At 45.7% G+C, this 105207-nt stretch carries 79 protein-coding genes, 3 pseudogenes and 1 riboswitch; of the genes and pseudogenes, 38 read left to right on the top strand and 44 right to left on the bottom strand.

The genetic code is table 11. The features are described 5' to 3' along the window. From QUA07_RS07655 to QUA07_RS07645, 3 genes and pseudogenes are all read left to right on the top strand, one after another. Positions 1 to 234 (top strand): annotated as a pseudogene (locus QUA07_RS07655) (photosystem II q(b) protein); the annotation flags it as partial. Between the two features lie 404 nt (positions 235 to 638). Next, on the top strand, positions 639 to 1907 hold the full coding sequence (gene cbiE / locus QUA07_RS07650) for a precorrin-6y C5,15-methyltransferase (decarboxylating) subunit CbiE (protein ID WP_333323808.1): 1269 nt from the start codon (positions 639 to 641) through the stop codon (positions 1905 to 1907). Between the two features lie 225 nt (positions 1908 to 2132). Beyond that, a complete protein-coding gene (locus tag QUA07_RS07645) occupies positions 2133 to 3605 on the top strand; it encodes a tetratricopeptide repeat protein (protein WP_333323807.1) in 1473 nt (490 codons plus the stop codon). A 133-nt stretch (positions 3606 to 3738) separates the two neighbouring features. On the opposite strand, the gene cphA is transcribed toward QUA07_RS07645, so the two are convergent. From cphA to QUA07_RS07630, 3 genes are all read right to left on the bottom strand, one after another. Beyond that, positions 3739 to 6459 (bottom strand): cyanophycin synthetase, encoded by a 2721-nt coding sequence (gene cphA, locus QUA07_RS07640; RefSeq protein ID WP_333323806.1) that lies wholly within the window; start codon positions 6457 to 6459, stop codon positions 3739 to 3741. Between the two features lie 338 nt (positions 6460 to 6797). Further along, positions 6798 to 7691 carry a cyanophycinase gene (locus QUA07_RS07635; protein ID WP_015178241.1) on the bottom strand — a complete coding sequence of 298 codons (894 nt, stop codon included), beginning with the start codon at positions 7689 to 7691 and terminating at the stop codon, positions 6798 to 6800. 65 nt (positions 7692 to 7756) lie between these two features. Next, positions 7757 to 7915 carry a hypothetical protein gene (locus QUA07_RS07630; RefSeq protein ID WP_333084108.1) on the bottom strand — a complete coding sequence of 53 codons (159 nt, stop codon included), beginning with the start codon at positions 7913 to 7915 and terminating at the stop codon, positions 7757 to 7759. 108 nt (positions 7916 to 8023) lie between these two features. On the opposite strand from QUA07_RS07630, the gene trmD reads away from it, so the two are divergent. The 6 genes from trmD to larB all read left to right on the top strand — a co-directional run bounded on the left by trmD (position 8024) and on the right by larB (position 13356). Continuing rightward, positions 8024 to 8719 (top strand): tRNA (guanosine(37)-N1)-methyltransferase TrmD, encoded by a 696-nt coding sequence (gene trmD, locus QUA07_RS07625; RefSeq protein WP_333323805.1) that lies wholly within the window; start codon positions 8024 to 8026, stop codon positions 8717 to 8719. A gap of 385 nt (positions 8720 to 9104) precedes the next feature. After that, positions 9105 to 9584: a 2-C-methyl-D-erythritol 2,4-cyclodiphosphate synthase gene (gene ispF / locus QUA07_RS07620; protein WP_333211506.1), complete on the top strand. Its 480-nt coding sequence runs from the start codon at positions 9105 to 9107 to the stop codon at positions 9582 to 9584. A gap of 33 nt (positions 9585 to 9617) precedes the next feature. After that, positions 9618 to 10136: a hypothetical protein gene (locus tag QUA07_RS07615; protein ID WP_333323804.1), complete on the top strand. Its 519-nt coding sequence runs from the start codon at positions 9618 to 9620 to the stop codon at positions 10134 to 10136. Further along, positions 10111 to 10716: a PIN domain-containing protein gene (locus tag QUA07_RS07610; RefSeq protein WP_333323803.1), complete on the top strand. Its 606-nt coding sequence runs from the start codon at positions 10111 to 10113 to the stop codon at positions 10714 to 10716. The genes QUA07_RS07615 and QUA07_RS07610 overlap by 26 nt, the downstream gene beginning before the upstream one ends. 40 nt (positions 10717 to 10756) lie before the next feature. Further along, the gene (locus QUA07_RS07605) at positions 10757 to 12517 is read left to right on the top strand and encodes an ABC transporter substrate-binding protein (RefSeq protein WP_333323821.1); all 1761 of its coding nucleotides are present in this window, start codon (positions 10757 to 10759) and stop codon (positions 12515 to 12517) included. 35 nt (positions 12518 to 12552) lie between these two features. Then, positions 12553 to 13356, top strand: a complete 804-nt coding sequence (larB, locus tag QUA07_RS07600; RefSeq protein WP_333323802.1) for a nickel pincer cofactor biosynthesis protein LarB — start codon at positions 12553 to 12555, stop codon at positions 13354 to 13356. Between the two features lie 371 nt (positions 13357 to 13727). Here the strand turns inward: larB and QUA07_RS07595 are convergent, their stop codons facing one another. Further along, positions 13728 to 14339: a hypothetical protein gene (locus QUA07_RS07595; protein ID WP_333084122.1), complete on the bottom strand. Its 612-nt coding sequence runs from the start codon at positions 14337 to 14339 to the stop codon at positions 13728 to 13730. A 326-nt stretch (positions 14340 to 14665) separates the two neighbouring features. Between QUA07_RS07595 and QUA07_RS07590 the strand changes: the two genes are divergently transcribed. The 3 genes from QUA07_RS07590 (at position 14666) to QUA07_RS07580 (ending at position 16366) form a co-directional block, all read left to right on the top strand. After that, on the top strand, positions 14666 to 14878 hold the full coding sequence (locus QUA07_RS07590; RefSeq protein WP_333084124.1) for a high light inducible protein: 213 nt from the start codon (positions 14666 to 14668) through the stop codon (positions 14876 to 14878). Between the two features lie 143 nt (positions 14879 to 15021). Next, the gene (psbP, locus tag QUA07_RS07585) at positions 15022 to 15561 is read left to right on the top strand and encodes a photosystem II reaction center PsbP (protein WP_333323801.1); all 540 of its coding nucleotides are present in this window, start codon (positions 15022 to 15024) and stop codon (positions 15559 to 15561) included. A gap of 154 nt (positions 15562 to 15715) precedes the next feature. Next, entirely contained in the window at positions 15716 to 16366 is a 651-nt protein-coding gene (locus tag QUA07_RS07580; RefSeq protein ID WP_333323818.1) for a nucleoside triphosphate pyrophosphatase, read from the top strand. Between the two features lie 289 nt (positions 16367 to 16655). On the opposite strand, the gene QUA07_RS07575 is transcribed toward QUA07_RS07580, so the two are convergent. Next, positions 16656 to 17561 (bottom strand): calcium-binding protein, encoded by a 906-nt coding sequence (locus tag QUA07_RS07575; RefSeq protein ID WP_333323800.1) that lies wholly within the window; start codon positions 17559 to 17561, stop codon positions 16656 to 16658. A gap of 302 nt (positions 17562 to 17863) precedes the next feature. On the opposite strand from QUA07_RS07575, the gene eno reads away from it, so the two are divergent. Then, positions 17864 to 19144, top strand: a complete 1281-nt coding sequence (eno, locus tag QUA07_RS07570) for a phosphopyruvate hydratase (RefSeq protein WP_445305875.1) — start codon at positions 17864 to 17866, stop codon at positions 19142 to 19144. Between the two features lie 161 nt (positions 19145 to 19305). On the opposite strand, the gene argC is transcribed toward eno, so the two are convergent. After that, the gene (gene argC / locus QUA07_RS07565) at positions 19306 to 20364 is read right to left on the bottom strand and encodes an N-acetyl-gamma-glutamyl-phosphate reductase (RefSeq protein ID WP_333084129.1); all 1059 of its coding nucleotides are present in this window, start codon (positions 20362 to 20364) and stop codon (positions 19306 to 19308) included. Between the two features lie 433 nt (positions 20365 to 20797). On the opposite strand from argC, the gene QUA07_RS07560 reads away from it, so the two are divergent. Beyond that, positions 20798 to 21814 carry a sulfate/molybdate ABC transporter ATP-binding protein gene (locus tag QUA07_RS07560; RefSeq protein WP_333084131.1) on the top strand — a complete coding sequence of 339 codons (1017 nt, stop codon included), beginning with the start codon at positions 20798 to 20800 and terminating at the stop codon, positions 21812 to 21814. 260 nt (positions 21815 to 22074) lie between these two features. Here the strand turns inward: QUA07_RS07560 and QUA07_RS07555 are convergent, their stop codons facing one another. Then, positions 22075 to 22416 (bottom strand): low temperature-induced protein, encoded by a 342-nt coding sequence (locus QUA07_RS07555; protein ID WP_333323799.1) that lies wholly within the window; start codon positions 22414 to 22416, stop codon positions 22075 to 22077. 438 nt (positions 22417 to 22854) lie between these two features. Then, positions 22855 to 23646 (bottom strand): imidazole glycerol phosphate synthase subunit HisF, encoded by a 792-nt coding sequence (hisF, locus tag QUA07_RS07550; protein WP_333323798.1) that lies wholly within the window; start codon positions 23644 to 23646, stop codon positions 22855 to 22857. 512 nt (positions 23647 to 24158) lie between these two features. On the opposite strand from hisF, the gene QUA07_RS07545 reads away from it, so the two are divergent. The 3 genes from QUA07_RS07545 (at position 24159) to nadB (ending at position 27788) form a co-directional block, all read left to right on the top strand. Next, positions 24159 to 25145, top strand: a complete 987-nt coding sequence (locus tag QUA07_RS07545; protein ID WP_333084136.1) for an adenylate/guanylate cyclase domain-containing protein — start codon at positions 24159 to 24161, stop codon at positions 25143 to 25145. A 255-nt stretch (positions 25146 to 25400) separates the two neighbouring features. Next, positions 25401 to 25835: a photosystem II complex extrinsic protein PsbU gene (gene psbU, locus QUA07_RS07540; protein WP_333084137.1), complete on the top strand. Its 435-nt coding sequence runs from the start codon at positions 25401 to 25403 to the stop codon at positions 25833 to 25835. A gap of 300 nt (positions 25836 to 26135) precedes the next feature. Further along, a complete protein-coding gene (gene nadB, locus QUA07_RS07535; protein ID WP_333323797.1) occupies positions 26136 to 27788 on the top strand; it encodes an L-aspartate oxidase in 1653 nt (550 codons plus the stop codon). Between the two features lie 21 nt (positions 27789 to 27809). Here the strand turns inward: nadB and QUA07_RS07530 are convergent, their stop codons facing one another. From QUA07_RS07530 to btpA, 4 genes are all read right to left on the bottom strand, one after another. Further along, a complete protein-coding gene (locus QUA07_RS07530) occupies positions 27810 to 28055 on the bottom strand; it encodes a hypothetical protein (RefSeq protein ID WP_333323796.1) in 246 nt (81 codons plus the stop codon). Positions 28056 to 28521: 466 nt separating this feature from the next. Further along, on the bottom strand, positions 28522 to 30657 hold the full coding sequence (locus QUA07_RS07525; protein WP_333323795.1) for a CHASE2 domain-containing protein: 2136 nt from the start codon (positions 30655 to 30657) through the stop codon (positions 28522 to 28524). Positions 30658 to 31124: 467 nt separating this feature from the next. Further along, on the bottom strand, positions 31125 to 32048 hold the full coding sequence (locus tag QUA07_RS07520; RefSeq protein WP_333323794.1) for a vitamin K epoxide reductase family protein: 924 nt from the start codon (positions 32046 to 32048) through the stop codon (positions 31125 to 31127). A gap of 155 nt (positions 32049 to 32203) precedes the next feature. Further along, positions 32204 to 33091, bottom strand: coding sequence for a photosystem I biogenesis protein BtpA (gene btpA, locus QUA07_RS07515; protein ID WP_333323793.1), 888 nt, complete (start codon positions 33089 to 33091; stop codon positions 32204 to 32206). A gap of 782 nt (positions 33092 to 33873) precedes the next feature. Here btpA and QUA07_RS07510 point away from each other — a divergent pair. Beyond that, entirely contained in the window at positions 33874 to 34860 is a 987-nt protein-coding gene (locus tag QUA07_RS07510) for a GDSL-type esterase/lipase family protein (protein WP_333084144.1), read from the top strand. 417 nt (positions 34861 to 35277) lie between these two features. Here QUA07_RS07510 and QUA07_RS07505 read toward each other — a convergent pair whose 3' ends face one another. After that, positions 35278 to 36330 (bottom strand): Gfo/Idh/MocA family oxidoreductase, encoded by a 1053-nt coding sequence (locus QUA07_RS07505; protein WP_333041122.1) that lies wholly within the window; start codon positions 36328 to 36330, stop codon positions 35278 to 35280. Positions 36331 to 36837: 507 nt separating this feature from the next. Here QUA07_RS07505 and QUA07_RS07500 point away from each other — a divergent pair. Further along, the gene (locus QUA07_RS07500; protein WP_333323792.1) at positions 36838 to 37491 is read left to right on the top strand and encodes a hypothetical protein; all 654 of its coding nucleotides are present in this window, start codon (positions 36838 to 36840) and stop codon (positions 37489 to 37491) included. 36 nt (positions 37492 to 37527) lie between these two features. Here QUA07_RS07500 and QUA07_RS07495 read toward each other — a convergent pair whose 3' ends face one another. From QUA07_RS07495 to def, 3 genes are all read right to left on the bottom strand, one after another. Continuing rightward, positions 37528 to 38865: a PrsW family glutamic-type intramembrane protease gene (locus tag QUA07_RS07495; RefSeq protein WP_333323791.1), complete on the bottom strand. Its 1338-nt coding sequence runs from the start codon at positions 38863 to 38865 to the stop codon at positions 37528 to 37530. 184 nt (positions 38866 to 39049) lie between these two features. Then, positions 39050 to 39250 carry a hypothetical protein gene (locus QUA07_RS07490; protein WP_199292547.1) on the bottom strand — a complete coding sequence of 67 codons (201 nt, stop codon included), beginning with the start codon at positions 39248 to 39250 and terminating at the stop codon, positions 39050 to 39052. Continuing rightward, positions 39250 to 39810 (bottom strand): peptide deformylase, encoded by a 561-nt coding sequence (gene def, locus QUA07_RS07485; RefSeq protein ID WP_190659061.1) that lies wholly within the window; start codon positions 39808 to 39810, stop codon positions 39250 to 39252. The genes QUA07_RS07490 and def overlap by 1 nt, the downstream gene beginning before the upstream one ends. A gap of 101 nt (positions 39811 to 39911) precedes the next feature. Between def and QUA07_RS07480 the strand changes: the two genes are divergently transcribed. Beyond that, entirely contained in the window at positions 39912 to 40424 is a 513-nt protein-coding gene (locus QUA07_RS07480; protein WP_333323790.1) for a DUF1648 domain-containing protein, read from the top strand. 237 nt (positions 40425 to 40661) lie between these two features. On the opposite strand, the pseudogene QUA07_RS07475 reads toward QUA07_RS07480, so the two are convergent. Continuing rightward, positions 40662 to 41117: pseudogene (locus tag QUA07_RS07475) on the bottom strand (aspartyl protease). A 119-nt stretch (positions 41118 to 41236) separates the two neighbouring features. Here QUA07_RS07475 and QUA07_RS07470 point away from each other — a divergent pair. After that, positions 41237 to 42529, top strand: coding sequence for a pentapeptide repeat-containing protein (locus QUA07_RS07470; RefSeq protein ID WP_333323788.1), 1293 nt, complete (start codon positions 41237 to 41239; stop codon positions 42527 to 42529). Between the two features lie 686 nt (positions 42530 to 43215). Here the strand turns inward: QUA07_RS07470 and QUA07_RS07465 are convergent. Further along, entirely contained in the window at positions 43216 to 43839 is a 624-nt protein-coding gene (locus tag QUA07_RS07465; protein ID WP_333084151.1) for a TenA family protein, read from the bottom strand. A 285-nt stretch (positions 43840 to 44124) separates the two neighbouring features. On the opposite strand from QUA07_RS07465, the gene QUA07_RS07460 reads away from it, so the two are divergent. Next, entirely contained in the window at positions 44125 to 45090 is a 966-nt protein-coding gene (locus tag QUA07_RS07460) for a glycosyltransferase family 2 protein (protein WP_333084152.1), read from the top strand. 113 nt (positions 45091 to 45203) lie between these two features. On the opposite strand, the gene QUA07_RS07455 is transcribed toward QUA07_RS07460, so the two are convergent. Further along, positions 45204 to 46313, bottom strand: a complete 1110-nt coding sequence (locus tag QUA07_RS07455; protein WP_333323786.1) for a glycosyltransferase family 4 protein — start codon at positions 46311 to 46313, stop codon at positions 45204 to 45206. A gap of 86 nt (positions 46314 to 46399) precedes the next feature. Continuing rightward, on the bottom strand, positions 46400 to 47770 hold the full coding sequence (locus QUA07_RS07450; RefSeq protein WP_333323784.1) for a condensation domain-containing protein: 1371 nt from the start codon (positions 47768 to 47770) through the stop codon (positions 46400 to 46402). 852 nt (positions 47771 to 48622) lie between these two features. On the opposite strand from QUA07_RS07450, the gene QUA07_RS07445 reads away from it, so the two are divergent. The 3 genes from QUA07_RS07445 (at position 48623) to QUA07_RS07435 (ending at position 51746) form a co-directional block, all read left to right on the top strand. Further along, entirely contained in the window at positions 48623 to 49306 is a 684-nt protein-coding gene (locus QUA07_RS07445; protein WP_333323783.1) for an HAD-IC family P-type ATPase, read from the top strand. Between the two features lie 891 nt (positions 49307 to 50197). Next, positions 50198 to 50470: a hypothetical protein gene (locus QUA07_RS07440; RefSeq protein WP_333323781.1), complete on the top strand. Its 273-nt coding sequence runs from the start codon at positions 50198 to 50200 to the stop codon at positions 50468 to 50470. A gap of 466 nt (positions 50471 to 50936) precedes the next feature. Beyond that, positions 50937 to 51746: a glucose 1-dehydrogenase gene (locus QUA07_RS07435; protein WP_333323779.1), complete on the top strand. Its 810-nt coding sequence runs from the start codon at positions 50937 to 50939 to the stop codon at positions 51744 to 51746. A gap of 221 nt (positions 51747 to 51967) precedes the next feature. Here QUA07_RS07435 and QUA07_RS07430 read toward each other — a convergent pair whose 3' ends face one another. Both QUA07_RS07430 and QUA07_RS07425 read right to left on the bottom strand, forming a co-directional pair. Continuing rightward, positions 51968 to 53593, bottom strand: coding sequence for a cation:proton antiporter (locus QUA07_RS07430; RefSeq protein ID WP_333323814.1), 1626 nt, complete (start codon positions 53591 to 53593; stop codon positions 51968 to 51970). Between the two features lie 91 nt (positions 53594 to 53684). Beyond that, a riboswitch (Fluoride riboswitch) is annotated at positions 53685 to 53773 on the bottom strand. 472 nt (positions 53774 to 54245) lie between these two features. Then, on the bottom strand, positions 54246 to 55256 hold the full coding sequence (locus QUA07_RS07425) for a Gfo/Idh/MocA family oxidoreductase (RefSeq protein ID WP_333323777.1): 1011 nt from the start codon (positions 55254 to 55256) through the stop codon (positions 54246 to 54248). Between the two features lie 525 nt (positions 55257 to 55781). Between QUA07_RS07425 and QUA07_RS07420 the strand changes: the two genes are divergently transcribed. Continuing rightward, positions 55782 to 56081 (top strand): ferredoxin, encoded by a 300-nt coding sequence (locus QUA07_RS07420; RefSeq protein ID WP_106149950.1) that lies wholly within the window; start codon positions 55782 to 55784, stop codon positions 56079 to 56081. 344 nt (positions 56082 to 56425) lie between these two features. On the opposite strand, the gene QUA07_RS07415 is transcribed toward QUA07_RS07420, so the two are convergent. The 6 genes from QUA07_RS07415 to QUA07_RS07390 form a co-directional block, all read right to left on the bottom strand. Continuing rightward, the gene (locus QUA07_RS07415) at positions 56426 to 58081 is read right to left on the bottom strand and encodes a SpoIID/LytB domain-containing protein (RefSeq protein WP_333323775.1); all 1656 of its coding nucleotides are present in this window, start codon (positions 58079 to 58081) and stop codon (positions 56426 to 56428) included. A 323-nt stretch (positions 58082 to 58404) separates the two neighbouring features. Continuing rightward, positions 58405 to 63036, bottom strand: coding sequence for a WD40 domain-containing protein (locus tag QUA07_RS07410; RefSeq protein WP_333323773.1), 4632 nt, complete (start codon positions 63034 to 63036; stop codon positions 58405 to 58407). Between the two features lie 4 nt (positions 63037 to 63040). Continuing rightward, positions 63041 to 64423, bottom strand: coding sequence for a P-loop NTPase fold protein (locus tag QUA07_RS07405; protein WP_333323772.1), 1383 nt, complete (start codon positions 64421 to 64423; stop codon positions 63041 to 63043). Positions 64424 to 64554: 131 nt separating this feature from the next. After that, complete coding sequence (locus QUA07_RS07400) at positions 64555 to 65745, bottom strand: M20 family metallopeptidase (RefSeq protein ID WP_333323771.1); 1191 nt, start codon at positions 65743 to 65745, stop codon at positions 64555 to 64557. Positions 65746 to 65855: 110 nt separating this feature from the next. Beyond that, positions 65856 to 66071, bottom strand: a complete 216-nt coding sequence (locus QUA07_RS07395) for a ribbon-helix-helix domain-containing protein (protein WP_333323770.1) — start codon at positions 66069 to 66071, stop codon at positions 65856 to 65858. Between the two features lie 6 nt (positions 66072 to 66077). Further along, positions 66078 to 66281 carry a ribbon-helix-helix domain-containing protein gene (locus QUA07_RS07390; RefSeq protein WP_333323768.1) on the bottom strand — a complete coding sequence of 68 codons (204 nt, stop codon included), beginning with the start codon at positions 66279 to 66281 and terminating at the stop codon, positions 66078 to 66080. Between the two features lie 188 nt (positions 66282 to 66469). Between QUA07_RS07390 and QUA07_RS07385 the strand changes: the two genes are divergently transcribed. After that, the gene (locus QUA07_RS07385) at positions 66470 to 66703 is read left to right on the top strand and encodes a hypothetical protein (protein ID WP_190663608.1); all 234 of its coding nucleotides are present in this window, start codon (positions 66470 to 66472) and stop codon (positions 66701 to 66703) included. Positions 66704 to 66746: 43 nt separating this feature from the next. Here QUA07_RS07385 and QUA07_RS07380 read toward each other — a convergent pair whose 3' ends face one another. The 7 genes from QUA07_RS07380 to QUA07_RS07350 form a co-directional block, all read right to left on the bottom strand. Further along, positions 66747 to 67553 carry a DUF3226 domain-containing protein gene (locus QUA07_RS07380; RefSeq protein WP_333323766.1) on the bottom strand — a complete coding sequence of 269 codons (807 nt, stop codon included), beginning with the start codon at positions 67551 to 67553 and terminating at the stop codon, positions 66747 to 66749. Beyond that, complete coding sequence (locus tag QUA07_RS07375; RefSeq protein ID WP_333323764.1) at positions 67550 to 68647, bottom strand: AAA family ATPase; 1098 nt, start codon at positions 68645 to 68647, stop codon at positions 67550 to 67552. Before QUA07_RS07375 ends, QUA07_RS07380 begins: the two co-directional genes overlap by 4 nt. A gap of 124 nt (positions 68648 to 68771) precedes the next feature. Beyond that, positions 68772 to 69038: a Txe/YoeB family addiction module toxin gene (locus QUA07_RS07370; protein WP_333323762.1), complete on the bottom strand. Its 267-nt coding sequence runs from the start codon at positions 69036 to 69038 to the stop codon at positions 68772 to 68774. After that, complete coding sequence (locus QUA07_RS07365) at positions 69035 to 69259, bottom strand: hypothetical protein (RefSeq protein ID WP_190655705.1); 225 nt, start codon at positions 69257 to 69259, stop codon at positions 69035 to 69037. Before QUA07_RS07365 ends, QUA07_RS07370 begins: the two co-directional genes overlap by 4 nt. A 222-nt stretch (positions 69260 to 69481) precedes the next feature. Beyond that, positions 69482 to 71269, bottom strand: coding sequence for an aspartate--tRNA ligase (gene aspS, locus QUA07_RS07360; RefSeq protein WP_333323760.1), 1788 nt, complete (start codon positions 71267 to 71269; stop codon positions 69482 to 69484). 154 nt (positions 71270 to 71423) lie between these two features. After that, complete coding sequence (locus tag QUA07_RS07355; protein ID WP_333323759.1) at positions 71424 to 72011, bottom strand: hypothetical protein; 588 nt, start codon at positions 72009 to 72011, stop codon at positions 71424 to 71426. A gap of 379 nt (positions 72012 to 72390) precedes the next feature. Then, entirely contained in the window at positions 72391 to 73020 is a 630-nt protein-coding gene (locus tag QUA07_RS07350; protein WP_333323758.1) for a macro domain-containing protein, read from the bottom strand. 113 nt (positions 73021 to 73133) lie between these two features. Here QUA07_RS07350 and QUA07_RS07345 point away from each other — a divergent pair, with 113 nt between their 5' ends. Then, positions 73134 to 73271: a hypothetical protein gene (locus QUA07_RS07345; RefSeq protein WP_333323756.1), complete on the top strand. Its 138-nt coding sequence runs from the start codon at positions 73134 to 73136 to the stop codon at positions 73269 to 73271. Positions 73272 to 73462: 191 nt separating this feature from the next. On the opposite strand, the gene QUA07_RS07340 is transcribed toward QUA07_RS07345, so the two are convergent. From QUA07_RS07340 to QUA07_RS07325, 4 genes are all read right to left on the bottom strand, one after another. Then, positions 73463 to 74425, bottom strand: coding sequence for a diguanylate cyclase (locus QUA07_RS07340; RefSeq protein ID WP_333323754.1), 963 nt, complete (start codon positions 74423 to 74425; stop codon positions 73463 to 73465). 10 nt (positions 74426 to 74435) lie between these two features. Next, positions 74436 to 77531, bottom strand: coding sequence for an ATP-binding protein (locus tag QUA07_RS07335; RefSeq protein WP_333323752.1), 3096 nt, complete (start codon positions 77529 to 77531; stop codon positions 74436 to 74438). A 123-nt stretch (positions 77532 to 77654) separates the two neighbouring features. Continuing rightward, on the bottom strand, positions 77655 to 83102 hold the full coding sequence (locus tag QUA07_RS07330; RefSeq protein ID WP_333323750.1) for a PAS domain S-box protein: 5448 nt from the start codon (positions 83100 to 83102) through the stop codon (positions 77655 to 77657). A gap of 1315 nt (positions 83103 to 84417) precedes the next feature. After that, a complete protein-coding gene (locus QUA07_RS07325; RefSeq protein ID WP_333323749.1) occupies positions 84418 to 84720 on the bottom strand; it encodes a hypothetical protein in 303 nt (100 codons plus the stop codon). Between the two features lie 426 nt (positions 84721 to 85146). Here QUA07_RS07325 and QUA07_RS07320 point away from each other — a divergent pair, with 426 nt between their 5' ends. From QUA07_RS07320 to QUA07_RS07300, 5 genes are all read left to right on the top strand, one after another. Then, the gene (locus tag QUA07_RS07320; RefSeq protein ID WP_333323748.1) at positions 85147 to 86490 is read left to right on the top strand and encodes a nitrate/sulfonate/bicarbonate ABC transporter ATP-binding protein; all 1344 of its coding nucleotides are present in this window, start codon (positions 85147 to 85149) and stop codon (positions 86488 to 86490) included. Between the two features lie 280 nt (positions 86491 to 86770). Beyond that, positions 86771 to 88507 carry an ABC transporter permease subunit gene (locus tag QUA07_RS07315; RefSeq protein ID WP_333323747.1) on the top strand — a complete coding sequence of 579 codons (1737 nt, stop codon included), beginning with the start codon at positions 86771 to 86773 and terminating at the stop codon, positions 88505 to 88507. Between the two features lie 271 nt (positions 88508 to 88778). Then, positions 88779 to 89663: an amino acid ABC transporter substrate-binding protein gene (locus tag QUA07_RS07310; protein ID WP_333323745.1), complete on the top strand. Its 885-nt coding sequence runs from the start codon at positions 88779 to 88781 to the stop codon at positions 89661 to 89663. A 153-nt stretch (positions 89664 to 89816) separates the two neighbouring features. Continuing rightward, positions 89817 to 91214 carry a magnesium transporter gene (mgtE, locus tag QUA07_RS07305; protein ID WP_333323743.1) on the top strand — a complete coding sequence of 466 codons (1398 nt, stop codon included), beginning with the start codon at positions 89817 to 89819 and terminating at the stop codon, positions 91212 to 91214. A gap of 246 nt (positions 91215 to 91460) precedes the next feature. Next, the gene (locus QUA07_RS07300) at positions 91461 to 92384 is read left to right on the top strand and encodes a hypothetical protein (protein WP_333323741.1); all 924 of its coding nucleotides are present in this window, start codon (positions 91461 to 91463) and stop codon (positions 92382 to 92384) included. A gap of 317 nt (positions 92385 to 92701) precedes the next feature. Here the strand turns inward: QUA07_RS07300 and QUA07_RS07295 are convergent, their stop codons facing one another. Both QUA07_RS07295 and QUA07_RS07290 read right to left on the bottom strand, forming a co-directional pair. Continuing rightward, positions 92702 to 93220 (bottom strand): hypothetical protein, encoded by a 519-nt coding sequence (locus tag QUA07_RS07295; protein ID WP_333323739.1) that lies wholly within the window; start codon positions 93218 to 93220, stop codon positions 92702 to 92704. A gap of 20 nt (positions 93221 to 93240) precedes the next feature. Beyond that, the gene (locus QUA07_RS07290) at positions 93241 to 94323 is read right to left on the bottom strand and encodes a ParM/StbA family protein (protein ID WP_333323737.1); all 1083 of its coding nucleotides are present in this window, start codon (positions 94321 to 94323) and stop codon (positions 93241 to 93243) included. Positions 94324 to 94645: 322 nt separating this feature from the next. Between QUA07_RS07290 and ftsH2 the strand changes: the two genes are divergently transcribed. From ftsH2 to QUA07_RS07265, 5 genes are all read left to right on the top strand, one after another. Then, positions 94646 to 96532, top strand: a complete 1887-nt coding sequence (gene ftsH2 / locus QUA07_RS07285) for an ATP-dependent zinc metalloprotease FtsH2 (protein ID WP_006633417.1) — start codon at positions 94646 to 94648, stop codon at positions 96530 to 96532. A gap of 133 nt (positions 96533 to 96665) precedes the next feature. After that, the gene (locus QUA07_RS07280; RefSeq protein WP_333323735.1) at positions 96666 to 97076 is read left to right on the top strand and encodes a hypothetical protein; all 411 of its coding nucleotides are present in this window, start codon (positions 96666 to 96668) and stop codon (positions 97074 to 97076) included. A 183-nt stretch (positions 97077 to 97259) separates the two neighbouring features. Then, entirely contained in the window at positions 97260 to 98549 is a 1290-nt protein-coding gene (locus QUA07_RS07275; RefSeq protein WP_333323733.1) for an aminopeptidase P N-terminal domain-containing protein, read from the top strand. Positions 98550 to 98677: 128 nt separating this feature from the next. Continuing rightward, positions 98678 to 101605 (top strand): PAS domain S-box protein, encoded by a 2928-nt coding sequence (locus tag QUA07_RS07270; protein ID WP_333323731.1) that lies wholly within the window; start codon positions 98678 to 98680, stop codon positions 101603 to 101605. Positions 101606 to 101611: 6 nt separating this feature from the next. Further along, positions 101612 to 102841, top strand: coding sequence for a response regulator (locus QUA07_RS07265; protein WP_333323729.1), 1230 nt, complete (start codon positions 101612 to 101614; stop codon positions 102839 to 102841). 15 nt (positions 102842 to 102856) lie between these two features. Here the strand turns inward: QUA07_RS07265 and QUA07_RS07260 are convergent, their stop codons facing one another. The 3 genes and pseudogenes from QUA07_RS07260 to QUA07_RS07250 all read right to left on the bottom strand — a co-directional run. Next, a complete protein-coding gene (locus QUA07_RS07260) occupies positions 102857 to 103438 on the bottom strand; it encodes an HAD family hydrolase (RefSeq protein WP_333323727.1) in 582 nt (193 codons plus the stop codon). Between the two features lie 104 nt (positions 103439 to 103542). Next, a complete protein-coding gene (locus QUA07_RS07255; protein WP_333323726.1) occupies positions 103543 to 104688 on the bottom strand; it encodes an ATP-binding protein in 1146 nt (381 codons plus the stop codon). Continuing rightward, positions 104685 to 105207 (bottom strand): annotated as a pseudogene (locus QUA07_RS07250) (WD40 repeat domain-containing protein); the annotation flags it as partial. The pseudogene QUA07_RS07250 and the gene QUA07_RS07255, both read right to left, overlap by 4 nt.

Genomic DNA, 105207 nt, shown 5'->3' with positions numbered 1-105207 from the left:
TGGTTTACCGCTTTGGGTATCTCCACGATGGCTTTCAACTTGAACGGTTTCAACTTCAACCAATCGATTATCGACTCGCAAGGTCGTGTCATCAACACTTGGGCTGATGTGATCAACCGCGCTAACTTGGGTATGGAAGTAATGCACGAGCGCAATGCTCACAACTTCCCGCTTGACTTGGCTGCAAGTGAATTCACTCCTGTAGCTTTGGTTGCTCCTTCTATCAATGGCTAAGTTTTAGTCCTCGATTACAAAAAGCGCTCCTAGTAATAGGGGCGCTTTTTGTTTGGGGAAAATTTTTAGAGACTTTATTCTGATACCTCGTCGGGTAAAATAACCGTTATAACTGACATCTTGCACTATTATTAATAAGTGTTTCACGGGCGGGCAGGATGCCGACCTCACAAGAAGAGATATACTGTTTGTGGAACAGGCAAGATGCCTATTATTGAGAATTGTGCAAGATGTCAGTTAGAAATTTTGTAGTCAATAATTCAGTCCCACAGAGTTTTATTATGAGGAATGAATTCCTCACTATAAATCAATTTTATTCGGGTTGTTCTAGCGGAAATAATATGATTAATAACTAATAACTAATAATTAATAATTAATAACTAATAACTAATAACTAATAACTAATGACTATTGAGTTTGAGTATTCCGATGCAGCCGGAAACAAGATTAGCGGTAAGGATTCAATGCACAAATGGCTTTCGGTGGTGGGGATTGGCGAAGACGGACTTTCGGGATTGAGTGCGATCGCCTCTACTCTCCTCTCTCGATCTCAAGTCGTTGTCGGTGGTGCCCGTCACCTCGCAATGCTACCAACCGACGACACCCGCGAACAATTGCTTTGGGCTTCGCCGCTACAAACAACAGTCGATCAAATCATCCGCCGCCGGGGACAGTCTGTCTGCGTGCTAGCCAGCGGCGATCCGATGTGTCACGGCATCGGCGTCACGCTGTCGCGCCACATTCCCATTTCGGAAATGACTGTGATTCCGTCGGTATCGGCTTTTAGTCTTGCTTGCGCCCGTTTGGGTTGGCCGCTGGCCCAAGTTGAGACTTTCAGTTTGACAAATCGCCCGCTCGCATCGCTCGCCCTTGCTTTGTCTCCCGGCGCGCGCTTGCTGGTGTTGAGCGCTGACAGACACACGCCGGGAAAGGTGGCACAATTGTTGACGCAGCGGGGGTTTGGCAGCAGTTTGATGACCGTGTTCGAGCGGATGGGAGGGAACTCGGAACGGCGGATCGAGGGGGTAGCAGCAGCCTGGAATGAATCGGATTTGGCGGATTTGAACACGATCGCGATCGCAGTTGCAGCCGATCGACAAACTCTTATCCTCCCCCGAACTGCGGGTTTGCCGGATGCTGCTTATCGCCACGACGGACAACTTACCAAGCGGGAGGTTAGAGCCGTTACTCTGTCAACGTTAGCACCGATTCCGGGTGAGTTGCTGTGGGATGTGGGCGCGGGCTGCGGCTCGATCGCGATCGAATGGATGCGGAGTCATCCTCGGTGCAGGGCGATCGCGATCGAACGCGATCCGACTCGATTGCAATACATCGCTGAAAATGCCTCGACTTTCGGCGTTCCCGAACTCGAAATCGTTGCGGGAGAAGCGCCGGAAGCCCTGACAAATTTGCCTCAACCGAATGCTATTTTCATCGGCGGCGGTGTCACCGCAGAATCTGTGCTGGAAACTTGCTGGAATGCTTTAGGTGAAGCCGGCCGATTAGTTGTTAATGCGGTGACAGTTGAGAGCGAGTTTAAAGTTTTGCAATGGCACGATCGTTATGGTGGGGAACTCATTAGAATTGGGATTCAGCGAGTAGGGGCGATCGGCTCTTTTCAGGGTTGGAAGCCGCTTGCACCCGTAACTCAGTGGGCGGCAGTTAAAAGCTAAAGTAAAATATTCCGAGAGAGCCATCTAAAATAGAGTAATGTGCGCCAGATGCCTCAACCCTTAATAATAATCGCTTTCTCACTCCGCCTGACGCAGCCTACGAGTTGATTTGAGTATGATACTTGGCTTGAGTCCGATTAAAGTAAAATATTCAGAGGGAGCCCTCTCAAATGTCAAATCTCAAATCTAAGAGCTCAAATCTCAAAGCTCATGAGAGGTTAAAAAATGAGTTTTTATTACCGACTGCCACCAGCGCTAATCGCGGCAACAATTGCGAGCGTGCAACCTGCTGAATTTGCTGTCGCGCAGTTGTCAGCACAACAAGTGGAAGAAAGTGAGAGAAATGAGTGCAATCCGTCAGGAGAAATCGATTTCAATGAAGCTATTCGCCTCAATCCTAACGATGCTGAAGCGTACAACGGTCGGGGTGCTGTCCGCTATGAGCAGGGAGATAGAGAGGGTGCGATCGCCGATTACAACGAAGCTATTCGCCTCGATCCTAACCATGCTAATGCTTATCACAATCGGGCTCTGCTCCGCGATGAACTGGGAGATAAACAAGGTGCACTAGCCGATTACAACGAAGCTATCCGCCTCGATCCTAACGATGCTGATGCTTACTACAATCGGGGTATTGCCCGCTATGACCAGGGAGATATACAGGGAGCGATCACCGATTACAACGAAGCTATTCGCCTCAATCCTAAGTATACTTATGCTTACTTCAATCGGGCTCTGCTCCGCGATGAACTGGGAGATAAACAAGGTGCACTAGCAGATTTCAACGAAGCTATTCGCCTCGATCCTAACGCTGCGGATGCTTACTACAATCGCGCTTTTGTTCGCTCACAGCAGGGAGATATAGAGGGTGCACTAGCAGATTTCAACGAAGCTATTCGCCTCAATCCTAACGAGGCTAAGGCTTACAACTATCGCGGTTTTGTGCGAGCGCAACAGGGAGATATACAGGGTGCAATCACCGACTACAACGAAGCTATTCGCCTCGCTCCTAACGATCCTGAAGCTTACAGCAATCGCGGTTTTGTTCGCTCACAACAGGGAGATAAACATGGTGCAATCACCGACTACAACGAAGCTATTCGCCTCAATCCTAGCTATGGTAAAGCTTACGGAAATCGGGGTTATTTCCGCTATGACGAGGGAGATATACAGGGTGCCATAGCCGATTTTAACGAGTTTATTCGCCTCGACCCTAATGATGCTAAGGCTTACAACTATCGCGGTTTTATTCGCTTACAACAGGGAGATATACAAGGTGCAATTGCCGACTACAACGAAGCTATTCGCCTAGCTCCTAAGTATGCTGATGCTTACTACAATCGGGGTGATTTCCGCTATAACCAGGGAGATATAGAGGGTGCGATCGCCGACTACAACGAAGCTCTTAGCCTCAATCCTAAGTATACTTATGCTTACTTCAATCGGGCTCTGCTCCGCGATGAACTGGGAGATAAACAAGGTGCACTAGCCGATTTCAACGAAGCTATCCGCCTCGATCCTAACGATGCTGATGCTTACTACAATCGGGCTCTTGTCCGGAACCAACAGCGAGATATACAGGGAGCAATAAATGATTTTCAGAAAGCCTCTGAGTTGTATCAGCAACAGGGAAATACCGATTCATACAGAGATGCACAAAATGCAATTAGAGAACTTCAGAAAGAGCTTGAAGTCTAACTATTTATTATAGGTACGCACCGATATATTACCAATTAGCGGGCGTACCTCATTTAACTGAGAATTTATATAAAAATAGGTTGGGTGTCCTAAAAGTTCAACCCAACCTATTAATTAAATGAGACTTAAGAGTTTAGCCTTGATTCACCACAGTCGGTTTTAAACTTTCCTGTGACTTCGATCGATCTAAACCATTTTGAACTTCCACAGATTCCTTAATCGGTTTCCGGGCTTCAATTAAACTCAAAGCTTTGTTGACACCTTCAGGTAAAATCACTACCAAACTGCCTACCGCGGCCTCATCTAAAGCCTTGTTAACGGCCGTTGTTTCGTCGAGAATCAACTCGTATTCAACGTTAGATTTGTTTGCGGTTCCTGCAGAAATCGCCTCGGCAATTCCCTGGCAAATTAACTTGGCCACAACACCGGGTTCTCGCCCGCGCCTGTCAATATCTTCCTTGACAATAATACGATCGAACATCTCGGCCGAAAGTTTACCCAGCGTGACAAAATCTTCATCTCGTCGGTCTCCAGGGGCACCTACTACCCCGATCCGTTGTCCCTGCCAATTCAGCACGAAACTGCCCAAAGCTTTGTAGCTGTGGGGGTTGTGGGCGTAGTCGAGTAAAGCGTGATAGCTGCCCAAATTAAACAAGTTCATCCTTCCGGGAGTTTGACCGACGGATGCTTGGAAGGTTGACAAAGCCGATCGAATATCTTCTATTTTCACTCCTTGGGCAAAAGCAGCCAAACAAGCTGCTAAAGCATTGGCAATCATAAACGGCGCGCGCCCGCCCATCGTCAGCGGCACGTTCACAGCCTGCTCAATTCTCAGCGTCCAATCGCCTTTCAAGATCGACAAATAGCCATTTTCGTAAATCGCTGCCAGCCCGCCCGCAGCGGTATGTTTGGCAACCAGTTCGTTGTCCGGGTTCATGGAGAAATATGCAATTTGAGCCTTGACACGCTGCGCCATTTGTGATACCAGCGGGTCATCTGCATTTAACACTGCATAGCCTTTGGGCATTACCGACTCGACGAGAACGCTCTTGAGTTTGGCCAGTTGTTCAACGGTGTCGATGTCGCCAATTCCCAAGTGATCGGCTGCGACGTTCAAGACGACGCCAACATCGCACTGGTCGAAGCCGAGGCCCGATCGCAAAATTCCGCCTCTAGCCGTTTCCAGCACCGCCACTTCTACCGTTGGATCAGACAAAATCAATTGAGCACTCTGCGGCCCGGTATTGTCTCCGCTTTCGACCAAATAGTCGCCGATGTAAGTGCCGTCGGTAGTCGTGTAGCCGGTAATCTGACCGGTCTGTTTGACAATGTGGGCAAGCAGGCGAGTGGTTGTCGTTTTGCCGTTGGTTCCCGTTACCGCTAAAATCGGCACCCGGCTGGGTTGAGGCGAGGGGAAAAGCATATCGAAGACGGCGCCGGCGACGTTGCGGGGTAAACCTTGACTTGGGGCGACGTGCATTCTGAAACCCGGTGCTGCGTTGACTTCGACGATGACGCCGTTGACATCGCGCAGGGGTTGGGAGATGTCGGGAGTTACTACGTCAATGCCGGCGATGTCCAAACCGATAATTTTGGCGACTCTGGAAAACAGCCAGACGTTTTCTGGGTGGATTTCGTCGGTGCGATCGACTGCAATGCCACCGGTACTCAAGTTTGCTGTCGCCCGCAAAAATACTCTTTCGCCGACGGGCACTACGGAGTCCATTGCGTATCCTTGTTTTTGCAGCAAATCCAGGGACAATTTGTCGATCGTGATCCGGGTGAGCACGTTGTCGTGTCCGTCTCCTCGCTGCGGGTCGCGGTTTACTTCTTCAATAAGCTGTTCTACTGTAGACTTGCCGTCGCCCACGACGTTAGCGGGGACTCGTTCTGCGACTGCTATCACTTGCCCGTTAACTACCAATACTCTGTGGTCACGGCCGACGTAATAGCGCTCGACAATGACGCTTTTTGTTTTTGATGCGGCGCTGGCTAAGTCGTAGGCTTCTTCTGCTGCTTCCCAGGAATTGATGTCGATCGTAATGCCGCGGCCGTGGTTGCCGTCTAGGGGTTTGAGGACGATCGGATAACCGCCGACATCTTCGATCGCCCCGCGCAGTTCATCCAAATAATGAATCACCGTTCCTCTGGGAACCGGTACACCGGCGCTGGCTAGGATATTTTTGGTACCTTCCTTGTCACAGGCAAGTTCTACCCCCAAAACTCCCGTCCGGTTGCTCAGAGTTGCCTGAATCCGCTTTTGGTGAACCCCGTAGCCGAGTTGAATCATAAACCGGGCGCTCAAAGGTATCCAAGGAATGCCACGCGCTTCTGCTTCCTTAATCAGTGTTTCCGTGCTCGGCCCCAGGGCCGCCGAAGCAGCAAACTCTCTCAGGTCTCTCAAATCTTGGACTAATTCTGCTGCTGGATAAGTGCCTGTCTCGGCAATGCTTTGGCACATCCGCACGCCCGCCCGGGCTGCATAGCGACCGGCTTGTTCGTTTTGATACTCAATTACTACTTGGTAAATACCTGGGGTCGCAGTCTCGCGGGTACGGCCGAACCCGACCGGCATTCCTGCCATTTGCTGAAGTTCTAGGGCGACGTGTTCGATTACGTGTCCCATCATTGTGCCTTCTCTGACCCGTTGCAGGAATCCTCCCTGATGGCCTGGAGAACAGTGATGGTCGTTCAAACTCGGAAGTGCAGCGATCAACCCTTCATAGAAGCCAGGAATTTCCGATGTCTTTTTATCTGCCCACTCCTCTAAATCCAGACGCATCAGGACGAGTTTCTGGCGTCGGATGCTCCAGTAGTTGGGGCCGCGTAAGGTCTGGATTTTAAGTATTTTCATGGCAGTTAGAGGGGTATGGGGCGCGAAATCTTATAGATAATTGGAGCATTTATTCAATTTCGATCTAGATTGCTCGATCGACTGTTCGCTGCGAACAGTTTGGGAGTGAATTTCCAGTTATGGGCTACCCAATTGAAAATTCATGCCCCTGCGATTGGCTAAAAACAAGTACAGGCCAATGGCTAGCAAAAACTCAAAGCCCGAAGTTAGAATTTTCTGTGATTCTGCCTTCTCGGCTCAGCCCGTGGCTGGTTCGGAATCTATTCTATGGTTGTATCCATGATTCGGCCGGAATGCCGCCTAATTTCTGCCGAATCAATGACAAGAGATGTTCTACGTTAGTTGGCTGTGCGGCATTCGGGGGGCCAGCCAGACTCGGAACAGGCTCCTGATGGCATTGGTTTGCCGAGGGGCATATTGTAGCAATCTCCGTGACATAGAACGTGCAAGCGCATATTGAACAGACTTAAGGGTTCTGTCGCTCCTACCATAGACTCATTGGTATAAAAATTTTCCCTAGAATCAACAATAGTCACAGTGCCTTTACCGAGAATTTTCATAGTATCGTCTCCCTCAAACAAGGCGCAGGTGTCTTCGTCAATACCAATAGCGATGCGATCGGGATGGCAAGCCACAGCCGACAGCAAGCGAGCCATGCGGTTGCGGTTGTGAAAATGCTGATCGACGATGATCTCAGGAATAATGTTAAGTCCGTTTGCCATGTCTACTAAAGAGCGGTTCGGTGACGCGCCACTCCCACCGCCTGCAATCATGTGATATCCCATCACCGCAGCACCTGCGCTGGTGCCAGCGAGGGTAATCTTGCCTTCGAGAGTTTCTTTGCGAATTTTCTCCATCAGCGGGGTGTCCGCCAGCAGTCCACAAAGCCGCAGTTGGTCGCCTCCTGTGATGAATACGCCCGTACAGTCTTCTAAGTAATCTTTCCAGACGGGGTTTTCGCCTTGTTCGCGTTCGCGGATGTCCACTACTTTGACGGCGCTAACGCCCATTTCGTCAAATATTGTACGGTAGCGGTTGCTAATTCCTTCGGGATCTCGCGAAGCGCACGGAACGATCGCCAGCCGAGCGTTTGCACCCCCAGCACGGCAAAAAAAGGTGTTCAAAATCTCTCGCCCGTGAACTTTGTCTTCGGCTCCCCCGATGACCATAATCGAGGTTTTTGTGCGCTGGGGAATATTGTGTTCAAGGGCTTGAGATGTCAACTGCTGCATGGTGTGTCTTCCTCTGTTGGATGTGAAATTCAATTTTGCCGTGGCTGTGCGTAGAATAGGGCTTTTTAAGAATAAATATTTGTTGGTGCGAGGGAGGTGCGATCGCCGATCGTGCGATCCCGCAGTTGTTTGGCGGTGAGTTTACTTGCAGTCGCTGTCATGAAAAACTGATTATTGTTGTACAAAACGGGCCCGCCGACAAAGGAAGAGAATTTAACTTGCAAAAATTTTCAGAAATTATAAGAAATTATAAAGAATAAAGCAATTACTGAAAACTGAACTCCATCTAAAGGTCAAACTAGAGGTGATGTATCAATGAAATTCCAATAATTGTGCGATTTGACGTTGTTACCCTATTTCCAGAATTTTTCCGGGCTCCCCTAGAGTCGGGACTGATGGGCAAAGCCTTAGCTAAAAAGATTGCTGAGGTGAATTTTGTCAATCCCCGCGATTTTACCACAGACAAACACCAGCGAGTCGATGATGAGCCTTACGGGGGCGGAGTGGGGATGCTGATGAAACCGGAACCGATTTTTGCTGCGGTGGAGTCGCTGCCGGTTTTGCCACGGCGAGAGGTGATTTTGCTGACTCCCCAGGGGGAACCGATGCAGCAAGCGATGTTTCGAGAGTTTGCAGTCGATCGCGATCAGTTGGTCTTGATTTGCGGTCATTATGAGGGTGTGGACGATCGAGTCCTGCATTTGGTGACTCGCGAGGTGTCTTTGGGGGATTTCGTGCTCACGGGGGGCGAAATTCCGGCTTTGGCTTTGATTAATGGGGTTTTGCGATTGCTGCGGGGAACTGTGGCCAAGGAAGATTCCCTAAAGTTTGAGAGTTTTGAGGACGGACTTTTGGATTATCCGCAGTACACTCGACCGGCGGATTTTCGGGGATTGAAGGTGCCCGATGTGTTGCTGTCTGGTAATCACGCAGAAATTGCTCGCTGGCGCAAGCAACAGCAAATTGAAAGAACTCGATCGCGCCGGCTGGATTTGTACGATCGGTGGTTGCAGGAGAGGGAAGAATAGGAGTAAAGGGCGATCGCACGAGTGGTCAGAAACCGGGTTTTTTGCGGTAATACTTCGTTGTAGTCCACAGATTCGGTAAAAAACCCGGTTTCTTTGGTCTTGATGCGTAAATCCCGTATATTTAAGAGCCTAATAAATTTTGGATTCGCGTTTGTAAGTCTTTGAGTTCAGGAGAGCGATCGAGAAGTCCCCGATAATTTTCTAGCGTTTCCAGCATTAACCCTTCTCTCCCCCCTCCAGCAGCTTTAGGATTGCCATAGCTGCTGAGGAAATTAGCAAAAAAAAATATTTAACACTCGGATCGGCATTAAAAAATAAATTCACTTATCTCCCTAAAAATATGAAATAATTGTCTTCTACTATACTTACCAAACCTTCCTTTTACATGAACATCCGCATCGGCAATGGCTACGACATTCACTGCTTAGTTCCCGATCGCCCTCTCATCCTAGGCGGTGTCAATATTCCCCACGAATTAGGCTTATTAGGACACAGCGACGCCGACGTACTTACTCACGCTATCATGGATGCCATGCTCGGAGCTCTGAGCTTAGGAGATATCGGTCTTTATTTCCCGCCAACTGACCCGAAATGGAAAGGTGCTGATAGTCTCGTACTGTTGGCACAAGTGAATCAGTTAATATTAGATAAAGGCTGGGAAATCGGCAATATTGATTCGGTGGTAGTGGCAGAACGTCCAAAGCTGAAACCGCATATTGAGCAAATGCGCGATCGGCTTTCTACTGTCCTACAATTAAAACCCGACCAAATCGGCATCAAAGCTACTACCAACGAAAAATTAGGGCCGGTGGGAAGAGAAGAAGGAATTGCAGCCTATGCTGTAGTTTTGTTAGTGCTAAAATAGAACTTTAATCTACGTTTTAGGAAGGCCAAAACCATGCAAACTGAAACCTTGGATTTAGAGTTACCCATAGACGCAGATATTATCGCATTGGATAAGGACGATCGGGTAGTCGTGCTAATCGAAGTCAAAATTATTGAAGCTCAAGAAACAGCAGCAAAGCAGAGGATTGCTTATGACATGATATCTTGGATGAAAGCTGCGTTAGCGAAAATGTCCGAGCAACGCACCATCATTCCCTATGCGATGTTTGTTGACACCGAACTGATTCTGATTTTCAAATGGGACGGAGTAAATTTATCTGAACCTGTGTGCTCTCTAGACACTGCTGATATCCTTCGCCATTATGAGCCAGAATTTGGCAACAAACGGATATTTAAGCGATATCTAACTAGACTGGTTGAAGCATGGCTGCGCGACTTAGCTTATAATTGGAAGTCTGAGATTCCAACCGCATCAGAACAGATAGCAAAAATCGGCTTGCTGCCACTGCTAGCAGGTGGGACGACAAAATCTGGGGTAGAAATTGGTGGCAATTTTATATATCGAGACTAACTTTCTGATGAGCATTGCTACGGGACGCGACCCTGACGCTAACAACTTGTTGGTGAGTGTACCGACATCAGTCAGCATAGCCATACCAAGTTTTTGCTGCATGGAATCACTGTCGGCTTTAGAAGACGAAATCAAGCGACGCAACCGTTTTTTAGGTGAAATGGAAAAACAAATTAGTCAGCTAAAGCGAGATAAAACTTCACCCTCTGCCCAGTCTCTTGTCTTCCACTTAGAGCAATCACTCACTGAAAATGAGGCTCTGATAAATGATATTAATGCACGTCTTTTTGCAGCTCTTGATTTGTTAGCCACAAAGATAGAAATGATTCCCTTAACAGCAGGCATACTTCAAGCAAGTTTGAATTCAATTTTTATTGAAGAAGACCCGACAGACAATTTGATTCTGCACTGCATTTTGCGTCACGCACACTTACATCCTAATGAAGTCAAGGTATTTTTGAGTAATAATACAAAAGAATTTGGTCTGCCCAAAGTTCGAGATGCTTTGCGGGAAGTAGGGATAACCAAGTACTTTTCGCGCACTGAAGACTTTCTCGGTTGGCTACAATCTCAGTCATAGTCGCACGCAAGTGGTAAACTAAAAAATTATGAAAATTTCTATGATCCTATATTCAAGACTGCGCTGGTTCGTAATTTTACTGGCTGCAATTGCCACTATAACTCTGTCTGCGTGCACTCCAGCCCGATCGAACTTAGTAAACAGGCTCATCGTTCCCACCCCCAGCGGCCCAGCTACCTTTAACTACCCGCTAAATCAATCTGCATACAGCGTTTTTGGCTATATGTACGAGGGATTGATCAACGAAAATGGCTTGACATCGGAGTTAGAACCTGGTTTAGCCGAGTCCTGGGAAGTTTCTAAAGATGGCAAAAAGATTGTCTTCACCCTGCGAGAGGGCTTGAAATGGTCGGACGGCCAACCTCTGACTACTGATGACATTATCTTCAGCTATGAAAAGATTTATTTCAATGACAAAATTCCTAGCGGTTTGAAAGATATTCTGAGGGTTGGCATCAGCGGTCAATTTCCAAAACTCAAAAAACTCGACAGTCGCCGCGTAGAATTTTCCGTTGCAGAACCCTTTGCTCCTTTTATTAGATATGCTGGGGGAATCCCAATTTTACCAGCTCATATTTTACAGGAATCTATCGATAATACAGATGCAGATGGCAAGCCTAAATTCTTGACTACTTGGGGCACGGATACTGACCCTAAAAAAATTGTGGGGAATGGTCAATACCGAATGCTGAGCTATACTCCCAATCAGCGCGTTGTTTTGGAACGAAATCCGTATTATTGGCGCAAAGATGCTGAGGGAAATCCTCAACCTTACATCCAGCAAATTGTTTGGCAAATTATCGAAAATACTGATAATCAACTGCTGAATTTTCGATCGGGCGATTTGGATACTCTGAACGTGGAGCCGGAAGTGTTTCCGCTGCTGAAACGGGAGGAAAAACGCGGCCAATATACGGTCTTCAACGGCGGGCCGGATACTGGTAGCGTTTTTATGTGTTTCAATCTGAATAAGGGGCGCAATGCTCAAAATCAGCCGTTTGTAGACCCGGTTAAGTCTCGCTGGTTCGCGAGTAAGGAATTTCGGCAGGCGATCGCCTATGGCATCAATCGCGAGGCGATGACTAACAATATCTATCGCGGACTTGGCGCGCCGCTGCATTCCCCAATTCCGGCGCAAAGCCCGTTCTACCTGTCCCCAGAACAGGGATTGAAAACTTACAGTTACGATCTGGAAAAAGCCAAAGAGTTGCTGTTAAGTGCTGGCTTCAAGTACAATTCTAACGGCGAATTGTTGGATGCTGAAGGCAACAAGGTACGATTTACTTTGTTGATGGCGGCAGGTAAAAAAGTTCGGGAACAAATGGGAACGCAAATTAAGCAAGACTTGGGCAAACTGGGGATGCAAATTGATACGCAGTTCCTGAGTTTTAACACTTATGTGGAAAAGCTGCGATTGACGCGAAATTGGGATACTTACCTCGGCGGTTTTACGGGAGGTACTGAACCGCACAGCGGCTACAATATTTGGTCAGTCAATGGCACTTTGCACAGTTTCAACCAGGGCCCGCAATTCGGAGAACCCCCGATTAAAGGTTGGGAAGTGTACGACTGGGAGCAGAAAATCGATGACCTTTATGTGAAGGCTTCCCAGGAGCTTGATGAGGCGAAGCGCAAGGAGCTTTATGGAGAAACGCAGCGGATTATAGCGGAACAAGTTCCTTTTGTTTATATGGTAAATCCGCTGACTTTTGAGGCGGTGCGCGATCGCGTTTCGGGAATTCGCTACAGTGCCCTCGGCGGTGCTTTCTGGAATTTGTACGAGTTGAAAATAACAGAATAGTCAGCAGTTAGCAGTCATTACTCAGTCATTAATTAATGGAACCTAAAATTTTACAGAATTTACTCGAATCGGTGGCTGCCGGCGATATTAGCCCGATCGCAGCTTTGGATAAATTAAAGCATTTTGACTTTGAACAAGTCGGCGATTTTGCCAAAATTGACCATCACCGCACTCTAAGAACGGGTTTTCCTGAAGTAATCTGGGGCCCGGGGAAAACGCCAGACCAAATTGTTGAAATTATCGAGGCGATGCGCGGGCGAAATTCTGCGGTGATGGCGACGCGAATTGAACCGGAAGTTTTCGAGCAATTGCAACAAAAAATACCCGATTTGTGCTACTACCCAAAGGCTCGAATTTGTGCAATTTCTGCTAATTCCCCAACTCCGCAGCATCCGGGTACTGTGACTATTATCAGTGCGGGAACGGCAGATTTACCTGTAGCGGAAGAGGCGGCAATTACTGCGGAACTTTGCGGTTTTCAGGTGCGACGTTTGTGGGATGTCGGAGTTGCCGGCATTCACCGCTTGCTGAGCAATCGGCACGTGATTGCTGATGCTGATGTGTTGATTGCGGTGGCGGGTATGGAAGGCGCTTTGGCGAGTGTGGTTGCGGGTTTGGCAGATTGTCCGGTGATTGCTGTGCCGACGAGTGTAGGTTACGGCGCGAGTTTTGGCGGGATTGCTCCTCTTTTAACTATGCTCAATTCTTGTGCGGCTGGTGTGGGTGTGGTGAATATTGATAATGGATTTGGCGCGGCGATTTTGGCTTGTCAAATTCTCAGAAGTGCTGGCAGAGTGGGAAGAAGAGGAGAGGGGGAGAATCTGATAGAGGGGGAATAGTTAGAAACCCCCTCTATCAGATAAGACTAAGGCCAACTGTCACAGGACGATCGATTTTTAGGGTGCCTCTTGCACCATTCTCGCTTAACAGGCTTTCGGGCCTGTTCCACAAAGAGTGAGTTTTCTTGTGGGGTGGGCCGAAGAGCCCGCCCATAAAAAACCTAATTGAAAATGGTGCAACATCTCAGGTGCGTCAGACTCCGTTATTGAAATATTATTGAAGATTTCCGGTAGTAGAGCACCTTACTATATATGCCAGTTGCGTCCCGGACGGCCAGACTCGGCGGTTGAAACCGCGTCTCAACTTGTCTCTCGTTCCAGCAGAGGAGGACTAAAAAATACAGGAGGTATTATTCAAGCCGGATTTGATATTACTTGCTGCCTAGCCAAATCGGATAAGCAGAAGAATCCTCAGCTTTTAACTTTTGCGCCTGATAACTCTTGCTAGTCCAAGTAGCTACTGTTTGCAGGCTTTCTGTCAAACAACTTTCGCTACCAAACGCTTCAAATCCCAAACTCCACCACGCGCTGCCATTAATGTTCAACTGAGTAAGTTCCACGGTGCAACCTTGGGGAATTGGGGCTTCCACAGGCACAGACATCAGGGAACCAGGGGTCGATACTTGATAAAGACGCTGCGCTCGCTTTTTCTTGACTGCCACCCACTTTCCTGTCGCCAAAATATCCGCCGGTATCGGCGCCATCGTGTCGGCACAAACCCACTTCAGCCACTTTTCGGCTTTGCCTTCCCAGCGGTTGCCGAACTGCATCGTCCCCAACTCTCCCTGACGCCACTTTACCTCCAAGGTTTTCCCACGCAGCTTCACTCCCAAGTAGTCGCAGCTTGGTACTAGCAAATATATGTCTTCCCGCTCTTCAGGAGGCGAAAGATACCCGCCGAGACTCTCGCTTCCAAACCATTGATTGATTGATTTTGGCAGTGCACCGCTATAAAACCACCGCATTTCCAGACTGGCCCGCATAAATTTTTCCTCCGTTCCACAATTTTCGTCAAACCCAGACTGGATTTGCCATACACCATCGACTTTTGTGCCTCTCCACTCTATCCTCCCCCCTCCGGGGCCCAGAGTCTACCCACAGTCATACCATTTTAGATTTTAGATTTTAGATTTTAGATTGGGGAAAGACTGACTATATAAAGGTTTAGAGCTTGCCTACAGTTGCGTTTTTTTTATTTACTGGTGTCAGAGCGAGGTCTTTAAAAAAAATTTCTCACAATCCTTTACATATCTTCACAAGTCTGTTACATTTATTTACAGTACACTAAAAACCATTTAGGAAAAAAAAGATGAGTAACCGAGGCTTAATGCTGGACGACCAAGGCAAAATGAACAATTTTGCGATCGAGCCGACAGTATACATCGATGACGAACCCCGCACCGGCTTTACCCCCTACGCAGAACGCTTAAACGGCCGCCTTGCCATGATTGGCTTTGTTTCTCTCTTGGCTTTAGAAGTTTCGACCAAGCACGGGCTGATTAGCTGGCTGACTCAGCTTTAATGACTTTGTTAACAATTAAACTATATGGCTATGGATCGCGGGCGGTACACAAACAGCGATCCATAGCCTAACTATTTTTAGGATCAAAGTTTGGTGAGACAATTAAAATTAAATATTTTTGTTTTACCCTACCCGTAAAAAGAATGCTCAAACGAATTGCGGCAATACTTCTGGTTGTTCTAAGCCTCACCTTGACCGGTTGTGTGTCTAAAGTCACCGGACTCAAAAGCTACGTTGATACTGGCGATGGCTATCAATTTCTCTATCCTAACGGCTGGCTGCCGATCGCGGTTTCTAACGGGCCCGATGTGGTGTTCCGCGATTTGATTCAGCAAACCGAGAACGTCAGCGTGGTAATTAGTCCAGTCGCCAAGGACAAAACTCTCGCGGATTTGGGAACACCGACGGATGTGGGATACAAGCTCAGCAAAAGTGCGATCGCCCCGATTGATTCCGGCCGCGAAGCTGAATTAGTCAATGCAGAAGCTCGTGAATCGCGATCGAAAAACTATTACATTTTAGAATATGCCGTTAAGTTGCCAAACCAAGAACGCCACAACTTAGCGAGTGTAGCCGTCAGCCGCGGCAAACTTTTTACGCTTAACGTTTCCACTACCGAAGAACGCTGGCCCAAGGTAAAAGAAGCTTTTAAGAAAGTCGTTAAATCTTTCTCTGTTTATTAGGGAATTGGGAATTGAGTATTGGGCATTGGGCATTGTTGACTGTTGACTGTTGACTGTTCGCTGTTGACTTTTGACTGTTCGCTGGAAACCTCACCACAGTTAACTGACAACTGTCAACTGTCAACTGTCAACTGTCAACTGAACTTCTTAAATGATGAAAATTCCAACTTTTGTATTAGCTTCAGCTTCTCCAGCGCGCCGCCGCCTGCTAGAAAATGCCGGAATTCAAGCTGTGATTTGCCCCAGCGACTTTGATGAAGGACAAATACAAATGAAAGATGCCACTAATTTAGTGCAGGTTTTAGCAGAGGGAAAAGCTGAGGCTGTAGCTAAGTTTTTACTGGCTAATTCTCACCCCCAAATCTCCAATCCTAAAGCGTGTTTGGTGTTGGGATGTGATTCAATTTTGGTCATAGATGGCGAAATTCACGGCAAACCCAAGGATGGGGAAGAAGCAATCTCGCGCTGGCAGAAAATGCGCGGTAAGGTGGGCGAACTCTATACGGGTCATGCTTTAATTGATACTAGATTCGATGACTTTGGTGAGGCTAGGTCGCGATCGATCATTCGCTGTCAAGTTACAAAAGTTCATTTTGCGGAAGTTACCTCGCGCCAAATAGTGGCTTACGTCGCTACCGGAGAGCCCCTCGCCTGTGCAGGCTGTTTTGCACTCGAAGGTAAAGGCGGTTTGTTTGTAGAACAAATCGAAGGATGCCACACAAATGTGATTGGTTTGAGCTTACCTGTGCTGCGGCAAATGCTCACCGAAATGGGATATGATGTGGCAGATTTCTGGCAATCTTAAATATTGTTAAATTCATGTCAGGAATCGGGAGGCAGAGCCTCGCTTATATTCGTTCTCAGGCAGAGCCTGGGAACGAGGATTGATAGCCTTGGTGTTGTGGAATCGGCGTCCCGCCCGTCCGTGTTCTGCTTCTTAGGATGGCGAATTAAATAACTTACAATTTTAATTGTTATTGTGGGATGGGCGTCCCGCCCGTCTTTTTTGGACGGGCGGGACGCCCATCCCACAAACTTCTGGAAGTTATTTAATTCTCATTCCTTAGCAGCAATATGTACCGATTTGAATTAACCTAGAGCGTCGCCTCCGATACAGAGATAAACTGAATTTGATCCGGCGAAACATCCTTCACCAAAGCCAAGATATTGCCACTGCTAGCTTCCCGAATCACCGTCGCCTTAGTATTTAAAATTCTAAAATCAGCCGTTCGAGGAATTCCCGGAGGAAAAGGCCCGCTGCTGTCATAATCTCTGGCATCACCAATTGTTAAAAACCTTTCGCTCAAAACAATATCATTTCGCGTCAATCCACCCGCCAATCCAATTACATCACCTTCAGCCGGATTGTAATCGAGAATAAAATCTGCAGGCACTTCATCTACATCAAAATTGCCGCTAGGAGACGGTTGAAGCGAACCAATCTCTCCCGAAGTTGCTCCCACTTCTGTGCGGAGGACAAACAAATCTGCGCCTTCACTTCCCCAAAGTCTATCAATTCCAGCCTCACCGATTAGAGTATCATTTCCACTCTCTCCTACTAAAGCATCATTCCCTTTACCACCGCGAATAAAGTCATTGGCCGTGCCTCCATAAACGTAGTCATCACCTTGATCTCCGCTGACAAAATCGCTGCCACATTCTCCATACAGAATGTCAAAATCTTGGCCACCACGAATAGTATCGCTGCCACACCCTCCGATTAAAGTATCTGTGCCGCTGTTACCGTTCATCAGTTCCGCACCACCGGAACCTCTGACAAAATCGTTACCATCTAAAGCCTGTAAGCCTCCGGGAGTATTCCGCAGAATTCCGTTTGCTAATTGAAATGCGTCGTCATTGGGAGTTAAGTCAAAAAAGTTGGGGTCGCTGCCTGGATTTGGCAATGGCCCTGTGAGTAATTTGATGTTTGGGGGATCAGCAATAATTGAGTCTGGATTTTCAGCTAATGCTCTAATTTCTCCGAGATTTGTTTCTAACATCCTAAGTTTCTCCTTTTTTGATTGACTTTGTTGACATTCTGATTTTAACAAAGATTCCAATTAAGAAATCTGCGGGAATCTGGGGTTAAAACAATCAAATTATTGTCCAAATAGCCGTAGATGCTTATTCAATAAGCGTAGTTTATTGACACCAGGTTGCTCGTCCAAATCCGCAAATATTTTGAACTGTGTACCAATAATTCTGGGGATCGCGTAATCTATTACCCGTCAGCAGTCAGCGTGGGAAAACCCAGAGACTGCTAATTGTCATGAAACCTTGAGTTAAGTCAGGAATAATTAATATGCTAGACACTGCGATCGAATCTATTCAAGCCAGAGAAATCCTCGACTCCCGTGGCCGCCCCACCATTGAAGCTGAAGTTTACCTAGCCAACGGCGTTGTGGGGATCGCCCAAGTCCCCAGCGGTGCGTCTACAGGCTCTTTTGAAGCCCACGAACTCCGCGATGATGACAAAACCCGTTATGGCGGCAAAGGAGTCCTAAAAGCCGTTGCTAACGTCGAACACAAAATTGCCCCCGCTTTGGCTAATATAGATGCGATCGACCAAGCGCTGGTAGACAAAACCATGATTGACTTGGACGGTTCCCCCAACAAATCCAACCTCGGCGCAAATGCCATTCTCGGAGTCTCCTTAGCCACAGCAAAGGCGGCCGCCGAGACTTTAGGACTCCCCCTTTACCGCTACTTGGGCGGGCCCTTGGCGAACGTTTTGCCCGTACCACTGATGAACGTGATCAACGGGGGCTCTCACGCTAACAATAATGTGGACATTCAAGAATTTATGATTGTCCCGGTGGGTGCGCCTTCTTTTAAAGAAGCTTTACGCTGGGGTGCAGAGGTATTTGAATCCTTGAGTAAAGTCTTAAAAGCTGAGGGTTTGCTGACTGGTGTGGGTGATGAAGGCGGTTTTGCGCCTAATCTGAAATCTAATCAAGCAGCTTTGGATTTGTTGATTGCAGCTATTGAAAAAGCTGGCTATAAACCGGGTGAACAAGTTGCTTTGGCTTTGGATGTTGCTGCTAGCGAATTTTACAAAGATGGGCAGTATACTTACGACGGTGTGGCTCATTCGCCTGCAGAATTAATCGATTATTTGGATGGTTTGGCCGGAAAATATCCGATTGTTTCTATTGAAGATGGTTTGCACGAAGACGATTGGCACAGTTGGGTAGCGCTGACTGAGAAAATGGGCAGCAAAGTTCAATTGGTGGGTGACGATTTGTTTGTTACTAATCGCACGCGGCTGCAAAAAGGAATTGATTTGAAAGCTAGCAATTCGATTTTGATTAAGCTGAATCAAATTGGTTCTTTGACGGAGACTTTGGATACAATCGACCTCGGCAAACGGAACAGCTATCGAGCCGTCATCAGCCACCGTTCGGGTGAAACTGAAGATACCACAATTGCCGATTTAGCGGTAGCGACTCGCGCCGGCCAAATCAAGACTGGTTCTTTGTGTCGCAGCGAACGAGTGGCCAAATATAACCGTTTATTGCGGATTGAAGACCAATTGGGCGATCGGGCAATTTATGCTGGGTCGATCGGTTACGGGCCCAAGTAACACTTGGTAATCGAAAATTTTCGTTCCCCGGCTCTGCCTGGGGACGCTGATCCGGAGGCTCTGCCTCCAATTTTCCTCGCGTCTTCGAGGCAGAGCCTCTGGATATCGGTTCCCAGGCAGAGCCGGGGAACCAGTTAAATCTGGATATTACCGATCCTCAATTAAGGATAGAAAGCCAATTGTGGCAAACCCAAAGTTTCTTCCCAACCCATCATCAAGTTCATGCACTGGATGCCTTGACCGGCTTGTCCCTTAATTAAATTGTCGATCGCCGATAGCACAATCACCCTGTCAGTACGCGGATCGACTTCCACACCGATGTAACACAAATTTGTGCCGCAAGCCCATTTTGTTTGCGGATAAACTCCCGCCGGTAACACTTTTACCCAAGGACTATTGCGGTAAAAAGCACTAAAAATTGTGATTAAATCTTCCCGCACCAAACCCGGATCGCGCAAAGTTGCGTACACAGTCGCCAAAATTCCCCGCACCATCGGAATTAGGTGGGGAGTAAACTGAACTTTAATATCATGTCCCGCTAAATCGCTGCAAATTTGCTCGATTTCTGGCGTGTGGCGGTGGCGGCCAACACCGTAAGCGCCCAGAGAACCCTCTGCTTCAGCCAACAAGAGATTAACTTCGGCTTTGCGGCCCCCTCCCGAAGCACCGGATTTGGCGTCGATGATAGCTGTTTCTGGCACAATGAGGCCTTGTTTGAGCAAAGGTGCCAGGGCTAATAAACTAGCAGTGACGTAGCAGCCGGCACAGCCTACTAATTGAGCGTTTTTAATGCGATCGCGGTACAATTCTGGCAAACCGTAAACAGCCGTTGCAGCCAGTTCAGAGTCCGATCGCTCGCCGCCGTACCAAGCTTTGTAAGTGTCCAGATTTTCAAATCTGTAATCAGCCGACAAATCCAAGACTTTGCAGCCTTTCTCTATCAGCGTCGGTGCCATTTTGCAAGCTAAACCGTTCGGCAGCGACAGAAACACAACTTCGCATTTTGCTGCTATTTTGTCTAGGTCGATCGCCTCGACTGTCAAATCAATGCAGTTAGTCAGATGCGGGTAAAGGCTGGAATAAGGTTTTCCTGCACTGCTATCCCCGCCCAAATAAACTACTTCAGCCGCCGGGTGGTCCGCCAGCAGTCGCACAAGTTGCACGCCGCCGTACCCTGAAGCGCCGATAATTCCTACAGGCACACGTCCAACATCTCCCATTTTCCTTTATCCCCTCAGCCGTTGAAGTCAAAAACGCTTGAACTTTTGCTGCATTGTAGTACCAAACGTCAACTTTGGTGGCAAAGAATTGTGTTGTTTTGTTTTGGAGGTGCATTTTTGTTGATTTTCGGCTGTTTGATACCGCCCAAAACCCATACAAAGCCCTGGAACTCCGAAAGTTTTAGACCAAAGTTCCATCTTCCAGATTCCAAGCTGCAAGTAAATCTAAAATCTAAAATCTAAAATCTAAAATCGACTGACCGATCGCCAAAACCCTAAAATTAACAAACTGATGTGCGATCGTGCTATAAAAAAACTTACCTTAACCCATCCACAAACCGGAGATTAACATTTTTCCCTCTTGCCTCTTGCCTCTTGCTTCCTGTATCCTGCCTCTTCCCTCTTCCCTCTTCCCTCTTCCTTCTTCCTACCTATGGGCATAGTTGTAGAAAACGTATCAAAACAGTTTGGCAGTTTCCAAGCACTCGATCGAGTCAGCTTAGAAATTGAATCGGGTTCCCTAGTCGCATTGCTGGGCCCGTCTGGTTCCGGCAAGTCTACACTGCTGCGGCTGATTGCCGGTTTAGAAATGCCCGACTCCGGCAAAATCTGGCTAACAGGCCAAGATGCCACGAATACTAGCGTCCAAGACCGCAAAATTGGGTTCGTGTTTCAGCACTACGCGCTATTCAAGCACATGACAGTGCGAAAAAACATCGCTTTCGGGCTGCAAATTCAGAAAACACCGCCCGCGAAAGTCAAATCGCGGGTAGAAGAGTTGTTGAATTTAGTGCAATTGGCAGGATTGGGCGATAGATACCCGTCGCAACTTTCAGGAGGCCAGCGACAGCGGGTGGCCCTCGCCAGAGCCCTGGCTGTGGAACCGAAAGTGTTACTGCTAGACGAACCTTTTGGGGCTCTTGATGCCAAAGTTCGCAAAGACTTGCGTGCTTGGTTGCGGCGACTGCACGACGAAGTTCACGTTACCACAGTCTTTGTGACGCACGATCAAGAAGAAGCGATGGAAGTTGCCGATCACATCACAGTAATGAATAAAGGTAAAATCGAACAAGTAGGAACACCCGCAGAAATTTACGACCATCCAGCGAGTGCTTTTGTCATGAGTTTTATCGGCCCAGTCAATGTATTGCCCAGCAGTTCGAGGATGTTTCAAGACAACGGCTTTGACTCAGCCAACCCGGAGATTTTTTTGCGCCCTCACGACGTAGTAATTGAAACTACAGAAAATAGTGCAACAGTGCCTGCAAGAATCAGTCGCTTGATTCATTTGGGATGGGAAATTCAGGTAGAATTGACCTTAGATGACGGTCAAGTAGTAAACGCTAATTTGACTAGAGAAAGATTCGATAGCTTGAACTTGCAGCCCCAGCAAAGAGTGTTCGTAAAGCCGAAAGATGCCAAGTCCTTTCCACTTTTTTATTCCATCTAAGGATCGCGAATTAAATAACTTACAATTTTAATTGTTATTGTGGGATGGGCGTCCCGCCCATCCCACAAACTTGTGGAAGTTATTTAATTCTAATTCCTAAGAGCAATTATGAAAACTCAAGCTAAATTTAGATTGGATACTGCCTTTTCAAGAATGTGGCGCGGTGCGGTGTCTCTACAAAAAAAATCTAGGGACACGGCATCGCGCCGTGTCCCTAATCTTTTATACTGACAACTGTCCGCTGACTACTGCGCGCTGAGTTAGTCTTTAACTTTGCTGACAGCTTTTTTGACTTGTTGCTCAAAGGATGTAGCTTGTGTATTGGAAGGATTTTTCATTTTTTCAATGTCAGCGTCTCCCTGAACTTCGTTGGGTCCTTTGCTGGCTTTTTCTTGAGTTTCTTCCAAGGACATTGGTTTTTTCAGTACAGCTTCTTGAGATTCTTTTTCAATCCCTAAAAGTTGGTCTTCACCTTTGGTGGGGCTGCTAGTAACGGCAAAAGCGGGAAAAGCATTAGAAACAAACATCAAGGCACAAAAACAAACAGCTATTAAAGTGCGGACTAAACGCTTGGCAGGGAAGTTAAAGCTGATAAAAGACATACAAAATTTCTCCGTTTTTAGAAGTTTTGATCGCTAAGATTGTTAACAGGCTGAAGCTCACTCATATTCTGCACAATCTTTAACTCAATTTTGATAAAAGCAACCGTTGCTTTCTTTCAAATTGAGCTAATATATAATATTTAGCTGAAAAAGCTGGTATTTGAAATCCTTCTCAGGGAATATTTCTAGATGACTGGCGTCGATCGCCCCAAGAGAGTTATGTAGAAGGCACTTGTGTAGAATCAAAAAAATTCTCTATAAGTGCCTTCGGATGCGCCTCACATAGCGGTATCAATGTCAGTAACTGGTTTTATCGTTGGATGGGGTGGGGGCGGGTTTATTTAGCCTCTTTGCAACGTGAGAGGGCGCTTGAGTGAACCCGCAGAGCGGTTTGTTAAAAATGTTGCAAGATATGAGATGCGCCCGACTATCCACTGACTAATGACTAATAACTAATGGCTGCTGCTGTCGCACGGGAACTTGACATTTTGCTAGATAAGTTTTAATTTCTCCTACACTGAGTTGCCCGTAATGCAGCAGGGAAGCCAGCAGTGCAGCTTCTGCTTTGCCCTCAGTCACGGCTTCGTAGATGTGGTGGCAGTTGCCGGCGCCCCCGGAAGCAATGACGGGAATTTCCACAATTTCGGCAATGCTGCGAGTTAATTCCAAGTCGTAACCGGCTTGAGTGCCATCAGAGTCCATGCTTGTCACCAGAATTTCGCCGGCGCCGCGCTGTTCGGCTTCTTTGGCCCAAGTGATCGCATCTTTGCCTGTATTTTCTCGCCCTCCGCGCACGTACACGTCCCAACCCGGATTATCTGCGTCTTGCCGTTTGCGGGCGTCGATCGCCACTACAATGCACTGATTACCAAATCGATCGCTGGCTTTGTCAATTAAACTCGGATCGCGCACCGCCGCCGAATTAATACTCACCTTATCAGCGCCCGCCCTCAATAAACTTTTAATTGTGTCTAAGGATTGGATGCCGCCGCCCACCGTCAAAGGGATAAATACTCGATCGGCCGTTCGGTACACCACATCGATCATAATATTCCGGTCTTCGTGAGTCGCCGTAATGTCCAGAAACACCAACTCGTCAGCACCCGCATCGTTGTATACCTGAGCCATTTCTACCGGATCGCCAGCATCCTTAAGGTTGACAAAATTGACACCTTTGACCACGCGACCGGCTTTCACATCCAAACAAGGCAAAATTCTTTTCGATAACATAAAATTCTCGTATTTCCAACTTATTGACCGCCGCAGCGAGGAAAAGGCTTTGTTGATATCTTCAAAAACCAGAAGTTAAGCAACAAATCTTAAAGATACCTTGTGTTTAACAATTCTCGGTCGGAGCCGGAGAGCCATTTTTCAGTTTTTTTAGGCCCCCTGAGAATAAATAAAACTTGGCTCGCAGTGGGAGCCGTGACCTTAGGTAGAATATGGGTAGAGAGTTATGTTTCCGCAAAAAGCAACAAATTTAATTCCCCAGAGACATCTTTGGGGTGAAAAATATGACAATTTCGCCTATGATCGAACCATAACTACCTTCGCTGGCGATCGAATTGTGGTTCGGCAATCCTGTATGCTTTGGTGCATCGACGATCGACTAAACAATTTTAGATTTGAGAACAGCAGATTTGAGGTTTTTTAGCAGCAATCTCAGTTATAAGCCGCGCGGTAAAGTTAAAATTTAAAGTTTAAAATCTCAAATCGGTTGACTTGATGTCGTTTTTAGGGCTGTGGTGACTTTGCAAGCCAATCCACATTTGGTACTTCGTACAGAGAAAAGCGGCAATCGCTACTTGCCGCTCTCCGGCAGCAATTGCTGGACAGTAGGGCGGAGCGATGACAATAATTTTGTACTGACAGATCGCTGGATTTCCCGTAATCACGCGATGTTACAGCAAATGGAGACAGGAGAGTTCTACCTGATCGACTTGGGCAGCCGCAATGGTTCCTTTGTCAACGGGCGGCGCGTCAGTATTCCTGTCACTCTCAGAAATGGCGATCGGATTATTTTCGGTCAAACCGAATTGGACTTTTACAACCCAACCGCCGGCCACCGACACGATCCAATACACGAGACAGACTCTGAAGATTTTACGGCGACTTTGACGGTGCGTAGCCTGATTAGCGTCATGGTAATGGACATCCGAGACTTTACAGTTTTGACTAGGCAGCTAGACGAAACCCTCCTCTCGGAAGTTATCGGCAACTGGTTCCGCAAAGCAGGACAGATTATTCGCGAACACGGCAGTTGGGTGGACAAATACATCGGCGATGCCATCATGGCAGTCTGGTTCCACAAAACCAGCGGTGTCAGCAGCGAGGAAATGATGCGGATTTGCCAAGCTTTGAGCGAACTGCACAAGGCAACAGACGAACTCAGCAGCCGTTACCCCCTGCCTTTTCCTTTGCGAGTCGGGGCTGGCATCAATACCGGTTATGCAATGGTGGGAAATTCTGGCAGCAGCGACCGATCGGACTATACCGCCTTGGGAGATACTGTAAACGCAGCATTTCGCCTGGAATCTTGCACCAAGCAACTCGGCAAGGATATCGCTGTGGGAGAAACTACCTACAAATACCTGACGCAATTGGGGGCCCAGGGCGCTTTCGAGCAGCACACCGTTGCTTTAAAGGGTTACGACACTCCCACCGTGACTTACGGCGGTACTTATGCTGACTTGAATGCTTTTCTCAAAACGAAAGGAAAAAGTTCTTGATAGCGAGAAAATTGGGGGCGGGGCAAAAATTAACCCTTTAAAATGGCAGTCCGAGTTTTTAATTGGGAGTGCCTTTGATAAACTTGCCTGCGATGCTTAAAAGTCGGCTATTATCATATATTGTCAGCCTTGTCAATACCAAAATGTAAAGTTTATAACAGCCCTCTACCTATTGCGGATTTATCTGAAAAACTGCATAAGCAAAATGGTAGTCTCTACATAAATGCTGTGTATGAAATTGGGAGACAAAACTTCATGAAACGATTGGGTCGTCTATTGGCAGTATTGGGCTTAGTGCTGGGCTGCTTTGCATGGGCTGGAGACCAAAGTGCGATCGCGGCAACCTTGAGCCGTATCGTCTTGCCATCATCCTCGCTCCTAGCTGTTGAAGCTCCGGCTAGAACCAATCGCGCCGATGAGAAGCTTGCCACAGAATACGGCAAAAAACTTGATTTGAACAACAGCGCCGTCCGAGACTTTCGGGAATTTCGAGGGTTGTATCCCACTTTAGCTCGACTAATTATTAAGAATGCTCCTTACGAAAATGTTGAGGACGTACTCAATATTCCAGACTTGACGGAAGCTCAGAAAAAAGTGCTGCAAGCTAACATGGAAAAGTTCACCGTAACTGATGTTGAATCAGTCTTTATTGAAGGAGACAACCGGTTGAATAATGGTCTCTACGACTAGGTAGCAGCGGGTCTCTTTTGAAGGCATTCGCAATTGGGCAGAAGGCATTCGGCAGAAAGAAAAGATTTTTTTCTACAGGCTGATGACTTCTGCCTTTAATTTCTCAAGACTTACTTTCAACCACCATTCGGCAAAAGCCGACCCAAATTCGCTAGATTGAAATAAGCGGGTTCCCCTCATTCATCTAAAATCTAAAATCTAAAATCTAAAATCCCTTGACTGACATTAGTTCAAGTCCCCAGATTCATCTGTAGACTCAATTCTAAAATCTAAAATCTAAAATAGACTGGCGGCAGACTTATGACTGACAAATTTGACGTATTGGTAATAGGTGCTGGCGCGGCGGGTTTGTACACAGCACTTTGCCTGCCAGAGCATTTGCACGTGGGCTTGATCAATAAAAATACCCTGCCTGTTTCTGCAAGCGATTGGGCTCAAGGAGGGATTGCGGCGGCGATCGCCCCTGAAGATTCCGCAGCGCTGCACGTTCAGGATACACTGGCTGCGGGAGCCGGTCTTTGCGATTTGGAGGCGGTGAAATTTTTAGTCGAGGAAGCTGGTGCTTGCATCGACTCCCTGGTGAAAATGGGCGTTGCATTCGATCGCACCGGCCCCGATTTAGCCCTCACCCTAGAAGCAGCGCACTCCCGCCGCCGAGTTCTCCACGCCGCCGACACTACGGGCAAAGCCGTTATCAGTACGCTGACAGCAAAAGTATTAAGCCGCAAAAACATTCAACTCGTATCTCCTGCCTTTGCTTTGAGTCTGTGGCTAGACAAAACCGGGCGGTGTCAGGGGATTAGCTCGATTTGCGGCTCACAAGTCAAGTGGCTGCAGGCCAAAGCCGTGGTGCTGGCGACAGGCGGCGGCGGACAAGTTTTTGCTCAAACGACCAATCCGTCGGTAAGTACCGGGGACGGGGTGGCAATTGCGTGGCGCGCCGGGGCCTTGCTGCGAGACTTAGAATTTGTGCAGTTTCACCCGACGGCGCTGAGCACCGCGGGCGCGCCTCGGTTTCTCATTAGCGAAGCGGTGCGGGGAGAAGGAGCTCATTTGGTTGACAGTAAGGGATATCGCTTTGCTTTTGACTCTCACCCCAGCGGGGAACTAGCCCCTAGGGATGTTGTCAGTCGCGCTATTTTCCGCCACTTGCAGAAGACGGGGGAACCTCATGTTTGGCTGGATTTGCGCCCGATTGCGGTCGATCGACTGCGGTACAGGTTTCCCAATATTATTCAAGTGTGCGCTGATTGGGGAATTGATATTTTTTCCGAACCGGTGCCGGTGACGCCCGCGGCCCATTACTGGATGGGAGGGATTGTCGCTGACAAGTTTAACCAAACTTCGATTCCGGGTTTGTACGCGGTGGGAGAAACTGCGAGCACGGGGGTACACGGCGCTAATCGGTTGGCGAGCAATTCGCTGCTGGAATGTCTGGTTTTTGGGGCGCAGATGGGACTTTTGCAGCTAGAAGGTGGAAGGGCCGAGGCATTCGCCGATCAGTTCGAGGCGGGGGAAATCTGGGAAAAATCGATTTCTGAACAGGACATTGAGGCGATCGAAAGGTTGCGGGTTGAATTGCGGAATTTGGTGTGGCAGAGTGCGGGCATTTGCCGGGGACAGCGGGATTTGGAAAGGGCGATCGTCCAACTTGAGATTTGGCGGCAAGAATTTGCTTTGTTGCCTTTGAGTCAAACGCTTGATAATTTACGGCCCGGACAAATTATTGATTTTTCCCCTGCTGAGGCCCAGAATAGCTCAATTTTGGGAAATTGGGGAGAAGTGGGGAATTTATTGGATATCGGCTATTTAATTGTCAAAAGTGCTGCGTTTCGCACCGAAAGTCGCGGCGGTCATTACCGAGTGGACTATCCCCTCACCGATCCGGATTGGTGCAGCCATACTTTAATTAACCAATCCAATTGGTACAAATCTCCGCGAATAGAAGATTGAAAATTTATTGAAAATTTGGGGTCAGCGCGTCCCCGTACCGTCACTTTCGGGGTTCCCGTTTGGGGTTGGTTCGTATTGTTGGGGATTTCCCAACCTAGAGGTTGGTGTAACTGTCCAAACTCTGGGGTTCTCGCCTGTGCTACGGGCTTTTGTGAAATTGCTAGTTGAGTTGCTGGCAAGTCGAGCCGCATTTGCGGTGCCGACTACATTCACTTGCAGGCCGGCCACCAGGGTTGCCGTTGTTGTGAGCTGAATCAAAGTACGCATAGTATTCACAGCCTTATTCAAATCACCGCAATAGATCCACGTCTGTACCACCTATTATATCTATCAATTTCCGTATTTCCACTGATATCTTTACATTTACTTTAATTAACTTTCGTAAGTTTACATAAATTTTTTTACATTAAGGCTTTTGGGCGATTTGAATTTGGTTTCAGGTTGTGATTTATTTTAATATTTTGGAACATTTAGAGAAGACGGCAAGTTGTTCTCATAAATTTTATATTTTGCTAAGTATATCTAATGGCAGATGACCGATTAAAGTATTTTAAATTACATGATTTTAAATTTGAGATTTTACTACTTTGGACATTTTTTTCAACGGTTTTAAAAAGCTTAGAGGGCTTACAGTTTAAGGAGCGAGCTATTTTTTTAAGTTAGCTGCACAGACTTATCAAGAAGGGGGTGGGGACTTTACCTACAGTTGCATTATGTTGTTAACTGCTCTTAATTAATAAAAGTGATATTGATTTTTCCCGCGTTCCTTAGCACGATACATCGCAACATCGGCATTCTTAACTAACATCTCTGGCTCTTGACCGTCAATGGGATATAAACTAATCCCAATACTTGTAGTTACAGAAACTGTATGTTCTTCTAAAATAAAAGGCTGCATGATAGCGTCGCAAATTTTTTCAGCTACTTTCGCAGCTTCCTCGCGACCTGGAATTGCGGGCAAAATGACTGTGAACTCGTCGCCGCCCAACCGCGAGATTGTATCGCTGCCGCGCAAGCATTTTTTGAGCCGACTGGCAACTGTTTTTAAGAGTAAATCACCCACATTGTGTCCGAGAGTGTCGTTGATTGATTTAAATCCATCTAAATCTAAAAAGAGTAAAGCTACCAATTCCTGAGTGCTAGAGGCTATTTCTAAAGACTTATGCAAGCATTCGTAGAACATTTGGCGGTTGGGCAAACCGGTAAGACAATCGTGATAAGCTTGGTGGCTGAGCTCAGCATTTTTTTGTTCTAGGGCATTTGCGCGGAGTTGGCGCTCGGTAATATCTCTGATTGCTCCGACTAAAAATAGGTTGCCGGCGGCATCTTTATGCAGGGATCTTTTAGTCGCAATTAGATGCGTAATTCCGTGAGCGTCAGTAAAATATTCTTCATTTTCTCGCGGCTGGTGAGTTTGAAATACTAATTCGTCTTGCTGCCAAAATATCTCGGCTTCGGCTTGGGGAAATAAATCGTAATCGGTTCGGCAAGTTAAAATTTCTAAAGGATAGCCAATAAACCGACAATATGCCTGATTCAAAACTACGCAGCGGTGAGTTCGATCTTTGACAAAAATGGGGTCGGGAATTGTATCGATTAGCGATTGTAAAAATTCTTTAGACCGTTTTAATTCTTCTTGCAAGTGAGCCAGATAACCCACAACAGCAGCACCAGAACCCACAAGACTGAGGATGGGAGGAATTAACGGTAGCCACCAACCTCTTAAGAAGACTAAGTATAAACTAGCACTTAGACCTAGACAGATACTTAATAAACAGTAAGCCGATCGACCAAGCGATCGCAAATTCCAACTCACATTTGCTCCCGCCCAAGACCACACCAAAATCCACAGCAACTCCGCAGCCTCTGGCCAGACATTGATACCCCCGCGCCCGTCGATGGCTGCACTCAAAATTTGGCTCAAGAAATGAGCCTGAAGCTCGACTCCCGGTATTTGCTGGGGAGGACCAAACCAACCGGAACTGTAAGAATTTTGGTAAAAGTCTTTGAGACTGGGGGCATTTGAGCCGATCAAGACAACGCGCGATCGTACAAAATCAGCAGGTACTGTGCCAGAGAGCACATCGCTCATCGATGCAGTGCGAAAACTGCCTCGCGGGCCGCGCAGGCTGGTCAAAATTTGATAGCCACGGCTGTCTGCTCGAACGTAAGCACCGTCATTCGGTTGAAAAGGCCGAAAAACCCCCTTGCCTAACTGCAAGTATTTAGGATTGACTCTCGCTGGTTGAGGGGAAATTCCTTCGCTTTTGAGGTAAAGCAAAGCCAGTCTGAGTGCGAAACTTTGATGAGTTTTGCCGTCTCCGGGCCAAGCGTAGAGCAAAGTTCGCCGGACTTTTGAGTCAGCGTCGATAACAACGTTGTTGAAACCGATTCGATCGAGCTTGTCAAGTACCGGAGGCGGGCGAACTCCGAGCCTGGTTTCGTCGGGCATCAACTCAATGCCGATTAAGTTGGGAATAGTTTTAAAAGTTTTGAGCAATTCGGCGTTACCCGGTTGAGTTGGCAAATCTCGGTAAATGTCGAGGCCGATCGCCCGCGGCTTGCCAGCGTGCAATTTTTGCAGCAATTGGGCCAAGACAGCATCCGAAATTGGGTAGCCGTATTTTTGCAAATCAGCTTCCTTAATTTCTACAATGACGATGCGCGAGTCAATGGGTTCGGCCGGCCGCCAGCGCACAAAGTGGTCGAAAGCAGCCCATTCCCACACCTGAAAACATCCGAACCAGCGCATTACAATCACCGTACTAGCAACGGCACTCGCAGTAATCAATACTCGGCGTTCTCGATCGACCCATTTTTTGATAGTTTCTAGCATATTTTGGGGATGTGGGCCTCGCCCTGTGAGCATCTAAACTACTACTAGGTATAGGTTTTACCTCTCCGGGGCGATCGGCTAAGTCGATTTTAGATTTTAGGTTTTAGATTTTAGATTTTTTGGTTTTTCGGTGCGGGCGAGTCGATTTTAGATTTTAAATTATCCAATTTTTTGGTTTTTTGGTGCGATCGGGCTGCAACAGCAGAAACCGGGTTTCGCAACCAAAATATGTCATTTCAACAATCATTCTGGTAGCAGAAACCCGGTTTATTGCATTTTTATGTAAAAGTTTTAGTAATTATTCACCGAGCTAAATACTAGAGACCCACACCTTGTTTTATTTTTTTCGTTATCACTAATTTTTACTATTTTTTATTAATTAAAGATGCAAAATTTTAGATTGATTTCGCAGCACGAGCCAAGCATAAACTAAGTTAAAAACCAGGATATTTCCTGCCCATCAATCTAAAATCTGTCATCTATAATCTCCAACTTTCCTGTCAGTTTTGAAAGTTGCGGGGGCCGGTGTAACCCGATAAATCAGCGAGTTTATCCAAAGATTGTGTCCCCGCATAAAACTGACCATTAATCTCCCAAGTAGGGAAACCTTTAACATTCGCAGCAGCAGCTTTGCAAATTTCAGCGCGGGAATTTTGCCCCCTGGGATCGCATTCAAAATAATCAATTATTTTGGCTGCTTCTTTGCCGAAGAGCATTTTTTGGTCGTGGCAGTGGGGACACCAGTAAGCGCCGTACTCTTTAGCGCCGATTTGTCGGAGGTGGCGGGCCAAAGCCATTTGTGCCGGGCCGGAGGTTGTAGTGACGGCAGGGGGTACAATTCCGGGGGTAGAGACAGTAGGAGCAGGTGAGTTGACGCTGTTATAAAGTCCCAAAGCACCGATCGAACTCACCATTGCCACCAAAATGCCTGTAAACACCAACTGTCCGATATCTTCCCACTCGCGCCCGACTAGCACCAGTACAAACAGCGACAGCGCAAATAAGGCAGAAGTGACGCAGTAAATGCACAGATCCTGAATTTCAAAAGCCATCAAATACATCAAATAGCTGCTGAAAATTACCATCGCAGCAGTGATGATAAATAGCGCTTGCCAAGTTTTGTTTTCTAGTTGAGAGTGCAGTCCTTTCTTGGTGTCGGGATTTACAGCTTTGGGAGCCAATGCCAGGATTGCTATGCTCAGGTAAGCCAGACAGCCTAACAAACTTAAAGGCACTGTGCCAAAGACTGTAGCGTAGGGACTGTTGAGAACTTTGTCGCAGCCACTGGTGGGACAAATGACCGAGCCATTGGTGAATTTAGCGATCGTGAGATAGGCCGTTTCTACGACGCCTATGGCTGCGATCGCTGCCATCACAGTCCGAGACCAGCGATGAATCCAAGGGGTTGAACGTCGGCGAATCATTTTTTGATTTGGTAATTGATAATTGGGAATTGTTGACTGTTGACTGTTGACTAATGACTGTTAATGGTTAACTAATGACTGATGACTGATAACTGATGACTACTGACTACTGCCAACTGTCAACTGTCAACTGCCAACAGTCAACAATTCCCATTTTACGTTTTACTTGTGACTTTGCCCGGTTCCGGTGTTGGCCCTCTTGAGCCATTAGCATCTCTATTTTCCTGTTCGCGCTCTTTCTGTGACGAGCTGCGGCGGGCGGCTTCTACAAACTGACTGACACGGATCGGATCTATAGGCTGCTCGATGCGGCCGTTTCGTTTCAGGGAACTCGATACGATTACGCCGTCAGCGGCCTGCATGAGGGTGGAAATGTTTTCCCACGAGGCGCCACTGCCGATGAAAACTGGAATTCCCGCCGCTGCTGCACTCGCGAGTTCTAAGTCTTCGAGATTGGGAGGGCTACCAGTTGTCCAGCCGGAAAGGATTACGGCGTCTGCTAAAGCGCGCCCGATCGTCTCTTGGACGGCTGTGGTCAAGTTGGGGCTGCCTAGGGGTCGCCCGTGCTTGACTAACACGTCTGCTAATATTTTGACATCGCTGCCCAATTCCCGGCGGTAGCGCAGTAGCTGGTGAGCTTGACCTTCAATTAAGCCTTGGTCTGTAGCCATGATGCCGTTGAGGACGTTGACGCGGATGAATTGAGCTCCTGTGCAGGAGGCGATGGCGATCGCGCTGTGGGCGTCGTTTCGCAGCACGTTAACGCCGATCGGCAGCGTCACGAGATTTGTTAGCCTCTCAACTACCAGAGTCATGGCACTTACCACAGCCGGATCTACGCTGTCTTTGGCAAAAGGAGCGTCGAAAAAGTTCTCAACTATGATACCGTTTGCGCCACCAGAAGCCAGCGCTGTAGCCTCTTGCTCGGCTCTTCCGATAATAGCTTTGAGGTTTCCGCCCCAGCGGGGAGAAGTTGGCAAAGGCTGTAAATGTACGACACCGATTATGGGATTCGGCGTTTTGAATATTTGTTTTAAGTCCACGGATTTTCCTGAAACCACCAAGTTCACCAAAAAACGAGCGGGAAGCCCCTGACTTTACGCATGGGGAGGAAGGCGGCTGCGACGACCGTCGCCTTGAATCCCCTTTCGGGGTTGGAGAGGTCGGGTTGCCTCTCCGGTGAGGTATGGTTGCCTCAATCTCCCTTTCGGGGTAATGTTCGCTTCGAGAATGTTTAGTGAGCTTGTTAGGCTGAAAGCACTGGTTTGACCCCTTTAAGCCTGTTTAACTCTCAGCGATAGAGCGGAAAACTAGCGTCGCATTTTCCGGTATCGTGACTCAAAAAACGTAGGTCTGATCCTGTCTCTGGTAAGGTTTGGGCTTTCGGTTCAATCTCGCTCACAGAGCCGGACTGTCTTGAAAGCCCCCGCTTTTAAGCGTGGGGTTCCTTACTGACGGCTGACGGCGGATTTTGACGGTATATTCTAGAATTCTATATCCACGGGGGCGATTCGGTTGACTTAATCGGGTCGCCAAGTTGCTCCAACCCCGCAGCCATAACAGTTTAGATTTTAGATTTTAGATTTTACAAAGGCGACCTACACAGGTCACTCCAAGACAGATACTTGCTTCTAAGCAGGAGTCCTGGAAAACAAAAAAGTTCAGGTTTTAGCGAGATCTCCCAGATTCATCTGTCGAGTCAATGCTTTAATCTTTAATCTCAAATCGACTGACTACAATCGGGGATGAAAGCTTGACTGCAGTTGCATTCTTTTTTATACCTTGGTGTCGGCAGGGATTTTTCCTTCTCTATCGAGGTTAAGTGGTGGAAGTTGTTCTCATAATTTTGGCTGTCACCGCAGGATTGGGGGCAGCAATCGAAGTGCTCCTGCGGGTGCTGCTAGGTTTTGGTAATCCTTTGATTTATATTGCCGATGCCGAGTGCGGCTATTTGTTGGCGCCCAACCAGAAGGTGCGTCGCTTGGGCAACCGGATTGAGATTAACGAGTATTCGATGCGTACTGGAGCGATCGCCCCGATACCCCCTGCAGAAACTCTGCGCGTCTTGCTGTTGGGAGATTCTGTCGCCAACGGTGGTTGGTGGACACATCAGACAGATACGATCTCGGAAATTATGACTCGGAATTTGAGACTGCAAGTACAGAATCTGGCGAACAATACACAATTAGGTTCACAAGTCAACTATTCAAATTTTGAAGTTCTCAACGCCTCAGCCAATTCTTGGGGGCCGAGGAATCAACTTGCTTACGCCAAGCGTTTCGGTGTTTTTGGGGCAAAGGCTTTGGTTTTGCTGCTTAATACGGACGATTTGTTTGCATCGGCTCCTTGTGATCTGGTTGTGGGGCGCGATCGATCTTACCCGGATCACAAACCCCGATCGGCTACGCTAGAGTTATTGAGCCGCTACCTGCTCCCTGCAGTGCCGACAGGCCAATTGGCAGCACCCGGAGCCACAAGCAGCGATGTAGTAGCCTGCAACTTAGAAGCTATTCGCCAAATCCAGAAAATAGCTGTATCCGCCAACGTCAAGTTTTTACTAGCAGTCACGCCGAAGCGGGGCGAACTCGGCGGCCCGGGCCCTCGCGACTGGGAAGTCAAAGCTAGAGCGCGTCTCGCCGAACTCGTAGAAACAGAGAAAATTACTTACATAGATTTTCTTCCCATTTTCAATTGTGCGGCCGAATTTCCAACTTTGTATCGAGACAGCATTCACCTGAGTCCTCAAGGAAATCAGCTAGTTAGCAAAACCATCAGTCGTCAAATAGTCGCTCTTTGTTGGCATAAATCGTGACTTCACCTAAAGACGGATACTTGCCCACGACTCCTGTTGTCGAGAGCAAAAAAGTTTAAACCTTAGTTCAAGCCCCCAGATTCATCTGCAGAGTCAATCGATTTTAGATTTTAGATTTTAGATTTTAGCCTTGACCCCACGGATCAATTCGGGGACTCCTTTATCGGATACAGGTTTTTAATTTCTAGACGAATAAATCCGGGGGCTTGTATCTTGGATGCTTGATTGTCAATCTAAGATCTAAAATCGTTCGATTGAGCGCAACTCGACGCTCGCACACGCCGAACTTCTCACGCCGAATTGTCCAATCTCAAATCGACTGATATCGAATCCGGTTGCATGGGAACAGTTACTCTCTTCAACGAACAACAAACCCAAACTGTAAAAGCACCCGGAAACGACACGATTTGTCTCGATTTAGCTAACTTGCAAAGTAGACTCTAGCTCTTTCGGATACCAAGCTTGACCGTCGAGAGCCATTTGCTCGATTACACTCGCAAGCCGCAGAGCTTTGAGAGCTTGTTCTCCTCCCACAGAAGGCTGATTTCCACCCCGCACGCAATTAATAAAATGCTCCAATTCTGCGTGGAGCGGTTCAATATTGCTGGTGTAAACTTTCTCGATCAACCCATCTTGACGGTAAAGCACCTGACCGTAATCCGTCACGTAATTGGCGGTTGTTTGTCGGTGAATCAAGATTTCGTTGTTGAGAAAATCTGCCTCTGTCAGAGAATTCTTGCAGTGAGCCACGATGGAACGGAGTTTGCGGTGCGTCACCTTACTGGCAGTCAAGGTGGCGACAATGCCGTTAGCAAAGTTCAACGTTGCTGTCACGTAGTCTAAATAACCTGAATCTGAGGCCCTGCTGCCGCTGGCGGTCAGCTTCACCACTTGGGAATCTGCCAATTCCAGGAGCAAGTCGATGTCGTGGATCATTAAATCCAAAACTACCGATACGTCGTTAGCCCGCTGGGAATAGGGACTCATCCGGTGAGCTTCCAATGCCAGTAACTCTTCAGTTTTCAGCACTTTGCCGAGTTCCTGAAAAGCTGGATTGAAGCGCTCGATGTGACCCACTTGTAAAATCCGGTGGGCCTCTGCAGCCGCGTTGACCAAAGATTCGGCTTCGGCAATGCTAGCCGCGATCGGCTTTTCAATTAAAACGTGAACACCCGCTTGGAGACAAGACATCCCCACAGGGTGGTGCAGGCGAGTTGGAACAGCGACGCAAACTGCATCTACGTGGGCGAGCAAATCTCGGTAGTCTTCAAAGAAGCGAACCCGATATTTGCTTGCTACATCTATTCCCCGCTCTACATTTATGTCTGCAACACCCACGAGTTCGATATCTTTTAGCAAGCTCAGAACTCGTGTGTGGTGCTGGCCCATATTGCCAACCCCAATCACCCCAATGCGGAGGGGTTCGGGTTGACTTCGCTGGGCGAAAACGTTTGCGTATCCCAATGACATCCTATCTAGCACTCCTGGATTCTCCTCCACCACCACAGGAATCAAGCCCCTTGGCTTCCCTCAGCTACTCACAGCCATCCAGATAGTACCACAGTCAAACTATTTGTGAAGAATTTCTAAGTTCAGTTGCGATTATCGCATCAGGCAATTAAGCAGTAGCGAATCATACACAAGGGCAGAATACAGGGGTAAAATGTCTGGAAATTAGGTATTGACAAAATTTATTAAGTGTGTATACCAATTGGGACGCTCGTCCGCAGCATCGCCACAACACAAACCCGTCGGAATATTTGGCGATTACGATCAAACATTTTTCTAGTTTGTGTTCAAAAGTAATAGTGAAAGTCATAAATTATACAAATAGAACAGATGACGCATCCGTATTAGTTCGGTTATTTACATTCGGCAATCTTTGACTTCAAAAAAATTTACTTTAAGAATGGGGATAATTACGGGCGATCGCTCACTCAAATAAATTACACTTACGTAAAGCTTAATGAAAAAACAATGAGTCACAAACAAAGGCACAGATTAGGAAGTGCGATCGCTAGCACAATTTTAAGTGTGTTTTCATCTGTGTCATTGGTAGGAGTAGACAAAGCACAAGCCGCCGTACTCACCTACAATTTCCAAGTGGAAAATAGTTCACGTAGCGGTTTTTTTAAGTTCAATAACTCCTCGCTTACAGGAATAGGACTTGAAGAAATTGCCGTTTCCGAGGGAAGATTGGAAGGATGGGAAAAATATTACAATTTGGCAGGGGCTACAGCTTCTTTTGAGCAAGGAGCTTTTCGAGGACTGTTTGCAAGGGGCGGCTACAGTGTGATAAATGAATATATCAGTCCTCCAGACGAACCAGGAGGGCCTTTTTACTGGATACATGAGAGCTACGAATCTTGGTCTATAGGATTTACCTATTACTCCTCGACTAATGAGACTGTGCACAGAAATATCAACTATCAATCATATATAGACGATGGATCGATCATCACCGATAGCTATGAGATATACAGTAGATTGATCGTCCGTGATACCCCTGTTTCTTACACTCTAGTGAATACCCAACCCGAACCAGTTCCCGAACCTCTCGCCGCAGGGGGCACAGCTTTAGCATTGGCAGGTTTGACCTGGTTAAAACACAAGAAAAAAATGGCAGCTTGAGGTGCCCTGGCAGATCAACAATTAAGCACTCAGCAGTCACTTTTCAGAAAATATTCGAGTTGCAAAATTTTGCTCTCGATTCGGAGACAGAGCTCTGGCTTTCAAAATCGCTGCTACCAAAAACGCATAGGACAAAACTCCCACCAAGGCCAGCAAAAGTACGCTGGCGGCTCCCGACGCATTCCACAAAGCGTGAAGTGCGGAAGCGCTGAAATAACCTACGCCCAAAATTTGCCAGCGCTTCCTGGGTTTAAGCGCGCTCAAACCGATAAAATATCCCAAATAGCCGCTGTAAGCCATGTGTCCGGCGGCGGAACCCAAAATGCGGGGAATTAGCAACTGCAATCCTACTAATTGTCCGGCGTCGGGTCCTGCTTGCAGAGTGACATTTTGGATGACATTGGGAACGTACTGTCCCAGAGTTTCTAACAGTGTAAAGCCGACTGCCGAAGCACTTCCTAACAGAATTCCGTCTAAAGGTTCCCAAACACCGATGCGATCGCGCCACGGATTTCGCAGCCAATTTCCCAGCAACATCGCTCCCAAAACGGGCAGGGCTTTCAGCAATTCTTCCATTAGACCCGCCCCAAAAAACATTCTGGTCAAAAAAGGCAAAAAACTGATTGTTTCGCCTTCGGTGGGCAGGCGGCCGGGCAAAATTTCTCTAAATACTAATATAAATCCAATTAATAAGGGGCTGATCACAATCAGGACTGTAGCTAAAGCCGAACCAAGCAATACCCACCAAGGCTTGTGTTTGCCACACAGTTGATAGATAAAGTAGTAAGCCGCACCGGCGAGGTAAGCTGACAGCAGCAAGTTGAAGGCTGCAGAATTTCCAACCGCGACAAACATCGACACGACAACAATAACTGTGGCAATACCTGGATATAAGTAAGCTTTTTGGCTTAATTGTTTGCCAGTGGATGCGATCGGGAATAATTGAGTTAAAGTGAGAGCGTCTTTTTCGCTACCAGCCAAATTGCCCGTTTGTGGTGCTCTTAATCCGGGTTGATTTTGGTAAGGAGTTACGGGAGATTCAAATATAAATTCAGGGCCGTCAAGGCCGAGACTGATGCGATCGCCTGTTTCTAAAGTTTGGCAGCCAGAGAGCTTTTTTCCGTTGATATAAGTTCCGTTAGCGCTGTTGAGGTCGCAAATTTCCCATCTCGTCAAAGTACCCTGAGTCAGGGGACGGATCATGGCGTGGCGACGGGAAACCATGCCGTGGGCGATCGACTCTAAAGCTATTTGACAATTGCGATCGCGTCCGATGACCAATTCCCCTTCTTCAGAAAGTTGGTACTTGGATGCTGGCGTTCCTGCAGCATCTTTGGCTGGCACTTGTCGCAGAAATCCGATTTCATTAGTCATGAGTTATGAGTCATTAGTCATTAGTCATTAGTCATTGGTCATGAGCTCGCGAGCTGTTAGCTGATGTTATTTTTGAGCAGTCTTTATTCCACAGTTATTGGTTGTTAGCTGCTGACTAATTACTAATTACTAATTACTAATTACTAATAACTGCTGACTAATGACTAATGACTAATAACTCTGCTTAGAGATTGGCCCTGGCATCCTGAACGGCTGCATAGAAAAATATGCCAGTTAGCGGTACGCTCAGGGCAAGGATGATGCCCGTGACTAAATTGCCCAGTTGAGCTTCTCCCGATGACAGCTCAAAGATGGAGCCGACTGCCGCGATCGCAGTGATGCACGAAAGAGCTAAGAGTAAACCACTTTTCGGAGTTCCTGCCATCATACTGATTTTACTGCCTTTGGGGAAAATTTATGCTTGACTAATGCTTCATTTAGTGCCAGCTTGTTTTCTACTCTGTCTACAAACAGCACTCCGTTGAGGTGATCCATTTCGTGCTGAATTGCTCTCGACAGTAACTCTGTTGCTATCAGGGTTTGTGGGCGGCCGTATTCGTCGCGGTAGGAGACTTCAATGACTTCTGGGCGTTTGACTTCTAAATAAACTCCCGGAATACTCAAACACCCTTCTTGCAAGATGCAGATATCGCCGCTGCTACTTTTGATGGTGGGGTTGATCAAAACAATTGGGGGTGTGGCGGGGTTTTCCGGGTCACAGTCGAGGACAATTACTTGTTTGTGGACTCCGACTTGGGGTGCAGCCAAACCGATACCGTCGGCACTGTACATGGTTTGCAGCATTTCTCGGACTAGCTGCCGAATTTCTGCATCGACGCTTTTGACGCGCTTGGCTGGCTGCCGCAGGACGCGATCGCCTAATGTGTGTATTGTTAGGGGCGGTTTTTCTAACTTTTTCTTTTCAATCAAGACCTGAGCCGTCATAGAACCTCGCGGGATGTTTGGAAACCCCCAACTAAAGCTGTTGGGGAATGAAATTGGAAGCAATACTATTATTTTCAATATTAATCTAATTTTCAGTAGCCATGACTGGAAACACACCAAACCAACGGCCGGTTATTTCTCTGAGGCTTTCGCCTGTTGTAGTGGCGGTAGAGCTTTTAGGTGCGATCGCGCTTTTGCTGGCTGTTTTGCTCATCGTCAAGTTTTGGGCGGTTTTGCCCGATCGAATTCCGATTCATTTCGGCTTGGGGGGGCTGGCTGATGCTTGGGGCGACAAGGTGACGATTTGGATCGTGCCGGCGGTTGCTGCCATTATTTTTGCGGTTTTAACTGCGGTATCGCGCTATCCGCATACTTTTAATTATCCGGTACGGATTACTCCTGAGAACGCTCGCCGGCAATATATGTTGGGGCGAAGTCTTTTGGCTTGGCTGAAGGCCGAGATTTGCTGGCTGTTGGCGTTTGTAGTGCGGCAGCAAATTCTTGTCGCTTTGGGCAATGCTCAAAGGTTTAGTATCGAGTTACTTTTAGGGTTAGTTGTTTTGATATTTGGGACGGTTGGCGTGTATTTGCTCAAGGCTTATTTTGCTCGCTAGATGTAGGGCAAAAATCTTACATATACCTAAAAACTGGGTTTTTGGGTCAATTTTTAAGCGCAGTTAATAATATCTAACCTCTCACAAATAAAGTTACTTTGTAAGTAGTAATAAAATCATAAAAACTTTATGAGGAGTTTAGTAGTCCTCACGACCAACATTTTTGATGGCGGGTAATTGACTGGAGATGAGAGAAATCACAGGCGAGAGGTTTGTGCTACGGTAAACGCCGATCGACTAACCCATCAGATATGTTTGCTGATTGTTCATCGGCAATACTCGCAACCGTCGATTTTTTAAATCTGGTTCTAAGCCTAGTTCTTCCATTGGAATCACGCCCAACAAAACAGCCGAAACGCCTTCCGGTAATTCTAAACAATCAAATCTGCCCTCTCTGCCCTCTACAATAATTTGAGCGTCGGCAAAAATTTTACCTTTTTTGATGCCAGCGGATGTTTATACATCTCTTTCTCCTACTTGTTTTAACCCTAGCTGGCTAATAATAGGAGCGGGCAAGGAAAGCAGAGTTGCTCCGGTATCGACAACAACGTTATCGATGGTAACAGAGCGAACTTCCTCAGCACCAATGAATCCCCGTTCAGCCATAACTAGATCGATGCGATTCGTGACGGTGATTGTAGTGATTACTTGACCCATTTTTTTTTCTTGCAGATTGGGGAGTACCAGGGTCATAATCTGTTACCTCTTTGAGTATAATTAGTGGATATTTCTATTGTAATATTATCTAGAATACTGCTAGGTTAGTTAAAATCGTTTTAGTGATCGGCTAAAATTAGAATTTGCCTCAACGCATGACACCAGAAAACAACTCTTCTCAACCCAATCGCCCTGAGTCTAACGTGACTGTAGAAAGTCAGAACGGTGCGAGCCCTACTGTGCCACCAGAATCAGGGACAATCGTCGTTACTGCTGAACCGAAAAAACCGGTGCCACCGCCTCCAACTCGCAAGGTGTTTTTGCCGCAGCAGCCGGAACAAACGACTACTGAGAAGTCGGGATCGGTGCTGACGCTGGGGTTGATCGCAGCGATGATTTTTGGGCTCGCCAATGACAACATTTGGCTGGGCTTAATGGGCGCTGTCGGTGCGATCGGCATATCGCTGCGACTGATGTGGCCGAGTTGGGGCAAAATCTGGGCGCAGGTAATTCCGCCGACTTGGCGCACTTTGATAGTCGCCTGCTTTGGGCTTTTAGCTGGGATTGTTGGCTTGCTGATGCTCAGCGGTAGTAATACTGAACCGGGAAGCCGCAACATCCAAATCAACTGGGACGCCATCGGCGCTCTCGGCGAGTTGATCGGCGCTTTGGGCCAAATTTTGATCGCGATTTTGGGCGTTTATGTGGCTTGGCGGCAGTACGTGATCTCGAAAGATTTGACGATTCAGCAAAACAGAATTACGCAGCAGCAAACGATCGATGCTTATTTTCAAGGGGTTTCCGACTTGGCCCTTGACGAACAAGGGTTTTTGGAAGACTGGCCGCAGGAAAGGGCGATCGCAGAAGGCCGCACCGCTGCGATTATGAGCAGTGTAGATGCTGAAGGTAAAGCTAAAATTCTGCGGTTTTTGTCGCAGTCGAGATTGGTTACTCCTCTGAAGCGCGATCGGCTTTTAGGCCGTCCCATCCTTGACGGTGACGGCGGCTACGCTGAAGATAGGGATCACGGTATCCGCGTTATCGATCTCAATGTCATGTTAGCGGGTGCTGACCTGGCTGGCACTGATTTGCGATGGACGGATTTGAGCGAAGCCAACCTCGTCCGCGCCAATCTCAGCAAGTGCGATTTAGTGAAAGCAAACCTCTCGCGCGCTGTCTTGTATGACGCCAATCTCGCTCGCGCCGACATGAGAGCCGCCGCATTATTCTACGGCTCGGCAGAAACTGCATCCCCCCGCAGCCGTACCGAATTTCCCAACTATCAAACGGGCGAACATACCGGCGCTGTGGTGGAACGCGCTGATTTCACAGCTGTCAAGCGACTGTCGGACGAGCAGCGCTATTACTGCTGCGCTTGGTGTGGCTCGAAGTCGAGAGAGACTATTCCCGGTGGCTGCGAAGGGATTCCCAATAAACTCGGACGTTAAGCCGGGACGGGTTAATTTTTGTAATTGCTATGTGGTTTCTGAGCCGATCGATAATGGCGATCGGGATGCAGGTAATTGCTCCTTTAGTCGGCAAGAAACTGCCCCTGTATGGGAGTCTGCCACCTCTAGATTTTGTAAGTGGCTGACTCCTCAAAAGTGGCTCGGCACTGTTTTCGCATTGGGACGGTAAATGGTACATCGAAATAGCTAATTTAGGCTACAGCTATACAGATGATGGACACCAGCATTCTGTCGCTTTTTATCCGCTGTTTACTTTGCTCATGCGCGACTTCACGACTCTGGGAATGCAAGTGGGATTAGCAGGGCTCATTAATTGTTGGGCGTTTTTGGTTGCATTATTGCTGGTTGCAAGCTGTTAGTAAAGTTGCGATGATTTAGGGCTGTGGCTATTTCGGGAATTTGCGAAAAAGGCTAAGCATTACAGTCAGCTATTTCGGTTTTTGCTCTTTAGCGCTACTGAGCAATTCCGGTGCTCTGCAATCGGTTCATCGCTACGTTTACGGCATTGTGTAGCTTTCAAGGGCACTCGGTTTAGTGTTGAGTAATCAGCCTTGTTTGGGATATGCTGTTATGACATTATTTGCTACATTCCTGCTGTACATGGCTGTTAAATTTACTGCGTGTAGGTAGCTTAAGATAGTTTTCCATTTTTGCACAAACTTAATTTACTCTATTTCCCAAGCTGCTTGAAAAAAGTCTCTTTCGCATAGCATAGCGTAGCGATAGGTTGCTTCTACTTCTGGCCCAGCATCTGCGTAGCGATCGACCAAACCTTCCAGGCGTTTTGCTAAAATCTCAAAATCCGGGCTGCTATAGGTGGAAATCCAGTCGCTAAAGGCGTGTTCCGGTATATTACCTGTAGCTAGCTGCTGTCCCAAAAAAGCATACAACCGCAAGCAAGGAGTCATGGCGGCTACTGTCAAACCTACACCACTCCCCCAGGCTGTCGCTAATAAAAAATCTGTGTAGCGGCGGGTAGCGATTCCCGGTTTTGCCTCTTGTAAGTTTACCCCCCATTTGGCTGCATATCCTTGATGCAAACGAAGTTCTTCTAAAACGCCACTACCGAGATTGTGGAGAATTTCAAACCCCCCCCAGTCGGGTGCTTTTGCCGCAGCGATACTATAAGCGCGAGCGAAGGCTCCCAGAAAAAATGCGTCTTGTGCAACGTAATATGCAAAACTATTTTGGGGGAGGCTGCCGTCAGCAATGCCTCTGACAAAGGGATGTTGCAGACAAGCTTCGCTTAAGTCTTGATTTGCTTGCCAAAGATAATTGGAATTTGTCATGCAATTTTGAATCGATGGGTTATGATTGTAATTTTTATAGTCTGACTAAACATCTATGATAACAGATGTTTTCGCTGGGCGTGTGTCAGTCTTATGGTATCTTTTATTTTTCGTATTTAAGAAAATAGATAAGTGTTGGTACGCGGCTATTTGATGGACTGCTGTTGTCTGGCTCAAAGAGCGAAATTACCTGCCGAACATCTCTGGTGAAGCAGCCAGGGTGTTTTGGGAAAAAGAAACTTTTGATTTAACGGTTGAAAAGCCGATTTTTAAACAGAAACTGCAATGAACGATACACCTAAGTATTCCTTGGTAATTCCTATCTATAACGAAGAAGAAAATCTCGCTGAATTGTATCGGCGAATTAGTGCGGTGATGGATCGAATGGACGGCCCAGTAGAATTAATTTTAATTAATGATGGCAGTCGCGATCGCTCTCTCGAACTTTTGCGAGAATTGCACGAAAAAGACTCGCGAATTTGTTACCTCAGTTTTGCTCGCAATTTCGGCCATCAAATAGCTGTAACTGCTGGTTTAAACTTTTCTAGAGGTCAAGTTGTAGTCATCATGGACGGCGATTTGCAAGACCCGCCAGAGCTAATTATAGACATGGTAGAACAGTGGCGACAGGGCTATCAAGTTGTTTACGCTCAACGCACTCAACGGCGTCAAGAAGGTTGGTTTAAGCGGTTGCCGGCTTATATGTATTATCGCATTTTGCGGAATCTTGCTGATGTGGATATTCCCATAGATACCGGAGATTTTTGTTTGATGGATAGGTGCGTAGTGGATGTACTCAACGCCATGCCAGAACGCAATCGTTACATTCGGGGATTGCGCGCTTGGATTGGTTTTAAACAAACGGCCGTTAAGTTTGAACGTGATCCGCGTTTTGCTGGCGATGTTAAGTATACCTTCAGTAAATCTTTTGCTTTGGCGATGAACGGTTTAGTGTCTTTTTCAAAAGTTCCTCTGCAACTGTCGATTTATTTGGGTTTATTTTCGGCTTTCGTGTCTGTTTTGATGGCTTTCTTGGTTTTGTATTGGCGTCTTTTCTCTGCAGGTTCGGCATTAACTGGTTTGACAATTGTGATTATGGCGGTTTTCTTTTTGGGTGCGGTGCAGTTGGTGAGTATTGGGATTTTGGGCCAGTATATAGGGCGGATTTATGAGGAGGTGAAGGGTCGCCCGCTTTATACGCTGGCAGAAGTGGCTGGTTTCGATCCCTTTCGTCAAAAAAATGATAAATAAGCAGGACTTTTTTACTATCTTGACGGCTTAAAGATAGCGGTTGTATGGTGCGTCTGCTGAATCACCTGAACCCTGAACCACATTCAAGATGCGGGTTGTTGATTCATTATTTTCTACTTAATTTCAGCCGATATAAACTCCTGATGCCATTGTTGAGCGACTCTATTCCAGCCAAATGAATCTTTAAGAGTTAATGCTTCCTGTCTTAAAGAGTCTTGTTTTTCAGGATTTTTTAGCAAGTCAATCACTGCTGTAATAAAAGCATTATTAGTTTCCTCATCGCCAGCAGGCCCCTTAATTCTGATACCTGATTTCACAGTGTCATCTAAACCTGCATAAGTTGTCACCACAGGAACACAACCAGCAGCTTGCGCTTTCCAAGCACTAATACAGAAAATCTCCGCAGCAGTATGACAAGGATAAACCCAGATGCCTGATTTGAATAATTCTTCCACTAACTCCTTGTGTCCAATCCTGCCATGTTCATAGACATTTTCCTGCTCGAAAAGTTGTAAAAGTTTTTGCTTTTTATCTGGTAAGTATGGAAATTTCTCAAGATAAGGTGAATTAATTAAAGCATCAATTCCTTGCCAACCATAAAAAATATGTAATTCAACATCGGGCACTTCTTTGAGAACTTGATCCCATTGAGTCAGTAAATTTTCAATACCTCTTGCATAATCACTAATCGAAATTAGCCTTTTGGGATTTCTAGCAATTCCTGTTAAATTGAAATCTTCGAGATTAATCCCATTGGTTGTTAAAAAAATCTTGTCTTCAGGAATCCAGTCAGGCAGCAGAGACTTATGAAAATTTGACAACATAAAAAGTTTGTCAAAACTTGCCAGAAATTCCAAACGCTGAGACTCTTCTACAGGAGGAAATAATTGCGGGTTATCGTGCATCCATACAGCAGTTTTTCGGGCTTTCACTTTCATTCGCATAGGTTGTGTCCAAACACGATGAAAGATTAAGACATTAAAGTTATCTTGGGTATTGAATTTATCAACTGACTGATAAACTACTCCCTTATATTCCCCTTCCATATCACCGCAGCGATTAAAAACAGTAACCTGGTAGCCTAATTTAACTAATTCTTGACTTAAGTAAATAATCGCTTCTTCACTTCCGCCAATACCTTTATTCACAGATTGAGGAGACCAATCTTCTAGATGAAATGGAAAATTGGAATAAATTACAATTGAGTTATTGTCCCAGTTCATATTATTTGACTCTTCCCAACTTTTGACATAGATATTGTAGAGTAAAATTAGATATTTGTCAAACAAATCCCATCAATCAAGAGGATTTAATTTTGTGTCACTGACTCACACAACATTGTTAAGGTCGTTTTTTGATTGATACACACTTTTTCTATGACTGTCATCACATCATCAGCAAATAACTGTGCTGTTCGATCGCTGATGACAGGTTCTACATAAATAAAGTTGCAAAATAACTGCTCATTGAGGGTGAGAACACCTAACCAAAAACAATCCCCACCAATATGTTGAGGAGTGGCAAAGTATAATTCCTTGATTTTTAGCTTTTCGGCTTTATATCGAAATTTAAATTTGCCTCGATTGGAAATTGCAAAAAGATTATTCCTTCCCATAGTATCTTCTTTACTCACCATAGAGTTAATAACGAGTTCCTTGATTGTATCTATGTCAAGATTACGTAATTTACTTTGTAGTAGTCTAGTTATATGGACACCGCTAATTAAAGAATCATGTATGCGGGATTTACATTCTCTAGCTAAATCCCAAAAAGATGTCTTTGGCTCAATTAACTGATTAAAACCCAGCACTGATATAAAACAACCGAGATTTTGATCTGTGATTTCAGGCTCACAATATTTTCTCAAATCTACAGGTAAACCATAGGAGAAATTTACCTGTGTATCTATTGATAGTAATTTGCCAGCAGCAAATAGCATAGCCGCACACATAGCACCATGCACAGTTGTTTTTTCTTGTTTGCATTTATCAATGAGTATCTTAGTTTTTTCTTGACTAAGCATTCGCGGTAACATCCGAGTTAAACGTTCGTGGGCCGATGCTTGATGTTCAATAATTAATTGTGGTGGTAGAGTGGGTTGTGCAGTTGCGAGTAGATGATTTTCCCTTGGTTCTTTACTGGGAATATTATAAGTAACTAAGGTTTCTATGGGAGGAATAAATTCTAGTGATTCTACAGGAAATATATTCTCTCCTTCCTGATTGTTTTGATAATAAAATAACAAATCATCAATAAAACGCATACATGATATGCCATCTACAATTCCATGATGAAAGGTAATAATCACTTCACAGCTATTTTGATGTTGATGAGAATACAAAAGAGTTAGGCGACACAGAGGATTATTGCCTGTTGTAAATTTTGTATGTAGTTCTTTTTCAGCAATTTTAATTGCTTCATTTTCATCTTGTTTGTATATAACTTGTACCGGAATTTCCGTTATTCCTGTCGATTGAAAATATAATCCATCCTCAGACTCAACAATGTAAACTTGGAGCATGGGATGACGCTGTTGGACTAATTTAAGAGCTTGTTTAACAAGCTCTGGTGTTAAAATTCCTTCCAGATAAACAACATTTACAATTAGTCCGCCTCCCACCTCATGGCTTAGCGCCATCGACATTTCTACCAAACCAAGTTTTCTGCTGAAAGATTTCATTTTGATTTTCTCTCATTTCAAAGTTTATCTACATTTCTGCAATTGCTCAAGTATCCAAAATTGAGTTGTTTGTAAGTTAGTTTTTTCATCAACGGCAGGTTCTTTAATTAGGCTCCCTAATTTCACAGTTTCATTTGTGTAACTAACTCAATACTTCGGACAGTTTTTGATTGTCAACGGCATAATTAGGGTTTGAGCCAAGTCACGACTCAGGAAAAATCAACGATTGCAGCCATTTTACCCCAAAGTGTCAGAACTATTGTAACTGACTCATCTGGGAGTGTGACAAAGAGGCCTAGGAACTACACTAAATAAGGGTTGCAGTTTGTATACCCTGTTGAGAAAAGCAAAGTTTATTGGGAGTTAGGTTCATTAATTCTGGCACATCTACTGAATATTGAGCCAGATAATGGACTCACAGATCTCCATCTCAAGCAGCGCCAAAGGTACTCCGTCTGCGATATTTTTTTCTGTTCTTTAGGGCGATATACATACAGCAGTTTTCGCGGTTATGAGGTACAATAGCAACCGCTAGCCAACCAATTTATTAAATGCTGAGGATTTATTAAATTTATGGCAACTGCTATTATTAGATGAATCATAGATGCGTAAGTTGGAGCGGGAGCATCTCAATGAAAGCAGCCAAGCCCAAAATTGGAGTTAGGAGCCAGGAGCCAGTAGTCAGGAGAAAAGAGTCAGAAGGAAGGAGGAAGAAGAAGTGTTGGCGTTGCTGAACTTTAGTATGAATGTACATTTTTTAATCTTTGCCGAAGACAGACTTTTTGTGCCTTGGAGTCTTTTCGTAGAACTTAATTCATACCGTCAATCAGCAATGCCGTTGAAGTTAGTAATGTGTTTGCCCGGGTTGCGCCTGAACAGAAACTGCGACTGGTGGAAGCTTTGCAGTCCAAGGGTGAAATTGTTGCCATGACCGGAGATGGGGTCAATGATGCCCCAGCACTAAAGCAGGCGGATATTGGCATAGCGATGGGGATTACAGGCACGGAAGTTGCCAAAGAAGCGGCGGATATGGTGTTGACCGATGATAACTTTGCCTCCATTGAAGCCACCATAGAAGAAGGACGCACCGTTTATGGCAACCTGCTGAAAACCATTGGGTTTATCCTACCCGTCAATGGTGGAGAAGCGCTGACCATATTGGTGGGAATCTTGGCGGGTACCACCCTGCCAATTTTGCCGATGCAGATTCTCTGGGTGAACATGGTGAGTTCCGTCGCCCTAAGTGCCACTCTAGCATTTGAGCCAAAATCGGCTGAGACTATGCAGCGATCGCCCCGCCGCCCCAATGAACCCCTATTAACGAAAAAATTGCTGTGGCGCATCCTGATTATTTCTATCTTCAATCTCATTGCTGTACTTGGCATTTTTGAATGGGCTTCACAAGCCACAGGTAATATTAATTTGGCTCGGACAATGGCAGTCCATACGCTGGTTTCCGCAGAAACCTTTTACTTATTGAGTATTAGCCAATGTATTCCATCTCTGTTTGCGTATTTAAAAGATCGCACTCAATAAATTGCTGTTATTCCTGCGATCGGTGTGGGTTGTGTGTTTATATTTCAAGTTTTCTTTAGCCAGTTGAGTTTCCTAAACCCGCTATTTGCTACCCAACCGCTTAGTTTTATCCAAGCTCTCATTTGTATCGGTGCAGGGATTCCAGTCATTGTGCCTGCTATGTTTTTAAAGCGGTTGGCTCCTCTTGCTTAAAGTGATAGCGATCGTCACTTTAATTGGTGCGGCTGGAATTTATGCGTTTGAGCGCGAACTTCCTAATCGATCGCGCTAAGCTGTGGAGCATTTAAATGAGTAACGAGGCTTGTATCGTGCGTCAGGAGTGCACACTTACGCGCTTATGCGGGAAACACTTCTGTAATGACGCACCCTACTATCGTCTTTTAAATGCCGAACAGCTTAGACCTGTGAATTGCTAACCTGGGATTTGAGCATGAGGTCGATCGCTCTCGATGCGATAGTAGAGAAAAGATTATGTCTGTCCAATTATAGATCACCTTTTACTCTAAACTCTTCCAAGCGAGAGATGATTTTTGATTTTTTGAAATTTACTATAATACTACCCTCTAACCACTCAAATAAAAAAATTAAAATAATGGAAAAAACAAGCCGAATAAATTCATGACAGGGAATCAAAAAACAACTTGCTCTAGGATAAATATCTGATTGCACTGTGCAATAGTGCCGACACTTTTTCTATAGTACCATGGCTAATCTTCTATGACTTTGAGCCACTTTGGATAATTAAATCAATGTCATGTCCACTCCTGACTTGCATTTAATTCGACTTTTTTATGTTCCTTGCCCTCTAAAGCTTGTAGTATCGTCCCCCAAAAATCCCCGCACTATTGAATGTTAACCTGGTTCTATTTATTACATTGACACGAGAAACTCATGGAAAACACATTGTTCGATCGCACATTCCGCGATAGCGAAGGTCAAATTGTTATAGCTCAGATGCCCAATCTACCACTGAGTGTCGGGATTGTAGCTAGTTTATTAACGCTCATTGTTACAACAGGTCAAATTAATTTAGGGTTGCAGCTAGTAGCCTTTGGCTCTTTGTTTACTTGGGCTTGGGAAGAATTATTTCAAGGCGTTAATTACTTTCGTAGAGCATTAGGTCTGATTGTGCTTGTTGGTCTAATTGTGGGGAAACTTCAATAATTAGGTAAGCATAATACCAATTTTTTATGAGGTTGCATAGAATCCGATCCCCCCTAGCCCCCCGCCGGAGGGGGGGACAAGATTCTTCTCAAAGTCCCCCAACAACCAGGGGGATTTAGGGGAATCGAGATATGTGCAACTTCACATTAAATTGGTATAAATCAAATCAATAAGGTATATAACCCTGGGAGCATCTCAATGAAAGCAGCCCAGCCCAAAATTGGATTTTTGAGGGAGGAGTTTTGAGGCTCTCTTGCTGCGGGGAAAGAGGAAGAAGGAAGGAGCCAAAATAAGTGTTTTTACAAATATGAGATGCTCCCTCCCGATCGCGGGCATGGTGATCAGTCTTCTGAAGATTGATGAAATGCGTGGCGAAAAGACAGAACAACCTTCTGGTTGATGAAGAAGCTAGTTGGCTTGAGGTTTCGGTTAAGATATTTTGTTTTAAGTCTCTGGGAGAGCAATTATGAAAGGTTTAAAGGGAAAAAACGCACTCATTACTGGAGCGAGTTCAGGCATTGGGCAGGCGATCGCCATTCGTCTCGCCCAAGAAGGTTGCAACATTGCCGTTAACTATCGCAAAAGCTTAGAAGAGGCAGAAGATACTGAAGAAATAGCTCTGCAAAAAGCCTGTGGACAAGCATCGGAATGCGGGGTTGAAACGCTATTAGTTCAGGGAGATGTCTCCACAGAAGACGACATCCTTCGTATGGTGAATACTGTCATTGATAAATTTGGTAGTCTGGATATCCTAATTAATAATGCTGGGATTCAAACAGAAAGCGCATCCCATGAAGTGCCAACCGATGAATTCGATCGCGTGATGGCAGTCAATTTGCGAGGTGCATATCTCTGTGCGCGGGAAACCATTAAGCATCTATTGAGTGAGCAGCGCTCTGGGGTGATTATCAATATTTCGAGTGTGCATGAAATCATTCCTCGCCCGATGTATATCAGCTATTCCATCAGCAAAGGCGGCATGGGAAATTTAACGAAAACCCTAGCGTTGGAATACGCAAACCGAGGCATCCGCGTCAATGCTATTGCGCCCGGTGCAACAATTACACCGATTAATGAAAGCTGGACGGAGAATCCAGAACAAAAGGCAGTAGTGGAAAGCCATATCCCAATGGGGCGGGCAGGTACATCGGAGGAAATGGCTGCAGCAGCGGCATTTCTGGCATCAGATGAAGCGGCTTATATTACGGGACAAACGCTCTATATTGATGGTGGATTGACCCTCTATGGTGACTTTCGCGAAGCTTGGTCTGCCTAAACTGACAATGAACCACTTGCTGAGTTGCGGAATGACTGTGAAATGCTCAAATTGAAGGAGAGGTTTTATAATAAACAATTCTTTTGAATAAATTTAGGCTCGATCGCAGCGAGCCTAAATTTGCGTTAAATATCGCCTTGATTATGAACCGCAGAGGGCGCAGAGGACACAGAGAGGGGAGAAGAGTATCAAGGAGATATAAAAAAACCCCCTATTTCGTATTACTTGTAACTAGATTCCACCAAGATGACAGGAATAGGACTGGTTTCTAAGACGGCTTGAGAAACTGAACCTACTAGCACTTGTTCCCAAGGTTGATGCCCTCGTTTCCCGATCGCAATATATGCCACTTGCCGAGCTTGCGCCACGCGGATAATCTCCTCTGGAACTGTACCAGAAAGACTCAGGAACTCATAGCGAATATCTGATAATATTCGTTGTGCTTGTTGTTGTAATTGTAAGTTTGTGCTTTGATCTCCCACATTATCTACATACAAAACAATCACATCCCCATCACTGCGCCGAGCTAAGTCTGCGGCTTTAGTTAAAACATCTGTTGTTAGGGGGGAAGCGTCTACTGCGGCGAGAAAAACTGGACGACCGAAAATAGCTACTTTGGTAGGGTCAACTTCGCCTTTTTCTAATAGTTTGGGGGCAAAAGTGGGAATTGCCCAAGCACCCAAGGGAGCTGTTACTAAAATTGAGAGGGCTGCGATCGCCAAAATCGTCTCGCCACCAGCAATGCCCTGAGCTAGGGGAATTGCCCCAATTGCCGCCTGTACCGTTGCCTTAGCGGAATTTCCTGCTAGCAAAAACAGCCGTTCTTTCCCAGTCCAATTACTACCTAAAGTGGAAAGATACCAACCGAGCGATCGCCCAATCAGAGTCCCGATCGCCAACACCAACAGACCAACCAGCAAGGTATTGCCTAATACATTAAGTTGAATACTGGCTCCCAGCAGCACAAACAAAATAATTTCGGCGATCGTCCACAAACTGTCAAAGCCACCCCGCAATCTTCGTGCTAAAGGCACATCCAACTCTATCAGGAAAAACCCCGCCGCCATGACAGCTAAATAGCCAGAGAAAACCGGAATATGTTCGGCTGATACTACCAGCCCTAGGGCAAAGCCAGCAGCCACTAGGGAGTCCTGAACCGCAGTTTGAGTCCAGTTTTGGTTGACTAATAGTGACACCAAAAGTCGAGCAGCAACCCATCCCAACAGCACCCCCAAGGTAATTTGGATGATGATTTGAAATGGCAGCAATTGCAGAGGGCTGAGGGTGATTCCTCCCAGCAGGGTAATGGCTGTAGCTTTCCCTTGGGACAGAAATGCTAGCAGTAGGCTAAACACTAGCAAAAGCAATACATCGGACAAGGCACTTCCCGTCAGAATCGCATCGGGAATTCCTTTTTTTACTCCCCAACCTAAACTTTTTAACCGCAGCATCCCGGGAACAATTACTGCTGGAGATTCCGCGCCAATGATGCAGCCTAGCAGTAGCCCCGTCAAAAAATCAAACTGAAGTAGCCACATCGCAGCGACAGCAATAGAAATAGCCTCGCAAGCTGCTGGCAGAAAGCCTAATCGCAGCGCCACGGTTCCTTGTTGGGATAGCTTTTCGCGATCGAGTCCTAATCCCGCCTTCATCAAAATCACCATCACGGCAATGGTGCGAAGGGAATTCGCAGCGGCCAAAACCTCTGGGCTAATGACATTCCCCAGTTGCGGGCCTAATAAAATGCCCACCAGCACCATACCTACGAGTGCTGGAGCTTTCAGCCGTCGAGCAATCTGCCCGACAAAAAAGCCCATTAATAAAATCCAGATCATACTTTCTAACATCACGCCACCTTGAAGCTGAATGGATAAACGTGACTTGTAGGGGAAAGATCGATCGAGGCATCCGCACCATCCTACCCTTCCGCCACAAGTCGGAACAGTAGGAGCCATCAGCCTTTTAAACGTTATGAAGATTATTAATAACGCAGGGCGGTTTCGGCGAGCTCCATCGCCATCATTACTTTTATACCACTATTGAAGCTGATAAGCTGTTCGGCATTTAAAAGACGATATTATGGTGCGTCAGTACAGAAGTGTTTCCCGCATAAGCGCGTAAGTGTTCACTCCTGACGCACCCTACAAGCCTCGTTAGTTGTTTAAATGCTCCACAGCTTATTCCATTTCCGTGCCTCCCGGAATGCCTACCCTTGTTCATAGACTTCGACGGTTTGAACCTATCTTTTTGGGATGGAAACTAGCTCATATCCTGGAAGGAATGCTATAGCAATCCTTCCAGGATTCTTACAAAGATGTAGGGGTAATGCCTTTCTTTGCCTACCCGGCTCCATGGGGGCAACCACGGGGGGTTTGCCCCTACAAGAATTACACAAATGATGCGAGCGAGGATTGCTATAGGTAATTGAGAACGGTGCAATATCTCAGTTATATTGGATTTTGCCCAAAATTAAATAACTTTCCTTCTCCTAGCTTTTTATCAATTTATAAGGGCGATAGTTTGCCTAATTTCGCTCGATCGCCTCGCAGCATCTGCCACCTTCAAAGCGTACAAACTACTGGCAGTATTCACGTACAAAGGCGTACCGTTTGACAAATATTCCAACACCATATCGGTGTCTTTGGCAAATAAACCGCGCCGCGTTCCTACTTTGAGGTTGCGCCGATTTTCTCCCTGAATTAATTGACCTGATTCGGGAGTAAAAACCAGCGTTCCTGTTTCTCCGTAGATGGTAAAAATGTTTTCCGACTGCCAAAAAGTTTCTCCTTTTCCATAAACAGCTTCAGCGACAACCCCATTGGCAAAGCGCAACTGTGCGTTGCACAAACAAGCTTTGTAGAAATCCGGCTGACTGTCCCAAAATTGAGCTTGACAGTTAACGCTTGCCACTTCCCCGAACAAATCAGTAAATCGGTGGAGTCGCGAAATTGCACCAACTAACGGAAAGCCAAAGAGGGAATGTTGATAAGTCCACCGCTGCGCCGCTGGATGTTGAGGAGTCATAGTAATGTAGCGGGCGTAAAAAACTTTACCGATTAAGGGCAAAGATTCTTTGATTGCTTGGTGCAACCCGCCTAACAGTTCGATGTGTTCGATGTGGAGGAGTTTTTGCTTTTGGGCGGCAAGTTCGATCGCCCTTTCTGCTTCAGATACGTCTAAAGATAGAGGATATTCCACCACAACGTGCTTGTCATTTTCGAGCGCGGCCAGGACGATCGCCCCGTGATCCCGGTTCACCGTACAGACAATCACCAAATCTAAATCGTCTCTTTCTACCAGCTTGCGCCAGGAAACCGCAGCTTCTGCCCCGAAGCCTTGACAAAATTCTGCGGTTTTCTCCGGGGTGTGGCCCGCAACCGCTACCAAGTGCGATCGCCCATCAGCTTGAATTGTCTCGGCCCTCAACTTAGCGGCAAAACCAGTACCCACAATTCCCACGCGAATTGGAGAATTAACCGAAGAACCAAAGCGAGTATCAATATTAGTCATGGGATTTGAGATTTAAGATTTTAGATAGTTACAGACTTGCGCTGCTGGGGTTTAGGGTTCTATCGCCCCGATTTTAAGCTGTGGTTGTGGTGCGATTTATTCGATCGAGCCTTCAACACCCAAGTTTTGATGCGATCTAACTATACATTTCAGTGCCTGCTGGGACTTGCCTTGCACCAAGTCTTGCGGAAACTCGATCGACACACCGCATACCAACAACGTGGTTTTTGTGCTGTAGGGCTCAAAACAGGATTTTTCCTGGAAACCGGATTATTTCGCGCAAGTCTTGCGGCAACAGTATCACAAGGCTGGACCCAAGATAGGTATAAGTAATCAAGATGAAATTAGAAAAAGTTATAACTAATCCCATTCAAATGTTTTGTAAATAAGTGTGTCAACCTCCCTTCTATCCCCTACTATCATAGAGGGAACGAACCTAAGACCTAACCTCAAAGCTAATAGAGCCTTGAAGTTTGCATTAGGAAAAATTATCAATCTTGTTGAATTTTTGAGAGGATTTAGTGCATGGCAACTTACAAAGTTACCCTCATCAGCGAAGCCGAAGGAATTAACCAGACCATTGACGTTGATGACGATACTTACATTCTTGATGCTGCAGAAGAAGCAGGACTCGACCTCCCGTACTCTTGCCGCGCTGGAGCTTGCTCCACCTGCGCCGGCAAAATCACCAAAGGCGAAATTGACCAATCCGACCAATCTTTCTTGGACGACGACCAAATCGAGGCCGGATTTGTCCTCACCTGCGTCGCATATCCTAAGTCTGACTGTACGATCGAAACTCACCAAGAAGAATCGCTCTACTAAGAAAGGACGCTCTGCGTGATACCCTAAGAAACCCGGTTTCTCGTTTCCAGAATTAAGCTGAAATACGGCAATTATGTTAAGAAACCGGGTTTCTGTGTCTAACATTGCAACAAAGCCGCCAGCAGTCTGTCACTCCCAGCTATGAATTCATAGCTGTTTGAGCAGATAGCTGGCCCAATAATTTTAGATTTTAGATGGCCGATTTTAGATTAACTGTGAAACCAATCTAGAATCCAAAGTCTAAAATCTAAAAGTTTTACGGCTAATATTTAGTCTGGCGTGGCGCGGAATTTATTTGTGTAGTGGCGATTTAAATCGCCGACTCTTAGGCCGACTTTGATCGACTATTCGCGCCAAAATGTAATGTTATCGCTGAGCGGCACAACTTGAGCGCCGGGAAAATAAAAGCCCAGAATTTGAGATCCATTCCAGCCCAAATTAGCCAAATTGTAAGAACCAGTCTGACTCATTCCCACTCCGTGCCCGAAACCACCTCCGACAAAAGCATAACCGTTGAGAGTTTTGTCGGGATTGTAAATTGGTTCTAGGTAAAAAAGCGTGCTAATCGGCGGGTAAAAAGCATTGCGAATCTCGTCTTTGTCGATAATGAGGGGGCCCAAGTCAGTTTGAACCTTCATTTGCAAAACTCGACCTGCGGGCGACCTTTCTACCACTTCCACCTGAGTGACAGTTTTCAAATTAGCCAGCGGGTGCTGTTTCTTCTGAAGATACTGTTTGAGAAATCCACCAATCGCTGTCAAAGAAGCTGGTTCGCGCCACCGAAAGGTGTCTTCTTTTTCCTCATTAAACCCTTTTTCCAAACTGATAAAGCGGCGGAAATTGTTTTCGTCAGACAAACTCTGCTTTGACAAGTCCCAAATATTATTCGGCGAATCGACTAGCGATCGCAAATATGGACGTTCCGCGCCCTGCCACACATCGTTAAAAGAGGCTGTCACGCCGCCGCTAGAGGCGGAATAAAGCGCGTCTACTAGCTGATTTTCGTAAGTTAGCACCAAACCGCTCGTTTGGGCGATCGCCTTATCACTTTGCGGGTAAACCTCGGTCAAACCCTTATAAACTTGACAGTTAACATCAGCGCACAACTCATAATTATCCACAGCAAAGCGGCGCAAATTTCTCAGGGCGTAGGTTCTCGCTAAAATAGTTTGAGCGACAATCGCAGCGTAAGGCGAAAAAGCCCCAATTTCGTGAGGAACAACACCCCGCAAATAAGTTTCCGTCAGCACTTTATTCACCAAAGTATAAGTGCCGTAAGCATTTTTTTGCAGGTGCAAACTGCCCCCATAACGGTGAGTTTCTTGAATTGCTTTTTCTGGTTCAGTAGCTGTCGCCTCTTGGGTGGTTTGTTCAAATACCTCGATCGCATTTTTCCCGGCCGTCACATCCAACTCATTGCGGTTGAAACGAAAGCCGTTTAAAACCCAAAAAGCCTGGGGTACTTGTTTAAAAACTTTGGAATCCAAAAAAGCTGTTGTGTTCCCTTGAGCTTGCAAACTTTGCAACAGCCAGCGCCGCACCAAAGGAGAGTTGTAAGTATCTCTTTTCGCCCAAACTTGCCAGCGAAAAGGTTGAGCAATTTCTACATCAATTCCCTGGGCGCGCCACTGATTGGCGCTATCTTCTGCACTCTCGAAACTGCGGTGGGAACTCAGAACAACTCGTTCTTCTACTAAGGGCGATTCCAGAGGTTTCGGGGCTATTTCTAACTTGACGCTAGCAGCCGTTTTGGTTTCTATGCCTTGAGGAGTTTTGTAACTCAATGTTAAGCTGTCGCCCGGTAATGCTTTCAGCGTCAGTTTGTCGGTTGCTTTGGTGCCAAACCGCTGCACCACGCCAATTTTGATTGGTCTATTTTGGGGAGTTTGGGCGTATCCCGCAACGCTGAAAATGGGCAACAGGCACAATGCGGTGAAAACAGTGCTAGAAATGCAGCTAAACCATTTGTAAGTGGGAGTTGGAGGTGCTTGAGCGAACACGGTTATCTGTCTCGCGATAGTTGAAATTGGGGGATTTTTGATTGTACGTTAGCACATTTGGCGGCTGCTAGAGCGGGATTCCGGAAGAGAGGCTGGTTTAGTTGCCAGAATTCTGTTAAGTCAGGACTTACGCCAGACCAAAGAAACCGGGTTTTTTACCGAGTGTGCGCGCTGCAACTGGTCTTTTCGTAAAAAACCCGGTTTCTGGGCCCCCTGCGGTAAATCTGTCATTGCGAGTGAAACGCAGGAATCGCAAAAGTTGCGATCGCTTTACATCCTGTTACACGCTAAAGTTTATTTGCACCTACCGACTCATTGGCTAATCATTTTTTCTGAGCACTAATCTCATCGCAGAGGTGTTTCTCGCTTTCCTCAGCATTATTCTGCAAATAGTCGTGCAGCCAATCGCAGCCTTGCACCAGCATTTCATCTAAACTTCTGATTTGCCACAACCGGGCTGTTTTGTCCCATGATGCCGTAGCGATGTATTTGCCGTCGGGACTAAAACTGACACTGATTACCGCATCTTGATGTCCTTTAAATTCTCGTATCAACTTACCCGTGACATCCCACAACCGGGCTGTTTTGTCCGATGATGCCGTAGCGATGTATTTGCCGTCGGGACTAAAACTGACACTCGATACCGCGTCTTGATGTCCTTTAAATTCTTGTATCAGGTTGCCTGTTAAATCCCACAACCGGGCTGTTTTGTCATAGGATGCCGTAGCGATGTATTTGCCGTCGGGACTAAAACTGACACTCCATAACGGATCTTGATGTCCTTTAAATTCTCGTATCAACTTACCCGTGACATCCCACAACCGGGCTGTTTTGTCGTCATATGATGCCGTAGCGATGTATTTGCCGTCGGGACTAAAACTGACACTATTTACCCAACTTTGATGTCCTTTAAATTCTCGTATCAACTTACCCGTGACATCCCACAACCTGGCTGTTTTGTCATATGATGCCGTAGCGATGTATTTGCCGTCGGGACTAAAACTGACACTCGATAACGAACTTTGATGTCCTTTAAATTCTCGTATTAACTTACCCGTGACATCCCACAACCTGGCTGTTTTGTCCAAAGATGCCGTAGCGATGTATTTGCCGTCGGGACTAAAACTGACACTCCATACCCCACCTTGATGTCCTTGAAATTCTCGTATCAACTTACCCGTGACATCCCACAACCTGGCTGTTGTGTCCCATGATGCCGTAGCGATGTATTTGCCGTCGGGACTAAAACTGACACTCCATACCGGATCTTGATGTCCTTTAAATTCTCGTATCAACTTACCCGTGACATCCCACAACCTGGCTGTTTTGTCATAGGATGCCGTAGCGATGTATTTGCCGTCGGGACTAAAACTGACACTATTTACCCAACTTTGATGTCCTTTAAATTCTCGTATCAACTTACCCGTGACATCCCACAACCTGGCTGTTTTGTCATATGATGCCGTAGCGATGTATTTGCCGTCGGGACTAAAACTGACACTCTCTACCTCATCTTGATGTCCTTTAAATTCTCGTATCAACTTACCCGTGACATCCCACAACCTGGCTGTTTTGTCCCTTGATGCTGTAGCGATGTATTTGCCGTCGGGACTAAAACTGACACTCAATACCGAACTTTGATATCCTTTAAATTCTCGTATCAACTTACCCGTGACATTCCACAACCGGGCTGTTTTGTCATATGATGCCGTAGCGATGTATTTGCCGTCGGGACTAAAACTGACACTCTCTACCGCATCTTGATGTCCTTTAAATTCTCGTATCAACTTACCCGTGACATCCCACAACCTGGCTGTTTTGTCTGATGATGCCGTAGCGATGTATTTGCCGTCGGGACTAAAACTGACACTCAATACCGCATTTTGATGTCCTTTAAATTCTCGTATCAACTTACCCCTGACATCCCACAACCTGGCTGTTTTGTCATAGGATGCCGTAGCGATGTATTTGCCGTCGGGACTAAAACTGACACTCGATAACGAACTTTGATGTCCTTTAAACCGATTTTGTTCTCGGATGTTGTCGAGAATCTGACTTAGGGCTATCTGGGGAGTAGATATCGGGTAATCTGGAGGGGAAAGAACTTCCTTGACTGTAGCTTTAAGTTCTTTCCCAGTATTTACGGCAGAGCTTAAAGCATCTATTTGGTTATTGCCAGATTCAAACTGTTTCAAAGCATCACTTGCCGATCGCTCTAATTTCTCTAATTTTGTCAATTTCTGTGCCTTGTTCACTTGCTGCCACGCTACTCCCATTACAGTTGCAGCTAAAACTAGGCTAATACTCAATACCGCTGTACCAATACCAATTCGTCTCCGGGCTTTTTGCTGTGATTCTACTGATAACTGTTCTGCTTTTTGTCTTGCCTCGGCTAATATCTGGTTTTCGGCTTTAGTCTGATTGAGTTTTTGGCGTAATTCTAGTAATTCCGCACCGCGCTGTTTGCGGATAAAAGGCACTAAATAATCGTGGACAAGCTGGTAGCGTTCGGGAGTTGCTGGCACTTCTAACACCAATCCCGATTTAACGACAATCTCTAAAATTAACTTTAAATTTTCTGACTCAGTTCTTAAGTTTGCTGCTAAATCACGCAAAGTTTTCTGAGGGCGAGTGTTGTTTTCATCCGTCAGCAAATACAAGACAAGTTCGGCAGTATCTTTATTCTCCTTCCCGCAGTCGGCGATAACTTCTGCTAAAAATTCCTCAACCAGTTTTAGCTTAGCCTGATTGCCAAGTTGCTGATATTCAGTCAGTTGAGTAATCTGCCTTTTTTCCAATTGTGTCCCCACGATTTGCAACTCAATCGGCCGCACTTCCCCGACTTTACCTGCTAAATCTTCTACCAGTGCGTTGACCAAATCTTCGGATAAGTCAAGTTGAGAACGTTTTGTTAAGGTTTGGAGAACAATTTTAGCATCGGCTATCGAAAAATTACCCAAGTAATAGCAGATTTTTTTATTGAGAATGTCGTTATCAATCATCGATAATTTGGTCGTGCGATTCCATTCTAATAAGTAGAAAAGATAATCTTCACGCAGCGACAGGATAATTTTGAGTTCACCAATATCATTTAAACATTCAGCCAAAAAATCATAGAACTTTCTCCGGCTAGTTAGGTCTTGATAAGCAAAGAAAAATTCCTCAAACTGGTCAAAGATTAGTACCGTCAATAAATGGCGATTTTGATTAAGTCGTAACTGTTCCAGAATAGCTGCAGGCGTGTCAATAGGAGTAGATAAACTCTCACCTTTTATTTTTTTAATTCCCGATCGCAAACACTGACCGCAATCCCTAGCCCAATCGTGATAAGACTGCAATAAAACAGGCAATACATCCCGCGCTTCAAAAGTTGTAAGTTGCAGGGCTGGAACTAATCCCGCTTGAATAATCGAACTTTTTCCTACTCCCGACTGTCCGTGAACGATCGTCAGCTTGTAAGCAGGTGTACCTATCCGTTCAATTATCCGTTTAATATCCTGCGATCGCCCGGAATTAGCTTGAATTTCCTCAACAATTTTAGCTTTTGACAGACCGGATTCTAAACCGATGTCAATTATTTGTTGCGGCGACTGCAAGCGACCGGCACCAATAAAAGCTTGCAGTCGGTATTTGCTTTTAACTTCCTGTTGTTCTAGTTTTAAATGAAATGCTTTTAAATATTCGCTTTGCTCAAAATAGAGAGTTCTCAACTCTTCTAAAATCCTCAGATAAAGCTGCACATCATCTTGAGGCTGCGTATTTTCTTTAGCTGCTTCTAAGTTCTTGGCAGCCTCCGATTGTTGACTGAGATTTCGCTGCGCTTTTGCCAAAAGTAACAGATATAAACCAGTCTCTTGTTGGAATACTTCTGCTTGTGTCAAAACAGACTGTGCTGATTTAGCTAATTCGCAAGCTTTTTCCCACTCAGAACGTTGCAGCGCTACCTCAGCCAAAAAGCCGCAATCTTCAGCTACTTGACTCGGAGTGCCGTAAATTTTGTGCATTTCTAAGGATTTTTTAGCTAAACTTTGCAACTCTTCCCAAGCTGCTAAACGCCGCAGCACTTCGCAGAGTTCGCTAATACATTTCGCAGCTAAATCTTGTCGCTGCACTTGCTCAAAACTATCCAGAGATTGCTGTAAATACTTTCTAGCTTCTTGCCAATAATCTTGTTTTCCTGCCCGGTGCAATTCAGCTTTGCGGTTGTAAGCTTGAGCAATTTTCTGGGAGACAATTCCTTGTCTTTCTAACTGGTGATTTTGCAGCCAAAATGTCAAACTTTGCTGATAATGTTCGAGTGATGAATCTATTTGATTTTTCTGAAATTCAACTAAACCGCGAATAAATTGCCAACTAGCTTGCAATTCCTGGTCTAATGCTGCATTTAGCAAATCATTCTCCAGCAACTCCATTTCACAGTCATCTAATTTGAAATTATTAACATCAGCAAAAGCTTGACTGGTTTGTTGTTGTAACAAATTCATCAAATCATCGGGCGGCATGGTAAACTGAATTGGAGGAGGAGCCCAAGACTTCAAATCATTCGCCGATCGACTGAATTTAGATAATACAGAATCCGTTAACCATAATATCAAAGGAAAAGCAAAATCTTGCTTGAATTGATCTCGCGCTCTATTCGCGCCCGCTAACAGGTCATCAACAGCAACCACCGATTCGATACCGACAATTATTAAAGCTTTTGGCGGTTGCTCTTGGACGGCATTGAGAATGGTTTGATAAAGTGTTTTGGTGGCAGGTTCAAGGACTAATTCTTGATATTCAATCGTCGATCTATCGCGCAGTTTTTCCAGCATTGCAGAACGCAAGCTAGCATAATTGCAGCGCACTAAAGTTAAAGAAAACTTTCCTTGAAAGCGGGCGATCGTCCGTACCAAAGTAGAGAGCGATCGCTCGTTTTCGGCTGCAATATCTTCGGCGGGATTTGAGTTTACCATAATCTCACGAATTTTGCTGCTGCCACAGCTTAAATTTGTCAGTTTCCATCAACAGCGGATTCAACGCAAACCAATTTCCTTGAGGGTCTGCATATTCAAAAACCCACAGGTTTCGCAGCAAATCTTGGTATTCTTTATCTCCATTAATGCTTTGTTCTTTCACCACCTTAAAGAGTAATTCCCACTCATCATTATCAATGCCGCGAATCAGAGTGTCGCGGGAACTGCGAATCACTGATTTCAACACATTTTGCGAAATAGGAGGGTCATCTTGCTGCAAGCAACCAAACAGCATCCCCATCAAGTTTCGCAGATGACCTCCGCTGACTCGACACAATTCATCTAAAGTTTCAGGACTGTCAAAAACTTGGGTAATTAATGTGATATGTTCCTCTGGCACAACATCGGGAAATGCCCGCGACATCACCATGCGTCGCAGCAAATTCATCCCCTCAACACATTCGCTGCCATCTCTATTCTTTACTGGTACCATCGGCAAAACTTTCGGGTCAACTCCGCCCCCCAAGCGATTTTTCAAAATTTCGCTTTCATTGCCAAAAATCAATCCCAGCGGCAGGGTATAAACTAAATGGCAATTCAGTTTCCGCAACTGATCGCCTCGGTCAATAAAGATATATTCTGGCAACAGTCGCCCCGCTGCATTGGATTTAGAAACTATCCGGTCTAAGTTGTCAACAATCACCACCAATCCTTTTTTACCCCGCTGCTTTAGCTGATTAACTGCTACATCAATAATTTCTTGATTAATCAGTTCTAACATTTTATTCGCTTGCGGTTCCATGTACTGTCTCAGTTTAGATCGCAAGTCGGGATTACTTTTGGTTTTGGCAGTAATTTTGGCGATGCCTAAAGGCAGAGAGACTTCCAGATTTCCGTCTGTATTGCCCTTATATTTGCTGCCAAAAAGTTCTCCTTCTACTTCTAAAGAAGTCACAGGGGTTTGTAAAAATTTCCAACTATTTTTTAAGAATTCTTTAAAACCCTGGGGCTGCAAGGAAATTTTGCCCTCTTCCAAGCTTTGGGTGACTCGCCGGGCGATCGCTAACATGATATCTGTCAAATCGATATCCATTTCATCGAGGTCTTGTGTTGACTCGAAGTAAACTACATGAAATCCCTCATCAGTCAACTCTTTTTGCAGTCGCGACAATTCAGTAGACTTGCCGCAACCAATATGTCCGCTAAATAATTGGCAAGTCCGTTTATCTGGTGACACGCGGGTAATTGTTCGTTTGAGTACGTTAATGATTTTCCCGCCGCGCACCTCAGCAAAATCAATGTAGTATCGCTGATCTTCGGCATTGCCCAACATCAGGGAGTGAGTGGGGTTGCAGGCGTCGCAAAATCGATCGAAATCTAGGTTCATAAAATTTTCTAAATTAGTTTTTGTAGTTATTGTAGGGTGGATAAGGGCTGAATGTCTTTACCATAGACTAAACATTTTTGCAGCTAAGTACCCTACGGTTAGTTAGCTGACCACCCATACGTCGAAGACTATTAGTGTGAACCTGGATGCTGTTTCCAATATTGGTAGGCGGCATAGGCCAAGGTGACAGCGCCGGTCACGATGGCCGCTTCATCAACCTCAAATTGCGGGTGATGGAGGGGATAGTTCGGTTTGTCAGTCAGTCCCACTCCTAAGCGAAACATGGTTCCCGGTGCGTGTTCTAAGTACATCGAAAAATCTTCCGCGCCGAGGGATGGTTCTGGTAAAATTTGGACGCGCGATCGACCTAAAGCTTCTAAAGCCGCAGTTTCGACTAATTGCGTGAGTTTTGGGTCGTTTTGGACTCCCGGCACGCCGCGCTTGTAGGTGAGTTCGTACTTAGCGCCGTAAGTCCCGCAAACGCTAGAAACAATTTGTTCGATCCAAGCCGGCAGGTTTTCGTGGGTTTCCGGATGCAGCGATCGCACAGTTCCCAATAATTTTACTCGATCGGCAATTACGTTCGGCGCTCGTCCGCCGTTAATTTGCCCGATGGTCAAAACCAGTGGCCTCAAAGGATTTTGCGTGCGGCTAATTGCCTGCTGCAAAGTGGTAATTATCTGAGAAGCAATCCAAATTGCGTCGATCGCCTCGTGGGGACGCGCACCGTGGCCGGATTCGCCCATCACAATCAATTCTAGGTCATCTGCTGCCGCTGTCAGTGCCCCGTGGCGGATACCGATGCAACCGCCGGGAATCGTCGGAAAAACGTGCACTCCGAGGATGCCGTCAACATCTTGCATCGCCCCATCTTTAATCATCCATTGAGCACCTTGGGCAATCTCTTCCGCCGGCTGAAACAAGAAGCGGACGTGACCGGGCAGTTTTTCCTCTAGCTGAGACAATATCATTGCTGCGCCTAAACCGACGGTGGTGTGGATGTCGTGGCCGCAGGCGTGCATGACTCCCTCGTTGCGGGAGGCAAATTCTAAGTTTGTGCGTTCTTGAATCGGCAAAGCGTCCATATCGGTGCGAATTGCCAGCCACCGGGACTCGCTGCTGTTGCCTTTGATTTCGCCGATGACGCCGGTTTTGCCGATTCCTTCGATCGCGCGGACTCCGCTGGAAGCGAGGACTCCGGCTACGTAGGCGGCCGTTTGATATTCTTGGCCGCTGAGTTCGGGGTGGGAGTGGATGTGGCGGCGAATTTCGATTAAGCGGGGTGCTAGGGTGGCGGCTAATTCTTGGATGCGGGGAAGCATGAATTTACTTGGGGAGTGCGTTAATTAACTAAGGTAACGCAGATGCTTGGAGTTGAACCCGCATCAAGGGTGATTCTCGCTTAACAGGCTTTCCGCCCTGTTCCAGCGGATTAATCATCTTTGGATTCTTTGGATTCATTAAACTTGCCTTCCTTCTGCGCTCTTTCGAGTCCTTCTTCCACCAAAAGTAATGCCATTTGGGAAATCGAACGACGCTCAATACTCGCCAGCTTCTCTAATTTTTCCTTGATTTCGGGCGGCGGGTAAAAGGCAACTCTGGGAGATTTTGCAGGACTCACATTGTTTGGGGGTAGCGTGTTCACCATGTCATTTTACTCGTCGCTGTCGATTTTTTGTGGTTGCGATCGATCGTCGCTTTGAATTCTCCCCTCAGATTTAGCCTCATCTACTGCTTCTTGAATTAATGTCAACACCATATTCGAGACCGGTCGATAATGCGATTTGGCTAACCGCTCTAGGTCTGCTTTAAGTTCTTCTGGAAGATATACAACTATTCTGGGGAGTTTTGCTGGCAAGGCTGTTATTTGTGCTTTTACTGCCCTATTGTACCTTTTTTTAACCTCTACAGTATCAATTTTACCCTCACAGGTTGACTCGGAGTGCCTACCGTGATACTTTAGAGTTAACACAAAACAAAACCCCCACCGGTCGGAGTTGCAATCGTTCGGTGGGGGCTTGAACTCCCATATTTAGGAGAAACTGTATGATATCACAGCCAAAATCAGTTCCCGAACTGCTCCGGGAAGAAATTCCTGACGTACCTCAAGGTAAACAACCGATTCGTTTGCTGTTGTGTGGCGTTCCCAAAGCGGTAGACAGCATTGTTAATCTGTTGCACGTTTTAGGTTTTGCAGAAGTTGGGGAATGGAGCCCGCCTCTACCATCGCCGATAGCGGGTGAGGTAATTCGGATTTTAACCCGTTACTGGAAAGAGTAATCTTTGAGGGCGATCGCACGGATTCCAGAAGTGCGATCGACCCTTAACTCAATTCCAAAAGTTGGCTCAAAAATTCAATAAAATTTGCCAAAGCCGGAACCTGCTGCTGTGTCTGTTCGCTCACCCAATTATTATCAGCAATACTTGCTGTATTAGTTTTGCCGGGTTTGAGAACGCTGACAACAGTAGCCACTAAAACTTTTTGTCTATCGAAATTTTTCCATTTTAAAGCTTTTATATCTGATTGTGAGAACTCATTTAGATATGAACTAGCTTTCTCCATGTACGCGGGATAAGCTATCTGTCCGCACTCGCACAGTAAAGTATCTAAAACACCTTGCTGCTGATTGTCTGGCAAAACATAGATTCCTGTACGCGGGCTATTAGTATCTACAACACCAGGGTTAACTGGAAAATTAGGAAAATAACTGCGGAACTTGTTAGAATATGTTGCGACAATGTGATCGGGAGTTGATTTGTCACAATCGGCAACTATCCCGAATGCTGCCAAGTTTGTTTGATACTCAGAATTAGCAGACAAAATGTCATCCAAATTAGTCACAATATTGCTTCCTTCGCCTTCATAAATTGCTACCGATAGGCTCTCTGTGAACAGAATAGAAGGCATATTAAGACGTTTGTACAAGCTTCCTTGTTTGGGATACTTAGGAATAAATTTGTGCCAGAATTTATCAAATTTACTTTCCAATTCTTTTGACATATCCAATCTTGTCAACTTATCCAATTTATCCCACTCTTCCCGAAAATCTTTAAAACCCAAAAGCTTGAGAACCTTGCCGACAAATGCCTGATCGTGCGGGCCTTCTACTCCAATAATGGCATATCTCACACGCGAACCTCCAGACCTAAATCCTCCCGCAATCTTTGCAATCTTTCCCGTTCAATTCTAACGGCTTTAGTTTGTGACTCCTGTTTCTCTAAACGATAAAGAACTAAGTCCGTCTCCGTATCGCTAGCATCCAACATCGCATCAACTGTTTCTAAACTGTGAGTAGTTGCAAATAACTGAACATTCATTTGCTTGCACCACTGCACAATCCAAGCAAATGAACTGCGAAGTGCTTCAGTATGAATTGCTGTTTCTATCTCATCAATTAGCAAAACTCCACCTCTGACTTTTGTCAGTGTTAGAGCAATAAATAGCAAGCGACGTACTCCATCACCAAAAGAACTTAATGGTGAAATACCCACCTGTTTGTGGTCAATATAGAGACTGCTACGATTGCCGCCATGCGAGAGAATCACTAAATCAATAATTCCTGAATCCATCACTTGCAATAGCTTAATCACTTCCGGCTTAAAACGCTGAAAAATAGCTTCTGAGAGCAAGCCAACTTGTGACTGTTCTATGCGGTGAGAAAAAGGTGTCACAGTATCAACTGACAGCATTGCATCTGAGCGAATTCGCCGATTTGTTAAACGCTCATTTTCCCAAATTTCAAAAAATTCAGATAATTCATTTGGTGAATCCGATATAATAGCTTTCAGCTCTATTTCTGCACCTCGCAGAGTATTATCAAATCCAAGATCGTCTGAGGATTGACTTTCGTCATCATCCGATAATTCCACTCCCTCAAATTCTTGGTAAATTGCCCTCGACTCTCTCACTAGAAACTTACCATTACCAGAAACACGAGTTTCCATTTGGTAAAAATCCAATTGTTCTTCTTCTTTCTTTTGAGGAAACAGCCATTTTAGTGCCTCCAGTCTTGGCTTGCGAGAATATTTGATTTCTCGCCGCCACGATGTGTTCAGCCATTCCAGCGGATCTAAGGGGCGACAATAGGTTGATATCGCCTCTAAAACACTGGTTTTACCTGAGTTATTCCCACCAACCAATATGTTGATTTGGCCCAAGTCCTGCAAAGTTAAATCTCGCAGACCTCGGAACCGATGAATGGTTAAATTGTCAAGGTGTTTCATAATTATGACTTGGGCGTATAAGTCGATCGCACTTGCAACTCCTTCAACTGCTTCTCATCCACACCAGACGGCGCATTTGTCAGCAAACAACCCGGCTGCTGCGTCTTCGGAAACGCAATCACATCTATTCACTGTAATAATACTTACAAGCCACGATCGCAATTTCTTGCTCCGTAACTTGGTAAACTAAACGATGTTCGTTATCAATGCGCCTAGACCAAAAACCACTTAACTCGTATTTCAGAGGTTCAGGTTTTCCCAATCCTTCAAACGGTGAGCGGTCTATATCTTTAATCAATTCTACAATTTTGCGATAAATCTTTTTGTCTAATTTTGCCCATTCATTAAAATCTGCAAAAGCAGAAGATTCACAAACAATTCTTCTGCTCATTGCAAATTCTGTAAGTTAACTTCAACTAAATTTTGCCCCTCTTTAACATTTTCAATAGCTTTTAAAAGTCTATTTTTGTTGACTTCTGATTTCAAAAGATATTCTGTTTCATCACACTCAGAAACAATTATTTCAATCTCTTTATCTCCAAAAGTCGCCTTGATTTGTTCTAAAAAATGATGATTGAGTTCGCTGGCTTTTAAACGATAAACTGTTGACATCGTTTTTACCTATTTTCGATTATGCTAATTATAGCGTTTTTAGTCTCAAGACCTGGAATGTAACTCTAGCATACAGTATCAGCCAAAGTTTTGACTCAATGACAGTCCAGGACGCAGAATAGTGTCTGTCATGCTGAACAAAACGCAGTGTAGTGAAGCATCCAGCGAGATGCTTCCCTTCTCTCAGCATGACACATAGGCTTTGCCTAAGTCCCCATTCGCTTATGACTTGGGCGTATAAGTCGATCGCACTTGCAACTCCTTCAACTGCTTCTCATCCACCCCAGCCGGCGCATTCGTCAGCAAACAACCCGCCTGCTGCGTCTTCGGAAACGCAATCACATCGCGAATCGATTCCTCACCAGCCAACAGCATCACCAACCGATCCAAGCCGTAAGCAATGCCTCCGTGGGGCGGAGTTCCATACTCAAACGCATCCAACAAAAAGCCAAACTTATTATAAGCTTCCTCAGTCGATAAGCCGATCGCCTCAAACACCTTTTCCTGAACTTCCCGCTGATAAATCCGCAGGGAACCGCCGCCGACTTCTGTACCGTTTAACACCAAGTCGTAAGCTTGAGCTCTCGCAGTTTTCAAATCATTAATATCGTCGGGATGCGGCGCAGTAAACGGGTGGTGCAATGCTTCCAAACGCTTCTCGTCAGCGTTCCATTCAAACATCGGGAAATCTGTCACCCACAGCAGATTCATCTTGTCTTTGTCAATCAATCCCAATTCGTTACCGACAAACAAACGCAATCTATCCAAAGTCTTATTGACAGTTGTCGCGTCAGCCGCAGCAAATAACAACAAATGACCGGGTTGCGCGCCCGTGCGATCAAGCAATTCCTGTTTTTGCGCTTCCGTCAAATTATCCTTAATAGCGCCGATCGTATCAATTTCGCCATTATCCCGCACGCGAATGTAAGCCAATCCCTTCGCACCCGCTTCGCTGGCTTCCCTAAACAAATCGCCACCCGGTTTAATCCGCACGTTAGAAATCGCATCATTCCCGCCGGGAATCGGCAAAACTTTCACAATTCCGCCCGCAGCAACCGCCCCGGAAAATACCTTAAATCCCGAATCTTTCATCAAATCGGAAACATCGACTAATTCCAAACCGAAGCGAGTGTCTGGTTTGTCGCTACCGTAGCGATCCATTGCTTCCGCGTAAGTCAAGCGCGGAAAAGGACGGGGCAATTCTATGCCTTTGACACTTTGGAAAATCTGGGAGACTAAACCTTCGTTTAATTCGAGAATTTCTTCTAAAGACATGAAACTCATTTCCATGTCTAATTGTGTGAATTCCGGCTGTCTGTCGGCGCGCAAATCTTCATCGCGGAAACAGCGGGCAATCTGATAATATCTGTCCAAACCGGAAACCATTAACAATTGTTTGAACAACTGCGGCGACTGCGGCAAAGCGTACCAATCGCCCAAATTGACGCGACTGGGCACTAAATAATCTCTCGCACCTTCAGGAGTCGATCGCGTTAAAATCGGTGTTTCAACTTCAATAAAACCTCCCACATCTTCCAGGTGGCGGCGCATAGCTTTCACGACTTGGTGGCGAAGCTGCAAATTGCGACTCATACGATCGCGCCGCAAGTCCAAATAGCGATATTTCAGCCGCAAATCTTCCCGCACGCTTTCATTTTCCGCCGTCGCCACCTGAAACGGTAACTGTTTGCGAACCGCATTTAACAACTCAATTTCGTCAGCATAAATTTCCACCTCACCCGTAGGCAATTTCGGGTTGAGGGAATCTGCGGGGCGGCCGGTGACTCGCCCGGTAATTTTAAGCACGTATTCGCTGCGTAAAGCCTCAGCCCCGTGATAGGAATCCGGGGTGCGTTCAGGATCGCTGACAATTTGCACGATACCCGATCGATCGCGCACATCCAGAAAAATCACCCCGCCATGATCGCGGCGGCGATCCACCCAGCCGTAAAGGGTGACAGTCTCTCCGATGTGTTCGCTTCGCAGTTCGCCGCAGTAGTAACTTCTCATGGTTGGGGGTTATGGATTAAAAATAAAGCTTTTTGATTATAGCGCTTAGTGTCAAAACCTTTTATGAACAGGCAAGATGCCTGTTCCACAAGAAAATTCAATCTTTGTGGAACAGGCATCTTGCCTGTTCTTTAAAAGGGTGTCATATCTGAGTTTAATGCTTCTTGTCAAAAAACGCCGTTAGCGCATTCCATGCAGACTTAGCGGTTTCTGTCAAGCGAGTGTTGATCGACTCAATTTGCTTCACAATAAGGTGCCAATTCTTTTCAGCTTCCGTCTGAATGTGGTCAACAGCTTGTTCGATGCGATCGCGTTCGATCAATTTATTTTGTTCCACCGCTTCTCGCGCTTGTCGCACTGCTTTCAAATAAGCTTCGCGACTGACTTCGCCGGCATCTTGCACCTGCGCTTGCGCCCGCGTTTTAATCGCATCTACCACCAGCCAATTTTTCTCAGTTTCTTTTTTAATCAGCCTGACTGCTTCTGTGAATCTCTCGTGGGCGAGATCCTTATTTTCTTCGATCGCCCCGGAGGCCTTATTCACAGCTTTTAAATAAGCTTCGCGGGTGAGTTCGCCCGCTGCTTGCACTTCGGCGGTGGCGCGTTTTTTAATTGCTTCAAACAGCGCCGCAGTTTCTGCGATCGCCTCATCAGTCGCATCGGGCATCTCTTTTTTGACGAGCTCCGTCGTTTCCAGAGTTGCCTCTAAAACTGGTTCCTCGGTTACTTTTGGATCTGTCATCTCAATCTTCTCCTGTGGTAGTAAACATTTTCAAAAAATCTCACAGTCCCTGGATGCAGACTTTGTAGGTGTAGCGCCAGAACGAATTGTGGTTTTTTATACAGACTTTGTACGTGTAGCGCCAGAAGGAATTCTGGCATTTAATAAGAACTAGGCAATTCTTTTTCCAGCTTGATCAACTTTTGTATCCGCGTTTACCTAGTTGGAATGACCTCAGTTCTATTACATTATATCTACCAAAGTTACTCTCGTGTGTAGGATACCACCAACTTGCAGGTACGGTTTAGCGCACTTAATTTTGTGATAAGTCTCTATACCTAAAAAAAAACACCAATAAACTTGGTTTCTCAACACAATAAAACGGGCAAATTTAATAATTTCAATTTGCACCGTGCAAATCTTCGCTTTCTTCCGTATATAACAAGTGGTGACATCTTTGAGCGTGCAGTAAAGATTGAGGAAATTCGTACTTAGATAAGAGGATCTCTTCGAGTGCAACTTTCATTTGATTGGCGCAGATATGTGCTGGCACTTTGCCCGTTCCCGTACCCATGCCGGGAATAGCGATAGTTTCAATGATATGTTTGACTGGCGTTCCATCTGGGACTGAGCCAAATTTTACGAGAGTCAAAATAGCGCGGGTTGCTAGATAAACATTTACTGTTTCTCTTAAAACTGTGGGAACGCGCATAATTGGTGCAGCGATTAAATAGGGAATTTCAGCATGATCGGTGTCTACAATTTCTGCCCTTCCTACTAAGAGTTCGCCGTGATGTCGAGCCTGAATTAGTTTTTGCAAGCGTTCAAGAACCTGCCCTCCAAAATATTCCGAAATTTCTAACTCTAAGCCGTCGTCCATGAAACCAAAACTATTCCCCGGACTAACAAGAGCATCACATTTCACATCAAATATTGAACCGTGATGTATCTTGACATTTTCCATACTGCCGCAAGTGCTTTCCCACGATCTAACTAAACTATCGTCTAAGGCAGCCAGCACAATTTGCATAAATACTCTCTCTTAATTTTAATTGCGAACAGCTAGAGCGATCGCCAATTTAATCCTACAATACTTTACATAAGTTCGCTGAATCTCACATTTATCTCAAATTCAACTAGCAAATGTTCAATAGCTGTATGCAGCAATACCCAAATTTCCGCCACCCGATCGCAATTAGTTTAGGTTCCGTTGCCGACGCTTTGAGCCGGTATTATATCACCTTGTGGTTTGCCAATCGTTTCGGGACGGCTTTTCCCTAGAGCTTTTAACCCGGTTGCCACCCTGTCAGGTTTAGGTGTGATGATGTGTACTGCATCGTGTTTTCCGGCTGAGGGGCTAAAGTTTTCAAGCTGTTTCCTTATCTTGTTTTCAGTGTACTCTTTCTCGGTTGAACTCACATTTAATAAATAATGCTTATGGCGCTCCGATCTCGCGGTTATCAAAAGAACGGTTAAGAATTCAAACAGCGTTTGGTGCGTTTATGCTCGTACATTAGTTTGTCAGCCTTTGCCAGCAATTGTTCTAATAAAACTTCATTATTTAACTCCCCGAACTGCACACCAAGACTTATTGATATATAACCTCGCTCGGACTGTTGATTAAAGCAATCTATATTTTCTTGCAGGCGACTCTGAAAATTAGTAGATGAATCACTAGAAAAATTAGTAATAAATAAAGCAAATTCATCTCCTCCCAGTCGAGCTACAATATCCGCGTCACGAAAGGTTTGCTTTAATATTTGAGCGGCGTCAACAATTACTCTGTCTCCCATTTCGTGTCCGAAAGTATCGTTAATTTTTTTCAAACCATCTAAGTCAGCGAACAAAATACAATAAGAGGTTTGCGTGCGTTGAGCAATTTTCAGTTGTTGTTCTGCTAATAAAAAGAAGCCACGTCGGTTATATAATCCAGTTAATTGATCGGTCACGGATAGCTGCCTTACTTCTGCTTCTGCCTTTAGACGTTCCTGAATTTCGTGTTCTAAACGTTGATTTTGTTCGATCAGTTGTTGGCGTTGCTGTTGGATGAGTAATTGATTTTTTACTCGCATGAGTACTTCCTGCTCTTGAAAGGGTTTGGTAATATAATCTACACCACCCAGTTCAAAGGCTCGTAGCTTGTTTTCCAGTCGCTCGATCGCACTGATAAAAATAACCGGGATCTCTGCACTGGCTTCCGATGCTTTTAACTTTTGGCAGACTTCGTACCCATTCATCTCCGGCATATTGATGTCAAGTAAAATCAGACTTGGTGGGTCGCGATGAACACCTTGGAGCGCCATTCTGCCGTTGAGCGCTTTACGCACAATATAGCCCTGTGACTCTAGAATTTTGGCTAACAAGCGCAGATTGTCTGGGGTATCATCCACGATGAGAATATTCGTTTGGGCGGCAAGTTTGAATAGAGTTGTCATGGTCTTCTTCCTAAATCTGGGTGAGAGTTGCGATCGTTTCAAGCTGAAAGTTATCGACCAGAGATGTCATCGCTTCGATGAAATCTTGTTTCTCCTGGGGAATTTGAGCAATAAGTTGATAAAGCTTATTATCACTAAGATCGAGTGCTGCTTCATGAACTTCTGCAATCCACTGGGTGGGCATGGTTTTCAAGTCAGGAGTAAATATCTTTGGTGGCGAAGCTGATGAGTCTGGCGGAAATTTTTCGGCGTAGCAGTAGCGGACGCCCAAGTGATGAGCTATTTTGTCGAAAAGTGTGTATTCATTAAACGGCTTGGCAATGTAGTCATCGCAACCAACTTGCAGGCTGGCGGTGCGATCGTCTTCAAAAGCATAGGCAGTGAGGGCAATGATGCGTGTCATTTGTCTGTTGTCCTGTGACATTTGCTCTCTCGTGTCTGCTGATGACCCATGACTAATGACTAATGACTGTTGCGCTCGAATCTGTCTCGTCGCTTCATACCCATCCATCACAGGCATTTGAATGTCCATCAAAATCAGGTCAGGGTGCCATGTTTGCCAACGATTGATCGCCTCTACCCCATTTTCCACCGCACACACATCAAACCCAACTGACTGCAGCAGCGTCACCAGCAGTTGCCGATTTTCTAGAACGTCTTCTGCTACTAGAATTCGGTAGATAGGTTGCCCAGGTTCAATCCCGATAATCCGATCGCTAATTTCAGGTTCCTCTAAATCAAGGGACTCTGGTAGTTCCAAAACGACTTGGCAGGTAAAAGTAGAGCCTCGATCTAGGGTGCTTCGCACGGTGATATCGCCTCCCATCAGACGCGCAAACTCACGACTGATAGACAGTCCTAAACCTGTTCCTCGATCATGACGATCGCGATTGGTTTGCATGAAGGCGTCAAAAATTGATTCTAAATCTGAGGGAGAAAGGCCCGATCCGGTATCCTCAACTTCGAGAGACAGGGTAATAGTTGGTTTAATATCGGGTGGATTAGTGGCGCGATCGCGATTTGTACCGGATGACATATCATCTGATGAAAAAGCTCGTCCGCGCAGGGCTATGCTTCCTGTTGTTGTAAATTTGATCGCGTTCCCCAACAAATTAATCAAGATTTGGCGAAGTTTTGCTTGATCTCCACAAACATAACGGGGGACAGTAGCATCCCACTCGCTGCTCAGATGTAACCCTTTCTCAGGCGCTTTGAGGGAGAACATCTCGTTAATAGAACCCAGCAGTCGATGCAGATTAAAACAGCTTCGACTCAGTACCAATTGCCCGGCTTCAATCCTAGACATTTGCAAAACATCGTCGATCAATGTCAGCAAGTGCTCTCCACTACGGGTAATGATCCCTAAATGCTCTTGAAATTCTTCTGGGATATAGGGGCTGTGGTTCATAAGCTGGGTAAATCCCAGAATGGCGTTGAGTGGCGTTCTGAGCTCGTGGCTCATGTTAGCAAGGAACTGGCTTTTGGCACGGTTGGCTATAGTTGCCCTTTCTGCAGCGTGTTCTAGGGCAGCTTGCGAAAATTCTAACACCGCCAGCATGAGGATATGTCTCATTTCGGCGGCACCTTCTAACTCTGCAATCTGCCACGGCTCAGACATCTCCCGCACTGTCTCTTTCCACAGTTCAAAGGATTTGCGGGGACACAGGTGCATTTTTCCAATTTCGTCGATCGACACAGCATCCTGTGGATTACCAGCCCAGTTTATGGTTTGAATTTGTTCGGGTCGAAACCAAAGAATGTGGTATGACTTTTGTATGGTGTAGCATAGCAAGATTGAGATTGCTAAAACACCACTACCTCGCTCCTTAAATTGCTTAGCTTGGGGATACAACTGAGACAAAGAAGCTGTTGCAAACACTCGTTCTTTGTTCTGTTGCAGCAACCACTGCACAAGTTCGCAAACTTCTGATTCAGATGGTGTTTTACCTACCAATGTCAGACGACCATCGAGCAGAATTGCAGCTCCCTGAGCATGAACTAAATCTAGCAATTGAGAAGCATTTTCGGTCAATACTTGTTCGATAAAATTAGACTCTCGCCGGAATGCCTGCTGAAGTTGATCCTGAATAGTTTTCGCCTGCGATCGGTAAAGGTTCAATTCTCGCTGTTGCTGGTGCACCAGTTCGATCGAGGCAAATTGTCCTAAAAATTCACAGGTTTTGCGAGTGTCGTAATCTACCAATCGCGGGCTGTAATGGTGACAGGCAATTAATCCCCAGAGGCGCCGATCGTCAATTAACGAAATTGTCAGTGTCCCAGCAACTCCCATATTCTGCAAATATTCAAGGTGGTAGGGAGATACTCCCCTTAACACACAAGCAGTTAGATCCTGCGGTGTATCGGTTAGGGGATGGTTGGTGGGAATTAGGCGGGCCGGGGTGTAATTGATATTGGGAATTTGGCGTATCCAATTGCGGTAAAACAATTTGCGGGCGGGTACGGGAATATCGATCGCCGGGTAATGCAATCCCAGGTAGCTTTCTAAATAGCTTTCTTTCTCTTCGGCAATCACCACCCCATGCTCATCGGCTTCAAAGCGATATACCATCACGCGATCGAACCCGGTGATGGCTTTCACTTCTCTAGCAATGGTTTGAGCTAAATCCGAAAGATCGATCGCACTGCGAAAGTTGAGGATAACTGTTTGCAGATGATGATAAAAATCGATTTTCTGATTATTTTCAACAGTCAATTGGGGTTCTAGCTCCAGAATCAAATCATCGGGTAGCTGATGTACTGTGCTTCTAAATGTTTGAATTTTACCGTCTTTTAGAGGTATTTTTATATCAAAAGTATTATTAATGTTTATTTGTTCGTGACTGATCTGCCTGACAATTTCTTGGACTCGATCGTGACCAAATATTTTTGGCAATGAATGACCTAATAATTCTTGGACAGAAATTCCAAAAAACTGTTCGACATTTTCACTAGCTTGTAAAATATTGAGGTTGTTTCGTTGCATAAATAAAACGATTCCGTGTGGCTGAATATGACCGGGAGCGTACACGGATTCGTCACTGCATTCCTCTAAATTTGTTAAATCGCCAGGAGTAATTTGGGAAATATTGGGTATTTTATGAGGCATTTTAGAGCAGTAGTTATCAATAAAAATTAAGAAGTTTTTTGCCAATTGCCAAGAATTAAATTTAATTCTTTTTAGCTGTTCCTAATTCCCTAGTCCTAATCAAACGTTTAACTGCACAACACCTTATAAATCCAATGGACGGATTCCACTTGGGAAATTACGTTGAATTAGATTAAGGATTTTCTCAAATTGATACTGGTTGGCGAGTTCGGTCAGATGAATACCGAATTGAGCGAGTTCTGAGGAAAGTTGAGCTACCAGTCCAACGATCGCAAAATCATCCCCACATAAAGCAGCATCTTCCAACTGAACCACCCATTCTTTTGGTAATGTCGCCAGAAGCATTGGATCGAGGGAATCAGAAACGGAAGAGGCAACGGAACAGAGATCAGAAGGAAAACAATCTGTTCCCCGTTCCCCTTTTTCTGTGTCCTCTTCCTCATATACATACTCTAAACCTAGGTATTCCCCCATCTTAAGAAATAGGGTCTGTTCCCGGAAGGGCTTGCTGATGTAGTCGTTGCAGCCAGCAGCCAAGGCTAGGGCGCGATCGCTCTGGGAAGCTTGGGCCGTAAGTGCAATAATGATACTGTTCTGTCCGTCTTCCATTGCCCGAATTTGCTTCGTAGCCTCGTATCCATCTAACACGGGCATCCGAATGTCCATCCAGGTTAGGTCGGGTTGCCATTCTTGCCAAATCTGCACCGCTTGCTGTCCGTTGGTAGCTTCTTTTACCTCTAATCCTAATTGTGTCAGTAATCTGACCATTAGCAAGCGATTTTCTGCTTGATCGTCAACCACCAAAATGCGACGATCGGGTTGACCGGGAGCCAGCCCAATCACGAGGCGATTATTCTCTTCGGGTGTAACATTAACTCCACTGATGGGGCTGACGGGAAGGGTAAAGGTGAAGGTACTACCCTCTCCCAGAGTGCTGCTGACAGAAATTTCTCCGCCCATGAGTTCCAACAATTTGCGGCTAATGGTGAGACCTAGCCCAGTACCGCCGATCGATCGTCTCCCAGCTTGGGCTTGCACAAACGCATCGAAGATAGTATCGAGTTCGACCGATGCCATCCCTACACCTGTGTCAGCGACTACAAACTGGAGAATCGGCCGAGTTGTGGTTAATGCCCCTGTACCGTCCGCCTCAATGCTGACTTGCAAACTAATGCTTCCCCGATCGGTAAATTTGATGGCATTACTCAGCAGATTCAGCAAAACCTGGCGCAGTTTTTGAGCATCGACAAGCATAAATTGGGGAACTTCTGGCGCAATCTCGAAACAAAGGTCAAGTCCTTTAGAACTTGCTCGTTCCGCCAACATATTTCGGAGGGAATGCAGCAGCGCAATTAAGTCCAATCCGCTTTCTTCAACTGTGCAGTGTCCCGATTCAATTTTCGAGAGATCCAGCACATCGTTAATCAAACTCAAGAGGTGATCTCCACTGCGCCGAATTGTTTCCAGGTCTTGTTTTTGGTTGGGAGTTAGGGAGGGGTCATGGGTCATCACCTGAGCAAATCCTAGAATTACGTTGAGAGGAGTGCGTAATTCATGGCTCATATTGGCTAGGAAGGTACTTTTTGCCAAGTTCGCTGCTTCTGCTGCTTCCCTTGCGTGCTGCAGTGCCAATTCTTTTTGTTTGCGATCGCTAATATCTTGCCCAATGCCCAAAAAATGCCCGCTAGAAAGCCGCACGTTTGCCCAAGATGTCTCTAATTGCTGTCCGGTGGCGGTCAGTGTTTTCATATCTTGCCACTTGCCGGTTGCTGATAACATAAAGTTCCCGACATTTTGACGATCAACTGGGTCAGGATAACACTCAGCTAAGATATCTTTTTGCTGCCAATCTTCTAGGGACCAACCTAAAATGTTTTCAAATTCTGGGTTGAGCAATTCCATTTGACCTTGCCTGTTAAATAAAGCAATCATCACTGGGATATTATCGACGATCGCCTGAAACATCTCTTTCTGATAGCGCAGAGCTTCCTCTGCTTGTTGTCGAGCCGTAATATCTCGCAGAAAGGTAGTAAAAATAATTTCACCGCCGATTTCGATCTGGGAAATGGAAGCCTCAGCCGGAAATTCTGTGCCATCTTTGCGCCGTCCAAAAATGGCTCCTCGCTCTGCCATTTGCCTTGCATAGGAGCCATTGTGGGTATACTCGCTGATGTGCTGATGGTGAACTTCTGCAAAGCGCGAGGGCATCAACATCGCCAGGGGTTTCCCTAAAACTTCCTCAGCGGCGTAACCAAAAATTCGTTCTGCTCCTTTGTTAAACAGAGTAATTTGCTGATTGGTATTGATAGAAATAATCGCATCGCTGGCAATCTCTAAAATTCCTGCAAATCGCGATTGAGAGATGTGTAAGTCGATTTCGGCTTGTTTGCGTTCGGTGATATCCCGGCAGATACAGAAGTTCATCATCTCACCTTCTAATTCTACCCGATCCCAGCTAATTTCCACATCATAGACAGAACCATCTTTGCGGCGATGTCGCGTCTGAAACAGAGGAATAATCTCGTCTCTGAGGATGAAAAGCTGTAGTTCTTCTTTTGTCAATTGAGCATCCCAATCAAAGACACTCAGATTCAGGGTTTCTTCTAGGCTGTAACCTAGCATCCGCGCAAAACTGGGGCTGGCTTCGACGACTTTTCCGAGGCGATTCATGACCACAACACCATCCATTGAAGTGTTGAAAAGTGTTTTAGTCCGCAGGAGTTCCTGTTCTAGGGCAAGTTCGGCTTTTTTGCGATCGCTAATATCTTTCATGAAGCAGTAATGCCCCATAAATTGGTGCTGTTCGTCGTAAGTTGAAATCATCACCAATTGCTTATAAAAAACCGAACCATCTTTACGAACTCCTCTGGTTTCAACTTCAACCCTGCCCTCTTGCACCATCCGCCAATAAGCTGCAACCAGTTTTTTCAACTCATCGGGATCTACGGTTTTTTCCCAGGACATTCCGATCATTTCTTCTGGGTGATAGCCTGTCATGTCAGCATAAGCTTTATTCACATAGAGGTAACGCCCTTGTACATCCAGTTTGGAAATGCCGGACACCGCATTTTGCATTACCTCACTCATTTCTTTACGCTCTGCTTCTGCGTGTTTGCGATCGGTGATATCTTCTGAAAAACAAAGTAGGTACTGGGGCTGATGCTGCTCGTCGTAAATGGGAATCTTCACCGTATGCAGCCAACGTTTGCCCAGACTATGACTGTCAATGACTTCTTCAAGAATATCCTCAGTCTTACCTTTCTCAAAGGCTTCTCTATCCTTTTGGTCAAAAAAGATAGCCTGTTCAGTTGGGAAAAAATCATAGCCACTTTTGCCGATCGCTTTTTCGGCTGAGATGCCAAATAACCGTTCGCTGGTTTTATTCCAAAACTGAAATACGCCAAATTGTTTAGGCTGTGCGTCCTTAACAAAAATTGCGATCGGTAAATTATCCAGCAGTGCTTGTAAGAAATTGCGAGTGTTTTGGATGTCCTGCTCTACTTTTTTACGCTGGCTAATATCAATAAACGTAACTACTACTCGTTGGATTTGACCCTTTTGATCTAACTCAGGGTAGGCATTAACTAATACCCAAACACAACTATCACTTCTTTTTTTTATTCCTAAAACATAATTTTTGAGCGAACTTCCCGTGGATAAAACCTGATTCACGGGATATTGCTCTAGGGGCATAACGCTGCCATCTTCGCGTACCAAATGCAATCCCGGATCGCTCACGGTTTTTCCCAGTATTTGATCCATTGAAAACCCTAGTAATTCAGCAGCCGTTTCATTACATAATTGGACGCTTGTATCTGTCGCATGAATCACAAAACCCGCATTTAAGTTATCGATCAATTGCCGATATCTGGCTTCGCTTACCTGTAAAGCAACTTCAGCTTGCTTGCGCTCTGTAATGTCGGTGTGAGAGCCAGCCATCCGAATTACGTTACCTGCATCATCCCACAGCGCCTGACCGCGATCCAAAATCCATTTGTAGGAACCATCTTTGCAGCGAATGCGATGTTCTGTGATATAAAAAGGAGTTTTCTTGGCAAAATGATCTTGAACGGCTTGCATCACCCATCCCAAATCATCGGGATGTATCAAATTAACCCATTGGTCTAAAATGTTTTGGATTTCATGGTCTTCATAGCCCAGCATTTCCTTCCAGCGACTTGAAAAGAAGACCTCGTTGGTTTGAACATTCCAATCCCAAATGCCGTCATTATTCCCGCGTACAGAAAGTTCCCAGCGTTCTTCACTTTCACGTAGTGCTGCTTCTGCTTGTTTGCGGTCAGCAATATTCCGGGCAATCTTTGAGGCTCCAATTATATTCCCTGCTTGGTCTTTAATGGGGGAGACACTCATCGAGACATCGATTAATGTTCCATCTTTCCTCAGCCTTTTTGTATCGTAGTGTTCGATGCGTTCTCCTCGCTGGATTTTGGTGAGAACTTCGTTTTCCTCATCTCGATAGTCTGGGGGAATCAGTTTTTTCCCTGATTGCCCTACTATTTCGACGGCTGTATAGCCAAAAATTGTTTCGGCTCCTACATTCCAACTTGTAACTACACCCTCTAAATCTTTACTGAGAATGGCATCTTCCGAAGATTCAACGATCGCAGCTAGTCGAGCGATCGCAATTTCTGCCTGTTGTCGCTGGTGAATTTCCCATTGCAACTGGCGATTGGCTTTTTTGAATTGATGGACTTCGCGATAACTAACTTGTGCGAGATACATGACCAAAATCAGCAGCCAAACTAAACTCAATCCCCCAATTAACACAACTGTTGGTAAATAAAATTTACCCTCTTTTACTAAATCTAAATTTGGATAAAGATCTACTCGCCACTCGGCACTATAGGCTCTTATTAAAACTGTTTTAAGAGGTAAACATTGAGACAGAAGCTCTTGACCGTAGATCAAATTCGTGTTATCATATATAGCCACCTTGTACCCAAATGGCACTTTTAAAATACTGTCAAATAGAGTTTTAAACTTAAAAACTCCGACAATAAACCCATCAAACCGCTCCCCTACAAATAAAGGAAAAGTTGCTAGAAATCCTTGACCCCCTTGAACTAGGGAAACATTGCGAGTTAACATAGGTTGACGCAAATCACGAGCCACTTGCAAAGTGATTTTGCGACGTATTTCCAGATTAAGATCTAGGTTTTGCGCTGCCTCATTCCCAGCCAGTGGCACAATCGATCGCACTTTAAATAATGGATCAACTAATGCGATCGCCTGATAACCGTAGAAATCCTTTACATAAGCCTCAGCATCGGCTTCCCAAAGATCCTTTGGTGTACCGCCATTGGCTTCCCAGCGATTCGCCATTTGCCGAAGTGTCAGCATCCGAATTGATAATTCTTCGGTCAGTTGTGACTGAATCGCATTGGCTTCCTGCTGAATTAACTGCTCAATGTGAATTTCTCCGTTGATGGTTAGCTGTTGCCACGTAAATAAAACAGCAAGAGAAGCCACCACACCAAGCAAAAGAGGTAGCAATCGTTTAAGTCGTGTTTGGCATAAACTTCTAATTACGTTGAGTCGAGGGATTACCATAAATTAAGCGATAGATAAATAGATCTGTATTCCCTTTCTTGGGCTAGAGTTGGGTAATTTAATGAGGCAATAAAAAAAAGTTTCGAGCGTGAAAACCAGTTAGGCATAAGACAATATCTAAACTTTATCTGCCTCAAGTGACCTATTAGATTCCACCGACAAAGAATGTTGTTCATTAAGCCCTAGCCCTCTAACTAGATTAAGAGAGGGCGATGAGCAATATCTGTTCAGATTGTAAATAGGTGTTGTTTGCCAACATTGGCGACAAAACCAGTAGATTTGATGCTGGCGAACGTGACGGAGCATTTGAGTCGAGCAGCAGGGGCAGTGTGTCATAAAGACCTATTTTTTAACTAAGGGGTACTTCACTCTTGTTGCAAAGTGCTGTAAGCTCGCTTGAAGCAACGATAACAAGACCCTACAGAAAAAAAATAAAGATTTGGTAAAGAAGATAAAATGGTTAAGGAAAAGATACAAGTTTAAACATTCCGTAATGCAATTAAGATTGCAGAGAATTTTTATCCCAAAATACGCAACTTGTAATGTTCCATCTGGTTTGTTATAATTCTACCCTATTCAGATGCAGCTTTTGAGACCCATTCCTACATAAAATGGTTTTCCTGTTCCCTGTTCCATGATTTGATATGAGAGTCTAAATCCCAGCCCAACACATTGGCAGTTTGAACAGAAACCATAGTTGGAGCGATAGGATTTATATCACTGCTGGTAGGTGATATGGACAGTTTTAATTAATTGTTAATGCGCGCGAGGTAATAAGTTGTCAAACCCCTTATTGCCCCAAACTTCTTTGTGTGTATAACCCGTGAAGGTGAATAAGAAAGAATTTAGGTAGTTAACATTTCGCGATCAATCGAGGGGGACGACGCTCAACTGCACCTTATCCAATAGCGATCGCCAGCTTCCTTATTGATGATAGCTGATCGCATGGGCAAAGCAATTTGGTTATCGGTTCGGCTTTGCGATTTTGGCTGTGCCAGCTTTTTTGGGGGTGACAGTGCTGTTGGTACTTCAGCGAACCTATCTCCCTCCCTGCGATTTTGAAGCAGGAGGGTTAAAAATTAAAGGGGAAGGGTGATCGAGATGTTTTGGGTTTATTTAGATACTTTAGGGCTGATTGGTGATGGCTATGAGGATTTTCCCTTCATTCCCTTTAACCCTACCTAAAAACGAATATAAGCCTCGGACTCCTGTGGTGGAAAGATACAAATTTTAGACTTTTGTTGCTGCTCCCAGATTAATCTGTGGAGTACATCTAAAATCTCACATCCTTCGACTGAGCGCTTACACCGAAGTCTCACATCTCAACTTGACTGATTTTCACCGAAGCGCAATCACATTTGACAGCTAGATTCCTATATTTTACCCTTGGGCGATGGGGAGTGACGCGATCGCAGCCCGGATTTTTGGGTGGCAAGTTCGATCGCCTCGGCATTTGGGCCATGATGTTTGCAGTGATTTTTTCTTCACTGTTTGCCCCATTGGTATTGTTGGGAAATGGGCATAGGGAATTGCTAGGAATGACTTTATAGGGTATAGGTATGGGAGTCCAGGAATCGATTTTGAAAGCCGCCGTAGCTCGACTCGTGCCTGCAAACAAAAGAGGTTCCGCCTATGGGATCTTTAACACAGGCTATGGCTGATCGTGATTTCTGGGCAGTTGGGCGATGATAATTGTTTACGAGCGCTCAATTACTTAGCCGGTTATATTTTCAGTTGCGCTCCAACTCGCTATTTTTCCAGTCTTGTTTCTGGTGAAAAAGCGATCACCTGTCACAGAAAATTGACTGAATACTCGCCAGTCATACCATTTTTGATTTTCGATTGAGAATGACAGACTGCATCATGGTTAAGGCTTTTCGGCAGTTGCTTATTTTACAAAACTGGTATCAATTAGCCATTATCAGTTATCAGTTTGCCAGAGTTTTTAACTACTGACTACTGACTGCGGACTACTAACTACTAACTACTGACTACTGACTACTGACTAATAACTAAACTCAAACAAAAGATAGGAGGTTTAATTGTGGTAGTTAAAACAGCAACAGAGGGTCTCATCACCTTAGAAGGAGTTAGCAAGGTTTACCAGCAGCCCAACGGTCAAAAAATCTCTATCTTAGAGTCAATTAGTTTAGAGATCCGAGCGGGCGAAATAGTAGCTTTACTAGGCCCCTCCGGTTCAGGAAAATCAACATTAATGCGGATGATTGCCGGACTTATCCCGCCCAGCAACGGTCAAGTTCTCTACCACAATCGTCCTTTAGTCGGCTTAAATCCTGGGGTGGCAATTGTATTTCAAAACTTTGCCCTTTATCCCTGGCTGACCGTACTAGAAAATGTAGAATTAGGCTTAAAAGCTAAAGGAGAATTGGCCGAACCGCGCCTGCAAAAAGCCTTGCGAATGATTGATATTATTGGTTTAGACGGATTTGAAAATGCTTATCCGAAAGAACTTTCCGGCGGAATGCGGCAGCGGGTGGGATTTGCTAGAGCTTTGGCGGTAGAACCCGAATTGCTTTGTATGGATGAACCGTTTTCAGCTTTAGACGTGCTGACGGCAGAAAACTTGCGGTTTGAGTTATTAGATTTGTGGCTGGAAAAAAAGATTCCGACTCAAGCTGTGTTAATCGTAACTCACGGGATTGAGGAAGCGGTAATTTTAGCCGATCGCGTTGTAGTCTTGGGCCGCAACCCGGGGCGAATTCGCGCCGAATTGACGGTGACTTTGCCGCATTACCGCGATCGTAAAACTCCCGAATTTCAAGCTCTGGTAGACCAAGTTTACAAAATTCTCACCAATCCCGACTTGAGCTATGAAACAGTAACTGCACCGCCTGAAAGTGTCGCTACTGTGTCTCAACCTCAACCCGCTCAAAGCGCTAAATACCAATCTCTGCCGCAGGTGCGAACCGGTGCGATCGCAGGTCTGTTGGAACTCTTGGAAGACCGAAAGGAGCAGGATCTCTACCGCCTCGGTCAAGAATTAATGTTAGAGGTTGACGACATTTTGCCGATCGTGGAAGCAGCAAAATTAATGGAATTTCTGGTAATTCAAGAAGGCGACCTCCTTTTAACTCCAGTTGGCATTGAGTTTATTGCCGGCGGCATTGACCAGCGCAAACAAATTGTTCGCACCCAAATTCTCAGCAATATTCGCCTCGTACAGCAAATTTATCGAATGCTTCAGGTCAAGCGCAATCACCGCATTTCTGAAGAGTTGATTTTGGATATTCTCGAAGCCCACTTTAGCCCCAAAGAAGCAATGCGGCAATTGAAAACTGCTATTGACTGGGGTCGCTATGCAGAGTTATACAGTTACGATGAGCCAGGGGGCGAAATCTTCTTAGAATCTGAAGATAAACCTGAGTAGTTATTTGTTAGTTGTTTGTTGTTATTTGTTATTTATTGGTGTCTTAGTCTTGTTCCCAAGCTCTGCCTGGGAATACATACCCGGAGGCTCGGCCTCCAATAACTAATAACTAATAACTAATAACTCATGCCCGATGCCCCATGCTCGATGCCCCATGCAAGCCAATTTTCGATTTTCGATGGCTGATTTTAGATTCAAGTTACTAATCAATTCTTCAATCTAAAATCTAAAATCTAAAATCTAAAATTGCCCGATGCCCCATTACCAATAACTACTTCTTATGACCAGACCTCTAACACCAGCCAATAAAACTTTAGAAAGGTCAGCTTGGACTTGGCAAGATGGTTTGCTGATTCTAGCAATCTTCTCTCTAATTTTGGCAATTGTCCAAACAGCTTCTCAATTCAGCAGTGACTACAACCCAAATTTCAAAATTGAGACCACCCTAAATGTCTTGCCAGAATATACAGCCCAGACTCTTTTACGCATGGCAGCCGCCTATTTTTTATCGCTGCTGTTTACCCTAGTTTATGCTTATTCTGCTTACCGTTTTCCCCTGGCTGCGAAAATTTTAATTCCCTTGTTAGACATTTTGCAGTCGATTCCTGTTTTATCTTTTTTGCCGGGAGTTGTTTTAGCGCTAGTCACTTTATTTCCCGGTCAAAGAATTGGCGTAGAACTTGCATCAATTATCTTAATCTTTACTGGGATGACGTGGAATATGACCTTTAGTTTCTATCAGTCGCTTTCCGGGATTCCGAAAGAACTTAAGGAAGCTGCTCAAGTTTATCGGCTCAATGCTTGGCAGCAGTTCTGGACATTAGAATTGCCTGCTGGGGCGATCGGACTGGTGTGGAATAGCGTCATGTCAGTGGCGGGCGGCTGGTTCTTTTTGATTGCGATCGAATCTTTTACATTGGGGGAGAAAAACTTTAATTTGCCCGGACTAGGTTCCTATTTGGGCAAGGCAGCCAATGAAGGCAATTTTGGGGCGATCGGCTGGGGTTTAGCAGTCTTAATTGGGGTGATTATAGCCATAGAGTTTTTCATCTGGCAGCCTTTGATTGCTTGGGTAGAAAAGTTTAAATATCAAGCGGTGGAAGCTACCAATGTACCGCAGTCAAATGTGTTAGATTTTTTCAGGCGATCGGCGACACTGCGGGTTTTCAAGTCGCGTATTTCGCCGATCGGTGACAGTCTTGAGGTCGGTTTGGCCAGAGCTTTTGCACCTGTTAATTTCCCAACAAATTCCAGACAAAAAAGCCGCATCGGAAATTGGATAAATTGGATATTTGTTAGCGGGTTTGCCGTCATTGTGCTTTGGGGAACTTGGGAAGCAGTGCTGCTGCTGCGATTGCTGAATTTGTCTGACTGGCAAAAAGTCATGACAGGTGCATTTTTCACAGCTTTGCGCGTCATTTGCGCGCTATTTTTATCGCTGTTGTGGACAGTGCCGGTCGGAGTGGCGATCGGTCGAAATCCCCGTTTAGCTCAAATTTTGCAACCATTAGTACAAATAGCAGCTTCTGTACCGGCAACTGCTTTATTTCCCGTATTGCTACTAGCTTTAATTCACGCTGGAGGCGGCTTGCAAATTGGTTCTGTGGCGCTGATGATGTTGGGTACAATGTGGTATTTGCTGTTTAATGTTATTGCGGGCGCTCAAGCCATACCTTCGGAGTTATTTGAAGCTGCACAAGTTTACAAACTATCCCTAATCCAGCGCTGGCAAACTTTAATTTTGCTGGGAATTTTTCCCTACTTAATCACAGGAATTATTACAGCAGTTGGCGGTGCTTGGAATGCAAGTATTGTCAGCGAGTACGTGCAGTTTAAAGGTCAAATTGTTACGACAGAGGGTTTGGGAGAAACTATTTCTCAGGCTACGGCATCTGGGAATTTTCCCTTGCTGTTGGCTGCTACTTCTGTGATGTCGTTGTTGGTTGTATTGACTAACCGTTTGGTGTGGCGACCACTTTACCGTTTGGCACAAGAAAAATATCAATTGTTGGTTTGATTCGGGTAAAATAGGACTGCAATATAGAAGCCAAAGCTGAGCGAAAGCGGCCGTCAATTCTCGGCTCTGGCGACTTAATTAAAGCAGGCGATACTTTTCTGCTGCCAAACCCCCGAAACTTAATTTTAGACAGTGCTGGTTGAAGTTAGCCGATCGCACCACCAAAAATACGAGGCTCACTCAAAATACAAACACCCAAATATATTGACAATATGGTTTTTTTGCGTATCATATTAAAAACCCGTACAATATCTATTCGGATGCTCAACGAATGAAATCAATGCTAGCCAAGAAAAACCTCAAACTCGCAGCATTTACAGCAATATTTTCGATATTATTTCCTGCTGCTTTACCTACAGTTGCCTCAGCCCAGACAGCACTGGAAGAAATTCGGCAAACCGGCATTCTCAAAGTTGGCATCCGAAAAGATGCTCCTCCCTTCGGCTACTTAGAAGGTGAAAAATGGCAAGGAGTTTGCATGGAAGGCTTAGAACTTTTTCGAGCTGACTTAGAAAAAAAATTAAATCGCTCCATCCGCTTAGAAAAAGTAGAAACAGATCTAAACGAATCAGCGGAAAAAGGGCGCTTCCGCAGCGTAACCAGCAAACGCGCTCACCTAGAATGCGGGCCTAATACAATTCTAAAAAATCCCCCCAGCGGGATTGCATATTCACTGCCTTTTTTATACAGCGGCACTTATCTGTTAGTCAAGCCAGAAAACAGACTGAGAGTCAACCCTTCAGGATTCCTGCAAGACGTGACCATTGGCGTGCTAAGCGGTTCTGTTACCCAACAATTCATTGCAGGCCGATATCAACTAGCCAACCAGCGAATTTATCAAGGTATCGGGGGCAGACAGTCGGGTGTAAAAGATGCGGTATCCGGAGCAATCGATGCCTTCGCTAGCGACGGAATGCTGTTAGTAGGAGAAGCGCTGAGACAGGGTTTAACTCCAAACCAATATTCTGTTATACCGGAGCAGCCTTTAACCTGCATTTCTTACGGCATGATTCTACCAGCAAGCGATACTGAATGGAAAGAAACAGTCAATAATTTTATTCGCAATCAAAGTTCGACGAACCTGTTGGAAAAAGTGCTCGGACGCAATTCTCCTTTTCTACCGATGAGTGTCGCCGATCAAGATAAATGTATTTGATCCCAAATCGGGCAAGGTGCTCGGCGCGCACCAGAAGAATAGGGGTCAGGTGCGGATCTTGTCAGGGCAAGTCCGATCGCTGCAACCAGTGGCGTCAATACGCTCTAAACTGGATTCAGGAAGGCGCGCAGCACAGGTTTAGGAGGGTCATCAGTGACAGAAAAAAGTTATCAATCGTCTTCTCTACCCACCTACGCGCGAAAAGAACTGCGGGAATTAGTTCGATCGCAGTTAAGGGCCCTGTTGGAAGAAGGAGACTTTAAAGGAGCAAAAGCGATTTTGCACCCGGTGCAGGAAGCAGACATAGCTGAAGCTATCGAAGGCCTGCCAGAAACCATGCAAGTAATAGCTTTCCGCTTGCTTTCCAAAGACGAAGCAATCGCAGTTTACGAATATCTCGACTCCAGCGTTCAGCAGTCCCTCTGCGAAAAATTCAAACGCCAAGAAGTCATTGACATTGTAGACAAAATGTCCCCGGACGATCGAGCTAAACTCTTTGACGAACTGCCGGCAATATTAGTCCGTCGCCTGTTGGGTGAATTGAGCCCGACGGAACGCGAAGCTACGGCTCAACTTTTGGGTTACGAAGCCAGTACCGCCGGTCGGATCATGACCCCGGAATATATTTCTCTCAAAGAAAGCTTTACCGTCGCCCAAGCTTTAGACCGAATTCGCTCTTTGGCTAGAACTACCGAAACAATTTATTCTCTTTACGTCACCGACGCCGGACGCAGCTTGACCGGTATTTTATCCCTGCGGGATTTAGTCACTTCCCCCTTGGACAAAACTGTCGGCGAAATTATGACCCGCGACGTAGTTTCTGTTCAAACAGGAACGGATCAAGAAGAAGTAGCTAGGCTGATCCAGCGTTACGATTTTTTAGCTGTGCCCGTTGTAGACCGCGAACAGCGGCTGGTCGGGATCATTACAGTTGACGACGCGATCGACATTTTAGAACAAGAAGCAGCCAAAGATATTTATACCTTGGGCGGCGTCCAGTCCGGCGGCGACAATTATTTTCAGACCGACTTAATCACTGTTGCCCGGAAAAGAGTCGTGTGGCTGTTTGTTCTGCTTTTAACTAATACTGTCACCGGCGCAATTATTAGAGCTCAAGAAGATATTTTGAACCAAGTAGTCGCCTTAGCAGCTTTTATTCCCCTGCTGACTGGCACTGGAGGCAATGTCGGAGCTCAGTCCTCAACAGTTGTAATTCGCGGTTTGAACACTGATGAAATTACAGCAATGGGGCCGTTTCAAGTAATTGTTCGCGAGGGGATGGCGGGAGCGCTGCTAGGAGCTATATTGGGGACTGTAGCGACGGGCTGGGCTTATACTTTGCAAGGGAGTTTACCAGTGGCACTCGCGGTGGGAGTGAGTTTGTTTGCGATCGCAATTTTAGCTTCTCTTGCCGGTTCAGCTCTGCCGTTTCTATTTCGTTCTTTGGGTTTAGACCCGGCTTTAATGTCTGCTCCTTTTATTACCACCGCAGTTGATGTCCTCGGGGTCTTGATTTATTTCACTTTAGCTCGACAAATTTTGCAGCTTTAATATATTTAATTACATGGCTGTGAATAAAAAACTTAATCTGTTTTTCACCACTGCTAAATTCGGGGTTTACGTGCGATTACATACCGGATATCTGCCATCGCGCGTACTTTATTTTTATCCGCATACTTGTACCAGTTGAAAAAAATAATGCAACTATAAGCCCGTGCTCTAAACTCCGAGCTTCATCAGTCATTCCCAATCTAAAATCTACAATCTAAAATCTAAAATCTAAAATGGTATTAGCCTATGTCATCATCCAATTCACCAACGAAAATCCAAAATCCCAGGTCCAGCAATTTGTTAGAAACTGCTGAAGTGGTTTTTATTGCTGCCTCTGCTGTGGGATTGGCTGCTAGCTTGGTTTGGGAACAGAGCGTTTATGCTCAAGTGCCTGTAGTGATTGCGTTGGTGTTGAATTTTGTGAATCGGCAGAAGCTGCACAGGCAAGTTAAAGCAAGTACGGCGGCCACGTTCGATCGCGTAAATCAACAAGCAGCTACTACCGATCGCGCGATCGAGCAATTGCAACTTGCTGTAAATGCTTTAGACGAAGCTCTTGCTCAAACATCTCGCGAAAATCTCAATGTTGCGCCTGGAGAAAACGTACACTCTCTAATTTCAGCCATTGAGAACCTGCGCCAGCGACTAATAATTTTAGAAAAAACTATTAAAATGATTCAAAGCGAGATCGAACTCACCAGCCGCCAATTCAAACAGCGACCGGAGTTGCAACAAGTCGAAACTTTGACAACAATAATTCTGGACTTGCAGCAGTTTATCAACGAACTGCCGCAGTGGGGAAATTTGCAGCAGCGGCAGCTAACAGAACTTCAGCAAAAAGTAGACAATGCTTTGGCGGAACTCTCAGAAGAAATTGCTGTGATTCCCAACCGGGTCCAAGAAGCGCTAGCTAGTCGCGGTGGGGAAATTAACCCACAGCTTGGTTCTGGTTTGAATGCCGAGCAAAAGAATGGTTATCGACCTAAAACCCAGAATGAGAAAATTCGCCAGAAATATCCCAGAGCTTATGTCAAGTGGAGTCAGGATGAAGACGAGAATTTGAAAAAAGAATATGCTAGCGGTCAACAAATTGGCGAATTAGCTCAGAGATTTCAGCGACAGCCTAGTGCCATTCGTTCGCGATTACAAAAATTAGGATTAATCAAATAATTGTAATTGGTAATTGGTAATTGGTAATTGGTAATACCATTTCTCTAAAATCGTGCAACACTCTTCGACCGCCCCTAGCCCCCCCGCTGCATTGCGGGGGGACAAGAATACTGTTGCATTCTTTTTTAAAATTGGTATAACCACAGAAAACAGACAACAGACAACAGTCAACAGTCAACGGACAACGGACAAATAACAAAGCGATCGCCCTTTTTTTTCAAAAGAGCGATCGCTTTGTTTCTGTATTCAGTACCTGCTGCCAACAGCGGGCCACCAACATCACATCTCAAGGCTTTTTAGCCTTGGTCTACCTCATTTTAGAAATCTTGGGGTAACAAAGAACTTAAACGCTCCAACAAAGGATCGGAATTCCGAGGAGGAACAACTTCAGCATCAGACACTACATTATCATCCGCAACAGACTCAGACTCAATCGGGCCAGGCTCTACTACTTTTGAAACTGGGGCAAAAGAAACTTGAGCAAACTTACTGTTAACACTCCCCTGCAACTGATCCAACTGCGCGCTGAGTTGACTAAGGTGATGTTCCAGTCCCTCCAAACGGCTTAATTCCTCTGCCGAAACATTGTGTTCAAACTCAGAAAATTTGACCACAAGTTCAGCAATACGCTGTTCCAACCGCTGAAAGCTCTGTGTAGAGCTAGCAGACTCAGATACAGACAAAAACTGCCACAAAGCTTGCTTGCAGAGATTGCTGAAAGTCTGATACTTCGTGAAAGCCAACTCTTTTTCAATAGCGGCCAGCAAAGTTTGATCCGCAGCATCTTCCGTAAACGCCACGGAGAAATTCGCCTTATTTTTTGCCCACAGTGCCATAGGGTTCAAGCCTTAATGCGTTACTTTATCGTGGCTAGCTGAGCCTCAGCATAAATAAACTGTCCCAAAGCATTAGCTTTCCGAGAAGGCTGAGCCAAGTGAGCCTTAAGATTGGCGTCTTTAAGCAAAGGTTGCAAAACCTCCCAGAAAAACTCGCCGCCACCGCCAGTCAGAACCACATCCGTCACACGTTCGGGCAGCCACTGCACCAAACGTTCGGACAGTTCGTTAGCGAAAGCCTCCCGCAAATCCTTAATAATCGGATCTAAATTAGTCGGCTTAGTCGCTCCTCTGGGACGGTAGAAACGCTGGCCTTCGGGTTTATTCACCGCTTCCAGTAAAGACAGAGATTGAGGGTCTGCCCCCGGAATCTTTGAGGCAACTTGTTCGTAGAACTTGTTCATTGCGAAGGAATCGCTCTTTGAAGCCGCCCGGGCGAACCGGAAACGATCGACCATTAACAAATCGGTAGTTTGGTGTCCGATATCAACAACAGCCACCGACAGTTCCGGCAATTCCGGCGTAAACTCCTTGTTATCTTGAGCCTCGCACCAAATCAGGCTGCCGAACCCTTCCGGCATCACCCAAACGTGACTGATATTAATATCCACACGCTCGCCCCGGTACACCACAACGTGGGGAGAGCGCAGTTGGCTGATAATCTCTTCCTTTTCCTTCTCAAACTGATCCTGCGAATAAAACGGCAAACCCAGCACAACTGCTATTTCGCCCTTCATCTGGAAATATCCTGCACAGGAAAAGACCTTAACCAAAGCATCTACTACTTTCGACTGGTCAGCGCCACCGAGATTAGCGCCAAAATCTGCCGCCAATTGACCTATAGCGTAACCCCTGCCCTGGTACTCCAGCCACATATCCAACAGAGGGTCTGTTGCTTTGGACTCAAAGCTGCCACCCCGCACCTTTTCCACGGGCATAGTAGCCACGTTGGCAGGGATGAAAACAACGCTATTTGGGTTGCGACTCACGCAAGCTTTAGTTGCCGTCCGACCCAAATCAGCACTAATAATCGATTTGTTAGAAGCGACTTTAGTCTGCTGGGTCAGCATAGCCGAATTAGGAACAAGCTGTCTAGTTGTCATTGAAATGTGTTACCTCACTGAGCCTCACCATTATCATGCCTTATCCCTTGACACTGCCACGCTTAAAGACAGTGGGTTTTGCGGCGATTCTTCTAACTCTACCTAGATCGGTATCGAAATCAGCACCAAACATTATATTCGGGACGATCGCCCTTACCGTAACTAACCTAACTTTTTCTGGAGCGATCGTCCTCGAAGCTCTGTTGCCTGAGAGTGCATTGTTAAGTTAAATTTAGTTAAGATTCTGAGTGTAAACTTTTGTCGCACTTCTCCGACACCGCGATCTTACCCGATCTGTCCCAAATTCAAGGCATCCGCATTTATGAAAATTTCTTGGCGAACTATACTACTTTGGACTTTACCCGCCTTAGTCATCGGCTTTTTCTTGTGGCAGGGGGCCTTTGCCCCATCCCCCGCTGAAATGAGCAAGAACACCGCCAGCACCCGCCTGAGCTACGGTCGATTCTTAGATTACTTAAACGCCGGTCGAGTGACCAGCGTTGACCTTTACGACGGAGGCCGGACGGCTATTGTCCTAGCAGTCGATCCCGAACTGGACAATCACGAGCAGCGGTGGCGGGTAGACTTGCCCTCAAATGCCCCGGAACTGGTTTCTAGGCTCAGAGACTCCAAAATCAGCTTTGACACTCACCCACTGCGTAACGACGGCGCTGTCTGGGGACTTTTAGGCAATCTAGTATTTCCCCTCTTGTTAGTAGGAGGGCTGTTTTTCCTCTTCCGCCGCGGTGGCAACGTTCCCGGCGGCCCTGGCCAAGCCATGAATTTTGGCAAATCCAAAGCTCGCTTTCAAATGGAAGCTAAAACAGGCGTACTGTTCGACGACGTAGCAGGCGTTGAGGAAGCCAAAGAAGAACTTCAAGAAGTGGTGACATTCCTCAAAAAACCCGAACGCTTCACCGCAGTCGGGGCGAAGATTCCTAAAGGCGTGTTGCTAGTTGGCCCTCCCGGAACCGGTAAAACCCTGCTGGCAAAAGCCATCGCAGGCGAAGCCGGCGTGCCTTTCTTCAGCATCTCCGGTTCTGAATTTGTCGAAATGTTCGTCGGTGTCGGCGCTTCCCGCGTCCGCGACTTGTTCAAGAAAGCTAAAGAAAATGCTCCTTGCATCATTTTTATCGATGAAATCGATGCAGTCGGTCGCCAGCGCGGCGCCGGTATCGGTGGCGGTAACGACGAACGGGAACAAACCCTGAACCAGTTGCTGACCGAAATGGACGGTTTTGAGGGCAATACTGGCATTATCATCATTGCTGCCACGAACCGCCCCGACGTGCTCGACTCGGCGCTGCTGCGTCCGGGACGTTTTGACCGCCAAGTTAGCGTAGATACGCCGGATATTAAAGGCCGCTTGGAAATTTTGGAAGTTCACGCGCGCAACAAAAAGCTGTCTGCAGAGATTTCTTTGGACGCCATCGCCCGTCGCACTCCTGGTTTTACCGGCGCTGATTTGGCTAACTTGCTCAACGAAGCGGCTATTTTAACCGCCCGCCGCCGCAAAGAAGCGATTACGATGCTCGAAGTTGACGATGCAGTCGATCGCGTGGTAGCAGGTATGGAAGGCACTCCTTTGGTGGACAGCAAGAGCAAGCGCTTGATTGCTTACCACGAAATCGGCCACGCGATCGTCGGTACAATCATTCAAGCCCACGATCCTGTTCAAAAAGTTACCTTAGTTCCTCGCGGACAGGCCCGCGGCTTGACTTGGTTCATGCCCAGCGAAGACCAAGGTTTGATTTCTCGATCGCAAATTTTAGCCCGGATTAGCGGTGCTTTGGGTGGCCGCGCAGCCGAAGAAGTAGTTTTCGGTGATGCCGAAGTAACCACCGGTGCCGGCAACGACTTGCAGCAAGTAAGCGGTATGGCGCGGCAAATGGTGACTCGCTATGGGATGTCTACCTTGGGCCCGATCGCCCTGGAAGCCCAGCAAAGCGAAATTTTCCTCGGCCGCGACTACACAGCGCGATCGGAATATTCCGAAGAAATAGCCTCTCGGATTGACGGACAAGTTCGATCGATTGTCGATCATTGCTACGACGACGCCCGCCGAATTATTCGCGAAAATCGCACTGTGATCGATCGCTTAGTCGATTTGTTAATTGAAAAAGAAACCATCGACGGCGAAGAGTTGCGCCTAATCGTCTCTGAATACACTTTTGTTCCTGAAAAAGAACAATACGTTCCTCAGCTTTAAGACTTGTTTAAAAATTAGGGACACGGCCTTGCTGTGTCTTTAAAAAGTAGGGACGCAAGACTATTGCCACGTCCCTACTTTTTTATTAAACTGTCAATAATATTAAACCGCCCCTAAACGCCAATTAACGCAGATGAATACTACATTTGCCATACATACTAAGAATCTGTCATATTTTTTAATAGCAACTTTGATATTTTTTTCACTCAATACTTTGAGCGCCCGCGCCGAAAAATCAAGATGTTTTGTAGATATTTGCATCGACTCCAGCAGCGTTGAATTAAGCAAATCCGATATTCCCGGTGCTCCCTCTTATCCAGTCAGAACTATTTTAGGAACTCAAAAGTTTAGGAACCAGAAATTGTTGGCGCAAATGGAAGTCTACTGCCAGCAGCGACAGTTTAGAACCGTCCGAGTTAGCGAAGATGGCGAAAATTGGTCGAATTTCGATCCGAGATGGACTTTAGTCGATCGCAACTCATCTTTGTCTCGGCTAGTTGACTATACTTGTAAATTGGCGATCGCAGAACAAGAGAATAAATAAGTAGAAAAAAAACACAGAGTAACTATATCTTCAACCCTTAGCTTGCGGGTTGTGCCTGTGTTCCCGTAAACTCAGCGGCTTAAACCGCCGAGTGTTAATATTAAAATCAATCTAAAATCTAAAATCGGATGAGTGTTAATATTAAATTCCATCTAAAATCTAAAATCTAAAATCTAAAATCGGATGACAAACCCCACAGAGTATCGGCAAAGACGCGAACAATTAATGGCAAAAATTGGCAGCGGGACAGCGATATTTCGCAGCGCGCCCGCAGCCGTCATGCACAACGATGTAGAATACGCATACCGACAAGATAGCGATTTTTTCTACTTAACCGGTTTCAATGAAGCTGCGGCGGTAGCAGTGCTCGCGCCGCACCACGAAGAACACAAGTTTGTTTTGTTTGTGCAGCCAAAAGACTTGGAAAAAGAAACTTGGCATGGTTATCGCGCCGGAGTAGAAGGCGCTAAAGAATTGTACGGCGCGGATGAAGCTTTCCCCATTGCCGAACTTGCGGAAAAATTGCCGAAATATTTAGAAAAAGCCGATCGCATATACTATCACTTCGGGCGCGATCGTACTTTCAACCAAACAGTCCTCAATCACTGGCAGCGCTTGATGGCAACCTACCCGAAACGCGGCACAGGCCCCACAGCAATCGAAGATTCCAACATCATTTTACACCCGATGCGGCTGGTGAAAAGCGAAACAGAATTAGCATTAATGCGAAAAGCGGCTAATATTTCAGTTGCAGCCCACAACCGCGCCCAAGAATTCGCCAAACCGGGCAGATACGAATATGAAATTCAAGCTGAAATAGAACATACTTTTGGTTTAAATGGCTGCACTCCGGCTTACCCTTCAATTGTTGCATCAGGTTACAATTCCTGCGTCCTCCACTACATCGAAAACAACCGCCAAATGCAGGAAAACGATTTGTTGCTAATAGATGCCGGTTGTGCTTGCGGGTACTACAACGCCGATATTACTCGCACCTTTCCTGTTAGCGGCAAATTTACAGCCGAACAACAGATAATTTATGACTTAGTTTTGCAAGCACAATTGCAGGCAATTAGTCAAGTATATCCCGGAAATCCTTACAGCAAAATTCATGAAACAGCGGTGCGCGTTTTGGTGGAAGGTTTAATGGATTTAAAACTTTTGGTGGGGGACATTGAAGAGATAATTAAAGAAGAGAAATACAAGCCATTTTATATGCACCGCACTGGTCATTGGCTGGGATTGGATGTACACGATGTCGGGGTTTATCAGTACGGCGAAAATCCGCAAGTTTTGCAGGCAGGACAAGTGCTGACGGTGGAACCGGGGATTTATATTTCTCCTTATATTAAACCCGTTGAAGGACAGCCGGAGGTTCCTGAAAAATGGCGCGGTATTGGCGTGAGAATTGAAGATGATGTTTTGGTGACATTGGAAAGTCATGAAGTCTTGACGGCGGGAGTTCCTAAATAAAGGAAAAGTAGAAGGCTTTGGGCAGAAGTCAGGAAAGATTGATTAATTAAGTTAGCAGTGAAGGCTTGAGCTTTGTTAGTATTGGCTTGAAAAAGCTCAAGTCCGCAACTGCCAAACAAAGAGCGCTTATGTGTATTGATCCTACCAAGATCGATCGACCTCTGGAAACCTGCGAAGCATTAGTAGCAGAGCAAAAAGCAAAAATTCTACAACTTGAAGAGGATTTGCAACAGCAGAGAGAATTGTGCCAGAAATTAGAAGCACAACTCAAAGCAGTCGAGAATCCTGGCATTTCGGGTTGGGCAACTGAATCGGATATCACCGAGGACGATCGCATTCAGTTAATTGCATCTCTGGAAAAAAGCCAGGAAATGTACCGAACTCTCATCAAACATTATCCGAATGGTTCGGTATTTTTGTTCGATCGCGATTTGCGCTATACTCTGGTTGATGGTCAAGGTTTGGCAGTAGTTGGTTTGTCCAAAGAACAGTTGGAAGGCAAAACATTGTGGGAAGTATCGCCACCTGAAGATTTGCCCCTTTTTGAGACTACATATCGCGCAGCTCTGGCAGGAAAAGAGAATACTTTTGAATATAAATACGGCAATCGCGTTTATTCAACAACAATTGCTCCCGTCAAAAACGACCGGGAAGAAATTTTTGCAGGACTGGTTCTTACTCAAGATATTACCGAAAAAAAACAGGCAGAAATAGCGCTGGAAGAAATCAAAAATCAGCTAGAAATTAAATATCAAAAGCGCACTGAAGACTTAAAAACAGCCAATAGTCAATTGCAGGAAGAAATTATTTCTCGCTGGCGCGCCGAAGAAGCTCTGCGGGAAAGCCAGGAACAGCTAGAATTGTTTTTCTCGCAATCTTTAGATGGCTTTTTCTTTGTGATGCTGGACGAACCAGTACACTGGGACGATACAGTTGACAAAGAAAAGGTCTTGGATTACATATTTTCTAACGGGCGGGTAACGAAGGCAAATGATGCTTTGATAGCCCAATACGGAGGTATTAGGGAACAGTTTATTGGCCGCACGCTTGACTCTTTATTTTCCAACAACTTTACTGGCAGCAGAGAGATAATCAAGCAATTTTTTGATGAAGGCCGGATTCATATCGAAAATGACAATCGCAAGTTTGACGGAGATCTAATTTGGGTGGAAGGCGACTATATTTGCATTTATGATTCCCACGGCAGAATCGTCGGGTATTTTGGCGTGCAGCGGGATATTAGCGATCGCAAAAAAGCAGAAGCAACCCTCAGAGATAGCGAAGAACGCTTTCGGGCAACCGTCGAACAAGCGGCAGTCGGCATTACCCACCCTGACGAAACAGGCCACTATTTGCGAGTCAATCAAAAATTCTGCGAGATAGTGGGATATACTGCGACTGAACTGCTGTCGCGCACTTGGATGGACGTTACTTACCCAGAAGATATAGATGCAGATTTAGAACAAAACAAGAAATTATTTGCCGGGGAAATTGACAGTTTTAAAATGGAAAAACGCTTGCTGCACAAAGACGGCACTGTAGTTTGGGTAAATATTACTGTATCGCTCATCCAAGAACCGCTGAGTGGGGCAATTTATAATGTAGTAGTGACAGAAGATATTAGTGATCGCAAAGCAACCGAAGCAGCGCTGAAAGAAAGCGAAGAAAGGTTCCGACAGCTAGCAGAAAACATTGAAAGCGTGTTTTGGATGGTAGGCATTCAACCCCAGGAAATTATTTATATCAGTCCGGGTTACGAAAAGATTTGGGGCAGAAGCTGCGCTGATTTGTATGCTAACGGGCGCTTTTTTGCAGATTCCCTCCATCCAGAAGATCGCGAGCGGGTTATTGGTAATTTAACTAGACAAATTGAGTCTGAAGACGAGATAGAATATCGAATTGTCAGGCCGGACGGCAAAATCCGCTGGATTCGCGATCGGGCTTTTCCGATTATAAATCAATCGGGTAAAGTTTACCGCATCGTGGGCATTGCAGTAGATATTACCGCACGCAAACAGGCAGAAAAAACCATCCGCGAAAGTGAAGAACGCTTCCGCCAGTTAGCAGAAACTATCCAAGATTCCGTCTGGCTAATGTCTGCGGAATTCACCGATTTATTGTATCTGAGTCCAGCTTACGAACAAATCTGGGGGCGCAGTCGCGAAGAATTGTATGCTGAGCCCTTAAAAATGATGGAGTGGGTGCATCCAGAAGATAAACATTTGTTGGAAGAGGCAATGGGGCGAGTGTTGCAGGGCGAGTCCACCAGTACCGAATATCGCATTTTTCTGCCAGACGGCACAATGCGCTGGGTGTGCGATCGAGCTTTTCCCATTTACGACGAATCGGGCAAAATTTACCGCATCGCGGGTATTGGCGAAGATATTAGCGATCGCAAATTTACCGAAGCCCGCATTCAAGGAGCACTCCGCGAAAAAGAAGTATTGCTGAAAGAAATTCACCACCGAGTCAAAAATAATATGCAGGTAATTTCCAGTCTGCTGCAGCTTCAAGCTCAATATATTGAAGACGAAGCAACGCTAACTTTATTTGAAGAAAGCCAGACTCGCATCCATTCAATGGCTTTGATTCATGAGCAATTGTATCAATCCGAAAATCTCGATCAGATCGCCCTGTCCCCCTATGTCGAAAATTTGGTTGCTAATTTGTATCAATCTTTTGGTTGTGGCAACACTTCCATCCAATTTAACCTCAAAGTTGACCCCATTTATTTAAACATAGAAACCGCTATTCCGTGTGGCTTAATTATTAACGAACTGGTTTCTAACTCTTTAAAATACGCATTTGGATCTAATTTAAATGGTGAGATCTCTATTAAGTTTAATGAAACAAGTAGTCATCAATTTCATTTAATTATTCAAGATAACGGTCGCGGATTTCCGGCTAATTTTGACGTGGAAAATACTGAAACATTAGGATTGCGATTAGTAAGAATGTTGGCTTACCAATTAGAGGCAAGTATTGCCATTGACAGTCAGCGGGGAACCTGCTACACTCTGATTTTCCAAGAGTTAAATTATCGGCAGCGTATTTAACGAAAAATGAACCCTATACAAATTTTGGTTGTAGAAGACGAAGTTATTGTAGCCCAAGACATAGCAGGTCGATTGAAAAAACTGGGATATGCAGTCACAGCTACAGTTTCTTCAGGAGAAGAAGCTATTCAAAAAGCGATAGAAAACCCGCCCGATTTAGTCTTGATGGATATCGTGCTTAAAGGGGACATGGACGGGGTAACAGCAGCCGATAAAATCCGAACTAATAGAAATGTGCCAACAATATTTTTAACCGCTTATGCCGACGATCAAACACTGCAAAGAGCGAAACTTACAGATCCGTTCGGTTATATTATCAAACCATTTCAACAAAATGATTTGCGGGTGGCGATCGAGATTGCCATGCACAGACACGAAATCGAAACCAAGATGCGAGAATCTCTCAAAGCTGCGGAAGCAGTCAGAGAGTCGGTGGAAGAAAAATCGCACCGCCAAAACCAGTATATTTCCATGGCCGCTCACGAATTGCGGAACCCGCTCAACGCGATTTTAATTTCTGCGGAACTTCTGGATCTCGATCGAACTCGCAGCAGTGACGAATCCCAAGTTAGAACCCTGCGGCTGGTGCACTCAGCTACCCAAAAGATGAACCAGCTAATCGACGATATGCTCTTCATGGGCAGGGCAGAATCAGGCCAACTCAAATGCAATCCATTACCGATAAATTTAATCGAGTTTTGTCAAAACTTGCTCGATCAATTGCAGTTAGGAAATGAAGCCAAGCACAAACTAACATTAATCCCTTCAGATGTTACCAGCGCGATGTTAGATCAACAATTGCTGCACGGCATTATTTCTAACTTAATCGTCAATGCCATCAAATATTCTCCCAACGGCGGGCAAGTCACCTTGGAATTGGAATGCCGTCCAGCAAGCGAAGGAGACAAAGAAGCTATTTTCGGCTTATCTCCTCAGTGTTTGTTTCCCAATTCCCAATTTACCAATATTAACTCTCCCTTACTAATTATGCGTATCCGAGACGAAGGTATGGGCATCCCAGAAACTGAAGTAGGGAAAATATTTGAAATGTTTTACCGCTGCAAGAATACTGGGAAGATTAAAGGTAATGGTTTGGGATTAACAATTGTTAAAAAAGCTGTGGAATTGCAAGGAGGCGCGATCGCCTGCGAAAGCAAAATGGGCATCGGTACAACCTTCACAGTCGCGCTTCCTTACGTAGCACTTTCCTGTAGGACTCAACGAGAAAGAACTTAAATACCCCTACAAACCCTAATCAAAGTGTTGCAAAATCCACTCCACCGCCACGGCTAAATTTGCTGCAACAAAATCAGGTTTAGTATGGTGCTGATACTCCCCACTCAACACGCTTTCTCCGTAACCAGTCTGCACCAAAATACCAGTACAGCCGGCATTGTGAGCCATATCAACATCAGTCGCTTTATCCCCCACCATAAAACTATTTCGCAAATCTAAATCCTGTTCCCAAGCAGCGGCTACCAACATCCCTGTATTCGGTTTTCGCCACGTTGTATACCGCGTAAATTCTGGGTTGGTTCCGCCTTCTGCTTCGCTTAAATAAGGACAGTAATAAAGAGCATCTAACTTTGCTCCTGCTTCATTTTCTAATAGCTGACAGAGGCGTTTGTGCAAAGCTTCTACGTGGCTAACCGGATAATAATCCCTCGCCGGGCCGGATTGATTGGAAACCAAACAGCAAAATATTTGCTTGTCATTTAAACGGCGTACAGCTTCGGCGACTCCGGGGATTAAATGCAAATCTTCTACTTTGTGAATGTAGCCGGCTTCGATATTGAGAACGCCATCTCTGTCAAGAAATACTGCTGGTTTCATTGTTGTATTGTTTTTGATATAACTCGGCGATTGAAATCGCGTCTACACAAACAAAGTCCGACTGCGCGGACTGAAGAGAAGAAATGCAAGTCTAGGTAAACTCGTCATTCTAAAATAGATTGTTTTTCCAGCCATTCGCGGAAACTATTATGATACAAACTATAGCAAATTTCTCCTCCGATTTCGTGCTTATTTAAGAACTCGATCCAATTGTCTAACACCTTTTCAACATCGTATTCATCCTGATCAATTATATTGGCGATCGCACTTACAGATAAACCTGTTGTGGATTTTACCAAAACATTGAGCACAGACAAGTCAACGGCCGATAAGCCATCACCTCTCATCCGCAGCCAGTGGTTTTGATAATACGCTGCTAAACCGGGAGGAAGTTCAGAGACAAGTGAGGATTCCCCCAGATTAGCATCGGGGTGTGAATTCTCGTTAATGGCAGGTAACATCTGACTCAGATACATGAAATTGTCTTCGCTGAGAGTTGCGAGTTGTTGGCAGAATTCGGGTTGAGTTAAATCCGGTGCGGTTGATAGGTATTGCTGAATGTAGTTCAGGGCATCTTCGCGATTTTGGGCGGGATAATCTCTTAAATCGAGGGTTTGAGAGGGCGTTTCAATTAACAAACCGGATTTCTCTCTCAAAAACGGGCGGCGGGCGAGGATAAAATAAGTACGATCGCCCAAATATCTCGGCAGATAAAACAGATTTGTGCTGGGAGGCTGACTCGTGCGGGCGATCGCGTCTACAGAATCAATGACTATTATCAACTTTTGGCGATGACGTGCCGTGTCGCAAGCTACGGCTAATTTATCGCTAATTTGCTGAAGCAACAAAGACAGAAACCAACTCCCATCATGGGATTCGATATTTTGAAGTTGAGATCGGAGATTGAAAATTTCGGATGTTTCCCCATTGGCGGCAAGGTATTTGTCAATCAGTTGAGTGCAGACTGAAGCGAGAAAATCTTCAGCTCGATTTTTGCCTTCAACTGCAGCGTTGTAATAGATACTGCGAGGATGGGCGCTGACATATTGGGCGAGGATGGAACTTTTGCCGCAGCCGGGAGTGCCGACTATTGTGAAATAACCGCGGCTGTGGGAGTTCAGAAAGTCGGATATCGCAGAAAAAACAAACTTGCGGCCTGCAAAATTCTCGGTTTTTTCTCGCAGCAGTTGCTGAAATTCTTTTGGGTAAGAATCGGTAGAGATGGGAGTTGGCAGAGGTGAGGAATTCATGTTAGTTCCTCCACCCCTTCTAGCCGCAGGAAATATATGCGGCCGGATGCGTCGCCGACCACAATTGTTACTCCATCGGGTGCAATGGTGCAAGATGCGATCGAACTTTCACCCGTGAAACTGGCAATGACATTTCCACTCGATAAATCCCAAACTTTGATGGTGTTGTCATCTGAACCAGAAATCGCCCGCTTGCCATCAGCAGTGACGGCTACTGCATTTACCGAACTGCTGTGACCATTGAGAGTAAACTGTTCCTTTCCAGTTGTTAAATCCCACACTTTGAGGGTATTGTCATAGGAACCAGAAATCGCCCGCTTGCCATCAGCAGTGACGGCTACTGCATTTACCGAACTGGTGTGACCATTGAGAGTAAACTGTTCCTCTCCAGTTGTTAAATCCCACACTTTGAGGGTATTGTCATCTGAACCAGAAATCGCCTGCTTGCCATCAGCAGTGACGGCTACTGCATTTACCGAACTGGTGTGACCATTGAGAGTAAACTGTTCCTCTCCAGTT

The organism is Microcoleus sp. T3_A4 (assembly GCF_036700465.1).
Classification (GTDB): Bacteria; Cyanobacteriota; Cyanobacteriia; order Cyanobacteriales; family Microcoleaceae; genus Microcoleus.
The sequence above is the reverse complement of the archived record's forward strand: the minus strand, read 5'-3'. Positions and strand labels throughout refer to the sequence as shown.

Excerpts from the sequence above, each read along its gene's own strand:
- QUA07_RS07370 (WP_333323762.1), bottom strand. The coding sequence starts at position 69,038 with ATGAGCAGAAGAATTGTTTGTGAATCTTCTGCTTTTGCAGATTTTAAT.
- QUA07_RS07425 (WP_333323777.1), bottom strand. The coding sequence starts at position 55,256 with ATGACTAATATTGATACTCGCTTTGGTTCTTCGGTTAATTCTCCAATT.
- QUA07_RS07395 (WP_333323770.1), bottom strand. The coding sequence starts at position 66,071 with ATGGTGAACACGCTACCCCCAAACAATGTGAGTCCTGCAAAATCTCCC.
- psbU (WP_333084137.1), top strand. The coding sequence starts at position 25,401 with ATGAAACGATTGGGTCGTCTATTGGCAGTATTGGGCTTAGTGCTGGGC.
- QUA07_RS07295 (WP_333323739.1), bottom strand. The coding sequence starts at position 93,220 with ATGGCACTGTGGGCAAAAAATAAGGCGAATTTCTCCGTGGCGTTTACG.
- aspS (WP_333323760.1), bottom strand. The coding sequence starts at position 71,269 with ATGAGAAGTTACTACTGCGGCGAACTGCGAAGCGAACACATCGGAGAG.
- QUA07_RS07465 (WP_333084151.1), bottom strand. The coding sequence starts at position 43,839 with ATGACAAATTCCAATTATCTTTGGCAAGCAAATCAAGACTTAAGCGAA.
- eno (WP_445305875.1), top strand. The coding sequence starts at position 17,864 with ATGCTAGACACTGCGATCGAATCTATTCAAGCCAGAGAAATCCTCGAC.
- QUA07_RS07255 (WP_333323726.1), bottom strand. The coding sequence starts at position 104,688 with ATGAATTCCTCACCTCTGCCAACTCCCATCTCTACCGATTCTTACCCA.
- QUA07_RS07405 (WP_333323772.1), bottom strand. The coding sequence starts at position 64,423 with ATGAACCTAGATTTCGATCGATTTTGCGACGCCTGCAACCCCACTCAC.
- QUA07_RS07460 (WP_333084152.1), top strand. The coding sequence starts at position 44,125 with ATGAACGATACACCTAAGTATTCCTTGGTAATTCCTATCTATAACGAA.
- QUA07_RS07530 (WP_333323796.1), bottom strand. The coding sequence starts at position 28,055 with ATGCGTACTTTGATTCAGCTCACAACAACGGCAACCCTGGTGGCCGGC.
- QUA07_RS07595 (WP_333084122.1), bottom strand. The coding sequence starts at position 14,339 with ATGCGGGCCAGTCTGGAAATGCGGTGGTTTTATAGCGGTGCACTGCCA.
- QUA07_RS07420 (WP_106149950.1), top strand. The coding sequence starts at position 55,782 with ATGGCAACTTACAAAGTTACCCTCATCAGCGAAGCCGAAGGAATTAAC.
- QUA07_RS07635 (WP_015178241.1), bottom strand. The coding sequence starts at position 7,691 with ATGCAGCAGTTGACATCTCAAGCCCTTGAACACAATATTCCCCAGCGC.
- QUA07_RS07495 (WP_333323791.1), bottom strand. The coding sequence starts at position 38,865 with ATGACTAATGAAATCGGATTTCTGCGACAAGTGCCAGCCAAAGATGCT.
- QUA07_RS07375 (WP_333323764.1), bottom strand. The coding sequence starts at position 68,647 with ATGAAACACCTTGACAATTTAACCATTCATCGGTTCCGAGGTCTGCGA.
- QUA07_RS07590 (WP_333084124.1), top strand. The coding sequence starts at position 14,666 with ATGAGTAACCGAGGCTTAATGCTGGACGACCAAGGCAAAATGAACAAT.
- QUA07_RS07605 (WP_333323821.1), top strand. The coding sequence starts at position 10,757 with ATGATCCTATATTCAAGACTGCGCTGGTTCGTAATTTTACTGGCTGCA.
- larB (WP_333323802.1), top strand. The coding sequence starts at position 12,553 with ATGGAACCTAAAATTTTACAGAATTTACTCGAATCGGTGGCTGCCGGC.
- ispF (WP_333211506.1), top strand. The coding sequence starts at position 9,105 with ATGAACATCCGCATCGGCAATGGCTACGACATTCACTGCTTAGTTCCC.
- argC (WP_333084129.1), bottom strand. The coding sequence starts at position 20,364 with ATGGGAGATGTTGGACGTGTGCCTGTAGGAATTATCGGCGCTTCAGGG.
- QUA07_RS07340 (WP_333323754.1), bottom strand. The coding sequence starts at position 74,425 with ATGACAACTCTATTCAAACTTGCCGCCCAAACGAATATTCTCATCGTG.
- QUA07_RS07345 (WP_333323756.1), top strand. The coding sequence starts at position 73,134 with ATGTTCAATAGCTGTATGCAGCAATACCCAAATTTCCGCCACCCGATC.
- cphA (WP_333323806.1), bottom strand. The coding sequence starts at position 6,459 with ATGAAAATACTTAAAATCCAGACCTTACGCGGCCCCAACTACTGGAGC.
- QUA07_RS07310 (WP_333323745.1), top strand. The coding sequence starts at position 88,779 with ATGAAATCAATGCTAGCCAAGAAAAACCTCAAACTCGCAGCATTTACA.
- QUA07_RS07580 (WP_333323818.1), top strand. The coding sequence starts at position 15,716 with ATGAAAATTCCAACTTTTGTATTAGCTTCAGCTTCTCCAGCGCGCCGC.
- QUA07_RS07615 (WP_333323804.1), top strand. The coding sequence starts at position 9,618 with ATGCAAACTGAAACCTTGGATTTAGAGTTACCCATAGACGCAGATATT.
- QUA07_RS07450 (WP_333323784.1), bottom strand. The coding sequence starts at position 47,770 with ATGAAATCTTTCAGCAGAAAACTTGGTTTGGTAGAAATGTCGATGGCG.
- QUA07_RS07290 (WP_333323737.1), bottom strand. The coding sequence starts at position 94,323 with ATGACAACTAGACAGCTTGTTCCTAATTCGGCTATGCTGACCCAGCAG.
- QUA07_RS07575 (WP_333323800.1), bottom strand. The coding sequence starts at position 17,561 with ATGTTAGAAACAAATCTCGGAGAAATTAGAGCATTAGCTGAAAATCCA.
- def (WP_190659061.1), bottom strand. The coding sequence starts at position 39,810 with ATGACGGCTCAGGTCTTGATTGAAAAGAAAAAGTTAGAAAAACCGCCC.
- QUA07_RS07350 (WP_333323758.1), bottom strand. The coding sequence starts at position 73,020 with ATGCAAATTGTGCTGGCTGCCTTAGACGATAGTTTAGTTAGATCGTGG.
- QUA07_RS07525 (WP_333323795.1), bottom strand. The coding sequence starts at position 30,657 with ATGCTCACAGGGCGAGGCCCACATCCCCAAAATATGCTAGAAACTATC.
- hisF (WP_333323798.1), bottom strand. The coding sequence starts at position 23,646 with ATGTTATCGAAAAGAATTTTGCCTTGTTTGGATGTGAAAGCCGGTCGC.
- QUA07_RS07435 (WP_333323779.1), top strand. The coding sequence starts at position 50,937 with ATGAAAGGTTTAAAGGGAAAAAACGCACTCATTACTGGAGCGAGTTCA.
- QUA07_RS07480 (WP_333323790.1), top strand. The coding sequence starts at position 39,912 with ATGACTGGAAACACACCAAACCAACGGCCGGTTATTTCTCTGAGGCTT.
- QUA07_RS07440 (WP_333323781.1), top strand. The coding sequence starts at position 50,198 with ATGGAAAACACATTGTTCGATCGCACATTCCGCGATAGCGAAGGTCAA.
- QUA07_RS07260 (WP_333323727.1), bottom strand. The coding sequence starts at position 103,438 with ATGAAACCAGCAGTATTTCTTGACAGAGATGGCGTTCTCAATATCGAA.
- ftsH2 (WP_006633417.1), top strand. The coding sequence starts at position 94,646 with ATGAAAATTTCTTGGCGAACTATACTACTTTGGACTTTACCCGCCTTA.
- psbP (WP_333323801.1), top strand. The coding sequence starts at position 15,022 with ATGCTCAAACGAATTGCGGCAATACTTCTGGTTGTTCTAAGCCTCACC.
- QUA07_RS07275 (WP_333323733.1), top strand. The coding sequence starts at position 97,260 with ATGACAAACCCCACAGAGTATCGGCAAAGACGCGAACAATTAATGGCA.
- QUA07_RS07455 (WP_333323786.1), bottom strand. The coding sequence starts at position 46,313 with ATGAACTGGGACAATAACTCAATTGTAATTTATTCCAATTTTCCATTT.
- QUA07_RS07490 (WP_199292547.1), bottom strand. The coding sequence starts at position 39,250 with ATGGCAGGAACTCCGAAAAGTGGTTTACTCTTAGCTCTTTCGTGCATC.
- QUA07_RS07430 (WP_333323814.1), bottom strand. The coding sequence starts at position 53,593 with ATGTTAGAAAGTATGATCTGGATTTTATTAATGGGCTTTTTTGTCGGG.
- QUA07_RS07410 (WP_333323773.1), bottom strand. The coding sequence starts at position 63,036 with ATGGTAAACTCAAATCCCGCCGAAGATATTGCAGCCGAAAACGAGCGA.
- QUA07_RS07555 (WP_333323799.1), bottom strand. The coding sequence starts at position 22,416 with ATGTCTTTTATCAGCTTTAACTTCCCTGCCAAGCGTTTAGTCCGCACT.
- QUA07_RS07400 (WP_333323771.1), bottom strand. The coding sequence starts at position 65,745 with ATGCTTCCCCGCATCCAAGAATTAGCCGCCACCCTAGCACCCCGCTTA.
- QUA07_RS07300 (WP_333323741.1), top strand. The coding sequence starts at position 91,461 with ATGTCATCATCCAATTCACCAACGAAAATCCAAAATCCCAGGTCCAGC.
- QUA07_RS07520 (WP_333323794.1), bottom strand. The coding sequence starts at position 32,048 with ATGATTCGCCGACGTTCAACCCCTTGGATTCATCGCTGGTCTCGGACT.
- QUA07_RS07335 (WP_333323752.1), bottom strand. The coding sequence starts at position 77,531 with ATGCCTCATAAAATACCCAATATTTCCCAAATTACTCCTGGCGATTTA.
- QUA07_RS07560 (WP_333084131.1), top strand. The coding sequence starts at position 20,798 with ATGGGCATAGTTGTAGAAAACGTATCAAAACAGTTTGGCAGTTTCCAA.
- QUA07_RS07365 (WP_190655705.1), bottom strand. The coding sequence starts at position 69,259 with ATGTCAACAGTTTATCGTTTAAAAGCCAGCGAACTCAATCATCATTTT.
- nadB (WP_333323797.1), top strand. The coding sequence starts at position 26,136 with ATGACTGACAAATTTGACGTATTGGTAATAGGTGCTGGCGCGGCGGGT.
- QUA07_RS07505 (WP_333041122.1), bottom strand. The coding sequence starts at position 36,330 with ATGTCATTGGGATACGCAAACGTTTTCGCCCAGCGAAGTCAACCCGAA.
- QUA07_RS07470 (WP_333323788.1), top strand. The coding sequence starts at position 41,237 with ATGACACCAGAAAACAACTCTTCTCAACCCAATCGCCCTGAGTCTAAC.
- QUA07_RS07315 (WP_333323747.1), top strand. The coding sequence starts at position 86,771 with ATGACCAGACCTCTAACACCAGCCAATAAAACTTTAGAAAGGTCAGCT.
- QUA07_RS07265 (WP_333323729.1), top strand. The coding sequence starts at position 101,612 with ATGAACCCTATACAAATTTTGGTTGTAGAAGACGAAGTTATTGTAGCC.
- QUA07_RS07385 (WP_190663608.1), top strand. The coding sequence starts at position 66,470 with ATGATATCACAGCCAAAATCAGTTCCCGAACTGCTCCGGGAAGAAATT.
- QUA07_RS07330 (WP_333323750.1), bottom strand. The coding sequence starts at position 83,102 with ATGGTAATCCCTCGACTCAACGTAATTAGAAGTTTATGCCAAACACGA.
- cbiE (WP_333323808.1), top strand. The coding sequence starts at position 639 with ATGACTATTGAGTTTGAGTATTCCGATGCAGCCGGAAACAAGATTAGC.
- QUA07_RS07500 (WP_333323792.1), top strand. The coding sequence starts at position 36,838 with ATGAGTCACAAACAAAGGCACAGATTAGGAAGTGCGATCGCTAGCACA.
- QUA07_RS07280 (WP_333323735.1), top strand. The coding sequence starts at position 96,666 with ATGAATACTACATTTGCCATACATACTAAGAATCTGTCATATTTTTTA.
- QUA07_RS07270 (WP_333323731.1), top strand. The coding sequence starts at position 98,678 with ATGTGTATTGATCCTACCAAGATCGATCGACCTCTGGAAACCTGCGAA.
- QUA07_RS07355 (WP_333323759.1), bottom strand. The coding sequence starts at position 72,011 with ATGACAGATCCAAAAGTAACCGAGGAACCAGTTTTAGAGGCAACTCTG.
- QUA07_RS07645 (WP_333323807.1), top strand. The coding sequence starts at position 2,133 with ATGAGTTTTTATTACCGACTGCCACCAGCGCTAATCGCGGCAACAATT.